The 115343-nt window shown below is 59.8% G+C and carries 100 protein-coding genes and 1 other RNA gene (2 of these 101 running past the window's edge); 61 read left to right on the top strand and 40 right to left on the bottom strand.

Features of this window, described 5'->3' with window-relative positions:
- Positions 1–816 carry the 3' portion of an OmpA family protein gene (locus KHO07_RS19295; protein WP_150733208.1) on the top strand. 219 nt of this gene lie to the left of the window's left edge, so 816 of the gene's 1035 nt are visible here — the last part of the coding sequence; its start codon lies beyond the left edge, outside the window; it ends in the stop codon at positions 814–816.
- A 116-nt stretch (positions 817–932) separates the two neighbouring features.
- Here the strand turns inward: KHO07_RS19295 and cobA are convergent, their stop codons facing one another.
- From cobA to KHO07_RS19270, 5 genes are all read right to left on the bottom strand, one after another.
- Positions 933–1700 carry a uroporphyrinogen-III C-methyltransferase gene (cobA, locus tag KHO07_RS19290; protein WP_212625235.1) on the bottom strand — a complete coding sequence of 256 codons (768 nt, stop codon included), beginning with the start codon at positions 1698–1700 and terminating at the stop codon, positions 933–935.
- Between the two features lie 25 nt (positions 1701–1725).
- Entirely contained in the window at positions 1726–3396 is a 1671-nt protein-coding gene (locus KHO07_RS19285) for a bifunctional protein-serine/threonine kinase/phosphatase (RefSeq protein WP_212625234.1), read from the bottom strand.
- Positions 3397–3404: 8 nt separating this feature from the next.
- The gene (locus tag KHO07_RS19280) at positions 3405–4616 is read right to left on the bottom strand and encodes a nitrate/nitrite transporter (RefSeq protein ID WP_150733211.1); all 1212 of its coding nucleotides are present in this window, start codon (positions 4614–4616) and stop codon (positions 3405–3407) included.
- A 306-nt stretch (positions 4617–4922) separates the two neighbouring features.
- A complete protein-coding gene (locus KHO07_RS19275) occupies positions 4923–5498 on the bottom strand; it encodes an ANTAR domain-containing response regulator (protein WP_056856968.1) in 576 nt (191 codons plus the stop codon).
- 15 nt (positions 5499–5513) lie between these two features.
- The gene (locus tag KHO07_RS19270) at positions 5514–6725 is read right to left on the bottom strand and encodes a CmpA/NrtA family ABC transporter substrate-binding protein (RefSeq protein ID WP_212625233.1); all 1212 of its coding nucleotides are present in this window, start codon (positions 6723–6725) and stop codon (positions 5514–5516) included.
- Between the two features lie 223 nt (positions 6726–6948).
- On the opposite strand from KHO07_RS19270, the gene KHO07_RS19265 reads away from it, so the two are divergent.
- The 27 genes from KHO07_RS19265 (at position 6949) to KHO07_RS19135 (ending at position 30483) form a co-directional block, all read left to right on the top strand.
- A complete protein-coding gene (locus KHO07_RS19265) occupies positions 6949–7683 on the top strand; it encodes a helix-turn-helix domain-containing protein (protein ID WP_150733213.1) in 735 nt (244 codons plus the stop codon).
- Between the two features lie 4 nt (positions 7684–7687).
- The gene (gene sctC / locus KHO07_RS19260; RefSeq protein WP_212625232.1) at positions 7688–9337 is read left to right on the top strand and encodes a type III secretion system outer membrane ring subunit SctC; all 1650 of its coding nucleotides are present in this window, start codon (positions 7688–7690) and stop codon (positions 9335–9337) included.
- Positions 9337–10443 carry a type III secretion system gatekeeper subunit SctW gene (gene sctW / locus KHO07_RS19255; protein ID WP_212627662.1) on the top strand — a complete coding sequence of 369 codons (1107 nt, stop codon included), beginning with the start codon at positions 9337–9339 and terminating at the stop codon, positions 10441–10443. Before sctC ends, sctW begins: the two co-directional genes overlap by 1 nt.
- Positions 10444–10466: 23 nt before the next feature.
- A complete protein-coding gene (locus tag KHO07_RS19250) occupies positions 10467–12518 on the top strand; it encodes an EscV/YscV/HrcV family type III secretion system export apparatus protein (RefSeq protein ID WP_212625231.1) in 2052 nt (683 codons plus the stop codon).
- Positions 12519–12531: 13 nt separating this feature from the next.
- A complete protein-coding gene (locus tag KHO07_RS19245) occupies positions 12532–12939 on the top strand; it encodes an Invasion protein B family (protein ID WP_212625230.1) in 408 nt (135 codons plus the stop codon).
- A complete protein-coding gene (sctN, locus tag KHO07_RS19240) occupies positions 12936–14222 on the top strand; it encodes a type III secretion system ATPase SctN (RefSeq protein ID WP_212625229.1) in 1287 nt (428 codons plus the stop codon). The genes KHO07_RS19245 and sctN overlap by 4 nt, the downstream gene beginning before the upstream one ends.
- On the top strand, positions 14206–14661 hold the full coding sequence (locus KHO07_RS19235; RefSeq protein WP_212625228.1) for a type III secretion protein: 456 nt from the start codon (positions 14206–14208) through the stop codon (positions 14659–14661). Before sctN ends, KHO07_RS19235 begins: the two co-directional genes overlap by 17 nt.
- On the top strand, positions 14658–15590 hold the full coding sequence (locus KHO07_RS19230) for an invasion protein (protein WP_212625227.1): 933 nt from the start codon (positions 14658–14660) through the stop codon (positions 15588–15590). Before KHO07_RS19235 ends, KHO07_RS19230 begins: the two co-directional genes overlap by 4 nt.
- A complete protein-coding gene (locus tag KHO07_RS19225; RefSeq protein ID WP_212625226.1) occupies positions 15587–16519 on the top strand; it encodes a FliM/FliN family flagellar motor switch protein in 933 nt (310 codons plus the stop codon). Before KHO07_RS19230 ends, KHO07_RS19225 begins: the two co-directional genes overlap by 4 nt.
- Positions 16516–17175, top strand: coding sequence for an EscR/YscR/HrcR family type III secretion system export apparatus protein (locus KHO07_RS19220; protein ID WP_212625225.1), 660 nt, complete (start codon positions 16516–16518; stop codon positions 17173–17175). The genes KHO07_RS19225 and KHO07_RS19220 overlap by 4 nt, the downstream gene beginning before the upstream one ends.
- A gap of 9 nt (positions 17176–17184) precedes the next feature.
- A complete protein-coding gene (locus KHO07_RS19215) occupies positions 17185–17439 on the top strand; it encodes an EscS/YscS/HrcS family type III secretion system export apparatus protein (protein ID WP_020795892.1) in 255 nt (84 codons plus the stop codon).
- A 4-nt stretch (positions 17440–17443) separates the two neighbouring features.
- Positions 17444–18250, top strand: a complete 807-nt coding sequence (gene sctT, locus KHO07_RS19210) for a type III secretion system export apparatus subunit SctT (RefSeq protein ID WP_212625224.1) — start codon at positions 17444–17446, stop codon at positions 18248–18250.
- Positions 18225–19259, top strand: coding sequence for an EscU/YscU/HrcU family type III secretion system export apparatus switch protein (locus KHO07_RS19205; protein WP_150733224.1), 1035 nt, complete (start codon positions 18225–18227; stop codon positions 19257–19259). Before sctT ends, KHO07_RS19205 begins: the two co-directional genes overlap by 26 nt.
- Before the next feature lie 119 nt (positions 19260–19378).
- Positions 19379–19870, top strand: coding sequence for a type III secretion system translocator chaperone SicA (gene sicA / locus KHO07_RS19200; protein WP_212625223.1), 492 nt, complete (start codon positions 19379–19381; stop codon positions 19868–19870).
- Positions 19863–21632: a type III secretion system translocon subunit SctE gene (sctE, locus tag KHO07_RS19195; RefSeq protein WP_212625222.1), complete on the top strand. Its 1770-nt coding sequence runs from the start codon at positions 19863–19865 to the stop codon at positions 21630–21632. The genes sicA and sctE overlap by 8 nt, the downstream gene beginning before the upstream one ends.
- A gap of 26 nt (positions 21633–21658) precedes the next feature.
- Positions 21659–22759 (top strand): cell invasion protein, encoded by a 1101-nt coding sequence (locus KHO07_RS19190; RefSeq protein ID WP_212625221.1) that lies wholly within the window; start codon positions 21659–21661, stop codon positions 22757–22759.
- 14 nt (positions 22760–22773) lie between these two features.
- Positions 22774–23847, top strand: coding sequence for an IpaD/SipD/SspD family type III secretion system needle tip protein (locus KHO07_RS19185; RefSeq protein ID WP_212625220.1), 1074 nt, complete (start codon positions 22774–22776; stop codon positions 23845–23847).
- 108 nt (positions 23848–23955) lie between these two features.
- Positions 23956–24231 carry an acyl carrier protein gene (locus KHO07_RS19180; RefSeq protein WP_212625219.1) on the top strand — a complete coding sequence of 92 codons (276 nt, stop codon included), beginning with the start codon at positions 23956–23958 and terminating at the stop codon, positions 24229–24231.
- 270 nt (positions 24232–24501) lie between these two features.
- Positions 24502–25743 (top strand): winged helix-turn-helix domain-containing protein, encoded by a 1242-nt coding sequence (locus tag KHO07_RS19175; RefSeq protein ID WP_244858234.1) that lies wholly within the window; start codon positions 24502–24504, stop codon positions 25741–25743.
- On the top strand, positions 25740–26189 hold the full coding sequence (locus tag KHO07_RS19170) for a transglycosylase SLT domain-containing protein (protein ID WP_150733231.1): 450 nt from the start codon (positions 25740–25742) through the stop codon (positions 26187–26189). The genes KHO07_RS19175 and KHO07_RS19170 overlap by 4 nt, the downstream gene beginning before the upstream one ends.
- 131 nt (positions 26190–26320) lie before the next feature.
- Positions 26321–27484 carry a PrgH/EprH family type III secretion apparatus protein gene (locus KHO07_RS19165; RefSeq protein ID WP_212625217.1) on the top strand — a complete coding sequence of 388 codons (1164 nt, stop codon included), beginning with the start codon at positions 26321–26323 and terminating at the stop codon, positions 27482–27484.
- A 10-nt stretch (positions 27485–27494) separates the two neighbouring features.
- Entirely contained in the window at positions 27495–27755 is a 261-nt protein-coding gene (gene sctF, locus KHO07_RS19160) for a type III secretion system needle filament subunit SctF (protein WP_150733233.1), read from the top strand.
- A gap of 56 nt (positions 27756–27811) precedes the next feature.
- Positions 27812–28120 (top strand): type III secretion system inner rod subunit SctI, encoded by a 309-nt coding sequence (gene sctI, locus KHO07_RS19155; protein ID WP_212625216.1) that lies wholly within the window; start codon positions 27812–27814, stop codon positions 28118–28120.
- Positions 28117–28839: an EscJ/YscJ/HrcJ family type III secretion inner membrane ring protein gene (locus KHO07_RS19150; protein ID WP_212625215.1), complete on the top strand. Its 723-nt coding sequence runs from the start codon at positions 28117–28119 to the stop codon at positions 28837–28839. The genes sctI and KHO07_RS19150 overlap by 4 nt, the downstream gene beginning before the upstream one ends.
- Entirely contained in the window at positions 28826–29392 is a 567-nt protein-coding gene (locus KHO07_RS19145; RefSeq protein WP_212625214.1) for a secretion system protein, read from the top strand. Before KHO07_RS19150 ends, KHO07_RS19145 begins: the two co-directional genes overlap by 14 nt.
- On the top strand, positions 29364–30062 hold the full coding sequence (locus KHO07_RS19140) for an oxygen-regulated invasion protein OrgB (RefSeq protein WP_212625213.1): 699 nt from the start codon (positions 29364–29366) through the stop codon (positions 30060–30062). The genes KHO07_RS19145 and KHO07_RS19140 overlap by 29 nt, the downstream gene beginning before the upstream one ends.
- On the top strand, positions 30052–30483 hold the full coding sequence (locus KHO07_RS19135; protein ID WP_212625212.1) for a hypothetical protein: 432 nt from the start codon (positions 30052–30054) through the stop codon (positions 30481–30483). Before KHO07_RS19140 ends, KHO07_RS19135 begins: the two co-directional genes overlap by 11 nt.
- 26 nt (positions 30484–30509) lie before the next feature.
- Here the strand turns inward: KHO07_RS19135 and KHO07_RS19130 are convergent, their stop codons facing one another.
- Positions 30510–31955, bottom strand: coding sequence for a hypothetical protein (locus KHO07_RS19130; protein WP_244858233.1), 1446 nt, complete (start codon positions 31953–31955; stop codon positions 30510–30512).
- A gap of 319 nt (positions 31956–32274) precedes the next feature.
- Between KHO07_RS19130 and KHO07_RS19125 the strand changes: the two genes are divergently transcribed.
- A complete protein-coding gene (locus KHO07_RS19125; protein WP_150733239.1) occupies positions 32275–33294 on the top strand; it encodes a quinone-dependent dihydroorotate dehydrogenase in 1020 nt (339 codons plus the stop codon).
- A gap of 181 nt (positions 33295–33475) precedes the next feature.
- On the opposite strand, the gene KHO07_RS19120 is transcribed toward KHO07_RS19125, so the two are convergent.
- Positions 33476–33691: a ribosome modulation factor gene (locus KHO07_RS19120; protein WP_003223300.1), complete on the bottom strand. Its 216-nt coding sequence runs from the start codon at positions 33689–33691 to the stop codon at positions 33476–33478.
- Positions 33692–34220: 529 nt separating this feature from the next.
- Between KHO07_RS19120 and rlmKL the strand changes: the two genes are divergently transcribed.
- Positions 34221–36491, top strand: coding sequence for a bifunctional 23S rRNA (guanine(2069)-N(7))-methyltransferase RlmK/23S rRNA (guanine(2445)-N(2))-methyltransferase RlmL (gene rlmKL / locus KHO07_RS19115; RefSeq protein WP_212625211.1), 2271 nt, complete (start codon positions 34221–34223; stop codon positions 36489–36491).
- Between the two features lie 143 nt (positions 36492–36634).
- Entirely contained in the window at positions 36635–39037 is a 2403-nt protein-coding gene (locus KHO07_RS19110) for a GGDEF domain-containing protein (RefSeq protein ID WP_212625210.1), read from the top strand.
- A 122-nt stretch (positions 39038–39159) separates the two neighbouring features.
- Here the strand turns inward: KHO07_RS19110 and dacB are convergent, their stop codons facing one another.
- Entirely contained in the window at positions 39160–40620 is a 1461-nt protein-coding gene (dacB, locus tag KHO07_RS19105) for a D-alanyl-D-alanine carboxypeptidase/D-alanyl-D-alanine-endopeptidase (RefSeq protein WP_212625209.1), read from the bottom strand.
- Positions 40621–40854: 234 nt separating this feature from the next.
- On the opposite strand from dacB, the gene KHO07_RS19100 reads away from it, so the two are divergent.
- A complete protein-coding gene (locus KHO07_RS19100; RefSeq protein WP_007896965.1) occupies positions 40855–41199 on the top strand; it encodes a YggL family protein in 345 nt (114 codons plus the stop codon).
- Positions 41200–41319: 120 nt separating this feature from the next.
- Here KHO07_RS19100 and KHO07_RS19095 read toward each other — a convergent pair whose 3' ends face one another.
- Entirely contained in the window at positions 41320–42513 is a 1194-nt protein-coding gene (locus tag KHO07_RS19095; protein ID WP_212625208.1) for a benzoate/H(+) symporter BenE family transporter, read from the bottom strand.
- 255 nt (positions 42514–42768) lie between these two features.
- Here KHO07_RS19095 and KHO07_RS19090 point away from each other — a divergent pair, with 255 nt between their 5' ends.
- On the top strand, positions 42769–43533 hold the full coding sequence (locus tag KHO07_RS19090; RefSeq protein ID WP_150715740.1) for a GntR family transcriptional regulator: 765 nt from the start codon (positions 42769–42771) through the stop codon (positions 43531–43533).
- Positions 43534–43713: 180 nt separating this feature from the next.
- Here the strand turns inward: KHO07_RS19090 and guaD are convergent, their stop codons facing one another.
- The 4 genes from guaD to xdhA form a co-directional block, all read right to left on the bottom strand.
- Positions 43714–45018 (bottom strand): guanine deaminase, encoded by a 1305-nt coding sequence (guaD, locus tag KHO07_RS19085; RefSeq protein ID WP_150733244.1) that lies wholly within the window; start codon positions 45016–45018, stop codon positions 43714–43716.
- A 25-nt stretch (positions 45019–45043) separates the two neighbouring features.
- Positions 45044–45889: a xanthine dehydrogenase accessory protein XdhC gene (gene xdhC, locus KHO07_RS19080; RefSeq protein ID WP_150733245.1), complete on the bottom strand. Its 846-nt coding sequence runs from the start codon at positions 45887–45889 to the stop codon at positions 45044–45046.
- Between the two features lie 141 nt (positions 45890–46030).
- Positions 46031–48430 carry a xanthine dehydrogenase molybdopterin binding subunit gene (gene xdhB / locus KHO07_RS19075; RefSeq protein ID WP_212625207.1) on the bottom strand — a complete coding sequence of 800 codons (2400 nt, stop codon included), beginning with the start codon at positions 48428–48430 and terminating at the stop codon, positions 46031–46033.
- The gene (gene xdhA / locus KHO07_RS19070; protein ID WP_212625206.1) at positions 48423–49877 is read right to left on the bottom strand and encodes a xanthine dehydrogenase small subunit; all 1455 of its coding nucleotides are present in this window, start codon (positions 49875–49877) and stop codon (positions 48423–48425) included. The genes xdhB and xdhA overlap by 8 nt, the downstream gene beginning before the upstream one ends.
- A gap of 264 nt (positions 49878–50141) precedes the next feature.
- Between xdhA and KHO07_RS19065 the strand changes: the two genes are divergently transcribed.
- The 12 genes from KHO07_RS19065 (at position 50142) to KHO07_RS19010 (ending at position 67722) form a co-directional block, all read left to right on the top strand.
- Positions 50142–50801 carry a GntR family transcriptional regulator gene (locus KHO07_RS19065; protein WP_150733248.1) on the top strand — a complete coding sequence of 220 codons (660 nt, stop codon included), beginning with the start codon at positions 50142–50144 and terminating at the stop codon, positions 50799–50801.
- A 2-nt stretch (positions 50802–50803) separates the two neighbouring features.
- Positions 50804–54292 carry a chromosome segregation protein SMC gene (smc, locus tag KHO07_RS19060; RefSeq protein ID WP_212625205.1) on the top strand — a complete coding sequence of 1163 codons (3489 nt, stop codon included), beginning with the start codon at positions 50804–50806 and terminating at the stop codon, positions 54290–54292.
- A 257-nt stretch (positions 54293–54549) separates the two neighbouring features.
- The gene (gene zipA, locus KHO07_RS19055) at positions 54550–55404 is read left to right on the top strand and encodes a cell division protein ZipA (protein ID WP_150733250.1); all 855 of its coding nucleotides are present in this window, start codon (positions 54550–54552) and stop codon (positions 55402–55404) included.
- A 220-nt stretch (positions 55405–55624) separates the two neighbouring features.
- Complete coding sequence (ligA, locus tag KHO07_RS19050) at positions 55625–57982, top strand: NAD-dependent DNA ligase LigA (RefSeq protein ID WP_212625204.1); 2358 nt, start codon at positions 55625–55627, stop codon at positions 57980–57982.
- Between the two features lie 231 nt (positions 57983–58213).
- Positions 58214–59377, top strand: a complete 1164-nt coding sequence (locus KHO07_RS19045; RefSeq protein ID WP_212625203.1) for a putative zinc-binding metallopeptidase — start codon at positions 58214–58216, stop codon at positions 59375–59377.
- Between the two features lie 203 nt (positions 59378–59580).
- An RNA gene (ffs, locus tag KHO07_RS19040) (signal recognition particle sRNA small type) lies at positions 59581–59677 on the top strand.
- A 437-nt stretch (positions 59678–60114) separates the two neighbouring features.
- On the top strand, positions 60115–61803 hold the full coding sequence (locus KHO07_RS19035) for a GGDEF and EAL domain-containing protein (RefSeq protein WP_212625202.1): 1689 nt from the start codon (positions 60115–60117) through the stop codon (positions 61801–61803).
- Between the two features lie 194 nt (positions 61804–61997).
- On the top strand, positions 61998–64082 hold the full coding sequence (dnaX, locus tag KHO07_RS19030) for a DNA polymerase III subunit gamma/tau (protein ID WP_150733255.1): 2085 nt from the start codon (positions 61998–62000) through the stop codon (positions 64080–64082).
- Positions 64083–64149: 67 nt separating this feature from the next.
- On the top strand, positions 64150–64488 hold the full coding sequence (locus KHO07_RS19025; protein ID WP_056856987.1) for a YbaB/EbfC family nucleoid-associated protein: 339 nt from the start codon (positions 64150–64152) through the stop codon (positions 64486–64488).
- Positions 64489–64676: 188 nt separating this feature from the next.
- Positions 64677–65714, top strand: a complete 1038-nt coding sequence (locus KHO07_RS19020) for an NADP-dependent oxidoreductase (RefSeq protein WP_150733256.1) — start codon at positions 64677–64679, stop codon at positions 65712–65714.
- Positions 65715–65789: 75 nt separating this feature from the next.
- A complete protein-coding gene (gene recR, locus KHO07_RS19015; RefSeq protein WP_150701074.1) occupies positions 65790–66392 on the top strand; it encodes a recombination mediator RecR in 603 nt (200 codons plus the stop codon).
- A 181-nt stretch (positions 66393–66573) separates the two neighbouring features.
- Complete coding sequence (locus KHO07_RS19010; protein WP_212625201.1) at positions 66574–67722, top strand: acyl-CoA dehydrogenase family protein; 1149 nt, start codon at positions 66574–66576, stop codon at positions 67720–67722.
- 136 nt (positions 67723–67858) lie between these two features.
- Here the strand turns inward: KHO07_RS19010 and KHO07_RS19005 are convergent, their stop codons facing one another.
- From KHO07_RS19005 to KHO07_RS18960, 10 genes are all read right to left on the bottom strand, one after another.
- Complete coding sequence (locus KHO07_RS19005) at positions 67859–68407, bottom strand: adenine phosphoribosyltransferase (RefSeq protein ID WP_150733258.1); 549 nt, start codon at positions 68405–68407, stop codon at positions 67859–67861.
- 78 nt (positions 68408–68485) lie between these two features.
- Entirely contained in the window at positions 68486–69220 is a 735-nt protein-coding gene (gene fnr, locus KHO07_RS19000; RefSeq protein ID WP_150733259.1) for a fumarate/nitrate reduction transcriptional regulator Fnr, read from the bottom strand.
- A gap of 92 nt (positions 69221–69312) precedes the next feature.
- On the bottom strand, positions 69313–70695 hold the full coding sequence (hemN, locus tag KHO07_RS18995; protein WP_212627660.1) for an oxygen-independent coproporphyrinogen III oxidase: 1383 nt from the start codon (positions 70693–70695) through the stop codon (positions 69313–69315).
- A 140-nt stretch (positions 70696–70835) separates the two neighbouring features.
- Positions 70836–71519 carry a sulfite exporter TauE/SafE family protein gene (locus KHO07_RS18990; RefSeq protein ID WP_150733260.1) on the bottom strand — a complete coding sequence of 228 codons (684 nt, stop codon included), beginning with the start codon at positions 71517–71519 and terminating at the stop codon, positions 70836–70838.
- Positions 71512–71730: a cbb3-type cytochrome oxidase assembly protein CcoS gene (ccoS, locus tag KHO07_RS18985; RefSeq protein ID WP_212625200.1), complete on the bottom strand. Its 219-nt coding sequence runs from the start codon at positions 71728–71730 to the stop codon at positions 71512–71514. The genes KHO07_RS18990 and ccoS overlap by 8 nt, the downstream gene beginning before the upstream one ends.
- A 22-nt stretch (positions 71731–71752) precedes the next feature.
- Positions 71753–74203 (bottom strand): heavy metal translocating P-type ATPase, encoded by a 2451-nt coding sequence (locus KHO07_RS18980; RefSeq protein WP_212625199.1) that lies wholly within the window; start codon positions 74201–74203, stop codon positions 71753–71755.
- Between the two features lie 174 nt (positions 74204–74377).
- Positions 74378–74917, bottom strand: coding sequence for a FixH family protein (locus KHO07_RS18975; RefSeq protein ID WP_150733263.1), 540 nt, complete (start codon positions 74915–74917; stop codon positions 74378–74380).
- 11 nt (positions 74918–74928) lie between these two features.
- Positions 74929–76344 carry a cytochrome c oxidase accessory protein CcoG gene (gene ccoG / locus KHO07_RS18970; protein ID WP_150733264.1) on the bottom strand — a complete coding sequence of 472 codons (1416 nt, stop codon included), beginning with the start codon at positions 76342–76344 and terminating at the stop codon, positions 74929–74931.
- Positions 76345–76547: 203 nt separating this feature from the next.
- The gene (locus tag KHO07_RS18965) at positions 76548–76958 is read right to left on the bottom strand and encodes a type II toxin-antitoxin system VapC family toxin (protein WP_212625198.1); all 411 of its coding nucleotides are present in this window, start codon (positions 76956–76958) and stop codon (positions 76548–76550) included.
- Positions 76958–77212, bottom strand: coding sequence for a type II toxin-antitoxin system Phd/YefM family antitoxin (locus tag KHO07_RS18960; protein ID WP_034148014.1), 255 nt, complete (start codon positions 77210–77212; stop codon positions 76958–76960). The genes KHO07_RS18965 and KHO07_RS18960 overlap by 1 nt, the downstream gene beginning before the upstream one ends.
- 238 nt (positions 77213–77450) lie before the next feature.
- Here KHO07_RS18960 and KHO07_RS18955 point away from each other — a divergent pair, with 238 nt between their 5' ends.
- The gene (locus KHO07_RS18955; RefSeq protein WP_212625197.1) at positions 77451–78473 is read left to right on the top strand and encodes a metallophosphoesterase; all 1023 of its coding nucleotides are present in this window, start codon (positions 77451–77453) and stop codon (positions 78471–78473) included.
- A gap of 70 nt (positions 78474–78543) precedes the next feature.
- Here KHO07_RS18955 and ccoP (KHO07_RS18950) read toward each other — a convergent pair whose 3' ends face one another.
- From ccoP (KHO07_RS18950) to ccoN (KHO07_RS18915), 8 genes are all read right to left on the bottom strand, one after another.
- Complete coding sequence (gene ccoP / locus KHO07_RS18950) at positions 78544–79527, bottom strand: cytochrome-c oxidase, cbb3-type subunit III (RefSeq protein ID WP_075946020.1); 984 nt, start codon at positions 79525–79527, stop codon at positions 78544–78546.
- Complete coding sequence (locus KHO07_RS18945) at positions 79524–79709, bottom strand: CcoQ/FixQ family Cbb3-type cytochrome c oxidase assembly chaperone (protein WP_003175465.1); 186 nt, start codon at positions 79707–79709, stop codon at positions 79524–79526. Before KHO07_RS18945 ends, ccoP (KHO07_RS18950) begins: the two co-directional genes overlap by 4 nt.
- Before the next feature lie 5 nt (positions 79710–79714).
- On the bottom strand, positions 79715–80323 hold the full coding sequence (gene ccoO / locus KHO07_RS18940) for a cytochrome-c oxidase, cbb3-type subunit II (protein ID WP_007905434.1): 609 nt from the start codon (positions 80321–80323) through the stop codon (positions 79715–79717).
- On the bottom strand, positions 80323–81765 hold the full coding sequence (gene ccoN, locus KHO07_RS18935; RefSeq protein WP_150733267.1) for a cytochrome-c oxidase, cbb3-type subunit I: 1443 nt from the start codon (positions 81763–81765) through the stop codon (positions 80323–80325). The genes ccoO (KHO07_RS18940) and ccoN (KHO07_RS18935) overlap by 1 nt, the downstream gene beginning before the upstream one ends.
- 483 nt (positions 81766–82248) lie before the next feature.
- Positions 82249–83202, bottom strand: coding sequence for a cytochrome-c oxidase, cbb3-type subunit III (gene ccoP / locus KHO07_RS18930; protein WP_150733268.1), 954 nt, complete (start codon positions 83200–83202; stop codon positions 82249–82251).
- Positions 83199–83396: a cbb3-type cytochrome c oxidase subunit 3 gene (locus tag KHO07_RS18925; RefSeq protein WP_150733269.1), complete on the bottom strand. Its 198-nt coding sequence runs from the start codon at positions 83394–83396 to the stop codon at positions 83199–83201. Before KHO07_RS18925 ends, ccoP (KHO07_RS18930) begins: the two co-directional genes overlap by 4 nt.
- Before the next feature lie 3 nt (positions 83397–83399).
- Positions 83400–84008 carry a cytochrome-c oxidase, cbb3-type subunit II gene (ccoO, locus tag KHO07_RS18920; protein ID WP_150733270.1) on the bottom strand — a complete coding sequence of 203 codons (609 nt, stop codon included), beginning with the start codon at positions 84006–84008 and terminating at the stop codon, positions 83400–83402.
- 10 nt (positions 84009–84018) lie between these two features.
- Positions 84019–85443, bottom strand: coding sequence for a cytochrome-c oxidase, cbb3-type subunit I (gene ccoN, locus KHO07_RS18915; RefSeq protein WP_150733271.1), 1425 nt, complete (start codon positions 85441–85443; stop codon positions 84019–84021).
- Positions 85444–85535: 92 nt separating this feature from the next.
- Here ccoN (KHO07_RS18915) and KHO07_RS18910 point away from each other — a divergent pair, with 92 nt between their 5' ends.
- On the top strand, positions 85536–86213 hold the full coding sequence (locus KHO07_RS18910; RefSeq protein WP_212625196.1) for an alpha/beta family hydrolase: 678 nt from the start codon (positions 85536–85538) through the stop codon (positions 86211–86213).
- 178 nt (positions 86214–86391) lie between these two features.
- On the opposite strand, the gene KHO07_RS18905 is transcribed toward KHO07_RS18910, so the two are convergent.
- The 3 genes from KHO07_RS18905 to acnA all read right to left on the bottom strand — a co-directional run bounded on the left by KHO07_RS18905 (position 86392) and on the right by acnA (position 91955).
- Positions 86392–87957: a PAS domain-containing methyl-accepting chemotaxis protein gene (locus tag KHO07_RS18905; RefSeq protein ID WP_212625195.1), complete on the bottom strand. Its 1566-nt coding sequence runs from the start codon at positions 87955–87957 to the stop codon at positions 86392–86394.
- Positions 87958–88061: 104 nt separating this feature from the next.
- Entirely contained in the window at positions 88062–88853 is a 792-nt protein-coding gene (locus KHO07_RS18900) for a CPBP family intramembrane glutamic endopeptidase (protein ID WP_150733274.1), read from the bottom strand.
- 360 nt (positions 88854–89213) lie between these two features.
- Positions 89214–91955 (bottom strand): aconitate hydratase AcnA, encoded by a 2742-nt coding sequence (gene acnA, locus KHO07_RS18895; protein WP_212625194.1) that lies wholly within the window; start codon positions 91953–91955, stop codon positions 89214–89216.
- 222 nt (positions 91956–92177) lie between these two features.
- Between acnA and rlmM the strand changes: the two genes are divergently transcribed.
- Together rlmM and tusA are read left to right on the top strand one after the other, a co-directional pair.
- The gene (gene rlmM, locus KHO07_RS18890; protein WP_212625193.1) at positions 92178–93251 is read left to right on the top strand and encodes a 23S rRNA (cytidine(2498)-2'-O)-methyltransferase RlmM; all 1074 of its coding nucleotides are present in this window, start codon (positions 92178–92180) and stop codon (positions 93249–93251) included.
- 195 nt (positions 93252–93446) lie between these two features.
- Positions 93447–93698, top strand: coding sequence for a sulfurtransferase TusA (gene tusA, locus KHO07_RS18885; RefSeq protein WP_212625192.1), 252 nt, complete (start codon positions 93447–93449; stop codon positions 93696–93698).
- A gap of 104 nt (positions 93699–93802) precedes the next feature.
- Here the strand turns inward: tusA and KHO07_RS18880 are convergent, their stop codons facing one another.
- On the bottom strand, positions 93803–95206 hold the full coding sequence (locus KHO07_RS18880) for an MATE family efflux transporter (RefSeq protein ID WP_212625191.1): 1404 nt from the start codon (positions 95204–95206) through the stop codon (positions 93803–93805).
- 164 nt (positions 95207–95370) lie between these two features.
- Here KHO07_RS18880 and pdxB point away from each other — a divergent pair, with 164 nt between their 5' ends.
- Positions 95371–96513 carry a 4-phosphoerythronate dehydrogenase PdxB gene (pdxB, locus tag KHO07_RS18875; RefSeq protein WP_212625190.1) on the top strand — a complete coding sequence of 381 codons (1143 nt, stop codon included), beginning with the start codon at positions 95371–95373 and terminating at the stop codon, positions 96511–96513.
- A gap of 94 nt (positions 96514–96607) precedes the next feature.
- Here pdxB and KHO07_RS18870 read toward each other — a convergent pair whose 3' ends face one another.
- A complete protein-coding gene (locus KHO07_RS18870; RefSeq protein WP_075946008.1) occupies positions 96608–96787 on the bottom strand; it encodes a PA1571 family protein in 180 nt (59 codons plus the stop codon).
- 251 nt (positions 96788–97038) lie between these two features.
- Between KHO07_RS18870 and KHO07_RS18865 the strand changes: the two genes are divergently transcribed.
- Positions 97039–98826: an ABC transporter transmembrane domain-containing protein gene (locus tag KHO07_RS18865; RefSeq protein WP_212625189.1), complete on the top strand. Its 1788-nt coding sequence runs from the start codon at positions 97039–97041 to the stop codon at positions 98824–98826.
- A 134-nt stretch (positions 98827–98960) separates the two neighbouring features.
- On the opposite strand, the gene KHO07_RS18860 is transcribed toward KHO07_RS18865, so the two are convergent.
- Positions 98961–100889, bottom strand: a complete 1929-nt coding sequence (locus tag KHO07_RS18860; protein WP_150733282.1) for a transglycosylase SLT domain-containing protein — start codon at positions 100887–100889, stop codon at positions 98961–98963.
- Between the two features lie 213 nt (positions 100890–101102).
- Here KHO07_RS18860 and KHO07_RS18855 point away from each other — a divergent pair, with 213 nt between their 5' ends.
- Entirely contained in the window at positions 101103–103019 is a 1917-nt protein-coding gene (locus KHO07_RS18855) for an ATP-binding cassette domain-containing protein (RefSeq protein ID WP_212625188.1), read from the top strand.
- A gap of 170 nt (positions 103020–103189) precedes the next feature.
- Here KHO07_RS18855 and KHO07_RS18850 read toward each other — a convergent pair whose 3' ends face one another.
- The gene (locus tag KHO07_RS18850) at positions 103190–103630 is read right to left on the bottom strand and encodes a universal stress protein (protein WP_150733284.1); all 441 of its coding nucleotides are present in this window, start codon (positions 103628–103630) and stop codon (positions 103190–103192) included.
- Between the two features lie 104 nt (positions 103631–103734).
- Here KHO07_RS18850 and KHO07_RS18845 point away from each other — a divergent pair, with 104 nt between their 5' ends.
- From KHO07_RS18845 to KHO07_RS18815, 7 genes are all read left to right on the top strand, one after another.
- The gene (locus tag KHO07_RS18845; protein ID WP_150733285.1) at positions 103735–104172 is read left to right on the top strand and encodes a hypothetical protein; all 438 of its coding nucleotides are present in this window, start codon (positions 103735–103737) and stop codon (positions 104170–104172) included.
- Positions 104173–104696: 524 nt separating this feature from the next.
- On the top strand, positions 104697–106844 hold the full coding sequence (gene fadB / locus KHO07_RS18840) for a fatty acid oxidation complex subunit alpha FadB (RefSeq protein ID WP_212625187.1): 2148 nt from the start codon (positions 104697–104699) through the stop codon (positions 106842–106844).
- Between the two features lie 29 nt (positions 106845–106873).
- Complete coding sequence (gene fadA, locus KHO07_RS18835; protein ID WP_056857016.1) at positions 106874–108049, top strand: acetyl-CoA C-acyltransferase FadA; 1176 nt, start codon at positions 106874–106876, stop codon at positions 108047–108049.
- Positions 108050–108148: 99 nt separating this feature from the next.
- Entirely contained in the window at positions 108149–108385 is a 237-nt protein-coding gene (locus KHO07_RS18830) for a DUF1653 domain-containing protein (protein ID WP_075946000.1), read from the top strand.
- A 114-nt stretch (positions 108386–108499) separates the two neighbouring features.
- A complete protein-coding gene (topA, locus tag KHO07_RS18825) occupies positions 108500–111127 on the top strand; it encodes a type I DNA topoisomerase (RefSeq protein ID WP_150733287.1) in 2628 nt (875 codons plus the stop codon).
- Positions 111128–111269: 142 nt separating this feature from the next.
- Positions 111270–111794, top strand: a complete 525-nt coding sequence (locus tag KHO07_RS18820) for a DUF6586 family protein (RefSeq protein ID WP_150733288.1) — start codon at positions 111270–111272, stop codon at positions 111792–111794.
- Positions 111795–111888: 94 nt separating this feature from the next.
- On the top strand, positions 111889–112122 hold the full coding sequence (locus KHO07_RS18815; protein ID WP_077047151.1) for a hypothetical protein: 234 nt from the start codon (positions 111889–111891) through the stop codon (positions 112120–112122).
- A 92-nt stretch (positions 112123–112214) separates the two neighbouring features.
- Here the strand turns inward: KHO07_RS18815 and sulA are convergent, their stop codons facing one another.
- The gene (gene sulA / locus KHO07_RS18810) at positions 112215–112691 is read right to left on the bottom strand and encodes an SOS-induced cell division inhibitor SulA (RefSeq protein WP_075945996.1); all 477 of its coding nucleotides are present in this window, start codon (positions 112689–112691) and stop codon (positions 112215–112217) included.
- A 10-nt stretch (positions 112692–112701) separates the two neighbouring features.
- Positions 112702–113310, bottom strand: coding sequence for a transcriptional repressor LexA (lexA, locus tag KHO07_RS18805; RefSeq protein WP_150733289.1), 609 nt, complete (start codon positions 113308–113310; stop codon positions 112702–112704).
- A gap of 229 nt (positions 113311–113539) precedes the next feature.
- Between lexA and KHO07_RS18800 the strand changes: the two genes are divergently transcribed.
- Both KHO07_RS18800 and nagZ read left to right on the top strand, forming a co-directional pair.
- Positions 113540–114247 (top strand): TetR/AcrR family transcriptional regulator, encoded by a 708-nt coding sequence (locus tag KHO07_RS18800; RefSeq protein ID WP_150733290.1) that lies wholly within the window; start codon positions 113540–113542, stop codon positions 114245–114247.
- A gap of 158 nt (positions 114248–114405) precedes the next feature.
- On the top strand, positions 114406–115343 hold the 5' portion of the coding sequence (nagZ, locus tag KHO07_RS18795; protein ID WP_212625186.1) for a beta-N-acetylhexosaminidase. Its footprint extends 73 nt past the window's final position; the window shows 938 of its 1011 coding nt (coding positions 1–938); its start codon is at positions 114406–114408; its stop codon lies off the right edge, out of view.

Genomic DNA, 115343 nt, shown 5'->3' with positions numbered 1-115343 from the left:
GAAGTGCACAACGTACGTTCCGATTCCGGCCAGAACATCAAGGGCGCCAACACCGCTCTGGACGCTCTGTACCACTTCAATAACCCAGGCGACATGCTGCGTCCTTACGTCTCGGCCGGTTTCTCCGACCAGAGCATCGACCAGAATGGTTCGAACGGTCGTGACCGTTCCACTTTCGCCAACGTTGGTGGCGGCGCCAAGCTGTACTTCACCGACAACTTCTACGCCCGTGCCGGCGTTGAAGCTCAGTACAACATCGACCAGGGCAACACCGAGTGGGCTCCTAGCGTCGGTATCGGTGTGAACTTCGGTGGCGGCTCCAAGCCTGCTGCTGCTCCAGTTCCAGCACCAGCTGAAGTCTGCTCCGACAGCGACAACGATGGCGTTTGCGACAACGTTGACAAGTGCCCAGACACCCCAGCCAACGTAACTGTTGACGCTGATGGCTGCCCGGCAGTTGCTGAAGTTGTACGTGTTGAGCTGGACGTGAAATTCGACTTCGACAAGTCGGTAGTCAAGCCTAACAGCTACGGCGACATCAAGAACCTGGCTGACTTCATGAAGCAGTACCCATCCACCACCACTACTGTTGAAGGTCACACTGACTCCGTCGGTCCTGACGCTTACAACCAGAAACTGTCCGAGCGTCGTGCAAACGCCGTTAAGCAAGTTCTGACCAACCAGTACGGTGTTGAATCGTCCCGCGTTCAGTCTGTTGGCTACGGCGAATCCCGCCCAGTTGCTGACAACAAAACTGACGCTGGCCGCGCTGTAAACCGTCGCGTAGAAGCGCAGGTTGAAGCTCAAGCTAAGTAATTAGCTCGCCGCTCTGAGAAAAGCCCGGCTTAGGCCGGGCTTTTCTTTGTCTGCGATTTGCTGATGAAGCGTGAGATGCAGGTCTGCAGCGAAAAGATCGCAGCCTGCGTCAGTGGCTATACAAGCTGCGCGTAGATACCTGCAGGCGCTGCCGAAGGCTGCGATCGTTTGATTTTCTCGCTAGCCGCGACTGCTCCGATGACCAATATCGCCGGGCTTTTCAGGCCGAAGGCGTCAGCATCCTCTTCCATCGCCGTCAGATCACTACGGCATTCCCGTTGCTGTGGCAGTGACGCGTTTTCAATCATCGCCACTGGCGTATCCATCGCCATCCCTCCGGCCAATAGCTGCTCGCGAATTTCGCTGAGCCTGGCAACGCCCATGTAAATCACCAAAGTCGTACCGCCCTGGGCCAGTGCCTGCCAGTTCAGGCTGCTGCCGTCCTGAGTATGCGCGGTCACCAGTGTCACCCCGCGCGCGACACCGCGCAGCGTCAACGGGATATCGCATTGCGTGGCTCCGGCGAGCCCGGCTGTAATGCCATTGACCAGCTCGACTTCAATCCCGCGCTCACGCAGCCACTGCGCCTCTTCACCGCCACGCCCGAAAATGCACGGGTCGCCGCCCTTGAGTCGCACCACGCATTTTCCCTGGCGCGCGTAACGCAGCATCAGACGATGGATGAACGCTTGCGGCGTGGAGCGGCAGCCACCGCGTTTACCGACAGGAATGACTCGCGCCTGCTGGCAATGTTCGAGGACCGCGGTATTCACCAGATCATCGATCAATACCACATCCGCCTCTCTCAATGCCCTTACGGCCTTGAGTGTCAGCAGTTCCGGATCACCAGGTCCCGCGCCCACCAACCAGACTTTTGCGCTCATCGTGTGTTCCTCAAATGAAATGGCATCAGCCATGAAATACCGCACATAACAGCGCCAGATTCGCCAGCAATGACACCAGTGCCAACGTTCGCCACACCTTCAACGGCTCACGTTCAAGCAGTGGGCGAGGGCGTACAGTCAAGCTGTGTCGTTCGCCTTGTTCGATCAGCAATAACCATTCTTCCGCCGTTTCAAAACGTTGTCCGGGATCGGCGGCAACCGCCCGTTCCAGACTTTGCGTCAACCAATCCGGCAGGTCGGGGCGATAACGGCTGGCGCTGACGGGTCTGCCGAACCTTGGTCGTTGAAACGCTTCGATTTCGCCGTAGGGAAAATGCCCGGTCAGCAGGAAAAACAGGGTCACGCCGACCGCATAGAGATCCTGCTGTGGTGTCGGCACTTCGCCGCGAAACGCTTCCGGTGCAATGAAGCTCGGCGTGCCGGGGAGGGCAGAGGGTTGGTCTTCAGACAAACCGGGGCAATAGGCGAGGCCGAAGTCCAGCAAACGCAGCTCGCCATCGTCTCCCAGCAGCAGGTTCTCCGGTTTGATGTCGCGGTGGAGGATCTGCCGACGGTGCAGCAGGCCGACCGCTTTTAGCAGGCGTTCGGCCAGGTCCTGCCACTGGGCCAGTGGCAGCGGGCCGGTTTGCGCGTGCAACTGCGCCAGGGTCGTGCCGGAATATTCGCGCATCACGTAGTACAAATGCTGACGCTGGCTGACGGCATGGACTTCAGGGAAATGCCGGCCTGCCACACGCTTGAGAAACCATTCTTCCGACAGCAAGGCTTGCCCGGCCCGATGATCGTCGTGCAGGTGGCCGGGCAGGGTTTTCAGCAGCCACGGTTGTTGCTGACTGTCGCGCACTCGATAGAGCAGCGACTGCTGGCTCTGGCCGCGTATCCCATCCACCTGCCAGCCCTCGAAATCCTGTCCGGGTTTCAGGGCCGGCGGCAATGGCCATTGCTGCAGGTGAATCAAGGCATCGCCAATACTGGTTTCACCGAGGCCATCGACCCGCACCAGCAGCGCACTGGCGTTGTCCTGGCTGCCGGCCAGGTGCGCGGCATGTACCAGCGTCTTCGCGGCGCTTTCGAGATCCGGTTGATCGCGCAGGATCGCGGAGATCGCGGTGTCACCGAGAACCGCCCAGATGCCGTCGCTGAGCAGCACGAAGCTCTCATCCAGGCGCAATTCACCGTCGAGGAAATCCAGCACCAGGTGTTGATCCAGTCCCAGCGCTCGCTTGAGCACATGCTGCATGCCCGGTTGATCCCAGACGTGATCCTCGCTGACGCGCTGCAATTGCTCGGCGTGCCAGCGATACACCCGGCAATCGCCGACGTGAGCCAAAGTAAAACGCCTGCCACGCAGCACCAGAGCGCTCACCGTGGTCAGCAGCGGTTGCCCGCCACCGTTGGCCTGCAACCAGCGGTTTTGCGCCAGCAGCAGGCGATCAAGGGCTTGTGCCACGCCCCAGGTTTCCGGGGTGGCGTAGTAATCCAGTGCGAGCGCCTGCAATGTCGAACGGGCTGCCAGGCCACCATCGGCGCACTGGCTGACGCCGTCGGCGATGGCGAACAGGTAACCCTTGCTGGCCGCCAGCGCCGGGGCTGGCGTCACCAGACGCAGGGCGTCCTGATTCTCTTCGCGAGGGCCGGTGGCGCTGGCTTCGGCGAAGCTCAGTTGCAGGCTCATTTAAGACCTCAAACCCGCGCAGCAGTCACGGCTGCCGAACCCCAGGTGGTTCTCCAGCGACGTTTCACGCCGTGCAGGCCGAACCATGCGAGCACCGCCAGGCTGGCGAACAACCACAACGCCAGCTGGTAACTGCCGGTGCTTTGCTTGATCGCGCCCATGCCTGCTGCCAGGGCAAAGCCACCGATTCCGCCGGCCATGCCGATCAAACCGGTCATGACGCCGATTTCGCGGCGAAAACGCTGTGGGACCAATTGGAAAACCGCGCCGTTGCCTGCACCCAAACCGAGCATGGTGCAGACGAAAAGCGCCAGGGCGGCGTAGGAACTTGGCAGGTTGAACCCCACGGCTGCAATGCAGATCGCCGCGACGGTGTACATGCCCAGCAAGGTGCGGATGCCACCGAAGCGATCTGCCAAAGCACCGCCCAGTGGTCGCATCAGGCTGCCACCAAACACGCAGGCAGCGGTGTAGTAACCGGCGGTTACCGGGTTCAGGCCATATTGGTCGTTGAAATAGCCGGGCAGGGCGCTGGCCAGGCCGATGAAGCCACCGAAGGTCACGCTGTAGAAGAACATGAACCACCAGCTGTCGCGGTCGCCCAGGGCCTTGAAGTAATCGGCCATCGACTTGGCTTTCGGCCGTTCAGGGGCATTCTTGGCCAGCCAGGCGAACACGATCAGGGTCAGGATCAACGGGATCAGGGCGAAGCCGAACACGTTGCTCCAGCCAAACGCGGCCGCCAGCACCGGCGCAATCAGCGCGGCAAGGACAGTGCCTGAGTTACCGGCCCCGGCGATGCCCATCGCCTTGCCCTGGTGCTGCGGCGGATACCACTGCGACGCTAGCGGCAGAGCCACGGCGAAGGACGCGCCGGCCATGCCGAGGAACAGTCCCAGCAGCAGTGCTTGTTCGTAGGTGTGGATGCCGAGTTTCCAGGCACCGAACAATGCGCAGATCACAATGACCTGGCCAATCAGGCCGGCGGTTTTTGGTGACAGGCGATCAGCCAGCATGCCCATGGCAAAGCGCAGTATCGCGCCGGCCAGAATCGGCGTGGCCACGACCATGCCGCGCTGTTGGGTGGTCAGGTGCAAGTCACCGGCAATCTGAACTGCCAGGGGGCCGAGCAGGTACCAGACCATGAAACTCAGGTCGAAATAGAGGAACGCCGCGAACAGGGTCGGGGTATGGCCGGATTTCCAGAAGCTTGAATTCATCGCGCACCTCAGCTGATAGGAGTCTCGAACGGGAGCCAAAACAAAAAAACGCCGCCACCTGATTCGCCTTGGGGCAAATGAGGTGAGCGACGTCTTTGTCGTAGATTGGGCAACCGCCGTTGGTTACCTGTGGGGATTTCTTTGCGAGATTTGTGCCAATAGTTCGCTTTTGTGGCGAGGGTGCTTGCTCCCGCTCGGCGTCGAAGCCGTCCTGTAACCGAGTTGTGCCAGATTCACAGAGACCGCAACTTTAGGGGGCCGCTACGCTGCCCAGCGGGAGCAAGCTCCCTCGCCACAGTGATCGTGTCAGCCGAGCAGTTCACTCATGGCAATAATCTGCTCCGCCACCTGAATCAGCTTCTGCTGGCGGCTCATGGCCTGGCGGCGCATCAGGGTGTAGGCCTCTTCTTCGTTGCAGTCCTTCATTTTCATCAGCAGACCCTTGGCCAGCTCTATGCGCTTGCGCTCCGCCAGTTGCTGGTCGCGGGCGTGCAGCTGCGCACGCAGGGCTTGATCGCTTTCGAAGCGCGCCATGGCGACATCCAGAATCGGCTGCAAGCGTTGGGCGTGGATGCCCTCGACGATGTAGGCACTGACCCCGGACTTGATCGCCTGGCGCATCACGCCGGGGTCGTGCTCGTCGGTAAACATCACGATCGGCCGTGGCTGGTCGCGGCTGACCAGCACTACTTGCTCCATGACGTCGCGGCTCGGTGACTCGGTATCGATCAGAATCACGTCCGGACGCACCGTTTCGACGCGCTCGGGCAGGTCGATGGTCAGGCCTGATTCGTCGATGACCTCGAAGCCGGCTTCGGTGAGGGCCGCTTTCAGGCGTCCGACTTTCTTGGCGGTGTCGTTGATCAGCAGGATACGCAACATGTTCGCAGTCTCCTGTCAGCGGCTGGCGAGTCGGGGCGAGCTGTCGCTCATGGCGTGCAATTTGAAGCTGCGGGCATAGCCGGCGGGGTCTGAACCGTCCCAGACCTTGCCGTCGATCAACTGGCTGCTGCGCATTTCTTTGGCCAGTGACGCGACACCGACGGCACTCGCCGCGTCTCGGTACACATCCAGTTGCTGAACCTGGCGGGCCACGGCGAGGTAATCCGGATCATCGCGCAACAAGCCCCAGCGACGGAACTGGGTCATGAACCACATGCCGTCGGACAGGTACGGCAGGTTCACTTCACCTTCGCCGTGGAAGCGCAGTGCGTGCGGGTCTTGCCAGCGATTGCCCAGGCCATCGTCGTAGTCGCCCAGCAGACGGGGTTCGATGCATTCGAGCGGGGCGTCGAGGTACTGCGGCGCGCTGAGCAATTGCGCGGTGCTGCGACGGTTCTCGACGCTGTCTTCAATGAAACGGCTCGCTTCGAGGATCGCCATCACCAGTGCCCGGGCGGTGTTGGGGTATTGCTCGACGAAGGCGCGGGTGCAGCCGAGGACTTTTTCCGGATGATCGGGCCAGATGGTCTGGGTGGTGGCGAGGGTAAAACCGAGGTCCTGTTGCACCGCGCTGGCGGACCACGGCTCGCCGACGCAGAAACCGTCAATGCGCCCTGCCTGCAGGTGCGCGACCATTTGTGGCGGCGGTACCACCACGCTGTCGACCTCCAGCAACGGATGAATGCCCTGACTGGCGAGCCAGTAATACAGCCACATGGCGTGGGTGCCGGTGGGAAAGGTTTGGGCGAACGTCAGTTTTGGGCGAGTTTGGTGCACGTGCCGGTGAAGTGCCTCAGGACCGGTCACGCCAAGGGTCTGCAAGCCCTGGGAGAGGTTGATGCTCTGGCCGTTCTGGTTCAGGCCCATGAGTACGGCCATGTCGGTCGCCGCCACGCCGCCGATGCCCAGATGCACGGCGTAGATCAAGCCGTACAGGCTGTGGGCGGCATCGAGTTCACCGCTCACCAGTTTGTCCCGCAGGTTGGCCCAGGACGACTGGCGCTTGAGGTTCAGCGTCAGGCCGTAGGGTTGGGCGAAGCCCTGGGTGGCGGCGACAACCACCGAGGCGCAGTCGCTCAGGGCCATGAAGCCGAGGTTGATTTCGGTCTTTTCCGGGGCATCGCTGCCGTTGACCCAGGCCAGAGGGCCGGCTGATGGTTCGTTCATCGATTTCGCACCTTCAAAAAAAACGTCGCCCCAGCCCTTGAACCCGCAAGGCCGCGTGACGACGCCATTGTCCTTGCACACATTCCGTCGTTGGTCTGTGTGCTGATGCCTGAACGGGTGCAAGGCATATGCCATCCCGGGTTCATCAGTTTTACATCAGGATTCAACGCGCCATGTCTTTCATCCTGCCGACCCCTAACGTCAGGCTGCAAAGGAGGTTGGCGTGCCCATCGAATCACTTCGCGTCACAGGTTCCCCCGATGCCCGTCTCAGCGAGCGGGTGCTGCATCTGAGTGTCGGGCAATCCCCCGCGTATCTGGTCTCGCCTCAGTGTGCGAAGGCCTGCCAACTGCCCGTCGGGTGGGAAGGGTTGATTGCGATCAGCGCTGCCATCGAAGTGAGTGGCAGTGTGCAAACCCGTCCGATTCAAGAAGCGTCGCTGGTGAAGTTGCAAGTGTTCATCGATCTGGGTGAAGCGCTGGTTGACCAACCCTCCGGCCATGCACCTTGGGCGGCACTGCCGATGGCTGATCCAGCCGCGCAGTCGCAGAAAGCACTTGAGCGCTGGTACATCGAGCAGGCCATGGCGGGTGGCCCGGCCTATCAGGCGTTTGCCGGCGTACTGCGCAACTGCGAGAGCTATGGGCTGGTGCGCTTCCTGCTGGAGCAGGGCACCCACAGTGAAAAACTGACCACGCTGGCGCAGCGTTATGGCGTCTCCGTTTCACATTTCCGTCGCTTGTGTCGACAGGCACTGGGGACAGCGGCCAAACCCGCCTTGCGTGGCTGGCGGACGGCCCAGGCATTGCTGAACATGAGCCAGCAGGACGGCTCCCTGACGGATGTCGCGCTGGAGTTCGGTTTCGCCTCCTCTTCGCATTTCTCCAAGGAAATCCGCGAGCTGGTGGGCTTCACGCCCAGCAGTCTGGCCGATATTACCTACCTTCCAGGCAAGTGAGCCGATGAACTGCCGATTGTTCTCTTTCCCCCTTTTGCCCGTCTGCCTGAGCGCAGCGTTGCTGTTCGCACCGGTTGTCGCGCAGTCCGCGATCTATCAGTTCGAGGCCCGTGAACAGAGCGCGCGTACGTTTTTCAGTGAGCTGTCGGGGCCGCTGGGCAAACCGGTGATCGTCAGCAAGGCAGCCGCGGTCAAGCGGGTTTCCGGAACGTTCGATTTGCTCACGCCACAGCGCACCTTTGAGCGGATCAGCTTGCAGATGGGCCTGATCTGGTACACCGATGGCCAGGCGATTTACCTGTACGACGCCTCGGAATTCAAAAGCTCGATGATGTCGCTGCAGACCCTCACCGTCGCCAGGCTCCAGGCGTTTCTTGAACGTTCCGGACTGCACGACAAGCGTTACCCGTTGCGCCACGACGGCCTGCGCACGTTCCATGTGTCGGGCCCGCCGATGTATGTCGACCTGGTGGTGCAAGCGGCCGGGATGATGGATAACCAGCGCTCGGAACTGTTGCTGGGCAAGCAGCAGATCGGCGTTATCCAGGTGCGCAACACCTTTGTCAGCGACCGCAAATACGAGCTGCGCGATGACAAGGTGACCATCCCCGGCCTGGCCACCGTGATCGAACAATTGCTGCGCGGCGAAAAACGCGAGGTCGAACCGTCGGTGGCCCAGGCCGTTGCGCCGCGATCGCAAGGCCTGATGCCGGCATTTCCGCTCGAAGGCCTGGCCAGTGCGCCTTCGGATCAAGACCCGGCCGCGCCGCGCGTTATTGCGCGGGATGTGGCCGCCGGAAATATTCGGGTGGTGGCTTATCCCGACACCAATAGCCTGTTGGTCAAGGGTTTGCCGGAGCAAGTGCGTTTCATCGAGAACCTGGTGAGTGCGCTCGACACGCCCAAACGCCACGTGGAGCTGTCGTTGTGGATCATTGATCTGCACAAGGACGAACTCAATCAACTGGGCATCAATTGGCAGGGCACCGTCAATTCGGGCGGGACCTTTTCCGCCTCGCTCAATGCGGGCTCGGCGACCACCCTCGATGGCGCTTCGTTCGTGACCCAGGTCATGGCGCTGGAGCGGACCAACCGGGCCAACGTGGTTTCGCGACCGGTGATCCTGACCCAGGAAAACGTGCCGGCGATCTTCGACAACAACCGCACGTTCTATGCGCCGCTGGTGGGGGAGCGCAGTGTCGATTTGCAGCACGTCACCTACGGCACGCTGGTCAGTGTCCTGCCGCGTTTCGCCAAGGCCGACGAGGTGGAAATGTCGCTCAATATCGAAGACGGCAATGAAGTGGAAAACCCCGGCCAGGGTGAGCGCCCGAACGCACTGCCCACGGTCGGACGCACGCGGATCAACACGGTGGCGCGGGTGCCCCAGGGCAAGAGTCTGTTGGTGGGCGGTTTCACCCGCGATGACCACAGCGAGCAAATCGGGCGGATACCGGTCCTGGGTTCGATTCCATGGATCGGACGCTTGTTCAGCTATCGCCAGAATCGCTCGGCCAACACGGTGCGCGTCTTCCTGATTCAACCCAAGGAAATTCTCGACGCCCTTGAACCCGTCACGGAGCCGGCCCCGCAGCCACTCACCCCGCAGCAGCATGAGCGTGTGCGTCGATCGTACTTGCGGGCTGCACAATGATGATCCTGCCACCGGTTTCCACGGGGGGGCGGGCGGCCCAGGCACGGCTGAATGCCGAGAAAGCCGCTGAACAACCGGCGCCGCAGGCAGAGGCGGACCTTGATCTGGACGACAGCGGAACGGCGGCGGCTGCGCAGCGGTTTGTCCAGATCAGCGACGAAATGTCGGCGGCGTTGGCGCAGTTTCGTAGCCGGCGGCATTTCGAACTCAAGTCGGACACCCTGACCGACAACTTCGATCGCGTGCTCGACGACGACACGCTGCCCAAGGTGCAGCGGGTGCTCAGCCTGGCACGGCTGGCGGACAAACCTGTTACCTGGCTGTTGCAGCAGTTGCGCGGGTTGTTCCCGGATGACAGCGATCTGGTGTTGGTCCTGCGGGAATTGTTGCGCCGCAAACGGCTGGATGGCGGGTCGCGTCGGCGGCTCGAACGGGCATTGCAGGCGGCGCTCGCCGAGGCTTCGCCCAAGCGAATGAATGCCGGTATCAACACGGCCCTCAAAGCTCGGATGTTCGGCGCGAGCATGGCTGTACGTGCGGGTTTGCTGCGCGAAACCTACCGGGATTTTCTCGAGTCCGACGACGGCCCGGTGAGTTGCTACCAGGACTGGATTGCCCTGTACGGCGCGGCAAAACGCATGAGCGTGCTGGTGTTTATCGAAGACGCCTTGCTCACTGACATCAGTGCCCTGGACCCGAGTTGCTCGCGCGCGGAGTTTGGTGACCTGCTGGCCAGGCTGGCCGACCTCAAGCGACTGCGATCAGCCGATGCCCTGTTCATCGGCAGCCTGCTCGGCGACGAACTCATCTGCCGGTACAACCCCGAGGAGTCCGACTGGCTGGTATTGCTCATGGGGCTGCTGACCTACCCCGACGAACTCGATCAGCTGCTGCTCGGCGCGCTGGGTGAACGCCTGTTGTTGAGCCCTCACCGTGAGCGCGGGACGGTGTTGCAAACGCTGCGTCGACTCAGTCTGCAATTGCCGTTGCCACTGTTTGCCGATGAAGCGGCGCCGCAGCGTCTGGCCGAACAGTTCACACGCCTGGCTGACATTAGCTATGCCCACGAATGTATTGAACGACGACGTCTCGGCGGTTGCCCATGACTTTTTCCCGGAACTGACCTGCCATGCTCAATGTGTTTTTACGCAATGTCAGCGCTCGCCCGGAGCTGCTGATTCTGTCGTTGATGGTGATGATCATCGCCATGCTGATCATTCCCTTGCCGACGGTGCTGGTGGATTTTCTGATCGGCTTGAACATCATCATTTCGTTGCTGGTGTTCATGGGCTCTTTCTACATCGAGCGCATCCTCAACTATTCGACATTCCCGGCCCTGCTGCTGTTGACCACGTTGTTTCGCCTGGCGCTGTCGATCAGCACCAGCCGCCTGATCCTCAGCCAGGCCGATGCGGGCGAGATCATCGCCTCGTTCGGTGAATTCGTGATCGGCGAAAGTCTGGTGGTGGGTTTCGTGATTTTTTCCATCGTTACCATTGTCCAGTTCATCGTGATCACCAAAGGTTCGGAGCGGGTTGCCGAAGTGGCAGCACGCTTCTCCCTGGACGGCATGCCGGGTAAACAGATGAGCATCGACGGCGACCTGAAAGCGGGCGCCATCACCGCCGAAGAAGCCCGGGAAAAACGTAGCGTACTGGAGCGCGAAAGCCAGTTGTACGGCTCCTTCGACGGGGCGATGAAGTTCATCAAGGGCGATGCGATTGCCGGCATCATCATTATTTTCGTCAACTTCATCGGCGGCATGGCCATTGGTGTCGGGCAAATGGGCATGGACATGTCCACCGCGCTGTCGACCTACACCTTGCTGACCATCGGCGACGGCCTGGTGGCGCAGATTCCGGCGTTGCTGATTGCCATCGGTGCCGGTTTCATCGTCACCCGCGTCAACGGCGATGACAGCAACCTGGGGCGCAACATGCTTGCGCAAATGCTCGGTAATCCATTCGTTCTAGGGGTGACAGCGCTGCTGGCGGTGGGCGTCGGTCTGCTGCCCGGCTTTCCACTGTTAACGTTTTTGTCGATTGCCGGCGTGCTGGGGCTGGTGGTGTTCATGCGCCATCGAAAATCTTCCAGAGCCGCCGGACAGGGTGAAAGTCGTGCTGCACCTGCTGGCCAGGACGCGCTGCAACCCGAGTCGGGATTGCTCGATGATGTCGACAACGTCGCCACTGAAACCGTGGCCCTGATGTTGTTGGTGCCGACATCGCGCCTGGAAGAATTGACCAGGGCGCGCTGGGCGGCGCGCTTTCGCAGCCAGTTTTTCGTCGACTACGGCTTGCGTATTCCTGAACCGCAGCTTCGTGCCAGCGACGCATTGCCGGCCTCTCAAGTCGCGGTGCTGATCAATGAAGTCCGTGCCGAGCAATTCGATATCCATTTCGATCACTGGCGATTGCTCGACTATTCGCCGGAGCTGGAAGCCTTGGGTTTTGCCTTGGTGCGCGGCAACGACAGCAATCGTCTGGGCGGTGTCTGGGTCAACGCCACCGACCGCGAGCGGGTGCAACAGTTGGGCTATCACCTGCGTCCCGCTGACGAAGAATGCTACCGCTGCCTGGTCACGCTGCTGGCGCGCAACATCCAGGAGTTTTTTGGTGTGCAGGAAACCAAGCAACTGCTCGACGAAATGGAAGCGCGCTACCCCGACCTGCTCAAGGAAGTCTATCGCCACGTCACCGTGCAGAAGATCGCCGAAGTGCTGCAGCGGCTGATTGGCGAGCGTATTTCCGTGCGCAACATGAAGCTCATTCTCGAATCACTGGCCCATTGGGCATCGCGGGAAAAGGACGTGCTGGCGCTGGTTGAACACGTTCGCGGCACGATGGCCCGCTACATCAGCAACAAATTTGCCCAAGGCAATGACTTGCGTGTGCTGCTGTTGTCACCGGAATTCGAAGAGGTGGTGCGGCGCGGGATTCGGCAAACCTCGGGCGGCAGCTTTATCAACCTGGACCCGGCCGAGTCGGAAGAGCTGATGGACCGGCTGAGTGTCGGCCTGGACAACCTGCACATTGCGCAAAAAGACATGGTGCTGCTGTGTTCGATCGATGTGCGGCGCTACATCAAGAAACTCATCGAGGGACGCTTCCGGGAGCTGGACGTGATGTCGTTCGGCGAAATCTCCGAGACCGTTTCCGTCAATGTCATCAAAACGCTGTAAGGAAAACCTGTAAATGATTCCGATGGACATCGCTGATCTATTGCGCGAGGCGCTGCGTCACAGTGGCTGCGAAGACAGTCAGATAGGGCACTTCGACAGTCACAGCACCATTGAGATGCAAATGAAAAACCTGCCCGATATCAGCGTGGCGGTGGTCGAAGGCGATGTCTGGGTCTGGGCGGTGGTCGCAGAGGCGAGCCCGAATGTCATGAACCATTGCGCCTTCGAGCTGATGCAGTTTTTGCTCGAAGGCAATGCGTTTTCCCGCACCGGGCAATTGCATCTTTGCGTGGTGCAGGAGCGCCTTGAACTGCGATTGATGGCCAATGCTCACGCCTTGAGCGATGCCCCGCATTTCGCCCAGGCCCTCGATGGTTTCGTGCAGGCCACCGAAACGCTGTGCGAGCTCTTGCGCCGATGACCCTCCGGCTGGAACGGCATGCGGCTCATCCCCTGCGTTTGAACGGACCCCTGATCGAAGCGGCGCTGGGCGATGTTGTGATTGGCGAGGTCTGCGAAGTCCGTCGTCATTGGCGCATGCCCGGGGTCGCGGCGAGGGCGCAGGTCATTGGCTTCAAGCCCGGCTCGGTGTTGCTCAGTTTGCTCGGTGATGCCAAGGGCTTGTCCAGGGAGTCGATGATCGTGCCCACCGGCGCGACGCTGCAACTGACCTGCAGTGACGCCTTGCTCGGCAGCGTGGTCGATCCCCAGGGCAACATCGTCGAGCGCCTGGCGCCGTCAACAGCGGTTGCCCGGCAAGACTATCCCGTGGACGCTGACCCGCCGTCCTACCAGCAGCGGCGCCCGGTGGCAGAACCATTGCGTACTGGCATTCGCGTCATAGACGGATTGCTGACCTGCGGTGTCGGTCAGCGCATCGGCATTTTTGCAGCCGCGGGCTCCGGTAAAACCACCTTGATCAACATGCTGATCAACCACACCGAGGCTGACGTTTTTGTCATCGGTCTGATCGGCGAACGCGGGCGTGAGGTGACCGAGTTCATCGAGCATTTGCGCCAGTCCGAAAAACGCTCCCGTTGTGTGGTGGTGTTTGCTACGTCGGATTTTTCCTCGGTCGATCGTTGCAACTCGGCCCTTCAGGCCACGGCTATCGCCGAGTACTTCCGCGACCAGGGCCAGCGCGTGGTGTTGTTGCTGGACTCGTTGACGCGTTATGCCCGGGCGCGGCGCGACCTGGCCCTGGCGGCCGGTGAAGCACCGGCGCGGCGCGGCTATCCGGCCTCGGTGTTCGATGCCTTGCCGCGCTTGCTGGAGCGACCGGGTGTGACCGGCTCCGGCAGCATCACGGCCTGGTACACCGTTTTGCTGGAAAGCGACGATGAGCCTGATCCGATTGCCGAAGAGATCCGCTCCATTCTGGATGGCCACATTTACCTCAGCCGTGCCCTGGCGGCCAAAGGTCACTACCCGGCAATCGATGTGCTGCACAGCGTCAGTCGCGTGGCGACCCAGGTCACCACGCCCCAGTTGCAGCAACTGGCGGCGTCGACCCGCGAAACGCTGGCGCGCCTTGAGCAGTTGCAGATTTTCCTCGACATGGGCGAGTACACCCAGGGCGCGGACGCCGCCAACGACCACGCCCTGCAGCGCCGCGAAGCCCTCACCCGATGGCTGCGTCAGCCGACGGACGAATGCTGCGAACCGGACGAAACCCTGCGGAGTTTGCATGAACTCATTGGCTGATCGGCGGCGCCTGTTGGCGTTCAGTCAGTTCCGTCGGCAACGCGGCGAACAAGCGTTGCTGCGTACCCAACAGCAACTGCAACCGCTGATGCGGGAGCGGGCCGGTTTCGACGGGCAAGAGGCGTCGCTGCAACGTCTGTTGGCCAGCCATCGGGCGAACGACTGCGTGCTGGATTACGGCCAACTCTTGGCGCTGCTGCGCAGGCAGGCCGTGATCCGTCGCCAGCTCGATCTGTTGCGTGTCGAGCGTGACCGCGTGGATCAGCAGTGCCGGCAGGTCGAGCAACAGTTGCAAGCGCAGCGCGAGCAATTGCGTTTCTTGCAGGGCAAACACGACAAATACCAACGGTCTGTCCAGCAGCTGTTGCGCGTGCAAAGGCTGGATCAGGTGCGCCGGGAAGAACGAGAGATAGAAGAGATGAGCGGAGTGCGGCGATGAGCGATGTATCAGTCATTTCACCTATACCGGTTCAAGTCCTGGATCCGGTTACCGACGGTTCGATGGATGAACTGCGGGACACGCTGGTACCGGTGCAGGAGGAAGACCTGCCGCAAGGCGTGCTGGATCTTCTGGCGGCGCTGATTCAGCGTCAACGATCGACAATGAAACTGGACGGCGCACAGGCATCGCAATTGATGAGCGATGTCCATGGGAGGGCAGAGACCGTGCACCACAAAGCGCCACCGCCTGTTCCGCTGGCGACGACTTATGCCCAAGCCGACCGACCGATCCAGCCACTGCCGCCTCAGATGAAGGCGTCTATTGAGCCTTCCGTCGACAGGGTGGAAATGCCTGTGCCGGGAAAAGTCGGGGACACCGATGCGAACCCGCGTCGACCAACTCAGCCACCAGGCCCGTCCATCGAACGCGTGTCGATCGCGGCGGCACTGCCGTTGATCGAACGTACGTCGAGTACCAAGGAATCGCCGCCTGTCGAACGAATCACCCATCCCGTTACCGCTGAGCCGCCTTTGCCGCAGGCACTGCAACTGCCGCCCGCCACCACCCGTCACGCGGTAACGGATTTACCACCGACTGCACCGGCCGCCCCGACACTGCGACCCGTTCCGCCTGCCGATGTGAGGCTCGAAACCTTGCCGGGCACGGACCGTGGCCTGCTGCAGGTGCCGTTCAACAAAGGCACCGCCAGCGGGCAAGTAACGATCAGTCGAGTGCCGGACGAACCCACCCGCAGCCTGCAACTGAGCCCCAGCAATGGCCTGGTCTTTGATCAGCTCAAGGTGCCATTCGAGCAGATTCGTGAACCGGTCTGGCGACTGACTGACAGTGGCGGCGAGCAACAGCGGCAGGACTCACAGCAGTCGCCGGAAGACGAGCAGGGCGAGCAGTCAGAGCTTCCCGCATGAGCGTACTGAAGTTGCGCCAGGTCGATCCGGCGGCTCATGCCCGCGCGCGGTCGGTCGAGCGCTGGCGGGGTGCCGGCCATGACGCTGGTTGCGATGGTCTACCACGCATGCCCGGTTATTTGCGATTTAGCGCGGGGTACGAAGCAGGGGAGTGGCACGGTCTGATCCTGGCCCGCGAATGGTTACATCACTCGCTCCCACAGTTGCAGGCACTGCTGACGGTCGAGACCCCGTTGACGAGCATTGCCGGCCTGTTCCGGGCCGTGCCACAGCCATTACTGCTGGCGCTGGACGAGCTGCACTACCAAACGCTGAGCGATGTCGCGCTGGTCGATCCACTGGTGTTGCCGACCCACAGCGTGCCGTGGCTCGAAACACCTCAGGGGCGCGTTTGGGTCACGCGGTTGCCATTGGCCCGTGCCGCCAGCGAACCCTTGAACCCCAGCGCCTGGCTGAATGATTTACCGCTGTGCCTGACGTTGAAACTGGGTGTCAGTCACCTTGACCCTGCGAGCCGGATCCGACTGAACGAAGGCGATGTCCTGCGCATCACCCAGCGCGCTCAACACGGCTTCGTGGCGCAGCGATGCATCGGCGCTTTTACCTTTACTGAACAAGGACTACTCATGCAATCGACTGATACCGATGCCCATTCGCAGGCCGTGATCGAAGCCCCTGCGCAGGTCGAGCTCGACGCTTTATCCGTGCGTTTGGAGTTCATTCTCGCGACCCATGACATCGACCTCGCCACGCTGTCGCAGATTGTCGATGGGCAACTGATTCCACTGGCCGACGATGCCGCGCGACACATCGAGGTTCGCGCCAATGGCAAGCGTGTGGCCCGGGGCGAGCTGGTGCAGCTGGACGGGCAATTGGGTGTCGAATTGATCGAGGTCTATCGGGACACTGTTTCGGAACAGTCGCGATGAATGATGTTTCGCTGATTGCCCTGTTGGCATTCGCTTCGCTGTTGCCGTTTCTGGTGGCGGCCGGCACCTGCTACATCAAATTTTCCATAGTCTTTGTCATCGTGCGTAACGCCCTGGGCTTGCAGCAGGTGCCGTCGAACATGGCCCTCAATGCGATTGCCTTGATGCTGGCGATTTTCGTGATGACGCCGGTGATGAAACAAGGCTATGGCTATTACAAGGAAGAACAGGTGGCCTTTACCGATATCGGGTCGGTGGTGAATTTCGCCGAGAACGGGTTGGGGGGCTACAAGGCATACCTGCGCAAATACACCGACCCGGAGCTGGCGCTGTTTTTCGAGCGTGCCCAAGCGGTTCAGAGTGAAACCGACGCCGGGCTGCCCGCCGATGAAGCACTCACGCCGTCGCTGTTTTCCCTGTTGCCGGCCTACGCGCTGAGTGAAATCAAAAGCGCCTTCAAGATCGGCTTCTATCTGTACTTGCCGTTCGTCATCGTCGATCTGGTGATTTCCAGCATTCTGCTGGCGCTGGGCATGATGATGATGAGCCCGGTGATCATTTCGGTACCGATCAAACTGGTGTTGTTTGTGGCACTGGACGGCTGGGCGTTGCTGTCGACCGGACTGGTCAAGCAATACCTGACCTTGCTGGCGTAGGAGCGGCCGATGAACGATCTGGTCTATGCCGGCAACAAAACCCTGTACCTGATTCTGTTGATGGTGGCCTGGCCGATCATTGTCGCCACGGTGGTTGGCCTGGTGGTCGGCTTGATCCAGACCGTGACGCAGTTGCAGGAGCAGACCCTGCCGTTCGGTTTCAAGCTGCTGGCCGTCGCCGCGTGCCTGTTCCTGCTGTCGGGTTGGTATGGGGAAACCCTGCTCGATTTCAGCCGCGAAGTCATCCGCCTGGCGCTGGGCTAGCGCGATGTCGGTCACGTTGTTTTTCGACCTGTATGCCTGGTTCGCCGCCGCCATCCTGGGAGTGGCGCGCCTGGCGCCGATTTTTTTCATGTTGCCGTTTCTCAACAGCGGTGTGCTCACGGGGGCGCCACGCCAGGCGGTCATCGTGCTGGTGGCGACAGGGTTCTGGGCCTATGTGGGCGTGCCGTTGCCGGCGCTCGACGGTTTGGCGTTTTTCGGTCTGGTGTTGCGCGAGGCCGGCATCGGCGTGGTGCTGGGATGCTTGCTGTGCTGGCCATTCTGGGTGTTGCACGCCATGGGCAACCTGATCGACAACCAGCGAGGGGCCATGCTCAGCAGCACCGTGGACCCGGCCAACGGCGTCGATACCTCGGAGCTGGCGAATTTTCTCCAGTTGTTTGCCGCCGTGGTTTATCTCGAAGGTGGTGGCATGTTGCTGATGCTCGAAACCGTCGGCCACAGCTATCGCATTTGCACGCCGGTCAACGGTTGCGAAATGCACCTGACAGCGATTTTTAGCCTGCTGGATGCACTGGTCAGCAAGACCCTGGTGATCAGCGCCCCGGTGGTGGCCACGTTGTTGGTCAGCGAAGCGCTGCTCGGTTTGCTCTCGCGGTATGCGCCGCAAATGAACGCGTTCTCGGTGTCGCTGACGGTCAAGAGCCTGGTGGCACTGGTGGTGTTGATGCTGTATTTCGGCGTGCACCTGCCGGACGAAGTCCTGCGCCTGGGCGCCAAATCCCAAGGGCTGGAACATTATCTGGGCCGTGAAGGGGAGGCCGTCGATGTCGTCCAGCGCCTCGAAAACTGAGAAACCCACCGCCAAGCGGCTGCGCGATGCCTCCCGCAAAGGCCAGACGTTCAAGGCCAAGGACCTGGTGATCACCTGCCTGACCCTCTGCGCCATCACCTACATGGTGTTCAACAGTTCACTGTTTGAGGTCATGGAAGTCTATCGGCGGATCATCGCCAATGACTTTGACATGGACCTGCAAGCGTATTCGGCGATGCTGGTGCTGGTCGGGCTCAAGGCCTTGTTGCCGTTGCTGCTGGTGTGCGTGTTGACCAGCGCATTGCCTGCGCTGTTGCAAAGCGGTTTCGCCCTGGCCAGCGAAGCCTTGAAGCTCAATCTCGGCGCGTTGAATCCGATCAATGGCTTTAAAAAACTGTTCAGCATGCGCACCGTCAAGGACACCGTGAAAGCGCTGCTGTACCTGGGCAGTTTTGCCCTGGCGCTGTGGATTGTCTGGATCACCCAGCGTCAACTGGTGTTTGCCCAGTTGTTCGCCCAGGCCCCGGATCTGTTCGCTATCTGGGGGCATTTGCTGCTGGTGTTGGTGCTGGCATTCCTCGGCTGCGTGCTGCTGATCGTCGTGCTGGATGCGCTCTGCGAATACTGGCTGTTCATGAAAGATCAGATGATGGACAAGGACGCGGTCAAGCGTGAACACAAGGAGCAGGACGGCAACCCGGAAATCAAGGGACGCCGTCGTGACTTGCATCGGGAGCTGCTGTCGGAGCAGATCAAGTCCGATGTACGCAGCTCACGGATGATCATCGCCAACCCGACCCATATCGCCATCGGGGTGTATTTCCGTCCGGAAATCACCGTGCTGCCGTTTATCTCCCTGATGGAAACCAATCAGCGTGCCCTGGCCGTTCGAGCCTATGCCAAGGAGGTCGGTGTGCCGGTGATCAACGACATCGCCCTGGCCCGGCGGATCTTCAAGACCCACCAGCGCTACAGCTTCCTCCAGGTCCAGGAAGTCGAAGAAGTCCTGCGTCTGTTGATCTGGCTCGAGCAAGTCGAGAACGCCTGATTTCCCATCTTTCCCTTTTCTTCCGAACGCCGGCATGAGCGCAATTTGGCAGCGTGCTCACCGGCGCTTTGGCTCAATGCAGTCGTCAGCAACGCTGACGTTTTTCAGGAGTGTGGCTGATGAGTCGCGATAAACAACCCGATGAACAAGTGGCCCTCGACGTCGTGGAAGCAGTGCTCGGTGGCGCGGCATTGAAAGACGTGCAAGGCATCAGTGACGAGCACATGAACAGTCTCTATGCCTTCGCGTTCCAGTTCTACGAACAGGGGCGGCTGGACGATGCACAAAAGTTCTTCCACTTCCTGTGCATCTACGACTTGAGCAACAGCCATTACTGGATGGGGTTGGCCGCTGTGCACCAACTCAAGGACGACCACCAGAAAGCGATCGACCTGTACGCGATCGCCTTCGCCCAGGGCAAGAACGACTACCGGCCGATGCTGTACACCGGCCAGTGCCACCTGGCGCTGGGCAAGATCGGCAAGGCCCGGTTGTGTTTCGAGTATGTGCTTGAACAAGCCATGGAAGACGATTTGCGTGAACAGGCTCAGGTGTATCTCGACACTTTGAGTCAAATTGAAAAGGAATGTTCGGAGACTGAGCATGAGTGAAATCAGAAGTACTTTTACCTCGGCCGTTTCGAGCCCGATAGCTCGAACCGAGGCCTTTGAAAAATATGGCAAGGCGGCCAGTCAGGCCACCGCGAGGCCGGATTATCAGGAGGCCGGCCGAAAGGCGTTGGCCGACCTGAGGTCGGTGAGCTACGAAGGTCAGCCTGGCCCAAACGTCGCCAGTGCGGGCAGACCCGTGCTGTATGCACCACCACCGCGCGCCGATGGCAACAAACAGGAAACCAACGGTGATCTGTTCACGCTGTTGATGGCGATGATCAGTGAGCTGCTCGGTGAGGTCGATGCCAACAAACTGAAAAATCGCCTGGCGATGCTGCAAAGCATGGCCGGTGCCAGGCAGCAGGGGCATGAAAAACTGGCCGCTGAATACGCCGCCGCCGTCGAGGCGCTAGAGGCTGCCGAGGGCCAGGTCGGAAGCAGTCAGGAGCACCTCGATCAATTACAGGAACGGGTTCTGCGTGCCCAAGGTTTGCTGGATGCAAGCGAAGCACGGTTGGCGGGGCTGGATCCTGAATCACCGGAGTACGCCGAGGAACTGGCGCTGCGCGACAAGCTTAAAGGTGAGCTGGCAGGTCATACCCAGACGCTGCAAAAAGCGGCCGATGCCCACTTGAAGTTGATCGAGGTCGCCAATGCCTGCGCCAGAACGCTGGCTGCGGTAACCGTGAAGGTTCAGGACGCCGGACTCGCTGGGCCGTCGGTGAAGGAGTCCAGCGAAAAGGCGCTGAGCAGCAGCGCCTTGGCGCTGCTCAATCGCTTGAAGATTATCGAGTTGCTCGGCGAGTCGGCACAGGCCAAGGAGGAGCTCAATCAGGAGTTGTTTCTGGAGCTGCAAGCCAGGCTTCAGGAACACATGAAGCTTGAGTCGGAAAAGTATCTGGAAGAGGTGCGCAAGGCCGAAGCGCTGCAGAAGACCATGGGCTGCATTGGCAAGATTGTCGGTGCGATATTGACTGTTGCGACCATCGCTGCGGGCGTGTTGACCGCCAACCCGGTGCTGATCGCAGTGGGCGTTATTGGCGCGGCGGTGATGATTTCCGACTCGGCGATTGAGCAAGCGACCGGCGTGTCATTCATGGCCGAAGCCATGAAGCCGCTGACAACTGTGATGCAGGAAGCGATCAAGCTGTTCACCGAGCTTTATACAAAATTGCTGGTGACGTTCGGTGTCGACCCGGAAACCGCTAAAGACATCGCGCAAATTCTCGGCATGATCCAGGGCATCGCCGCAACGCTGGCCGCTGTTGCATTGGTGGCGGTGGTCGGGGCGCAGGTGATCGGGCCGATGGTCGGCGCCATCGCTTCGAAACTGTTCTCCATGATCGCCAACGCCACGCCTGCGGCCATGCAGGCATTCAAGCAGCTGGGTTCATCGGTCAGTCAATCGTTGACGCAGATGCTGACCCAACTGCGCAGCTTTATCACCAACGGTGCCGATGCCGTGTCCCTGGCCCGATACGCCGCCAATCTGCAGACGGCTCAGGCCGTTACCGAGTTCAGCAATGTGGCCGTACAAGGCGGGTTGCAGATCAAAAGCGGCCATCACCAGGCCCAGGCCGCTGTGCATCTGGCTGATGTGCGGGTACGGATGGCGGTCAGCGAAGAGATCACTTCCTACCTCTCTCGATTGGTCGAGGACTACGGCCAGACAATGCAGGGCCGCACCCGACAGATCGAGCAGCTGCTTGCCGACCTGCAACGCAGTCATTCCGTCAGCCAGTACATGGCCAGGCACGTTTGAACTCACGGATAAGAAGGTAATTTTTCATGGCTACCATTCACACCATGTCCCGGCCCGTTCCAGCGACATTGACTCCCGATCCAGTGAACGGCGCAGGGTTGAGCGAGTTGATTACCCAGGAGCAATTCTCGAAAGAACTCAAAGGTAAACGGCTCTCGGATACGGCGTTAATCAACCAGGTCACCGCACAGCAAGTGCTTCAGAAGGCGAGCTTCATAGCGCCTACGGCGGCGGAGCTCGAAGCTGCAATCAACACCCGCCAGCCCACAGAGTCGGACTGGCAAGACTTTACCGTTGCCCTGACGAAACTCAGAGAAGACGAACGTAATGAGTTGATGTTTGATCCGGGTGCCTGGGAAAAACACGCAAACGTATTGATCGTGGCGATTATTGCGTTGAATGTTGCGCGGGTCGTCAACGCGCAGTTGCGCGGGCATTTTGGTGTCATGGCCGCGGATGCAGCCAAGGCTCAGGGTGCGGCCATTATCGAATCCGGCAATGCGGCCTTTCACAGCGCCGTTACTGCTGCGGTGGTGTCCGGTGTAATCGCCGGTTTTGCCATGTTTAAGACCCTTCAAGGTCATGGCCTTAAACATGCGGATATCAACCTGCACAAACGCAACGCGCTGGACGCCAACAACCTTGAGCGTGACCTCAAGCAACATCGCTCCCGCGATGACTGGGACCCGCAAACCACTTACAAGATAAAGACCTTCGATGATTTCGGCCGAACGATTTCCGTCGACTTCAAACCCAAGGGTTCAACGCTGACACCTCAGGAGCAGGCATGGTTCGACCGGGAAATCCTCAAGGCGCAGAAGATCGCTCAGTCCTCCGACTGGCTGAGCCACATGGGCATCAAGGGCATTGAGAAAAAACTCGAAATCGGTCGTACGCTCAGTGCAATGGCAATGAGCCTGAGTCAGGTCGTGTCCAGCATGGTTCGCATGAGCGAGCACGCTGCGCGGGAAGAGGAAGTCTTGCAGCAAAGTGCACAAAACACTCAGAAAAGCTTGAGTGACGAGATCGGCCAGAAAGACTCGGCCGACGGCGCGCTGTTGCAGAAACTCATGGATATGGTGATGCAGATTTTGCAATCGCGTATTGATGTCATCAAAAGCGTTTGAGTGAGAAAACCCATATGAGAATTCCAGATTTCACCCCTCCAACGAATAGGCCAGCAGCAGACTTAAACCTCAATGCTGAAGCACCGCCGCCGCCTGAAATGCCCATCGAGCTTCATGCTGCATTTTCCCTTGCGCAGTTGCTCGAACGCTCGCTAAAAACACTGAATCGCAATCACGACAATATGCTCAAGTGCTCTGCGGGAATTGCCAAGGAGGGGGAGGGCGGGTCAGCCGAATTCACGTCATCCGAATTTGTTGAGCAGACCGAGGCAAAACGCATTCGATGGCAAATGTGGGCGCAGCAGCTTAAACAGTGTGGGCGTGTGTTTGCCCATTGCCTCGAAACACTGCCGATGGAACAGCGCGAGCAACTTTACGCTGAGCAAGTCCGTATTCTGGTTGACCTGAATAGAAATCAGAAGCCGGTCGAAATCGCCGGTTCATTCAATTCTGAAATAAATTCATCCAACGATTTTTTCGACAAACTGCTCGAACTCATCGACTTGATTAAAAACGGTTACCTGGCCGGGTATGAGCACATCTTTACGGCCTATTCAGACTTCTTTTCCGACTTCAATAAGGAAATTACCGCGAAGTTGAAAGACTGGATCGTGGGGGCCAACGACGGCAAGGAAGTGGATCTCAATGCACCCGCATTGCGAGCGGCTCTGGATGCCCTGATCCAGAAATACTCACACCCCAATCCTGGCTCAGTGCTATTCCCCGAGCCCGGCAGGGAAGGCGCGAGCAGGGAGGAGGCGGAGAAGTGGCGGGAAGCCTTGGGCCTTCCTGCTAGTTGCCTGAAACAGAACGCTGACGGCACTTATTGTGTAGTCATCGACCTCACACCGCTCTTGACGATGAAGGACAGTGTGCCAGGGACGGGAACGATCGTGAGATGGGATACCGCCAGATTCCAGGCCTGGCAAACCGGCTTCAATGCCCAGGAAGAACGCATCAAGAACACATTGCAGTCGTTGACGCAGAAGTATTCGAATGCCAACTCCTATCACGATAACTTTAACAAGACGTTGTCTTCGCATCTGAATCAGTTTTCAGACATGTTGAAGGCGATGTTGAGTTTTTGATGCAGATTCGATGATTGTGAGTGGGTAATTCAATCTTGATTTTTGGCAGGCGTGACACGGGTTCGTTTTAACCTAAGTCGCGCCTGTTTTTTTGTGTCGGAGGAATGAATGTCTGATTTTTTGACGGATGAGTCAGGGCTTGAGCGCCAAGTGAAAAAGGTTTTATCAGATTATTTTTCGGTCAGTTGGACGACCATCGAGATTCATTCACGATTGGTCGAAGACTTGTATGTGGATTCAGTGGGCGTGGTTGAAATCGTCATGGCTTTGAATGAGGCGTTCGGTATTGATCTGCCAGAGGAGGGCGTAGAACAGTGGAAGACGGTGGGTGATATTTGTGAGTTGGTCAACGCTACAGCCAGGTCTTTGGATCGCATTCATTAAATTCCTTAACGCCTAGTTATTGAGTGGTGTTTTTCCTACAAATTAAGTCGTGTATTCACCGGGCGATACGTACGCCTGTCTTACGGAATCCCCCCACTCAACTTCCTATAGTCACGCAGCTTGTTATCTCGAGCCTGTCCCTTCTCAGGCTCGATTGCGTTTCAGTACCTTTCTATAGAGAAGTCTCAAAGTATGGACAGTGCCACTGATCAATCGCCGGTCCCGTCGTACGTTTTTGACCACTGGCAACTGCAAAGCGATGGAACGCTGATGCGAGATGGACAAGGCGTCCACGTCCCCCCAAAAGAGTTGAGTGTTTTACGTCTGCTGCTCGGTTCGGCGGGCACGGTGATCAGCAAGGACCACTTGCTGGACCGTGTATGGCCCGAAACCGATGCCGCTGAAGAGTCGTTGACCCGTTGTATTTACGCGTTACGCAAGTTGCTCAAGGAGAACAAGGATTTCATTGCGACCGTGTACGGCCAGGGTTATCGCTTTACCTGCGCGGTTGTCGCACTGGACACGCCTGGCCACGCAAAGGTTGCGGCACCGACGCTGGCCGTTCTGCCATTTCGCCATCTCGACGAGGGGCCCGCTCTGGATTTGCAGGATGCGATGATTCGTCAGTTGACCACGGCGTTCGGCGAGGCATTGCACGTCATTCCCTCGGGATTGATGGCGGCTTACGGCCAACCGGTCGAGGTGCGGGCGCTGGCTGGGCAATTGCCTGTCGACTACTGTTTGAGCGGGCGCGGTTCCGGCACGAGCGAACGAGCGCTGTGGTCGGTCGAGCTGATCCGTGGCCGTGATCATGTGTTGCTGCATGGGCAGACATTGGACGCCGGTGATCCGGCGGAGGCGCTGGGTGCGTTGACGTGTCTGTTGGCGCAGCGCATTCCCGGCTTGCGTCCTGTCGGTGATGCCTGTGCTTCCTACCCGGCCGCCGTGGCCTATCTGCGTGGTTTGTGCAGCGTGCAGCAACACACTCCACAAAGTCTGCGCGATGCCCTTGTGCAGTTTCGGTACTGTTTGCAGTTGGCCGCCAATTACGCAGCGGCCTGGTGCGGGTTGGCGGATGCCTGGCTGGGGAAGGCCATGCTTGGTTTGTGCGAGCAGGGGCATGCCATTGATGAGGCGAGGTCCGCGATTTCCAGAGCCATGGCGCTGGAACCCGCCAGCGCGCAAGCGCTTGTGCGTCTTGCCCTGCTGACCAGCCTTCGTGGGTGCGAGGACGCTGCGAACGTGCTTTTTCGACGTTGTCTACTGGGCGCCGAACAGGCCGATGTTCATTTTTTCTACGCCTGGCATCACTGGTTTTGGCGACGGACCGAGCAGGCGGCGCAAAGTCTGGAAAAGTGCCTGCGGCATGACCCCGAGTGTGTGCGGGCGAAGATATTCAAGGACCGTATTGCACTGGCAGGCAACGGCGCAGAGGTCGTGCTGATGGGGCGACCAACCTTGCAGGGCGTTGAGCCGTCGCCTGTGCTTGATCGCTGGCGATCTCTGGCATGAGTCGGCGCACATTCAAACCGATCCTTATGTTGGTGTGTCTTGGTTCCGGGTCCGCCCATGCGTTTTGCTGGCATTCGGCTGGCGAGAAGCATGCCATTGAGCCGGAACTGCTCCAGGCGATCGCCGAGGTGGAGTCGGGCCAGTCGGCGCGAGCGATGAATTACAACAAGGACGGCAGCCACGACATCGGCTTGATGCAAATCAACAGCCATCATCTACCTCGACTTGGCGAACAGGGTATTACCGAACAGCGCTTGCTGGATGAGCCTTGCCTGTCGGTCGAAGTCGGTGCATCGGTGCTCGCCGATTTTGTCGCCCGTTACGGCTACAACTGGACCGCGGTGGGCGCGTACAACGCCGGCAATTCTCCCCATCGGCAAGCCGCGCGTCTTCGCTACGCGCGCAAGGTCTGGCAGCGCTATCAGGTGTTTATCCAGACGCGATAGTGGCGGGCCAAGGGAAGGCTGCCCGCGGATTCTGATCCTCCGTAGAGCGCAATCGGCAGAATTCGATCAGGAATCCCGCGATCAGCCTTTCTAACATGCCTGCTCAATTTCACAGCTCTGGAGCTTGACCGGTGACAGACTCCGCCCGACAGCCCTGCGTATTACGGATACTCAACGGTCCGCTGCAGGGATGCGAATTTCCCCTCGGCGACACCACCACATTGTTCGTGGTCGGGGCTGTGGATCTGTTGGGGCAGGGGGCGCTGACTGCCAGTGTTCCTGCCGACGCAGTCTTCGTTCCCCTGGAGGAGGGAGGCTGCAATTTCGAGGTGCTGGCCGATCAGGCGACGCCCGATGGCTTGCCGGTTCGGTTGCTCGACGACTGCGCAGAGATCCGCCATTGCGCCTTCCAGTGCAGGGTGCAGATCGGCGGCCTGCACATCGCCTTGCGCCCTGACGACCAGACCTGGGCACCAGAAGTGCTCGGACAGCCAGTCTGCGTTTCATCCGAAACGTTCCAGCCTGCGTGGTGGCGTAACCCATTGACTCGATGGATCGCCGGTGGGCTGGCGCTCGTCGCGTTGGTCGCCACAACCAGTCTCTTATCGGTGCCAAAACCGGCACCTGAAACCGATATCCGTGCGTTGATTGCCGGAGCCAGTGCCGAAGCCCGGGTGTTGAGCGGCCGTGACAATTCAATCTATGTCTTCGTGGCCTCCGAGCGTGATGCCGGTTGGAGTCGGCAGGTGCTGGTGCGCCACAACGTACTGAGCGGCAAAGTGTTGGTGACGGACCAGGAGCGCCGTCGACTGGAGCAGTTGCTGATCGAGCATGACCCGCAACTGGCCTGGCACGCTCTTGATCTCAAGGAACCCTCGATACCGCGCCTGCTGCTCAGCGCCCAACGCAATCTGCTGACACCTCAGAGGCAAGCGAAGCTGATCGATGCACTGCTCGCGGCCGCACCCTATGCCCGAGACATCACCCTGCAAGTGCAGGATGACAACCTGCTGGCCGACCTGGCGCAGGAAGGGCTGCAACGTCTTTCACTGGGGTTCAACCGCTCGGAGCAAGAGGGCAGTGTCTCGTTCGCCGTGACGGGCAACCTGCAGGACTCCGAACTGGCCGCCGCTCGCCGTTATGTCGACAGTTTTTACCGGCAGTGGGGTGATCGTTACGTGAATTTCACAGTCGAGCTCAAGGACGATGCGCTGAGTGACAAGTCGTTTCAAACCGGCCCGCAGGGCTACATCAAGATGACGTCGTCATCCTGGCATTTTCCAACACAACACTAATAGGTGATTCATGTCTGGTATTGGTATTCCGATCGACTTTTCCGACGACTTTCTCGGGCGTCAAGCCGCAGCGTTCGAACTCGGTGCAGAAAATCTCAAGATAGCCCTGGACAAGGCCCTGGACGAACTCAAGGACGATGCTTCCGACCCCACGAAGCTGGCGGCCTACCAGGCAGCCTTTTCGTCCTACACGGTTTTCCGTAATGCCCAGACCAACACGATCAAGGGCTTCAAGGACATCGACATGGCGATCATCCAGGCGGCGCGTTGATTCCTTCTTTTCGGTCGGCCATCGATGTAGATCGATGGCCTTTTTGAGTGCTTTGCATGTCCATTCAGAACATTTCCCAGCCCTTTATTGCGCGTACGTCGTTCAGTGAGTTGCGTGGTCCGCAGGAAGGACCGATCGTGTCCCTCGAGTCGCGCTTGATCGAAGCGTTTGCCGGGTCTGCGGTCAACAGCGAACAGGAAGTCTCGGCGATCAATCAGCTGATGCAGCACCCGGATATCACCAGTCCTGAAGTGCTGACTCAGTTGCAGGAGCAGGTGGGGCAGTACAATGTCGACATCAACTTGCTCAACGTGCTGGTTCGCAAAGCGGTAGGCACGGCCGAAACCCTGTTGCGTGCGTCATGAAGGTTAGGGCTTTACTGGTTGTCATGTGCGTGGCGTTGATTGGCTGTCGGCAGCCGAGTCTGCTTGAAGGGCTGGATCAGCAGCAGGCCAATGAAGTGCTTTCCGTTCTGCAACGCAACAACATCGCCGCGGTGAAAGTCGACGCCGGTAAAACCGGCTACGCGGTGAAAATCGATCAGGTGGATTTTTCCGCCGCCGTCGATTTGCTCAACCTCTATTCGTTGCCTTCCCGGCCACGTTTGCAAGTGGCGGAGATGTTTCCTGCCGAATCGCTGGTGGCCTCGCCCCGTGCCGAAAAAGCCCGGTTGTATTCGGCACTGGAGCAGCGGATCGAACAGTCGCTGGGTGTGCTCGAAGGCGTGGTTTCAGCGCGGGTCCATGTCAGTTACGACCTCGATGCCGGCGAAGGCGGGCGCAAGTCACCGCCGATTCATCTCTCGGCGGTAGCCGTCCATGAACGCGATATCGAACCGCAATTGCTGATCACCGACATCAAGCGTTTTCTCAAGAACAGTTTTGCCGCGGTGGAGTACGAGAACATCTCCGTGGTGCTGTCGAAACGTTCGCCGACACAGCACGTCGCACCGTCCGTGATCGCGACGCAAGGGCACACGCAGTGGGTGTGGTTGTTAGCCGCGGTGAGCGGATTGCTATTGGCCATTGGTGCAGCCTGGGCCTATCGCCAATCGAGCACAGGACAGCGTGATGGCGCACGCTGAATGTTTGCAGCGAATTCTCGCCGAACCTCTGAGTTATCTACACCCGCAGCGCCTGTCTTTGCCGTCGCAATTCGATGGGGCCGAGGCCCGCAGCCTGCTCGACCGGATGCTGCTCGAAGGGCTTGATTTGCAAGGTCCGTGGCCTGCGACACCGCTGTCAGCCATGGGGACTCTTTGGATTGATCATTGGCGAGAGCTGCCCTACATCGCAAGGCTGATTGGCGCTTATTGCTTGATGCCGGATCTGGCGCAAGGCGCCGCGCTGCTGCGCTTGCCGTTATCGCTGCGCCGGTTTGCCGGTTACAGGCTGGGCACTCGAAGAGGCGCGTCGATCAAGGGGGCCTCCGATCCCCTGGAGCAAGTCGAAGCCGCCGGCCTCAATACGTTATGGAGCTGGCGCGAGCAGGTGCCGCCGATGTTGCTGGAACGCCTGATCCTGCAATTTTCCGAACCGGTTGTCAGCTTGTCCAGGCAATGGCCGATCACTGAACCCGATCCAGTTCTTTTCTTCTTGGCGGTGCAGCATGCTCGACGCTATCCGAACCCTGACTGAACTCCCCGATTCCCATGCTGTGCATCTGCCTCGCGAGGATATTATCGCCGCACGGCAACGTCGCACGTTGCAACGCCAGGCTCAGCGGTGGGCCCGTGACTGTGTCGACCAGGCCCGGTGTGATGCCGAAGCGGTGCATGCCCAGGCGTTTCAGCAAGGCTATGCCGAAGGCGTCTTGCGCGCGGTCGAGCATCTGGCGAACGGTTTGCTGGAGTCGCAGGCGCTGGGGCAAACATTACGCAAAGACCTTGCGCAGGCCGCTCGCGCAATACTTGAAGACGCGTTGAGTCGTCCCGAGTGGCTGGACGAAATGCTCGAGCGCTGGCTGGCGACGCAAACGGGCGATTCGGGCGCTGTGCTGCAAGTGCTGCTGCCGATGCATTGCCGTTCCCGGGGTGATGAGTTGCGTAAGCGACTGTGCAGGCTGTGGTCCGGCGAAGTGGTCTTCGACTATCACCCACAGGAGCGGTATGTGGTGCGCCTCGCGGATCAACTGCTCGAATTTGATGTGGAAACCAACCAAAGGCGTCTGGAGCCAAGGTTGTTGGCGAGCGTCGAGAAACTCCCGGACTGGGCTGGTGCTTTGGACCAGGCCGCAGTCCAGGCGCTGACAACGCTGTGTTCGACCTTTGGCGCGCGCGTGGCCGATGGAGTCAGCCATGAAGATTGATCACCTGATGAATCATGGCGCGCCCGTGCAGGAGAGCGGGGTGCAGACGCTTGAATCACGTGTTCTTGCTGCCGGGCAGAACGTATCTGAAAGCAGGCGCCCGGACCCGGAGTTCGAGCACCTGTATCAATTGCTGTTAACCATGGAGGGACAAGGAGACAAGACGATCTACGATTTTCTCCGTTCGTTGCGCAGCGCCGACGGCACATCTGCTGCCTATCCAACGGCTCAGAAACTGATGGCCGTCACCCTCCAGGTACTGGTTCGCCTGAAAGAAGAGAAGCTGGAAGGCTCGCTGCTCTTCAAGGAAATGCGTGGTGCCAACAGCCTGGCGTTCAGCATGGATGTTTTCGTCAAGGCGTTCATGAAAGAAGTGTTTGAGCCGATGGGGGATGAGGCGCGGGAAAAGAGTGATTGGTGAGCCAATACGCTGCGCTGTCAAACCAGTCAGACATTGGCGGCAGGCTTCGTTCCCTGGTGGGCGTATACGAACCCGGGACGACTCGCGAACACCACTGCGGCAACCAGCGCGTTGACGATGTGATCGACTTCGGCTTTGGAGATTGGCAGTGTGGAGAAGTAGCGACTGGCTGAAACCACAACGGTGATGATGGTTTCGCTCATTGAGGTGCGGATCGCATTGGTGGTCAGGAATTGGTTGGCCACGTGTTCCGCGGAGGGAATGCGTGGCGGCATGAGCTTGATCCGGAAGCCCTCAGGGTTTTTCTCCGGTTGAAGGGCATGCATGATTTCGCCACCGAGGACCTGGCTGGCGATGTCGGCCCCAGCATTGTAGGTGCCGCGTAAAACATCATGGCCGATGACCGGGGCCAGGGATTCGAGAATCTCGGTGGTCCGGTTTTCCACAGGCAGCTCGACACTGACCGCGGCCTCGGTGTTGCGTGCAAGCCAATCCGAAAGTTGTGTCGCGAACACCTCATCGGCTGTGGGCGGCGCACTGCCCGCCGACATCGCATAGCCGGGGCCGGAGTTCGGCGCCGTATGGTTCATGGCTGTAAAGGCCAGAAACTGCAAGGCGCCATTCAGACCTGCAGTGGCTACCGTTCCTGTCGCATTGGGGTTCGAATTGTCGCTGATCGGCAGGAACAGATTCACCAGATCGGAGGCGAAGCTGTAAAAGGCCGTTTGCGAACCGTACGAAGCCAATGCCGGCAGCGCATGGGGCGCTGCTGCTGCCGTTGCCAGTGCGGCCATCGATAACGTGAGGGTGGCGAGGCGGGCCAGGCGCGTTTGGGTATTTGCGGTGCCGTTGCACTCATCCCTGACCGCGCCAATGATGTTCAGCGCAGGACCAATCATCAGTGAAATCGCACCGATCACATTGCGTGTCAGCGGCGAGGCGGCACTCGATTGCAGGGTTTTTTCCAGGGCGAATCCGATCAACTGGCGAATCGTTGTCAGGGTGCCCACGACAAGGCCGGTACGCAGGCCGGAAATCGTCAGGTTGCTGGCCCAGCGACCGAGATCGCCTTCGAACTCGTTACGGCCAAGTTTGCCCAGCAGTTCGCCGAGGGAGTCGGTGATGGTTTGGGCGCGTCGGATTGTTGCTGCAGGTGATTGATCTGTTCGTTCCAAAAAGTCCAATTCGTCGAACTTGTGAGCAATGTATCGCTCGATTGAGCCGTCGAGAGCATTGCTCTTTGCTCCCTCTACTTCACCAGCGAGGAGCTGATCAATGGTTTGCGCAAGGTTGGCCGAATGAACAGCGTGACCGGTGGACTCAGTTGCGATGATCTTATTCAGGTTCCGCTCCATGCTCTCTAGCACAGGCTCTATTTCAACCACTACGGAGCTATTGTCCGGTCCGTCCGGATAGGGAGCCTGCATCACCAAGGCAGTTCCGATCTGTTCGGACGACACGTAGCTGTCCATCTCGATTATCGTGTGGTCTTTGCGTGGAGTCCGCGCCGAGAGGTTGGTGTCGGGCTGAGTCGGGAGTCTTGATGTCGGAAAACCTGCGGGCGATAGAGGCATTTTTTTCATCCAGTGAAAGGGAAAGAGACTGCGTCATTGCAGTCGCATCGATCATTGGACGCTCTGCGCTGGTGGAACTATCAAAAAACGCTCACGGGCGATGCCTGCACTGATCGCCGCAACTACAGGTCTCTAATTAAGCGGGTTTCTCGCCCGTTTCCTCCCGGGCCGGCTATAATCTCCGCCACTTTTTATTAGCCCAGAGTCAAACCCGCCCATGTACACCCTGGCCCGTCAGCTGTTGTTCAAACTTTCCCCGGAAACTTCCCACGATCTGTCCCTGGACCTGATCGGTGCGGGAGGGCGTCTGGGACTCAACGGCTTGCTGTGCAAGGCGCCGGCGAAAAAACCGGTGAATGTCATGGGCCTGGATTTTCCGAATCCGGTGGGGTTGGCGGCCGGTCTGGACAAGAACGGCGCGGCCATTGATGGGTTCGCCCAATTGGGTTTCGGTTTTGTCGAAATCGGCACCATCACCCCGCGTCCCCAACCGGGTAACCCGAAGCCACGGCTGTTCCGTTTGCCGGAAGCCGAGGCGATCATCAATCGCATGGGCTTCAACAACCTCGGCGTCGATCACCTGCTGACCCGTGTGGCGGCGGCCAAGTACAAGGGCGTGCTCGGTATCAATATTGGCAAGAACTTCGATACGCCGGTCGAGCGCGCGGTTGACGATTACCTGATCTGCCTGGACAAGGTCTATGCCCACGCCAGCTATGTGACGGTCAACGTCAGCTCGCCGAACACGCCGGGCCTGCGCAGCCTGCAGTTCGGTGACTCGCTCAAACAACTGCTGGCCGACCTGGCCACACGCCGCGCGGAACTGGCGTTGCGTCACGGTAAACACGTACCGCTGGCGATCAAGATCGCCCCGGACATGACCGACGAAGAAACCGCGCAGGTCGCACAGGCATTGATCGAAACCGGTATGGATGCGGTCATCGCCACCAACACCACCCTGAGCCGCGTGGGCGTTGAAGGCATGGAGCATGGTGACGAGGCGGGCGGTCTGTCCGGCGCACCGGTTCGCGACAAGAGCACCCACACGGTGAAGGTGCTGGCGGCGGAGCTGGGTGGTCGCCTGCCGATCATTGCTGCCGGTGGCATTACGGAAGGCAAACATGCGGCCGAGAAAATCACCGCCGGTGCGAGCCTGGTGCAGATTTACTCAGGCTTCATCTACAAAGGCCCGGCGCTGATCCGCGAATCCGTCGACGCCATTGCTGCCCTGCGCTAATCCCTGTGGGGATCGGGCTTTTGTGGCGATCCGACAAGCTCCCTCGCCACAATGGAATTCACAGGCATAAAAAAGGGCCCCTTTAAAGGAGCCCCTGGGCCGCAGCCCGCCGTCCGGATGGGACGTGCGTGGTTAATGCGTTACGTAATCAGATTGTCGTGTCGGAGTGATGTGCCCTGTGTTAGCCGACGGCGTGAAGTTCGTTGAGTCTGTGGATTCCCGCAGTGCCGGTCATACCGTCCCAGTTGTCGCCGCGTCCTTCTCGCCAGCCGTTAATCCAGGCTTGACGTACCGACGGTAGAGTAAATGGGCAAAGCTCACGGGATTTGCCACCAACGCCATATTGATATCCGCGCAAAAATGCTCTTTCCAACGGATCACGCTTAAGTCTTCTCATAGGGTGTTGCCCTCACTTGTTGACTGTATTTATCGCGTCGACCTCAATTGAGGTCTGGCAGAAAAACTCTGCCGTTGGGGGCTCGTTGCCGGCGTGACGAGCCAAGGTGTTGGCGCCATTGCGACGCCAACCTGTATGGAGTTCTAACCAATGCGTCACATCGAGGGAATGATCGTTTTGTCATAAGGACGTAACTGTTCATGTGCTAAGGCCATAAGTAACCGGATGTTCGCTGCGTTTTTTTTAGGCAAACCCCGGTATGATCGGCCCTGCACAGGATGATCAGGTTAATCCTTTGGTGAGAATGCCTCCCGTTGCCGGGAAGGACTATTCGACGAAGGGTCGACTTATGACATTTTATTGCATCAACTTTTTTATCTGTCCTTGCATCTAAGCTCCTTTAACCCGGGCAGCAGGGGTGGAACGGCACACCTTCGTGCCACGCGGGCGCTCTTCGAGAAAAGCGCCTGATTGAAAACCGGTCCGGCAATGCGTTGTCGGGCCACTCAGCCAAAGGCTCCGAATTCTCATGTCCGATCGTTTCGAACTCTTCCTCACTTGTCCAAAAGGCCTTGAAGGCCTGCTCATCGAGGAAGCCGTCGGGCTTGGCCTTGAGGAAGCACGTGAGCACACCTCTGCCGTGCGCGGCATGGCCACCATGGAAACCGCTTATCGCCTGTGCCTGTGGTCGCGTCTGGCCAACCGGGTACTGCTGGTGCTCAAGCGTTTCCCGATGAAAGACGCCGAGGACCTCTATCACGGCGTGCTCGACATCGAGTGGCAAGACCACATGCTCAATGACGGCACCCTGGCCGTTGAATTCAGCGGTCATGGCTCCGGCATCGACAACACCCACTTCGGCGCCTTGAAGGTCAAGGATGCCATCGTCGACAAACTGCGCACCCCGCAAGGCGATCGCCCGTCCATCGACAAACTCAACCCGGACCTGCGCATTCACCTGCGTCTGGACCGTGGCGAAGCGATTCTCTCCCTCGACCTGTCCGGCCACAGCCTGCACCAGCGCGGCTATCGCCTGCAGCAGGGCGCGGCGCCGCTGAAAGAAAACCTCGCGGCCGCCATCCTGATCCGTTCCGGCTGGCCGCGTATCGCGGCTGAAGGCGGCGCGCTGGCTGACCCGATGTGCGGTGTCGGTACGTTCCTGGTGGAAGCGGCGATGATCGCTGCCGACATCGCGCCGAACCTGCGTCGCGAACAGTGGGGTTTCACTGCCTGGCTCGGTCATGTACCGGCGTTGTGGAAAAAGCTCCACGAAGAAGCGTCCGAGCGCGCCGCCGCCGGTCTGGCCAAGCCACCGCTGTGGATTCGCGGATACGAAGCCGACCCGCGCCTGATTCAACCGGGCCGCAACAACGTCGAGCGTGCCGGCCTCAGCGAGTGGATCAAGATCTATCAAGGCGAAGTCGCGACCTTCGAGCCGCGTCCCGACCAGAACCAGAAAGGCCTGGTGATCTGCAACCCTCCCTACGGCGAGCGTCTGGGTGATGAGGCGAGCCTGCTCTACCTTTATCAGAACCTCGGCGAGCGCCTGCGCCAGGCCTGCCTGAACTGGGAAGCGGCGGTATTCACCGGCGCGCCGGACCTGGGCAAGCGCATGGGCATTCGCAGCCACAAACAGTATTCATTCTGGAACGGCGCGTTGCCGTGCAAGCTGCTGCTGATCAAGGTGCTGCCGGATCAGTTCGTCACCGGCGAGCGTCGCACCCCGGAACAACGTCAGGCCGAGCGAGAGCAAGCGGCCTACGATGAAGCGCCGAGCGAACCGCAAGAGCGCAAGTACAACAAAAACGGCAACCCGATCAAACCAACGCCAGCCCCGGCACCCGTGATCGAGCAGCCGCGCCTGAGCGAAGGCGGGCAGATGTTTGCCAACCGCCTGCAAAAGAAACTCAAGGCAATGGGCAAGTGGGTCAAGCGCGAAGGCATCGATTGCTACCGCGTCTACGATGCCGACATGCCGGAATATTCCATGGCCATCGACCTGTATCACGATTGGGTCCACGTCCAGGAATACGCCGCGCCGAAATCCATCGATCCGGAAAAAGCCTCGGCGCGGATGTTCGATGCCCTGGCCGCCATTCCGCAAGCGTTGAACATCGACAAGAGTCGTGTGGTGGTCAAGCGCCGCGAGCGTCAGAGCGGCACCAGGCAGTACGAGCGTCAGGCGGCACAGGGCAAGTTCGTCGAGGTCAACGAAGGTGGCGTGAAGCTGCTGGTCAACCTCACGGATTACCTGGATACCGGTCTGTTCCTCGACCACCGTCCAATGCGCATGCGCATTCAGAAAGAGGCGGCCGGCAAGCGCTTCCTCAATCTGTTCTGCTACACCGCCACGGCCAGCGTGCACGCGGCCAAGGGCGGCGCGCGCAGCACCACCAGCGTCGACCTGTCGAAAACCTACCTCGACTGGGCGCGTCGCAACCTGTCGCTGAACGGTTTTTCCGACAAGAACCGTCTGGAGCAGGGCGATGTGATGGCCTGGCTGGACGCCAGCCGTGACGAGTACGACCTGATCTTCATCGACCCGCCGACGTTCTCCAACTCCAAGCGCATGGAAGGCATTTTCGACGTGCAGCGAGATCAGGTGCAGTTGATCGACCTGGCGATGGCTCGATTGGCCCCGGGCGGGGTGTTGTACTTCTCCAACAACTTCCGCAAGTTCGACCTGGAACCCAACCTCAGCGAGCGCTACGCGGTCGAAGAGATCACGGCCCAGACCATCGATCCGGATTTTGCCCGCAACCCCAAGATCCACCGCGCCTGGAAAATCACCGCCCGCTGACACTTGAACGGGTTGGATCCACAGAGCCTTGATTTTAAAAGGCTCTGTGGGTTCTTTCAGCACTGGTCAAATTAGTGGCTAATAGCTATAACTCAACTCAGGGCCAAAGGGCTTTCCCGCACCTGGCGTTTTGAGTTGCGTTTATGTCGTTGCACGCCATGCGCCCAAAGATTCTGGGTTTTATCAGCGAAGATGTCTCGGCCTGGCTGGTCGCGCTCCTGGTTTTGCTCGTCGGCGGTATTCTTACAGGATTGCTGGCGTGGTCGACCCTCAACCTGTTTCAACATCAATTGCGGCAACGTTTCCAACTGCTGGCCAGTGAGCGTTACAGCCGTATCGAAGAACGTTTTGAAGATCAGGAGCAGCGCCTCGATGGCCTGCGCCGGTTTTTTGCCAACTCCGATTCGGTCTCCCGAGACGAGTTCGATGGCTACACCCAACCTTTATTGCACCGGACCCAGGCGTACTCGTTTGCCGAACGGGTGAGCCGTGACCAACGCGCGGCATTCGAAAGCCGTGTTCGTGGCGAGGGCCTGAGCAGTTTCAGCTTTCGCGAGCTCAACGCCGACGGCCAATTGCAACTGGCTGCCGAGCGGGACGAGTACGTGGTTGTGGTGTACAGCCAGACACAAAGCAAACTCGGCGCGCCGCTCGGTTTCGATTTACTGGCCCAGCCGATGCGGCGTGCCACCCTGGAGCGAGCTGATCAGCATGAGCAGATGGCCGTCTCGCAACCCATGCACCTGGTCAGTATCGAGCCGGCGTATGCGCGGGGCGTGCTGCTGGTCGCGCCGGTCGTGTTGCGTAACCGTCCAGAGCCAGCCAAACCCATCGGTTATGTCATGGCCGTGATCAGCATGCGCCAGTTGCTGGCAGACGGTTTGCCGGAGGCGGGGCGTGACTATCTGACGGTGCGTATCCTTGATTTGTCCATCGATGATCAGCATGAAGTGCTGTATGAGTCGCCAAACACTCCGGCCGTCAGCGAGTTGTCGGCGACCCGGTTGTTGCGTCTGGCCGACCATGATTACCAGGTCGACATCCAGCCCAGCGAGGCGTTTCTCAAGGCTAACCACTCATCGGTGACCAGCCTGGTGGTGCTCGGTGGTTTGCTCAGCATGCTGCTCAGTGCGTTGCTCTACGTGTTGGTCAGCCAGCGGCAGCGGGCACTGAAAATGGTTGAGCAACGGACTGAAGAGCTGCGCGCCCGCGAGCAGGAACTGCGTGGCACCCATGGCCAGTTGCGCGGCGTGCTGAACGCCGCGACCCAGGTGGCGATCATTGCCACGGATTTGCGCGGGGTGATCAGCACCTTCAATGCCGGTGCCGAGCAGATGCTCGGCTACACCGCCGCCGAGGTGGTGGGGCACATGACCCTGGAAAACCTGCACCTGCCCCGGGAGCTGGCGGCACGCTCGGCAGAACTGAGCGCACGCTTCGGCAAACCGGTGCCCACCTGTCATGCGATGTTGGTTGAGGGCAGCGAGGGCAGCGAGGGCGGCAAGCACGAGGCGCGGGAATGGACGCTGGTGCGCAGCGACGGCAGCCATTTGATCGTCAACATGCTGGCAACCCCGATGCTGGATGAACAAGGTCTGTGGGTCGGGCATCTGGCGGTGTGCATCGATATCACCGAACGCAAACGGGTACACGAGGCACTGGCCGCACGAGACTTGTTGTTGAAGAAGCTCAGCGCCCATGTCCCCGGCGGTATCTATCAGTTCAAGATGGAATTCGACGGTCGCTTCAGCGTGATCTACGCCAGTGACGGTATTCGCGAAATCTACGAACTCGAGCCGGACGTATTGCTGCTCAATGCCGAAGCGATCTTCACGCGGATTCATCCCCAGGACACCACCCGTGTGCGCGCCTCCATTCGCGACTCGGCTGACACCATCAGCCCCTGGCGCGAAGAGTATCGCGTGCAACTGCCGCAGCGCGGTCTGCGTTGGGTGCGCGGCGAGGCGACGCCGGAAGAACTGCCCGGTGGCGGCGTACTCTGGCATGGTTACATCTCTGACATTTCCGACATGAAGCGGGTGGAAGAAGAACTACGCGCGCTGTCGGTCACCGATTCCCTGACCGGCATTCACAACCGGCGCTATTTCCAGGAGCGCCTGACCACGGAAATGGCCCGGGTCGAGCGCGGTGGCGGCGAGCTGTCGGTGATCATGCTCGACATCGACCATTTCAAACGCATCAATGACCAGCATGGCCATGCCGTCGGTGATCGGGTGTTGCAGATCGTCTGCGAGCGCATTGGCCACCGGTTGCGCCGTACGGATGTGTTTTGCCGATTGGGTGGCGAAGAGTTCATGGTGCTGTGCCCCGACATCAGCGGTGAACACGCGTACGTGTTGGCGCTGGAACTGTGGCAAGGCTTGCGCAGTTCGCCGATCGACGAGGTCGGGATCGTCACTGCGAGTTTCGGGATTGCCAGCTGGCGAATCGGTGAGGGCGCGGATGCGCTGCTGCTGCGGGCGGATTCCGGAGTGTATGCGGCGAAACAGGCGGGCAGGGACCGGGTCCAGGGCGAGACGAACTGACCCGGCCCACACACAAACCCTGTCGGAGCCGGCTTGCTGGCGATCGCGGCACACCATTGAATTGATGGTCCTGACATCCCGCTATCGCCAGCAAGCCGGCTCCTGCATTGGTTTTGTGGGGCTTACAAAACCGAAGCGGTCTGTGGCAGTTTTGGCTGGCGGTACAGGTCCAGCAGCACTTGGTCGAGCACCGACGATGCACCGAACGGCGCCTTGTCGTTGAGGATCGCCACGACCGCCCAGGTGTTGCCATTGACGTCGCGGCTGAAACCGGCGATGGCGCGCACGGTGTTCAGGGTGCCGGTCTTGACGTGGGCTTCGCCGCGCATCGCGGTGGTCTTCAGGCGTTTGCGCATGGTGCCGTCGGTGCCGGCAATCGGCATCGAGCTGATGTACTCGGCGGCGTAAGGGCTGCGCCACGCGGCCTGCAGCATCGACGCCATTTCCCGGGCGCTGACGCGTTCGGAGCGGGACAGGCCGGAGCCGTTCTCCATCACCAGGTGCGGCGCGGTAATGCCTTTCTTCGCCAGCCACTGGCGGACGACGCGTTGTGCCGCCTTGGCGTCGTCACCGTCGGCATCGGTACGGAATTTCTGCCCCAGGCTCAGGAACAGCTGCTGGGCCATGGTGTTGTTGCTGTACTTGTTGATGTCGCGGATGATTTCCGCCAGATCCGGCGAGAATGACCGCGCCAGCACCTTGGCGCCTTTCGGCGTTGGCGCCAGGACATCCTTGCCCTGGATACTGCCGCCCAGTTCTTTCCAGATCGCACGCACGGCACCGGCCGTGTACGTCGCGTGATCGAGCAGCGACAGGTAGGTCTGCGAACTGCAGCCTTCGCCCAACTGGCCGCCAACGGTCACGGTCACGCTGCCATCGGCTTGGGGCACCGGGTTATAGCGTACGCCGCCGGTGCATTGTTTGGAGTTAATGGCCTTGACCTGATTGTCGATGCGGATGCTGGCAATCGGCGGTTCCACTGAGACCAGCACCTTGCCCGAATCGTTGCGCGCGACAAAGCGCAGGGCCTTGAGGTTGACCAGCAGCGCATCGGGTTTGACCAGGAACGGTTTGTTTTCGTCGTTGCCGTCGTCATTGAACTCGGGCAGTTGCGGCTGCACGAAGAAGTTCTTGTCCAGTACCAGATCGCCGGTGACCTGGGTCACGCCATTGGCGCGCAGGTCGCGCATCAGCAGCCAGAGTTTTTCCATGTTCAGCTTCGGATCACCGCCACCCTTGAGGTACAGGTTGCCGTTGAGAATGCCGCCGCTGAGCGTGCCGTCGGTGTAGAACTCGGTTTTCCACTGGTGGTTCGGGCCAAGCATTTCCAGGGCCGCGTAGGTGGTCACCAGCTTCATGGTCGACGCCGGGTTGACCGATACGTCGGCGTTGAAAATGGTCGGGGTGCCAGGGCCGTTGAGCGGGAGCATCACCAGCGACAGGGCGTTGTCCTGCAGCTTGCTGGCCTTGAGGGCTTTTTCAACGTTGGGTGACAAAGAGGTGTTGATCGGGGCAGCGGAAACGGAAAGGGCCAGGGGAAGCAGCAGGCCGGCCAGCAATAGTGGACGCAACGATTTGATCATGTGAAATAGAACCCTACAGCCGAGGGGAAAAATAACGAGGGCATGAAGATAAATTCCCTCAGTGGTCATGAAAGTGTCGGCATTATGCCCCAAGGTGTCACGGCTTGTGCCGTGCCTTGGCCCTCTAATCGGCTATTTTTTTACCGGCGGTAGCCTTAGCGCCCCAGAGAGTCGGGCAATCGGCGGCTTAAACTGCTAAAGTGCCGCCCGTTATTACTTAAGAGGATTGTTCCAATGGCGACTAACCGTTCCCAGCGTCTGCGCAAAAAACTGTGCGTCGATGAATTTCAAGAGCTGGGTTTCGAACTGAACCTGGATTTCAAAGAAGATTTGGCTGATGAAGCCATTGATGCTTTCCTCGACGCGTTCCTTAAAGAAGCCATGGAAGCCAACGGTCTGGGTTATGTTGGCGGCGACGACTTCGGTCTGGTTTGCCTGCAGAAGCGTGGCTCGGTTTCCGAAGAGCAGCGTGCAGCTGTTGAAGCCTGGCTCAAAGGCCGCAGCGAACTGACCGAAGCGACTGTCAGCCCGCTGATCGACGTCTGGTACCCGGAAAAGCCGATCAATCCGGTAGCTTGATGTCATGAAAAACGGCGACCTGCGGGTCGCCGTTTTTTTTGGAAGCGATGAACCCGAAAGCGTCGCGGGGTGTCATGTTTCCAGCGTCATCGTTGACGACCATCGCGAGCAAACTCGCTCCTACAGGGCCTTGCGCCAATTCAGAATCATCAGCGTCACAACCCCCGCCACAATCCCCCAAAAAGCCGAACCAATGGAAAACAGCGTCAACCCCGACGCCGTGACCATGAAGGTGATCAGCGCCGCCTCACGTTCCTTCACTTCGCTCATGGCAATGCTCAGGCCGTTGATGATCGAGCCAAACAACGCCAGCGCGGCGATCGAAAGCACCAGTTCCTTGGGCAATGCCGCAAACAATGCCGCCAGCGTCGCACCGAATACCCCGGCAATCCCGTAGAAAATCCCGCACCAGACGGCGGCCGTGTAGCGTTTGTTGCGATCTTCGTGGGCATGCGGCCCGGTGCAGATGGCGGCACTGATCGCTGCGAGGTTGATGCCATGGGAGCCGAATGGCGCCAGCAGCAACGAAGCGATGCCTGTCGTGGTGATCAGCGGTGAGGCTGGCACGTTATAGCCATCGGCGCGCAATACGGCGATGCCGGGCATGTTTTGCGAGGTCATCGCCACCACGAACAGCGGAATGCCGATGCTGATCGTCGCGGCGAAGGAGAAGTGCGGCGTGGTCCAGACCGGCGTGGCCAGTTCCAGATGGAAACCACTGAAATCCAGCAACCCCATGAAGCCGGACAACGCCGTACCGATCAACAGCGCCCCCAGCACCGCATAGCGAGGCGACAGGCGTTTGACCAGCAAATAAGTGACGAACATGCCCAGGACCAGCGCCGTGCGATGCTGGGCGGCGACGAAGATTTCGCTGCCGATCTTGAACAGAATGCCCGCCAGCAATGCGGCCGCCAACGAAGCCGGGATCTTTTTCACCAGGCGCTCGAAACTGCCGGTCAGGCCGCAAATCGTCACTAGCACGGCACAGGTAATGTAGGCACCGATGGCTTCGCCGTAGGACACACCGCCGAGGCTGGTGATCAACAACGCGGCGCCCGGGGTCGACCAGGCAATGGTGATCGGCGTGCGATAACGCAAGGACAGACCAATGGAGCACACCGCCATGCCGATGGAAATCGCCCAGATCCACGACGAAATCTGCCCGCTGCTCAGGCCGGCCGCTTGTCCTGCCTGGAACATCAGCACCAGCGAACTGGTGTAACCGGTCATCATCGCGATGAACCCGGCGACGATCGCCGACGGTGACGTGTCGGCCAGGGGGCGTAATTGCGTGTGCGTGGCGTCGTTCATGACGGCGGTGTTCCTTATACAGATGAAGACATCCCCTACAGGAGATCGTGCTTGGGAGCAGATTCTGCGATCAAGCCTAAACTCAAACGTAATGGAACGTTGCAATACAGCGGAAGTGACAAACAGCCGTACAGTCGTGTTGCCACTAAGCATTGTGTACAATCGCCATGTTTTTTACGCGATACTTGCCAGCGACCCACTGTGCCGTATTACAGTCACGGTCAATTCGCCGCAGTTCTCCCGACTCGAGTGCCCATGAACGAACAGTTGCAGCCCCTAAAGAAACAACCGCGAGCAGGCAAAGCCGGCCGTAGCGGTACCCAGGACGATATTGTCTACGCGCATATCTTCGAGGCCATCCTCGAACAGCGTCTGGCGCCCGGCACCAAGTTGAGCGAAGAAGCGCTGGGGGAAATTTTCGGGGTCAGCCGCACCATCATTCGCCGCGCCTTGTCGCGCCTGGCCCATGAAGGCGTGGTGCTGCTGCGTCCGAATCGTGGCGCCGTGGTCGCCAGCCCGAGCGTCGAAGAAGCCCGTCAGGTGTTCATGGCCCGCCGTCTGGTGGAGCGCGCGATCACCGAACTGGCCGTCCAGCACGCCACCGCCGAGCAGATCGCCGAGTTGCGCCAGATGGTCAACGACGAACGCGACAGTTTTTCCCGTGGTGATCGCGGTGCCGGTATCCGTCTGTCGGGCGAATTCCACCTGAAACTGGCCGAGGCGGCGAAAAATGCGCCGTTGATCAGCTTCCAGCGCAGCCTGGTGTCCCAGACATCGCTGATCATTGCCCAGTATGAAAGCGGCAACCGTTCCCACTGCTCCTACGACGAGCACACCCAGTTGATCGACGCCATCGAAAAGCGCGACGGCGAACTGGCGGTGAACCTGATGATGCATCACATGGATCACATCGACAGCAAACTCAACCTCGATGAGGAAAGTGCTTCGGATGATCTGCATGCGGTGTTCTCGCATTTGTTGCAGACCAAGAAACCAGGGCGGTCGCCGGCGAAAATCTGACGGACCGCGTCGCCTCTATCGCTGGCAAGCCAGCTCCCACAATGATCTTCGGTGGTTAAAAAAACCTGCAACTCACCTCGGTACCTGTGGGAGCTGGCTTGCCAGCGATGACGGACTGACAGGCAATAAAAATCCCCCGGGCTGAAAAGCGGCGGGGGATTTTTTATGCCCGAAGAAAACTCAGCGCTGATGCACCAGATTCCCCGCCGCATAGGTCTGCTGAACCGTCCGGTCATCCCCCAGCGTCATCAGCACAAACAATGTCTCGGCAATGTTATTGGCCTGCTTCAGGCGATAGCCCAGCAACGGTGTGGCGTTGTAGTCCAGCACCAGGAAGTCGGCGTCGGTGCCCGGTTGCAGGTTGCCGATCTTGTCCTCCAGACGCAACGCACGGGCGCCGCCCAGGGTCGCCAGGTACAGCGACTTGAACGGGCTCAGGCGCGCACCTTGCAGCTGCATGACCTTGTAGGCTTCGTTGAGCGTTTGCAGCAGCGAGAAGCTGGTGCCGCCGCCGACGTCGGTGCCGAGGCCGACATTGAGTTTGTGCTTCTCGGCCATTGGCAGGTTGAACAGGCCGCTGCCAAGGAAGAAGTTCGAGGTCGGGCAGAAGGCGATGGCCGATCCGGTTTCCGCCAGGCGCGCGCACTCGTCGTCGCACAGGTGCACGCCGTGGGCGAACACCGAGCGTTCACCGAGCAACTGATAGTGATCGTAGACGTCCAGGTAACCCTTGCGCTCGGGGAACAGCTCCTTGACCCACTCGACTTCTTTCAGGTTTTCGCTGATGTGGGTCTGCATGTACAGACCCGGGTATTCGCTGAGCAACTGGCCGGCGAGGGTCAATTGTTCCGGGGTGCTGGTCGGGGCGAAACGTGGCGTCACCGCGTAGTGCAGGCGACCCTTGCCATGCCAGCGCTCAATCAGCGCCTTGCTTTCGACGTAGCTGGATTCAGCGGTGTCGGTCAGGTAGTCCGGGGCGTTGCGGTCCATCATCACCTTGCCGGCGATCATCCGCAGGTCGAGCTGCTCGGCGGCTTCGAAGAACGAATTCACCGATTGCGGATGCACGCTGCCGAACACCAGTGCGGTGGTGGTGCCGTTGCGCAGCAGTTCCTTGATGAAAATGTCCGCGACTTCATCGGCATGGGCCTTGTCGGCGAACTGGCTTTCGCACGGGAAGGTGTAAGTGTTGAGCCAGTCCAGCAGTTGCTCGCCGTAGGCGCCGACCATGCCGGTTTGCGGCAGGTGAATGTGGGTGTCGATAAAGCCGGGGGTGATCAGTGCGTCTTGATAGTGGGTGATTTCAATGTCTGCCGGCAGCGTTGGCAGCAAATCGCTGGCGTGGCCCAGTGCGCTGATTTTGCCGTTATCCACCACCAGCAGGCCGTCCTCGAAATACTCGTAAGAGGCTTCGATGCCGACTTCGGCAGGGTCGGCGATGCTGTGCAGAATGGCGGCGCGGTAGGCTTTGCGAGTCAGAGGCATGTGGGTTCCCGATTTCTGAGGCTTATCAATTGGAGGCTTGGCTGCGGCGTGAAGCAGGCAGCAGTTTGGCAATCGATGATCCGGCGCTGGCAGTCTGCTGGCCGAAATTCGCGTTGTAAGTGGCGATGATCTCGCCAGCGATGGAGATGGCGATTTCCACAGGCAACTTGCCTTTGACTTCGCCGATGCCCATCGGGCAGCGCATGCGTTGCACGACGCTGCTGTCGAAACCGCGATCACGCAGGCGATGTTCGAACTTCACCCGTTTGGTCTTCGAACCGATCAGGCCGAAGTAGGCGAAGTCGTTACGCTTGAGGATTGCGGCAGTGAGTTCGAGGTCGAGCTGGTGGTTGTGGGTCATGACGATGCAGTAGCTGCCGGCGGGCAGGTCGTCGATTTCATCCACCGGTTCTTCGGAAACAATCTTGCGCACGCCGTGGGGGATCTGTTCAGGGAATTCGTCATCGCGCGAGTCGATCCAGCGAATACGGCAGGGCAGGCTGGCGAGCAACGGCACCAGTGCGCGGCCAACGTGACCGGCGCCGAACACGGCGATTTGCGCTTGCACCTGGCCCATCGGTTCGAACAGTAAGACGGTCGCGCCGCCGCAGCACTGGCCGAGGCTGGCGCCGAGGCTGAAGCGTTCCAGATGGGTGTCCTGTTTGCCGCTGGCGAGCATGTCGCGGGCGATCTGCATGGCCTTGTATTCCAGGTGTCCGCCACCGATGGTGTCGAAGGCCTGGCGAGCGCTGATGACCATTTTCGAACCGGCATTACGCGGCGTCGAGCCGAGCTCTTCGATGATGGTCACCAACACGCAGGGCTCACCCTGGTTTTGCAGGTCGGCGAGGGCGTCGATCCAGTTGTACATGTTTCACCTCAACATCTCTGTTGTCAGTTCGGGCCTCATCGCTGGCAAGCCAGCTCCCACAGGATTTGAGTTGAATCCAGATTCTGTGGACACCACAAAACACTGTGGGAGCTGGCTTGCCAGCGATGGCCGCGCCTCGGTCTAGAGCGGAGCCAACTCGGTTTCAGCCTCGACAGCCTTCGCCACCTTCAACTGGCGCATCTGCTCGCACCCCCACAACACCCGCTCCGGCGTCGCCGGGGCGTCGATTTTCGGTTGATGCTTGTAGTCGCCCAGACTCGCCACGGCATCCTTGATCGCGCACCACGCGGCGATGCCGAGCATGAATGGCGGCTCGCCCACGGCCTTGGAATGGAACACCGTGTCTTCCGGGTTCTTGCGGTTTTCCACCAGTTTCACCCGCAGGTCCAGCGGCATGTCCGCCACGGCCGGGATCTTGTAGCTGGCCGGGCCGTTGGTCATCAGTTTGCCTTTGTTGTTCCACACCAGTTCTTCCATGGTCAGCCAACCCATGCCCTGGATGAAACCGCCCTCGACCTGACCGATATCGATGGCCGGGTTCAGTGAGGCGCCGACATCGTGGAGGATGTCGGTGCGCAGCATTTTGTATTCGCCGGTCAGGGTGTCGACCAGCACTTCGCAGCACGCCGCACCGAAGGCGAAGTAGTAGAAAGGGCGGCCCCGGGCCTGGCTGCGGTCGTAGTAGATCTTCGGGGTCTTGTAGAAACCGGTGCTCGACAGCGACACCTGATTGAAATACGCCTGCTGGATCAGTGCTTCGAAGGTCAGGATGTGATCGCGAACCCGTACGTGGCCGTTGTGGAACTCCACATCTTCTTCGCTGACTTTGTACTGGCGAGCGGCGAATTCCACCAGGCGTTGCTTGATGGTTTCAGCGGCGTTCTGCGCGGCTTTTCCGTTCAGATCGGCACCGCTGGAGGCCGCGGTCGGCGAGGTGTTCGGTACTTTGTCGGTGTTGGTGGCGGTGATCTGCACGCGGTCCATTTCCACCTGGAACACTTCAGCCACGACCTGCGCGACTTTGGTGTTCAGGCCCTGACCCATTTCGGTGCCGCCGTGGTTCAGGTGGATGCTGCCATCGGTGTAGACGTGCACCAGGGCACCGGCCTGGTTGAGGAAACTGGCGGTGAAGGAAATACCGAATTTCACCGGGGTCAGGGCCAGGCCTTTTTTCAGGATCGGGCTGTTGGCGTTGTAGCGACGGATCGCTTCGCGACGCTCGTAGTACTGGCTGCTTTCTTCCAGTTCGGCGGTCATTTCCTCGAGCATGTTGTGCTCGACGGTCTGGTAGTAATGGGTGACGTTGCGCTCGGTCTTGCCGTAGTAGTTGGCCTTGCGCACCGCCAGCGGATCGAGGGCCAGATGGCGGGCGATGGCATCCATCACTTCTTCGATGGCGACCATGCCTTGCGGGCCGCCGAAGCCACGGTAAGCGGTGTTCGACGCGGTGTTGGTCTTGCAGCGGTGACCGTTGATGGTCGCATCGCCCAGGTAGTACGAGTTGTCCGAGTGGAACATCGCCCGGTCGACAATCGACGCTGACAGGTCCGGCGAGCAACCGCAGTTGCCGGCCAGTTCCAGGGCGACACCGTGCAGACGACCGGTGCTGTCGAAGCCGACGTCGTACTCGACGTAGAACGGGTGACGCTTGCCGGTCATCAGCATGTCTTCGACGCGGGGCAGGCGCATTTTGGTCGGCTGGCCGGTCAGGTGCGCGATCACCGCGCACAGGCACGCCGGGCTCGCGGCTTGCGTTTCCTTGCCGCCGAAACCACCGCCCATGCGGCGCATGTCGACGACGATCTTGTTCATCGACACGTCCAGCACTTCCGCCACCAGCTTCTGCACTTCGGTAGGGTTTTGCGTGGAGCAGTAGACGATCATGCCGCCGTCTTCGGTCGGCATCACTGACGAAATCTGGGTTTCCAGATAGAAATGCTCCTGGCCGCCGATGTGCAGCGTGCCCTGGATGCGGTGCTCAGCGGTGGCCAGCGCGGTGGCTGAGTCGCCGCGCTGATGGGTATGACTGTCGAGCACGAAGTGGCGTTTGCGCAGGGCTTCGACCACGTCGAGTACGGGCTCGAGGTCTTCGTATTCGATGATCGCAGCCATCGCTGCTTTGCGTGCGGTGTCCAGGTCTTTGGCGGCGACGGCGATCACCGGTTGACCGACGAATTCCACGGTGTCGATGGCCAGCAAAGGATCGCCCGGCAGCAATGGGCCGATGTCTTTCAGGCCCGGCACGTCTTCGTGGGTGATGGCGATGCGCACGCCTTCAAAGGCGTAGCACGGCGATGTGTCGATGCTGATGATTTTCGCGTGGGCGCGGTCCGACAGGCGTGCATAAACGTGCAGCTGATTTGGAAACTCCAGGCGATCGTCGATGTACTGTGCTTCACCGGACACATGTTTGGCGCCGCTGTCGTGCTTGACGCTGCGGCCGACACCGGTGGTCAGGTCTTGGGCGAACAGTTCAGCCAGTTCGGCCTGGGTCTTCTCTACGGCGTGATGATTAGACATAAGCGGTCACCCGAGTCTCGATGTGCGGTGTTTGCAGTTCGATGAAGTATTTGCGCAGCAGGTTCTGCGCGCTGAGCAGGCGATATTCCTTGCTGGCGCGGAAGTCCGAGAGCGGCGTGAAATCTTCGGCCAGGGCGGCGCAGGCACGTTCAATCGTGGCGTTGTTGAACGGCGCACCGATCAGCGCGGTTTCGCAGCTGTTGGCACGTTTTGGAATGGCGGCCATGCCACCGAAGGCCACGCGGGCATCGGCGATCACACCGTTTTCCAGGCGAATGTTGAAGGCGGCGCACACCGCAGAGATGTCGTCGTCCAGGCGCTTGGAGACTTTGTAGGCGCGGAACAGTTTTTCGACGCTGGCGCGGGGCACGATGATTTTCTCGATGAACTCGCTTTCCTGGCGCGCAGTCACGCGGTAATCGATGAAGTAATCCTCCAGCGCCAGGGTGCGGCGGGTTTCACCCTTGCACAGGACGATTTGCGCGCCGAGGGCAATCAGCAGGGGCGGCGAGTCACCGATCGGCGAGGCGTTGCCGATGTTGCCGCCGAGGGTGCCCTGGTTGCGAATCTGCAAGGAGGCGAAGCGCTGCAGCAGTTCGCCGAAATCCGGGTACTCGGCCTTCAACGCTTCGTAGCAGTCGGAGAGGGCGGTGGCAGCGCCGATTTCCAGGCGGTCGTCGAAGCGGTCGATGCGCTTCATCTCGGCGACGTTGCCGACATAGATCATCACCGGGAGGGTGCGGTGGAACTGCGTGACTTCCAGCGCCAGGTCCGTACCGCCGGCCAGCAGGCGGGCCTGCGGATAAGCATCATAGAGGTCGGCCAGGTCGGCCACGGTCAGCGGCACCAGGCAGCGTTTGTCGCCGCTGTTGAGTTCGCCGATGTCGGTGGGTGCGATGGCTTTCAGACGGGCGATGGTCTCGGCCTCACGAGCGTCGAACTGGTCTGGTTGCTTGCCGCAGCAGGATTGCTGGGCTGCTTCCAGAATCGGCCGATAGCCAGTGCAACGGCAGAGGTTGCCGGCGAGGGCTTCGTGGGCTTTATGGGAATCGGGCTGGTCGCTGTTCTTTTGCAGGGCGAACAGCGACATCACGAAACCGGGGGTGCAAAAGCCGCACTGCGAACCATGGCAATCGACCATGGCTTTCTGCACGCTGTGCAGTTCGCCTTTGTGCTTGAGGTCTTCGACGCTGATCAGTTGTTTGCCGTGCAGGGACGACACGAACGTCAGGCACGAATTGAGGCTGCGATAGCGAATGTGTTCGCGGCCGTCATCATCGGTCTGCAATTCGCCGACCACCACGGTGCACGCGCCGCAGTCACCGCTGGCGCAGCCTTCTTTGGTGCCGGGTTTGCCCACATGGTCGCGCAAATAGTTGAGCACGGTCAGGTTCGGGTCCAGGGCGTGCTCGCTACGGAGTTCCTGGTTTAGTAAAAACTGGATCACGGAAGGCCTCGCAGACTCATTATTGTTGTTAACCGATGGGACCGAATTTAGCAGGTCTGACTTTTCGGTCAATGGTTTTCTGACTTAAAGGTCAGGAAAATGCATTTTGTCGACTAACAACTCGTTTGTTCATTATTGACCCTCGCGGGCTAGCCTGCTTTTTGCTTGAATCGTGCCAAAACCCCCGCCAGGGCTGTGCGCCATGACGTATCAATTGCGCTACACTGCGCCGCTTGTGCAGATCGAACAGTTTGAAGGACAACCATGACGTTCAAGGCGCCGGACAGCCTCGCCGAGCAAATCGCTCACCACCTCGCCGAACGCATCATTCGCGGCGAAATGAAGCCCGGGGAGCGCATCCAGGAACAGAAGGTCACGCTGGCACTCAATGTCAGCCGCGGCTCGGTCCGTGAGGCCTTGCTGATCCTTGAGCGCCGCCATCTGATTGCGATCCTGCCGCGACGCGGTGCCCACGTGACCGAGCTCACCGAGCACAAGGTGCGGAGCCTGTGCACGCTGATGGGCGAGATGTACATTTTGCTCGCCAACGCCGTGGCCAGTGGCTGGAAAGTCCAGGCCGACCTGGCGCCGTTCGTGCAGATCCAGCAGCGCCTGACGGCCAGCTTCGAGCGCCAGGACATCCATAGCTTCGTTGATGACAGCTTTAATGTGATGCGCGCCACCTATTCGTTCGCCAACAACCCGTACCTGCAGGAAACCGTCGAAAATCTGCAGCCGGCCATGAGCCGTGCGTACTTCCTTGCCCTGGATCAGCGCAAGGCCTCGATGAGTGAGTACCTTGAACTGTTCGAACGCCTGCTCGCCGCCGTGATTGCCCGTGACTTCCCACAGATCCGCGAAGTGCTGACCGCCTACGGCCAGCGCAGCTGCGATCTGGTGATCTCCGCCCTGACGGACGCCTGATCTTGCGGCTCAAGTGCATCAAGCTGGCGGGGTTCAAGTCCTTCGTCGATCCGACCACGGTGAACTTCCCCAGTAACATGGCGGCGGTGGTCGGGCCCAATGGTTGCGGCAAGTCGAACATCATCGACGCCGTGCGTTGGGTAATGGGCGAGAGCTCGGCCAAAAACCTGCGTGGCGAGTCGATGACCGACGTCATCTTCAACGGCTCCACCAGTCGCAAGCCCGTGAGCCAGGCGAGCATCGAACTGGTGTTCGATAACTCAGACGGCACGTTGCTCGGCGAATATGCCGCCTATGCGGAAATCTCCATTCGCCGCAAAGTCACCCGCGACAGCCAGACCACTTATTACCTCAACGGCACCAAATGCCGTCGTCGCGACATCACCGATATCTTCCTCGGCACCGGCCTTGGTCCGCGCAGCTACTCGATCATCGAGCAGGGGATGATCTCCAAGCTGATCGAGTCCAAGCCCGAAGACCTGCGTAACTTTATCGAAGAAGCGGCGGGCATTTCCAAGTATAAGGAGCGTCGGCGCGAGACTGAAAACCGCATCCGCCGCACCCACGAAAACCTCGAGCGCCTGACTGACCTGCGCGAAGAATTGACGCGTCAACTCGAGCGCTTGCACCGCCAGGCCGAGGCCGCCAAGAAGTATCAGGAATACAAGGGCGAAGAGCGTCAGCTCAAGGCGCAACTGTCGGCCCTGCGCTGGCAGGACCTGAACGATCAGGTCGGCCAGCGCGAAGCGATCATCGGCACGCAGGAAATCAGTTTTGAAGCGTTGGTCGCCGAGCAGCGTAATGCCGATGCGAGCATCGAACGCTTGCGCGATGGCCATCACGATCTCTCTGAACGCTTCAATCTGGTGCAAGGGCGCTTCTATTCGGTCGGTGGTGACATCGCCCGGGTCGAGCAGAGTATTCAGCACGGCCAGCAGCGCTTGCGTCAGTTGCAGGACGATTTGAAAGAAGCCGAGCGCGCGCGGCTGGAAACCGAATCTCACCTGGGCCATGACCGCACGCTGTTGCTGACCCTCGGCGAAGAGCTGGATATGCTCACGCCGGAACAGGAAATCACCAGCGCCGCTGCCGAAGAAGCCGCCGCCGCGCTGGAAGAGTCCGAAACCACCATGCACGGCTGGCAGGAACAGTGGGACGCTTTCAACCTCACCGCTGCCGAGCCGCGTCGTCAGGCTGAAGTGCAGCAATCGCGAATCCAGCAGCTGGAAACCAGCATGGAGCGTTTGGCTGATCGTCAAAAACGTCTCGGCGAAGAACGCGCCTTGCTCTCGGCGGACCCCGAAGACGCGGCAATCATGGAACTCAGCGAGCAGCTCGCTGAATCCGAAGCGACCCTTGAGGATTTGCAGACCAGTGAAGAAGCTCAGGTCGAAAAACTCGAGCAACTGCGCCAGCAATTGCAGCAGACCCTGACGGCGCAGCAACAAGCCCAGGGTGATCTGCAGCGACTCAACGGACGACTGGCGTCACTGGAAGCCTTGCAGCAAGCCGCGCTCGACCCCGGCACCGGCACCGCTGAATGGCTGCGCGAGCAGCATCTGGCGGATCGTCCGCGTCTGGCCGAAGGCCTGAAGGTCGACGCCGGTTGGGAGCTGGCGGTGGAAACCGTGCTGGGCGCCGACCTGCAAGCGGTGCTGGTGGATGACTTCAATGATTATGATCTGGCCGGGTTTGCCCAAGGCGATTTGCGTTTGCTCAGCCCGGCCGGCGATGGCCTGCGCGTGCCTGGCAGCCTGCTCGACAAGGTCGAGGCGCAGATTGATCTGTCGCCTTGGTTGGGGCAGGTCAAGCCGGTTGAAAACCTTGAGCAGGCGCTGGCCTTGCGCGGGCAATTGAGCGCTGGCCAAAGCCTGATCAGCCGTGACGGTTTCTGGGTTGGCCGGCATTTCCTGCGGGTGCGCCGGGCCAGTGAGGCAGAAAGCGGTGTGCTGGCGCGGGGGCAGGAAATCCAGGCGCTTGGCCTTGAGCGAGAAGAGCGCGAAGCCGCCGTCGAAAACCTCGAGAGCCAATTGCAAAACCTGCGCGCCCAACAGCGTCAGCAGGAAAACGGCCGCGAACATTTGCGCCGTTTGCTGCAAGACGAAGCCCGTCAGCAAGGTGAATTGAAAGCCCAATTGTCGGCCGGCAAAGCCAAGGCCGAACAGTTGACCCTGCGCCGCACTCGCCTCGACGAAGAGCTCATTGAGCTCGACGAACAGCGCGCGCTGGAGCACGAAAACATCGGCGAAGCGCGCCTGCAGTTGCAGGAAGCGCTCGACAGCATGGCGCTGGATACCGAACAGCGCGAGTTGCTGCTGGCCCAGCGCGACAGCCTGCGCGAGCGCCTTGATCGGGTGCGTCAGGAGGCACGGCAGCATAAGGATCATGCCCACCAATTGGCGGTGCGCCTGGGTTCGCTCAAGGCTCAGCACGACTCGACGCGGCAGGCGCTGGAGCGTCTGGAAATGCAATCCGAACGCCTGACCGAAAAGCGCGAGCAGTTGAGCCTCAATCTGGAGGAGGGCGAAGCACCGCTGGAAGAGCTGCGCCTGAAGCTCGAAGAGTTGCTCGACAAACGCATGACCGTCGACGAAGAACTCAAGACTGCGCAGATCGCTCTGGAAGACGCCGACCGTGAACTGCGTGATGCGGAAAAACGGCGCAACCAGGCTGAGCAGCAATCGCAGTTGATCCGCGGTCAACTCGAACAGCAACGCATGGAATGGCAAGCGTTGACCGTGCGCCGCAAGGCCTTGCAGGATCAACTGCTGGAAGACGGCTACGATCTACACGGCGTACTCGCCACGCTGACGGCCGAAGCCAGCGAGAAAGCTGCCGAGGAAGAACTTGAACGCATTGCTGCGCGAATTGCACGCCTCGGTGCGATCAACCTGGCGGCCATCGACGAATACCAGCAACAATCCGAGCGTAAACGTTATCTGGATGCCCAGGACGCCGATCTGGTGGAAGCACTGGAAACGCTGGAAAACGTGATTCGCAAGATCGACAAGGAAACCCGCAACCGTTTCAAGGATACCTTTGATCAGATCAATGGCGGTTTACAGGCGCTTTTCCCAAAAGTTTTCGGTGGTGGCCGCGCGTATTTGGAACTGACGGGCGAAGATCTACTCGATACAGGGGTAACGATCATGGCGCAGCCGCCAGGAAAGAAGAACAGCACCATCCATTTGCTCTCCGGTGGCGAAAAAGCCCTGACTGCATTGGCGCTGGTTTTTGCGATTTTCAAGTTGAACCCGGCGCCGTTTTGCATGCTCGATGAAGTTGACGCGCCACTGGATGACGCTAACGTTGGACGCTACGCACGACTGGTCAAAGAGATGTCGCAGACGGTGCAATTCATCTATATCACCCACAACAAGATCGCCATGGAAATGGCCGATCAACTGATGGGGGTGACGATGCACGAACCCGGCTGTTCGCGTCTGGTGGCAGTGGATGTCGAGGAGGCGATGGCGATGGTGGATGCCTGACCCGGGATTTGTAGGGGGAGTATTTGCAGTCTGTAGGACTTTTTACTTGCTTGGACTTGCTGGCCAATCGATATATTCGCGTAAGCCGGGGTGGTAGACGGTGTAAAGTTGCCTTTGGTCGTGCTAGTTTAATGTCAATTTTTCGTATACGTGGGCAAAACGCCTGTCAGAACATAGAGTTGGCGCCACGTTTTAAAGCGGTTTGCAGGTTGTAAACCCCTTATTTTTCAGCATTTTTTATAGAGGCACGGGATTACATGGAAATCGGTCTGCGCGAGTGGCTGATCGTCATCGGCATTATTGTCATTGCCGGTATTCTTTTTGATGGCTGGCGCCGGATGCGCGGCGGCAAGGGAAAACTGAAATTCCGTCTTGATCGAAGTCTGTCCAACCTGCCGGATGAGGACACCAGCGCCGAGCTGTTGGGGCCGCCCCGTGTGCTGGATTCCCACAAGGAACCGCAACTGGACGAGCAGGATTTGCCTTCGGTGAGCATGCCGGCACGTGAGCCGCGTGAGTCGGGCTCCAAGCGTGGCAAGCGTGGTCATGGCGAGCCATCCCAGGGCGACATGAACCTCAGCCTGGATCTGGACGGCGGCCCGAGCTTCAGCAGTCGTGACGATGATTTCCCGGATGACACCAAGTCCTCGCCATCGGTCAGCGAAAAGGATCAACCCCAGGCTGAAGAAGTGCTGGTGATCAGTGTGATTTGCCGCGACACCGCCGGCTTCAAAGGGCCGGCGTTGTTGCAGAACATCCTTGAAAGCGGTCTGCGTTTTGGCGAGATGGATATCTTCCATCGTCACGAAAGCATGGCGGGCAACGGCGAGGTCCTGTTCTCCATGGCCAACGCGGTGAAGCCGGGTGTTTTCGATCTGGACGACATCGACCACTTCAGCACCCCGGCGGTGAGCTTCTTCCTCGGCTTGCCAGGCCCGCGTCATCCGAAGCAAGCCTTCGACGTGATGGTGGCTGCAGCGCGCAAGCTGTCGCAAGAGCTGAATGGCGAATTGAAAGACGATCAGCGCAGCGTACTGACTGCCCAAACGATCGAGCACTATCGTCAGCGCATCGTCGAGTTCGAGCGTCGCGCGTTGACCCAGAAGCGATAAGGTCGCTTTTGTGGCGAGGGAGCTTGCTCCCGCTGGGTCGCTAAGCGGCCCCAAGGCCATCCGCCTCGTTGTGTCTGGTACGACGAGGTTGCAGGATTTACGACGGCTACGCCGCCGAGTGGGAGCAAGCTCCCTCGCCACAATGTCCATAGCCTTGAGCTATTGTGATTTGGAAAATTGAGCAGCCTCGGCTGCTCTTTTGCTTTATGAGAGAACACCCATGACTGCCGCCAAAAACCGCATTCTAGAGCTGCGTGCCGAGCTGGATCAGCACAACTATCGCTATCACGTGCTGGACGAGCCGAGCATTCCGGACGTCGAGTACGACCGGTTGTTCCACGAACTCAAAGCCCTTGAAGCCGCCCACCCGGAACTGGTGACCAGTGATTCGCCGACCCAGCGGGTGGGCAGCGCGGCACTCTCGGCGTTCACCCAGGTGCGCCATGAAGTGCCGATGCTCAGCCTCGGCAACGCCTTCGAAGAAACCGACATGCGCGAGTTCGACCGGCGGGTGACCGAAGGTCTGGATCTGCCGGTTGGCGATCTGTTCGGTGGTGGCGCGGCGGTGGAGTACAGCTGCGAGCCGAAGCTCGATGGCTTGGCGGTCAGCTTGTTGTATCAGGACGGCGTGCTGGTGCGCGGTGCCACGCGCGGCGATGGCACCACCGGCGAAGACATCAGCGTCAACGTGCGCACCGTGCGCAACATCCCGCTCAAGTTGCATGGCACGGGTTGGCCGGCGACGCTGGAAGTGCGCGGTGAAGTGTTCATGTCCAAGGCCGGTTTCGAGCGGCTCAACGCCTCGCAACTGGAGGTTGGCGGCAAGACCTTCGCCAACCCGCGCAACGCTGCCGCGGGCAGTTTGCGACAGCTGGATTCGAAGATTACTGCCAACCGGCCATTGGAGTTTTGCTGCTACGGCATCGGCCAGGTTTCGGCGGACATTGCTGATACACACATCGGCAATCTGCAACAGCTCAAGGTCTGGGGCTTGCCGATCAGCCACGAGCTGAAACTGGCGAACGGTGTCGATGAATGCCTGGCGTATTACCGCGATATCGGCGAGCGCCGCAACGCGCTGCCGTACGAAATCGACGGTGTGGTGTTCAAGGTCAACAGCATCGCTGCACAGCGAGAGCTGGGTTTCCGCGCCCGTGAACCGCGCTGGGCCATCGCTCATAAATTCCCGGCCATGGAAGAGCTCACCGAACTGCTCGACGTGGAATTCCAGGTCGGTCGTACCGGCGCCGTGACGCCGGTGGCGCGACTGAAGCCGGTCAAGGTCGCCGGTGTCACCGTGGCCAACGCAACGCTGCACAACATGGATGAAGTGGCGCGCCTGGGTTTGATGATCGGTGACACGGTGATCATCCGCCGCGCAGGCGATGTGATTCCGCAAGTGGTGCAGGTGGTGCTCGAGCGTCGTCCGGATAACGCGCGGCCGGTGCAGATTCCTGAGCAATGCCCGGTGTGTGGCTCCCACGTCGAGCGTACGCAACTGGTCAAGCGCAGCAAAGGCCGTGAGACAGTCAGTGAAGGGGCGGTGTACCGCTGCGTCGGCCGACTGGCCTGTGGCGCGCAACTCAAGCAGGCAATCATTCACTTCGTTTCGCGTCGGGCGATGGACATCGAGGGGTTGGGCGACAAGAGCGTCGAGCAGTTGGTCGACGAAGGGCTGGTCAGTTCGCCAGCGGATCTGTACGCGCTGAAGTTCGACGACATCGTTGATCTGGAAGGTTTTGCCGAGGTGTCGAGCAACAAGCTGCTCAGCGCCATCGAAGACAGCAAGAAGCCGGGGCTGGCGCGCTTCATCTACGCGCTGGGGATTCCCGATGTCGGCGAAGAGACGGCCAAGGTGCTGGCGCGCTCCCTCGGTTCGCTGGAGCGGGTTCAGCAGGCATTGCCACACGTGCTGACGTACTTGCCGGATGTCGGCCTCGAAGTGGCTCACGAGATTCACAGCTTCTTTGAGGATGCGCACAACCGGCAGGTGATCGCCGATCTGCTCAAGCATGGTTTGCAGATTCAGGACCAAGGCGACTTGGGCGCCGAATTTGCCGCCAGCACGACATTGGGAGGATTGCTCGACAAGCTGCACATTCCTTCGGTCGGGCCGGGCGGGGCGCAGAAACTGGCCGAAAAGTTCGGTTCGCTGCAAGGGGTCATCAATGCCGACTGGCTGGACATGCGTCAGGCGTTGCCGGAAAAGCAGGCCAATTCGGTTCGCGAGTTTTTTGCCATCGAGGAAAATCGCCAACTCGCCGAGGCAGCTGAAAAACAACTGGCCGATTTCGGCATGCACTGGCTGAGTGAGAAGAAAGTCGTCGAAGGTCTGCCGTTGGCTGGGCAAACCTGGGTGCTCACCGGTTCGCTGGAGCTGATGAGCCGCGACGTGGCCAAGGACAAGCTCGAAAGCCTTGGCGCCAAGGTGGCGGGCTCTGTATCGGCCAAGACCCATTGCGTGGTCGCCGGACCGGGCGCGGGGTCGAAGTTGACCAAGGCCAATGAGCTGGGTTTGAAGGTGCTGGATGAGGAGGCGTTTGTGGTGTTCCTGAAAGAGCACGGCATCGAAGCCTGATGCAATTCCCTGTGGCAACGGAGCTTGCTCCCGCTGAGCTGCGAAGCAGCACCATCCAATCACCGCATTTACCAGGCATACCGCATGTCCTGGTTTTGCAATGGCTGCGCCGCCGAGCGGGAGCAAGCTCCCTCGCCACAGTGGGTTCTTTGCTTCGAGTGGGTAGTACACAACGGAACGATCCCGGCGCCGCAATGATCTAGTCTTGGCAAGCCCCAGGGAGAGATCGCCATGTACCGCTTCTTCGAACAGCTCAGCTCGCGCATCGCTGCACCCTTCATGGGCGAAAGCTCGCGCAACAGCAAGATCTGGCCCTGTCGGTGCGGGCAGTCGCTGTTCTTCCGCAACAGTCAGTGCCTGGCGTGTTCGGCAGCGCTGGGCTATCAGCCGGAGCAGAGTCGCTTGTCGTCGCTGCAGCCGGGCGATTTCCCGGATACCTGGTTGCTTGATGTCGATCCCGCGGCAGGTCTGTTTCGTCGTTGCGCCAACCTTGACTCGCCGGCCGCGTGCAATTGGCTGCTGCCTGCCAATGACCACGATGCGTTGTGCGTCGCCTGTAGCCTGAATCGCACCATTCCCGATTTATCGATAGCCGAAAACCATGAACGCTGGCGCAAGGTGGAGACCGCCAAGCGGCGGCTGGTCGCGCAGTTGGTCAGCCTGGGTTTGCAGGTGACTCCCAAGACAGTCGACGAAGAAACCGGCCTGGCCTTCGATTTCATCGGCGTGGACCTCGAGGGCAAGTCGCCCACCACCGGTCACGCCAATGGCTTGATCACCCTCGACATCAAAGAAGCCGACGATGCCCATCGCGAACAGGTGCGGGTGCAGATGCACGAACCCTATCGCACATTGCTCGGGCATTTTCGCCACGAAGTGGGGCACTACTATTGGGATCGACTGATCGCCAACAGTGATTGGTTGCCAGCGTTCCGCGGGTTGTTCGGTGATGAGCGCGACAGCTACGCCGAAGCCCTGGAACGGCATTATCAGCAGGGCGCACCGCTTGATTGGCAGCAACGCTACGTCAGTGCCTACGCCACCATGCATCCCTGGGAGGACTGGGCGGAAACCTGGGCTCATTACCTGCACATGATGGACGCAGTCGATACCGCGCTGGGGTTCGGCATGAGCGCCCGGGAAATGGACTTCGACTATCAGCCGTTTCCGCTCGATACCCTCTATGATCCGCAGCACCCCGGCGGTGCGGCGTTCCTGTCGTTTGTCAACGCGTGGATCGAGCTGGCCGGGATGCTCAATGAACTGTCGCGCAGCATGGGACAGCCGGATTTCTATCCTTTCGTATTGCCGCCGTCGGTGATTGCCAAGTTGCACTTTATTCACCTGGTGATCCAGCGCGAGGGCGGCAGGGCGGATGAGGTGCTTGCGCAATAAAGTCAAAAGATCGCGGCCCGCGACAGCTCCTGCATTGGAGGGCGTACACCCTGTAGGAGCTGACGCAGGCTGCGATCTTCTACGGCATGCCGCATGTCCTTGAAGCAGTTCATATTTTTTAATCCGCTGGAACGGTTGTAACTTCGTCTCAGATAGGTACAATGGCGCGGCTCGCCGTCAGGTGAGTGTCGTTATGGTGACCCCATCGGTCCCCCCGCAACGATTACCCGTGAACCTGGTCAGAGCCGGAAGGCAGCAGCCACAGCGGGAACATTGTGTGCCGGGGTGTGGCTGGTGGGGTTGCCTCCATAACGCACCGCGAGTCTTCTCTCGCGTTATCTGAATCAAATACTTTTTTATTGCGCTGCCATGGCTTTAGTCCATAGCGGTTTTCTGTCGTCTGCGAAAGGGTAAAGCGACATGAATTGGAGCAGGCGCGCCCAATGGATTAGCCTGCGGCTCGCTATAGAAGTCGGAAGGTCATCGACGGGTGTTTGCGGCAGGTGGCGGCATGATCGCTTACCTTTCCTTGCAAAATGTGCCGCATCTCGTAGAATCGCCGCCGGAAACGGGCATTTGATGGCTCCTTTTCCGGCGCTCGATCAATAATTTCAAAGCCAGCATGGCGTCCGCTCACAGGGTTAAGTGAGTCTTTGGGCCGCCGTGATATCCCGCGAACTGTCAGCGGCATATCGCCGCTTCTGCGCCGCCAATGTTAGCAACAGCGAGTCTGACTCATGGATGAGAAGTACCGCAGGGCCGTGGATGCCGCCGCGATTTTTTCCGAAACCGATCTGTCCGGCCGGATCACCCACGTCAACGACCAATTTTGCGCCATCTCCGGCTATAGCCGCGAAGAGCTGCTGGGGCAAAATCATCGTCTGCTCAATTCCGGTACCCATTCGACCGAATTTTTCGCCGGCATGTGGCGCACCATCGCCCTGGGCAATGTGTGGAAGGGTGAAATCTGCAATCGCGCCAAGGACGGCAGCCTGTACTGGGTCGAAAGCACGATGGTGCCCGTCCTCGACAAAGCCACCGGGCGGGTCGAGCGGTATTTGTCGATTCGCTTCGATATCAGCGAAAAGCGTCAACTGCTGCATACCCTGCAATGGCGGGTCGGGCACGACGTGTTGACCGGTTTGCCCAATCGCGCGTTTCTTTCCGATTTGCTCGATCAGGCGCTGGAGTTTTCACGACAGGAAAACATCCCGCTGGCGGTGTGCATGCTCGACCTTGACGGTTTCAAGGCGGTTAACGATGGTTACGGGCATGCCACCGGCGATCTTTTGTTGGTCGAAGTGGCCAAACGATTGCGCAGTATCATTCGCGCCGAGGATGTCGTGGCGCGGCTGGCCGGTGACGAGTTTGTGCTGGTGCTGCGTTACGTGCGCGACCTGCCGGAGTTGCGTGCGGCGTTGAACCGGGTGCTGGGCACGATCTCGGCGCCATACGCGCTGCACGGCAAGGACATCAATGTGTTTGCCAGTATTGGCGTCACGCTGTTTCCCCATGACAACGAAAATGCTGAAACCCTGCTGCGTCACGCTGATCAAGCGATGTATGTGGCCAAGCAAAGCGGACGCAAGCGTTTTCACCTGTTCGATGTGTCGCGGGACCGGGAGGTCAAAGCCACGCACCAGACCGTCGAGCGGGTGCGCCAGGCGCTGAACAACCATGAATTGCGTCTGTACTTCCAGCCCAAGGTCAATATGCGGCGTGGCGAGGTGGTCGGGTTCGAAGCGTTGCTGCGCTGGAAGCACCCGCAAAACGGCATGCTGGCTGCCCGGGACTTTTTGCCCCACGTAGAGGAAACAGACCTGATCATCGATATCGGTGAGTGGGTGATGGACCAGGTTTTGTTGCAGTTAGACCTCTGGCGTCAGGCCGGACTTGACTGGCCGGTGAGCGTGAACATCGCGGCACGGCATTTTCAGCGGGCGGATTTTGTCGACCGGCTTAAAAGTGCATTGGCCCGGCATGCGCGGGTTGCCCCGCAGAGGCTTGATCTGGAAATCGTCGAGTCGGTGGCCATCGAGAACATTCAGCACGTCGGTGAGTGCTTGCGGGCCTGTCAGGCACTGGGTGTGCAGTTTTCGTTGGGTGATTTCGGCACGGGTTACTCGTCCCTCAGCTATCTCAAGCGCTTGCACACACAAACGATCAAGATCCATAAGTCGTTTGTGCAGGACATTTTGCATGATGGCGACGACCTCGCCCTGACCACGGCAGTGATCGGCCTGGCCCGGGCGTTTGGCCGACAGGTAATTGCCGAGGGCCTGGAAAGTATCGAGCATGGTGAATTATTGCTGCGCCTGGGGTGCGAGGTGGCGCAGGGGTATTTCATTGCCCACCCGATGCCATCTACCGAGGTGACGGGGTGGGTAGAGGGGTTTGTCGCACCGCTGCAATGGCGCAATTGTTGACCCGCCTGCGCAAACGGCGGGTCAGGTTTACCGCCGATGATCAGCAGCAATACCCCCAAGGCCAACCGCATAAACGCTTCTATAAACCAGCACAAAATGCAGCTTGGCCAGATTAGACGAGGACACCGGATGCAATTTTGGCCTTGCTCCGCTAGCATTAGCCGCTTCTGCTTCCTTCGCTGCGACGGTTTTCGATGAGTTATCAGGTTCTTGCACGTAAATGGCGTCCGCGCTCGTTCCGCGAAATGGTCGGCCAGACCCATGTGCTCAAGGCTCTGATCAATGCCTTGGACAGCCAGCGGCTGCACCACGCGTACCTGTTCACCGGTACGCGCGGGGTCGGCAAGACCACCATCGCGCGGATCATCGCCAAATGCCTGAACTGTGAAACAGGTATCACTTCGTCGCCGTGCGGTGAGTGCTCGGTGTGTCGCGAAATCGATGAGGGCCGTTTTGTCGACCTGATCGAGATTGACGCCGCGAGCCGGACCAAAGTCGAGGACACCCGCGAGCTGCTCGACAACGTGCAATACGCTCCGAGCCGCGGGCGCTTCAAGGTCTACCTGATCGACGAAGTGCACATGCTCTCCAGCCATTCCTTCAATGCGCTGCTGAAAACCCTCGAAGAGCCGCCGCCGTACGTCAAATTCATCCTGGCCACCACCGACCCGCAGAAACTTCCTGCAACGATTCTGTCGCGGTGCCTGCAGTTCTCCCTGAAGAACATGACCCCGGAACGGGTGGTCGAGCATTTGACCCACGTGCTGGGCGTCGAGAACGTGCCGTTCGAAGACGACGCGCTGTGGCTGCTGGGCCGTGCCGCCGATGGTTCGATGCGTGACGCCATGAGCCTCACCGACCAGGCGATTGCTTTCGGCGAAGGCAAGGTGATGGCCGCCGACGTGCGGGCGATGCTCGGGACCCTCGATCACGGTCAGGTCTACGACGTCCTGCATGCGTTGATCGAAGGTGATGCCAAGGCCTTGCTCGAGGCGGTCCGCCATCTGGCCGAACAAGGTCCGGACTGGAGTGGTGTGCTGTCCGAGATTCTCAACGTGCTGCACCGTGTCGCCATCGCCCAGGCTTTGCCTGAAGGCGTCGACAACGGTCACGGCGACCGTGACCGGGTGTTGGCGCTGGCCCAGGCGCTGCCGGCCGAAGATGTGCAGTTCTATTATCAGATGGGCCTGATCGGCCGCCGCGATTTGCCGCTGGCGCCGGATCCCCGTGGCGGGTTTGAAATGGTGCTGCTGCGGATGCTCGCCTTCCGACCGGCAGACACCGCGGATGCCCCGAGGCAACCGCTAAAGCCAGTGGGGATCAGCCAGGCCACAGTTGATTCCGCAAATTCAGTGGCTGCCGCGCCGGTTGTTGCGCCGGTAGTCGCTGCGGCCGTTACACCGACACCCGTTGCCGCCATCGCGCCAGCCGCGCCGGTGGCTCCCGCCCCTGAGCCTGAGCCGGTTGCAACGGTCGTCGAGCCCGAGCCTGTGGTCGAAGCGGTGGTGGTCGAAGAAGTGGTCGACCTGCCGTGGAATGACCCGGTCGAGCCTGCACCGGCTCAGCAGCCAGCGGTCGAGCCTGTACTGGAAACCACCAGCGAACAACCCGAATTGCCACCGATGCCGTTACCGACGCCTGACAGCGTGGTGCCGGACGCGCCTGAATGGGCCGCTTCGCCGATTCCGGAGCCGACCGTGGCAGAGGTCGATGCTGCGACGCCAGGCATCGACCTGGATGACGAGCCACCGCTCGACGAGGACTACATCGAGCCGGATATGGATTCGGCCTACAGTTACCTCGACGAACTGGCCAGCGAGCATGCCGCCGAGCCTCCGCCGGAACCTGAACCTGAGCCCGCAGCGGCGCCGGCCACCGGCCTGGCCCTGCAATGGCTGGAGCTGTTCCCTAAGCTGCCGATCTCCGGCATGACCGGCAGCATCGCCGCCAACTGCACACTGATCGCCGTGGATGGCGACAACTGGCTGTTGCACCTGGACCCGGCTCACAGTGCCTTGTTCAACGCGACGCAACAGCGCCGGCTCAACGATGCCTTGAACCAGCATCACGGCCGCACCCTGACCCTGACCATGGAGCTGATCAAGCCCGAGCAGGAAACTCCGGCCCAGGCGGCGTCTCGCCGTCGTGCCGACCGTCAGCGCGAGGCCGAGGAGTCGATCCACGGTGATCCGTTCATCCAGCAAATGATGCAGCAGTTCGGTGCGGTGATCCGTAACGATACTATTGAACCTGTCGAAGCTCTGGTCAGTCAGGGCTAATAACTGAGGGCGTTCGGCCGTCAGGGCCGGACGCTGTTTTAATCCAAGTACTTTTGAGGTGATTCCCATGATGAAAGGTGGCATGGCCGGCCTGATGAAGCAGGCGCAGCAGATGCAGGAAAAAATGGCCAAGATGCAGGAAGAACTGGCCAACGCCGAAGTCACCGGTAAAGCCGGTGGCGATATGGTCACCGTAGTGATGACCGGTCGTCATGACGTCAAGCGCGTGACCATCGACCCAAGCATGGTCGAAGGCCTGAGTGAAGACGATCGCGAGATGCTGGAGGCCGTGTTCGCCGCCGCCGTCAACGACGCCGTGCGCAAGATCGAAGCCAACAGCCAGGACAAAATGTCCGGCATGACCGCAGGCATGCAACTGCCGCCGGGCATGAAACTGCCGTTCTGATTCGCCTTTGGGCAGCAGATGAGCTACAAAAAATGCCAGGCATCGCGCCTGGCATTTTTATTTGTGGCTGTTGGTACAGGCTGTCTGATGGCGTCGACTCGGTACAACTGCTGAATCATCGAACCCACCACCGCCACAAAGGTCTGCTCCCTATATCACCCACCTCATCGATGAAAGGAGACGCTGACATGTCCGACCCCATGACCCTCAACCAACGCATCGTCCTGGTTTCACGTCCGGTAGGCGCGCCGACGCCGGAAAATTTCCGTCTGGAGCGGGTCGCACTGCCCGATCTTGCCGACGGTCAGGTGCTGCTCAAGACCCTCTATCTGTCGCTGGACCCGTACATGCGCGGGCGCATGAGCGATGCTCCGTCCTACGCCGCTCCGGTAGAAATCGGCGACGTGATGACCGGTGGCGCTGTCAGCCGTGTCGAGCGTTCGCTCAACCCCAAGTTTCAGGAAGGCGACCTGGTGGTCGGTGTTACGGGTTGGCAAAGCCACAGCATCAACGACGGTCGCGGCATAATTCCGGTCCCTAAAGGTTTGCCGAGTCCATCCATGGCCTTGGGCGTACTGGGCATGCCGGGTATGACGGCCTATATGGGCTTGATGGATATCGGCCAGCCGGCATCCGGTGAAACCCTGGTGGTCGCGGCGGCCTCTGGCGCGGTGGGTTCGGTGGTCGGCCAAGTGGCGAAGATCAAGGGCCTGCGTGTGGTCGGCGTGGCGGGCGGTGCGGACAAATGTCGCTACGTGGTGGAAGAGTTGGGCTTCGATGCCTGCGTCGACCACAAGAGTGCGAGTTTCGCCGACGAGTTGGCCCAGGCCTGCCCCAAAGGCATCGATATCTACTACGAAAACGTCGGCGGCAAGGTATTCGACGCCGTGGTGCCGTTGCTCAATCCCAAGGCGCGAATTCCGTTGTGCGGCCTGATTGCCTCATACAACGCCAGCGAAGCGCCCAGCGGGCCGGATCGCTTGCCGCTGTTGCAACGCACGCTGCTGACCAAGCGTGTGCGGATTCAGGGTTTTATCGTGTTCGATGACTACGGTGATCGCCAGCCGGAATTCATCAGTGCGATGGCGCCGTGGGTGCGTGATGGCAAGGTGAAATTCCGTGAAGACGTGGTCGATGGCCTGGAGAACGCACCGCAAGCGTTCATCGGTCTGCTGGAAGGGCGTAACTTCGGCAAACTGGTGGTGCGCGTCGCGCAGAGCGAGTAAATGGCGACGTAATTTGACGCTAAACGGAGGCGCGGGTATAAACCGCGTCTCGTTGTTTTGTCGGACTTTTTCCTCATGAGCTTCAGCCCTTTGATTCGCCAACTGATCGACGCCCTGCGAATTTTGCCAGGTGTGGGTCAGAAAACCGCCCAGCGCATGGCGTTGCAGTTGCTCGAGCGTGATCGCAGCGGCGGCTCGCGACTGGCGCTGGCCTTGAGCCAGGCCATGGAAGGGGTCGGTCACTGCCGTTTGTGCCGCACGCTGACCGAAGACGATCTCTGCCCGCAATGCGCCGATACCCGCCGCGATGACACGCTGCTGTGCGTCGTGGAAGGGCCGATGGATGTCTACGCTGTGGAGCAGACCGGTTTCCGTGGCCGCTACTTCGTACTCAAGGGGCATCTGTCGCCCCTTGATGGCCTGGGGCCGGAAGCCATCGGCATCCCGCAATTGATGGCGCGGATCGAAGAGGCGGGCAGCTTTACCGAAGTCATTCTTGCGACCAACCCAACGGTGGAAGGCGAGGCCACGGCTCACTACATCGCACAGTTGCTCAGCAGCAAAGGCCTGATCGCCTCGCGTATCGCCCACGGCGTACCGTTGGGAGGCGAGCTGGAGTTGGTGGATGGCGGAACGCTGGCGCATTCGTTTGCGGGGCGTAAGCCGATCAGCTTGTAATTTTGTGTCGTCTGAGTTGACGCCATCGCGAGCAAGCCCGCTCCCACAGGAGTTACGCTGAACCTGTAGGAGCCGGCTTGCTGGCAATGCTGGCACCTCGGTCCTCCAGATTCACACAATCCTGTTGAAAACCAAGCAAGCGCTCGGTTAACTTCGCTGAACCCCTCAGTGGAGTTCGCCGATGTCTGCCTTTCAGGAATACTTCGACCCCAGCCACCAAATGGTCCGCGACAGCGTCAGACGTTTCGTTGAACGCGAGATTCTTCCGGATATCGACCAGTGGGAAGAAGCCGAAAGCTTTCCCCGTGAGCTCTACGTGAAGGCCGGCACGGCCGGGATTCTCGGCATCGGCTACCCGGAGCGCTACGGTGGCAGCCACGAGGGCGATCTGTTCGCCAAGGTCGCCGCCAGCGAAGAACTGATGCGCTGTGGCTCGGGCGGACTTGTGGCGGGGCTCGGCTCGCTGGACATCGGCTTGCCACCGATACTGAAGTGGGCCAGGCCGGAAATTCGTGACCGAGTGGTGCCGCAGGTGCTGGCCGGGGAAAAGATCTGTGCCCTGGCCATCACAGAGCCCGGCGGCGGTTCCGACGTCGCCAACCTGCAAACCCGTGCCGTGCGTGAGGGGGATGTTTACCGGGTCAGCGGCAGCAAAACCTTCATCACCAGCGGCGTCCGTGCCGATTACTACACCGTTGCCGTGCGCACCGGTGCGTCGGGTTTTGCCGGCATCAGCCTGTTGTTGATCGAGAAGGGCACACCCGGTTTCACCGTGGGGCGGCAGCTGAAGAAAATGGGTTGGTGGGCGTCGGACACGGCTGAGTTGTTCTTCGATGATTGCCGCATTCCTGTAGGCAACTTGATCGGCGCAGAGAATATGGGCTTCGCCTGCATCATGGGCAACTTCCAGAGCGAACGCCTGGCGTTAGCCCTGATGGCCAACATGACCGCACAAATGGCGCTCGAGGAAAGCCTGAAATGGGCACGGGCGCGAGAGGCTTTTGGCAAACCGATCGGCAAATTCCAGGTGATCAAGCACCGACTCGCCGAGATGGCTACGCAACTTGAGGTGTCACGGGAGTTCACTTATCGCCAGGCGGCAAAAATGGCGGCGGGGCAGAGCGTGATCAAGGAGATTTCCATGGCCAAGAACTTTGCCACCGACACGGCGGACCGAATCACTACCGATGCGGTGCAGATTCTGGGCGGGCTGGGGTATATGCGCGAAAGTCTGGTGGAACGGTTGTATCGGGATAACCGGATTCTGTCGATCGGCGGGGGGACGCGGGAAGTGATGAACGAGATTATCAGCAAGCAGATGGGGCTATGAGGCTTGCGGTGTAACGACTGACGCCATCGCTGGCAAGCCAGCTCCTACAGAGATCTGCGTCGTACACCCATCCAGTGCATGACAAAGAACCCTGTGGGAGCTGGCTTGCCAGCGATGGCGTCAGTGAAGGTGCCGCTTACTTGTCAGTCAGCGCAAATTGCGTCAGGCAGAACGTCGGGATCCCCATATCTTGCAGGCGCTGCGAACCAGCCAGCTCCGGCAAATCAATGATCGCCGCCGCTTCGTGCACCCGCGCACCCATGCGCCGAATCAGATTCGCTGCAGCGATCAACGTACCGCCAGTGGCGATCAGGTCATCGAACATCACCACCGAGTCGCCTTCGCACAAGCTGTCGGCGTGCACTTCGAGGAACGCTTCGCCGTATTCGGTCGCGTAACCCTCGGCCAACACGTCGGCCGGCAGCTTGCCTTGCTTGCGGAACAGCACCAGTGGCTTGTTCAACTGATAGGCCAGCACCGAACCGATCAGGAATCCACGGGCATCCATCGCGCCAATGTGAGTGAAGTCGGCCTCGACGTAACGGTGGGCGAAACTGTCCATTACCAGGCGAAGCGCCGTGGGCGACTGGAACAGCGGGGTGATGTCACGAAAGATCACGCCCGGCTTGGGAAAGTCGATCACGGGGCGGATGAGGGATTTGATGTCGAAGGAGTCGAAGACCATCGTCGGTTGTCCTGGCAGGCTGCAAACGACGCAGTATAACGGCGGCTGAACCGTTTCGCTCAGCCGCAACGGCTTGTTTCAGCTTTCCAGTGAGCCGCCGGCCAGAGCACAGAGCTGGATCGGGTCGAGGATGCGGATTTCCTTACCCTCGGCGGCGATCAGTTCGTTCTGCTGGAAGCGCGTGAACACCCGTGACACGGTTTCCACCGCCAGGCCCAGGTAGTTGCCGATTTCGTTGCGCGACATGCTCAGACGGAACTGGTTGGCCGAGAAGCCCCGGGCGCGGAAACGTGCCGACAGGTTGACGAGGAACGTGGCGATGCGCTCGTCGGCGGTTTTTTTCGACAGCAACAGCATCATTTGTTGATCGTCGCGGATCTCGCGACTCATCACGCGCATCAATTGACGGCGCAGTTGCGGCAGTTGCAGGGCCAGTTCGTCGAGACGCTCGAAGGGAATCTCGCACACAGAAGTGGTTTCCAGCGCCTGTGCCGACACCGGGTGTTTTTCGGTGTCCATGCCCGACAGGCCAACCAGTTCGCTCGGCAAGTGGAAACCGGTGAGTTGTTCTTCGCCGGCATCGCTGAGGTTGAAGGTCTTGAGCGCGCCGGAGCGTACCGCGTAGACCGAGTCGAACGTATCGCCCTGGCGGAACAGGTACTCACCCTTTTTCAGTGGGCGCCCACGTTTGACGATTTCGTCCAATGCATCCATATCTTCCAGATTCAGCGAAAGCGGCAGGCACAGCGGGGCCAGGCTGCAATCCTTGCAATGGGCCTGGTTATGAGCACGCATTTTTACTGGCTCGGACATTTCTTCAATCCTTGTGGGAAAACACACATAAGACGTAAGGGTAACTCACCCAAGGACATTGAGGCCAGTGCGTGGCGGTTTTGTCACAGCGGTCAGATCACTCTGGAAAACCGCTGACGACCGTGTTGTTCCAGGTACGCATCGAACACCATGCACACCGAGCGCACCAGCAAGCGCCCGGCGGGCAATACGTTGATCCTGTCGCTGTCGAGTTCGATTAACCCGTCCTCGGCCATGGCTTGCAGCTGTGGCCAGAGCTCACCGAAATAACCCTGAAAATCAATGTTGAACGCTCGTTCGATCGCAGCGAATTCCAGGCTGAAATTGCAGATCAGCTGCTGAATCACGGCTCGACGCAGACGATCGTCGGCGTTGCACAGCAGGCCACGACTGGTGGCCAGTTGCGTGGAGGCCAAGGCGTTCTGGTATTGATTCAGGTCGCTGCTGTTTTGGCAGTACAGGTCGCCGATCTGGCTGATGGCCGACACGCCCAAGCCGATCAAATCGCAATGGCCGTGGGTGGTGTAGCCCTGGAAATTACGCTGCAGAGTCGACTCTTCCTGGGCAATCGCCAGTTCATCGTCGGGCAGGGCGAAGTGGTCCATGCCGATATAGCGGTAACCGGCGGCGGTCAGTTGTTCGATGGTGCGTTGCAGCATTTCCAGTTTTTGCGCTGGCGTCGGAAGTTCGTCGCTGTTGATCCGCCGCTGCGGCATGAAGCGTTCCGGCAGGTGCGCGTAGTTGAACACCGAGAGCCGGTCCGGTTGCAGGCGGATGACTTCTTCGACGGTACGGGCGAAGTTTTCCGGGGTTTGTTTCGGCAAGCCGTAGATCAGGTCGATGTTGATCGAGCGAAACTGCAGGGTCCGCGCAGCGTCGATTACCGCACGGGTTTCCTCCAGGCTTTGCAGGCGATTGACCGCGCGCTGCACGGCGGGGTCGAGGTCTTGCAGGCCGATGCTGACCCGATTGAAGCCCAGTTCGCGCAGCAGGCCCATGGTCGACCAATCGGCCTCGCGCGGATCGATTTCGATGCCGTAGTCGCCCGAATCGTCGTCCAGCAAATTGAAGTGTTTGCGCAAGTGCGCCATCAACTGGCGCAGTTCGTCGTGGCTGAGAAAGGTTGGGGTGCCGCCACCGAAGTGCAGTTGCTCGACTTTTTGCGCGGGGTCGAGGTGACAGGCGATCAACGCGATTTCCTGTTCCAGGCGCTGCAAGTAAGGCAGGGCCCGCCCGCGATCCTTGGTGATGACCTTGTTGCAGGCGCAGTAGTAGCAAATGTTCGCGCAGAACGGTACGTGCACATACAGCGACAACGGGCGTAGCGCCTTGCGGCTGTCGCGCAGGGCATGGAACAGGTCTAACGTGCCGATCTGGCTGTTGAATTGCACGGCGGTCGGATAGGAGGTGTAGCGGGGTCCCGCCAGGTCATAACGGCGGATCAGATCGGTGTCCCAACGAATGGCGTCGAGCATCATGCGGGCGTTCCCCCGGATTGGCTGGCTGTGTCGGCCAGTCTAGGGGGCGGGGCGGCGGGGCATCTTGATTTGCGTCAAGGGTAAAAGGTGATCGTGATCGGTTGTTGTGGCGAGGGAGCTTGCTCCCTCGCCACAGTTCAGTGGCCCATCAACCAATGCTGATGTGGCCCTGGCAGCGTCCAGATACCGAACAGCATCACCAGCATCCCGCCCGCCATGCGCACGCTGCGTTTACGCAGTACTGCGGTCACCCGCTCGGCGGCTAATCCCGTGGCGAGTAAAACCGGCCAGGTTCCCAACCCGAACGCCAGCATCAGCAGCGCACTGTCCAGCGCATTGCCCTGGCTGGCCGACCACAGCAAGGTGCTGTAAACCAGGCCGCAGGGCAACCAGCCCCAGAGCGCGCCCAGCAACAGCGCTCGGGGCAGGCTCGACACCGGCAGCAGTTTGTTGGCAACCGGCTGGATATGCCGCCAGAGGCCGCGCCCGAGGCTTTCGATACGCGTCAGGCCACTCCACCAGCCAGCCAGGTACAAGCCCATCGCAATCAGCAGCAGCCCGGCGAGCACGCGCATGAACATCGCCGCCGGACTGTTGGCCACCGCCCAGCCAGCCAGGCCGATCAACAGTCCTGCGGTGGCGTAGCTGAGAATTCGCCCAAGGTTGTAAGCCAGCAGCAGGCGAAAGCGCCGACTGCGTTGTTCCTTGGGGATCGCCAGGGTCAATGCGCCCATCAAACCGCCGCACATGCCCAGGCAATGACCGCCACCGAGCAGACCGAGAATCAGCGCAGACACCAGCAGTGGCGCCAATTCAAGCATGGGGCGGGGCCTTGTCGTCGGGTTTGGCCGTTTGGCCGCTGGCTTCGTCGACGGCCGCGGTGTGGTTCGGGTCCTGGTCATCGAACAGGATGCTGTGGGCCGGGCCGTCGAGGTCGTCGTACTGACCGCTGTCGACCGCCCAGAAGAAAATGTAGACAGCGATGGCCACGATCAGCAGGGCGGCCGGGATCATCACGTAGAGAGCTGGCATCTGGACTCCATGCCCGCGCGGCTCAGGCCGGCAGCGGGCGGGTTTCTGGCGTGGCGCTGGCACTTTGCACACCCGGCAGGCGGGTGAGGCGGAGCGCATTGAGCACCACGGTCAACGAACTGATCGACATGCCGACGGCGGCCCACACCGGAGTGATCCAGCCGAGGGCGGCGAACGGCAACATGAGGCCATTGTACAACCCGGCCCACAACAGGTTCTCGATGATTACCCGACGGGTGCGCCGCGCCAGGCTGAAAGCTTGCACCAACGCATCGAGACGGTTGGACAGCAGCACCGCGTCGGCGCTGGTTTTCGCCAGGTCGGTGGCCGAGCCCATGGCGACGCTGATGTCTGCCGCTGCCAGCACCGGTACGTCGTTGACGCCGTCGCCGAGCATCAGCACTTTACGTCCTTCTTTGTGCAACTGTTGCAGCACTTGCAGTTTGTCGTCCGGACGCAAGCCGCCCCGGGCTTCATCGATGCCGAGTTCGGCAGCCACGCTGGCAACCATCGGCGAGCTGTCGCCGGACAGCAGCAAGGTATGCCAGCCGCGGGCCTTGCAGGCCCGGAGCAACGCGGCGGCATCAGCGCGCAGGCGGTCATCGAGGACAAACCAGGCCAACGGCCCGTGGCTGTTGCCGAGCAATAACCATTGGCCGGCTTCGTCTGGCATCACGGGCACCTCAGCGCCGCTGAGCTCGCAGACAAAACCGGGGTGACCGATACGCAAGCGTTGATCGCCAACCACACCTTCCAGGCCAAGCCCCGGCGTGCTGTGTACTTCTTCAGCCGCCAACGGTGCGCGGCCAAAGGCACGGGCGATCGGGTGTTCGGAGCGGTTTTCCAGCGCGGCGGCCAGCGCGAGGCACTGGTCGCCAGTGAGGTCGCCGAGCGGGCGAATCAAGCGCAGCGCCAGACGCCCTTCGGTGAGCGTGCCAGTCTTGTCGAAAATCACCGTGTCGATCTGGTTCAAGCCTTCCAGCACATGGCCGCGCGTCAGCAGTAAGCCGAGTTTGTGCAGGGTTCCGGTCGCGGCGGTGAGGGCGGTTGGCGTGGCCAGAGAGAGCGCGCAAGGGCAGGTCGCCACCAGCATTGCCAGCACAATCCAGAACGCCCGCGACGAATCCAGCTCCCACCACAGCAAGCCGATGGCGGCCGCAGCGATCAGCGACAGCAACAGGAACCATTGAGCGGCGCGGTCGGCAATCTCCGCCAGACGCGGTTTTTCCGCTTGGGCACGATCGAGCAGGCGGACGATAGCCGAGAGTCGGGTGTCCTGGCCGAGCGCCTGGACTTCGACGGTCAGCGCGCCTTCAACGTTGAGGGTGCCCGCAGTCACCGTATCGCCCGGGATACGCGCCTGTGGGAGGTATTCGCCGGTCAATAGCGACTCGTCGATACTCGATTGGCCATCGAGGATCTTGCCATCCGCCGGGAGGACCGCGCCCGGGTGCACCAGCACGTGATCGCCCACCCGCAGTTCACTCAGCAGGATCCGCTCGCTCTGGCCGTCGGCGCTTAGCCGCAGACAAGAGGCAGGCAGCAAGTTGACCAGTTGCGCGGTGGCAGCGGCCGTGCGTTCGCGGGCGCGACGCTCAAGATAGCGTCCAGCCAGCAGGAACAGCGCAAACATGCCGACCGCGTCGAAATACAGTTCCCCGACGCCGGTGATCGAGGTCCAGATCCCGGCAATGTAGGCGCTGCCAATCGCCAGCGACACGGATACGTCCATGGTCAGATGGCGGGTGCGCAGGTCGCGCATGGCACCTTTGAAGAATGGCGCGCAGCTGTAGAAGACGATGGGAGTGGTGAGAAACAGCGCGACCCAGCGCAGGATCGTGTGCAGTTCGGGGCTGAGGTCGATGTTGAATTCAGGCCAGGTGGCCATGGTTGCCATCATCGCCTGAAACCACAGTAGCCCTGCAACGCCGAGTTGGCGCAGGGCCAGGCGATTCTCACTGGCCAGTTGCTCGCTGGCACGGTCGGCCTGATAAGGATGGGCGACGTAGCCGATGTGGCGCAGCTCGCTGAGTAGTTTGCTCAGCGGCAATTGTGCGTCGGCCCAGCGCACGTGCAGGCGATGGTTGGACAGGTTCAGACGGGCTTCTTCCACGCCCGGCAATGTGCGCAGGTGTTTCTCGATCAGCCAGCCGCAGGCAGCGCAGCTGATGCCTTCCATCAGCAATGTGGTTTCGGCGAGTTCGCCTTCATGGCGCACGAAGGGTCGCTGCACATCGGCACGGTCATACAACGCCAGTTCGTCCACCAATTGCACTGGCAAGGCTTCGGGGTTGGCCGAGGCTTCGCTGCGATGCTGGTAGTAGCTTTCCAGCCCGCCGGCGACGATCGCCTCGGCCACGGCCTGGCAACCCGGGCAGCAGAATTCGCGGGATTGCCCGAGCACGACGGCGGTGAAGCGGCTGCCGGCCGGGACGGGGAGCGCGCAGTGGTAGCAGGGGAGTGGAGTGGTCATTTCTGTAGCCATGAAAGCCTTTGTGGCGAGGGAGCTTGCTCCCGCTCGGCTGCGAAGCAGTCGTCGTGCTGCGGACTCGCTGTACCTGAAGGAACCGAGTTGCAGATTTCAGGGGGGCTTCGCACCCCAGCGGGAGCAAGCTCCCTCGCCACATTTGATCGCATTCGCAGGTAATTACTTCTTCAAGTCTTCCGCGCCCTGCAGGGGTTCATCACCGAGCAGCAGGTCCTTGTCATGGCTGACCAGTTCTTCTTCGAACATGCGCCAGATATGGTCGTCCTGAGTACCCAGTAATTCGACAAACCGGCGACCGTCGATCTTGTCGCTCAACTGGCCGATGTAGCGGCCTTGTTCGCTTTCGCTGCGGGTGAGGACGATCTTGCGGTCTTTTTCCGGCTGGGTTGGCGAGATCAGGTTCAGCTCCAGGGTCTTGGGCTGGCTGTTGCCGCTCAAGCGCAGGTCGACTTCGCCGGTCACGTCATCCAGGTGCACGCTGGCGCGCAACAGCAGGGTTTGCGCCAACAATTCGCGGTCGAGGGAGCGGTTGATGCCTTTGCCGGCTTCGTAATAGTTGTCGTTGACCAGGTTGTCCGGGTTGTTCACCGCGATGGTCACCATGGACAGGGTCAGGGTCACCGAGCAGGCCAGAATCCCGATGATGATCCACGGCCAAAGGTGCTTGTACCAGGGACTTGCGGCAGTTGCTGCGGGCATGATCACTTCTCTCAACGAATTTGTGGGCCGATGAATCGGCTCTTGGCTTCAACTTGAATACTGGCGTCATCGGCATCCTTGAGGATGAATTTCACCTCGTTGGTGCTCGATGGCAGGTGTTCCGGTGCCACGGACAACTCGGCCGGCTGGCTGATGATGTCGCCGGCCGCGACCTTGATCTCGCGTCGGCCTTGCAGCTTGAGATCCGGCAGGCCGGTGGCTTCAAGCACATAAGTGTGGTCGCGCTGATCTTTGTTCATGATCTTCAGGCTGTAGACGTTTTCGATCCGGCCTTCGGCGTTCTCGCGGTACAGCACGCGGTCCTTGCTGACGTCGAAACCCACCAGCGAGCGCATGAAGAACGCGGTCACCAGCAAACTGATCATCGCCAGCAGCACCACGGCATAGCCGATCAGGCGAGGACGCAGTTTATGGGTTTTCTGCCCGGACAGGTTGTGTTCGGTGGTGTAGCTGATCAGGCCGCGCGGGTATTCCATTTTGTCCATGATGGCGTCGCAGGCATCGATGCACGCGGCGCAACCGATGCATTCGATTTGCAGGCCGTCGCGGATGTCGATGCCGGTCGGGCAAACCTGGACGCACATGGTGCAGTCGATGCAGTCACCCAGGCCCTGGGCCTTGTAGTCGATACCTTTCTTGCGCGGACCGCGACCTTCGCCACGGCGCGGGTCGTAGGAAACGATCAGGGTGTCCTTGTCGAACATGACGCTCTGGAACCGCGCGTACGGGCACATGTAGATGCAGACTTGCTCACGCAGCCAGCCGGCGTTGCCGTAGGTGGCGAGGGTGAAGAAGCCGACCCAGAAGTACGACCAGCCATCGGCTTCGCCAGTGAAAAACTCGATCACCAGTTCGCGGATCGGCGAGAAGTAGCCGACGAAGGTCATGCCGGTCACAAAGCCAATCAGCAGCCACATCGTGTGTTTGCTGAATTTGCGCAGGAACTTGTTGGCGCTCATGGGCGCCTTGTCCAGTTTGATGCGTTGGTTGCGGTCGCCCTCGGTGACCTTCTCACACCACATGAAGATCCAGGTCCACACGCTTTGCGGGCAGGTGTAGCCGCACCAGACCCGACCGGCATACACCGTGATAAAGAACAGGCCGAACGCGGCGATGATCAACATGCCGGACAGCAGGATGAAGTCCTGAGGCCAGAAGGTGGCGCCGAATATGAAGAATTTGCGTTCGGGCAGGTTCCACCAGACGGCCTGATGACCACCCCAGTTCAGCCAGACCGTGCCGAAATACAACAGAAATAGCGCGGCACCGCCTGCCATCCGCAGGTTGCGGAACAGGCCGGTGAAAGCGCGGGTGTAGATCTTTTCTCGAGAGGCGTAGAGGTCGACGCTGTTGTTCGCGTTCTTGGCGGGTGGAGTGACGTCATGTACCGGAATCTGGTTGCTCATCATTGCATCCCACGGCAGTGGAAAAATGCCTCGGTCAGTACGTGCCAAACGAGGTCAAAAGGGGCATTGCAGTGGCGCAATGATACGCCTGTCGCTCTAGCCCAAGGGTGCGACCTTTGGTCACGTTGGGAGAAATTAAACGATGGTGTAATGACTTGAATCAATTGACATGTGAATTATGGACGCTTTTGTGAGGTGGACGCTCAATCGGCCCATGGGTTAATCAGCGGCACGCCACTGGCTTGAAAATCGCCGACGTTGCGGGTGACGACCGTCAAGCCATGAACCAGTGCGGTCGCTGCAATCAATGCATCGGCTTCATTGGCGCGATCCGGAACATGCAAGCCGGCACAGCGAAGGGCCACGGCAGCGTCGATCGGCAGGATACGGGCATCGAACGCCGGAAGGACGTGACGCTTGAGCCAGGTGCGCAACACTTTGCCCTGGACGGGGTCGCGGCGCTCCATGCGCAGCACTCCCGTCTCCAGTTCCTTCAAGGTAATGGCTGAAATGAACATGCGTGGAGCGATGATGCTTTTGGCCCAGGCGACGACGTTCGCGTCTGCCTGGGGTTTGCGGAGCTCGGAAATCACGTTGGTGTCGAGTAGGTACATCAAGACAAATCCACAGGGCGATGAGTGATCACGGCGCGCTCGGTTTCGAACTCGATGTCTGCCGCTTCCGGCATGACCAGGAGCTCGACGATGTCGGCGTTGGTGCCCGTGAGTTTTTGGTACTCCTCAATGCTTAGCAGCACATGGGCCGGTTTGCCTCGGTCGGTGATGAAAACCGGCCCCTGACGCGTGGCTTTTTTGGCACCACTTGTGTCCTGGTTGAATTCACGGCTGGAAATGGTGGTGATGGCCATCATGTTGGGCCCTCCTGAAAACCTATATGTAGCAACGTTACTACCTGTATCGGTATCTCGCAATATCGTGGTGAGCGCACTCGACCACCGGTCATTACGGGCTGACCGGGCTTTTTAGGAAACATCCATTATCGAAGCTATTAATCCAAACCTTTGTTTTGGATTAATTCATATCGTAAGTTGTTGGCGTGAACTTGTTTGTTCTCAAGGAATTTAAAACTAATGAATATGGATTTCTATGTTTCTTGATAAAAGATTTAAGGTGATAGTGTGTGCCTTGTTATGGGTTGTTACTTGTAGTGCCTGTTCGGCGCAAGATGATTATTTTCCGCGGTATCTGATTTTTACTTCGGATCCACAGTACCCGTGGACGGAAAGCTCAGATCATGGCTGGGAGGAGTCCACCTCGGAGAAAGAACGGCGTTCGCAATGGCTGATTGAAACCCAGTACTCGGACGTGGCCAATTTCAGAAGGAACTTCAGTCCTGTAGCCGCAGCGATTCCCGTCATGATAAATGGCGACATGACCGCTTTCGGGCATGGTCACCAGCGCTCCACGGTTAAAACCTTGTTGGAGAAGAAACTGGGGGAGGATTACGATTATGGCTTGGGTAATCATGACTACGAAAATAACGTGAATGACTGCCAGTTTCCCGAAAACAACTGTGCGGCTGGAAGCATTCTTGATTTAAGAGAGCGCTACTGGGGGAAAGTATCAAGTTTTGATCTTGCCGCGCGGGAAGAGGGTGGGAGCAAAGTGTTTTACGGCAGTCTTGCTTACTCCAGGGTAGTGGGTGACATTCATCTGACTCAGTTAAACAATGAACCCACTTACTCCGTCGGTTTCTCTTCCGGTTTTCCATTGAACAGGGTCAGGTATGAGGTTACTGACGCGCTGGATTGGCTGGAACGCGATCTGCAGCGTGCACGCAGTGCGGGCAGAATAATCATTCTAAATATGCACAAGCCCGATCGGTGGAAGGGGAGTGACCAACAGATAGCGCGTTTCAAAGCGATGATTGAGCGCTACAAAGTCACCGCGGTGTTCGCCGGGCATTTGCACAATGATCCTGGGAGGTATTTCGGCTGGAACCGAGAAGACTACTTTGGCGACGTCCCCGTGTTTCTCAGTGGCGGTGCGTCCAACCAGACTTATCTGATTGTCGATGTTGCGCCGGATCGTCAATCGCTGAAGGTGCATCAGGTCAACGGCAACAATTGGCCGAGCCGTAAAGAAATCGCCATCATCCCTGTTCGGTAACGCGCGTTTGCCACACAAAAAAAGACCCCGTCGAATGACGGGGTCTTTTCTATCACATCAAGCGTTTGCCTTACTGGGCGTCCGCCGCCGGAGCTTTCTCACCGTGAGAGAGGCTGTAGACGTAAGCGGCCAGCAGGTGAACCTTGTCGTTGCCCTGCATTTGCTCTTGCGCAGGCATCTGGCCCTGACGGCCGTAGCGGATGGTCTGCTGCAGTTGAGCAAAGCTCGAACCGTAGATGAATGCGCCCGGGTGAGTCAGGTTCGGTGCGCCCATGGCCGGGGTGCCTTTGCCTTCCGGACCGTGGCAAACCGCGCAGTTGGCGGCGAACAGCTTCTGCCCGGCAACCGGGTCTGCCTTGGCGCCTTCCGGCAGCTTGCGGCCGTCGAGGCTGGTCAGGACAAACGCTGCCACGTCGGCCACGCCTTGCTCGCCAATCACTTCAGCCCACGCTGGCATGACCGCGTGACGGCCGCCCATGATGGTGGTCTTGATGGTTTCCGGCTCGCCGCCCCAGCGCCAGTCGGCGTCGGTCAGGTTAGGGAAGCCATAAGCGCCCTTGGCGTCGGAACCGTGGCAAACCGAGCAGTTGGAGGCAAACAGACGGCCACCCATCTTCAGGGCTTGCGGGTCCTTGGCCACTTCTTCGATTGGCATGGAAGCGAACTTGGCGAAGATCGGGCCGAACTTGGCATCCGACTTGGCCATTTCCTTTTCCCACTCGTGAACGCCGGTCCAGCCGGTCTGGCCGTTGGCGAACGCAGTCTGCTTCTCGTTATCCAGGTAGTTGTAACCTGGCAGCAGGCCTTTCCAGTTGCCCAGGCCCGGGTACAGCACCAGATAGCCCAAGGCGAAAATGATGGTGCCCACGAACAGCATGAACCACCATTTCGGCAGCGGGTTGTCGTACTCCTCGATACCGTCGAAGGAGTGCCCGACCGTCTCTTCGGTGGACTCGGTGCGCTGGCCCTTGCGGGTCGACAGCAGCAGCCAGGTCAGGGAAAAGATCGTACCGAGACTGAGGACTGTGACGTACAGACTCCAGAATGTAGTCATTCTTTGTTACTCCTAGAAGCTTGCTCGACGTGCTTGATGGCTTCGGGATCATCCGCAAAAGGCAGCAAGGTCGCGTCTTCAAACTCCGACTTGCGCTTGGGGCTGAATACCCACAACGCCAGACCGATGAAGGCCACCATCACAACGACGGTGCCCAGGCCACGAATCATCCCGATATCCATTTAGATCACCGTTTGCTTTTGATGATGGTGCCCAGGCCTTGCAGATAGGCCACCAGCGCGTCCATTTCGGTTTTGCCCTTCACAGCATCCTTGGCACCGGCGATGTCTTCGTCGGTGTAAGGGACGCCGAGCGTGCGCAAGACTTCCATTTTCTTGGCGGTGTCTTTGCCGTCGAGCTTGTTTTCCACGAGGAACGGGTAGGCCGGCATTTTCGACTCAGGCACTACGTTGCGCGGGTTGTACAAGTGCGCACGCTGCCAGTCATCGGAGTAACGACCGCCGACGCGGGCCAGGTCTGGACCGGTACGCTTGGAACCCCACAGGAACGGGTGGTCCCAGACGCTTTCACCGGCAACCGAGTAGTGGCCGTAACGTTCGGTTTCAGCACGGAACGGGCGGATCATCTGCGAGTGGCAGCCGACACAACCGTTGGCGATGTAAACGTCCCGGCCTTCCAGTTCAAGGGCGGTGCGGGGCTTCATGCCCTCGACCGGCTTGTTGGTGACATCCTGGAAAAACAGCGGAACGATCTGGGTCAGGCCGCCGACACTGACGGCGATAACCATGAAGAAGGCCAGCAGGCCAATATTCTTCTCGACTGCTTCATGCTTCATCAGTGAGCTCCAACTACAGCAATCTGTTCGGCGGCTTCAGCTTCGGCCGGGTTCGAGGCGCGTACGGTACGGAATACGTTGTAGGCCATGAACAGCATGCCGGTGGCGAAGAACGCACCGCCCAATGCACGAACGATGAAGCCAGGGTGGCTGGCTTGCAGCGCTTCTACGAACGAGTAGGTGAGGGTGCCGTCATCGTTGATTGCACGCCACATCAGACCCTGGGTGATGCCGTTGACCCACATCGAAGCGATGTACAGAACGGTACCGATGGTTGCGAGCCAGAAATGCGTGTTGATCAGGGCGGTGCTGTGCATCTGCGCACGACCGAACAGTTTCGGGATCATGTGGTAGATCGCGCCGATCGAGATCATCGCTACCCAACCCAAGGCACCGGCGTGTACGTGGCCGATGGTCCAGTCGGTGTAGTGCGACAGCGAGTTCACAGTCTTGATCGCCATCATCGGACCTTCGAAGGTCGACATGCCGTAGAACGCCAGGGAAACGACCAGGAAGCGCAGGATCGGGTCGGTGCGCAGCTTATGCCAGGCGCCCGACAGGGTCATCATGCCGTTGATCATGCCGCCCCAGCTCGGAGCCAGCAGGATGATCGACATCGCCATGCCCAGGGACTGAGCCCAGTCCGGCAGGGCGGTGTAATGCAGGTGGTGCGGACCGGCCCAGATGTACAGGGTGATCAACGCCCAGAAGTGCACGATCGACAGGCGATAGGAGTAGATCGGACGCTCGGCCTGTTTCGGCACGAAGTAGTACATCATCCCCAGGAAGCCGGTGGTCAGGAAGAAGCCCACGGCGTTGTGGCCGTACCACCACTGGATCATCGCATCCGTCGCGCCCGAGTAGGCCGAGTAGGACTTGAAGAAGCTGACCGGCAGGGACGCATGGTTGACGATGTGCAGCATCGCGGTCACGACGATGAACGCGCCGTAGAACCAGTTACCCACATAAATGTGCTTGGTCTTGCGCTTGACGATGGTGCCGAAGAACACCAGACCGTAGGTGACCCAGACGATGGCCAGCAGAATAGCCAGGGGCCATTCCAGCTCAGCGTATTCCTTGGTGGTGGTGTAACCCAGCGGCAAGGTAACGATGGCGCCGACAATCACCGCTTGCCATCCCCAGAAGGTGAAGGCCGCGAGGCTGTCGGAAATCAGTCGCGTTTGGCAGGTTCGCTGCACGACGTAATAAGAAGTGGCAAACAGTGCACATCCACCGAAGGCGAAAATCACCAGGTTTGTGTGCAACGGGCGCAAGCGTCCAAAGCTCGTCCACGGCAGACCGAAGTTCAACTCCGGCCAAACCAGTTGCGAGGCGATGAAGACACCGAGCCCCATGCCAAGGATCCCCCAGACCACCGTCATGATGGCGAACTGGCGGACTACCTTATAGTTATAAGCAGTCGGACTGATTGCTGTGCTCATTCTAAGGTTCCACGGTTTGGGTGTTTTATTAGGATTGAAAATCGGCCGCAAGTATGGAGAAAGCAGGGGGTCATTGCAACGCGCCATGACCTGGGTCAATGCTTTCAAAAGCTGATTCTGCGGCCTTTCCATGCGCCGCGTAAGGGCAAAATTAACCATGGACAAATCGTCCCGGCGAAGAGATCAGGCGAGGGGGTCAGGTCGGGTGTAACGGGGTGTGTTCAAACGCAACGTTTGGGTGACCGCAGGCAATTGGCGCGACAGCCGGTATCTACCAGCCTTTGCGGCCTGTCAGTCAGCCGATTCGTCGAACACGTCGTTTCAGGGTCGACCTGGAACCGGCACTGGCCAGTCCGCATCGGGGGAAGCTTAGACCCGAATCCGGGGATCCGAAAGGAAGACTGAAGGAGGGTGCGACAATGGGTCGCAAAGAAGAAGGGAACTGCCGCATTGCGAAGAATGCGGCAGCAGAGCGGTCGAGATTTATTCGCGGTTGTCTTCAGCCTGTAAGCGCTCGGTATTCAAACCGTGGGACAGGCTGTACACATAAGCGGCCAGCAGCTGCACTTTGTCGTTGCCCAGCAATTCGTTTTGCGCAGGCATATGGCCCTGGCGACCATGACGAATCGTCTGTTCAAGTTGGGTCAGGCTGGTGCCGTAGATGAAGCCGGCCGGGTGCGTCAGGTTCGGCGCGCCCATGGCTTCGGTGCCCTGGCCGTTTGCCCCGTGACAGGCTACGCAAGTGCTGCTGAACGCCTGTTGTCCGGCTTGCAAATCGGCCTTGCTGTCGGCGGGCAATGGCAGGCCGGCCAGTTCATGGCGTACATAAGCTGCGACGTTTTTCACGCCGGCCTCACCCAATATTTCACCCCAGGCCGGCATGGCCGCCATGCGACCGCCCATGATGGTGGTCTTGATGGTGTCGGCGTTGCCGCCCCAGCGCCAGTTGCTGTCTGCCAGGTTGGGGAAACCGAACGCACCCTTGGCATCCGAGCCGTGGCACACCGAGCAGTTTGAAGCGAACAAGCGACCGCCCATTTTCAGCGCTTGCGGGTCCTTGGCCACTTCTTCCACCGGCATTGCCGCGAATTTGGCGAAGATCGGCCCGAACTTCGCGTCGGCCTTGTCCATCTCCTTTTCCCACTCGTGCACGCCGGTCCAGCCATTTTCGTAACCGGGCAGGATGCCTTTCCAGTTGCCCAGGCCCGGATAAAGAATCAGGTAACCGACGGCAAACACCAGCGTGCCGGCGAACAGCATGAACCACCATTGCGGCAACGGATTGTCGTACTCCTCGATGCCGTCGAAGCTGTGGCCCATGGTCTGGTCGACACTGCCCTTGGTTTCGCCCTTGCGGGTGCCGATCAATAGCCAGGTCAGGCCGATCAGGCTGCCGATGGTCAGTACGCAGATCCACGTACTCCAGAAAGTGGTCATGACCGGGTACTCCTTGTGACAGGTGCTTCAGTGATGTCGGATTGCGGCTCATCGGCGAATGGCAGCAAGCGCGCTTCGGCGAACTCCGGGCTGCGCTTGGCGCTGAACACCCACAGGGTCAGGCCGACGAAGGCCACGAACACCACGACCGTGCCGAGGCCGCGGATCATTCCAGTACTCATTTCAATGACCATGCCTCACCTCTTGCTCTTGATCGCAGTGCCGAGCACTTGCAGGTAGGCGACCAGTGCGTCCATTTCGCTCTTGCCCTTGAGCGACGCGACGGCCCCACTGATGTCTTCGTCGGTGTACGGCACGCCGAGGGTGCGCAGGGTCTTGAGCTTGGTTTCGGTGTGGCTGCTGTCCAGCGCGTTGGCCACCAGCCACGGGTAGGCGGGCATCTTCGATTCCGGTACGACGTTACGCGGGTTGTACAAGTGCGCGCGGTGCCAGTCATCCGAGTAACGCGCGCCGACCCTTGCCAGGTCCGGCCCGGTGCGTTTCGAACCCCAGAGGAACGGGTGATCCCAGACGCTCTCACCGGCCACCGAGTAGTGGCCGTAGCGCTCGGTCTCGGCGCGAAACGGGCGGATCATCTGCGAATGGCAGCCGACGCAGCCTTCGCGGATGTAGACGTCGCGACCTTCCAGTTGCAGCGCGGTGTAGGGCTTCATGCCTTCCACCGGTTTATTGGTCACGTCCTGGAAGAACAGCGGGACGATCTGGGTCAGGCCGCCGATGCTCACGGCGAGCACCATCAACAGCATCAGCAGGCCGACGTTTTTCTCGATTGTTTCGTGTTTCATGGCGGACTCCTCAGGCCATCTGCGCGGCAGCGGCGACGTCGGCGGGCTGCGAGGCCCGCACGGTGCGCCAGGTGTTGTAGGCCATCAGGAACATGCCGCTGAGGAAGATCGCGCCGCCCACCAGCCGCACGACGAAGCCCGGGTGGCTGGCCACCAGGGTTTCGACGAAGGAGTAAGTCAGCGTGCCGTCCTCGTTCACCGCACGCCACATCAGGCCCTGGGCGATGCCGTTGACCCACATCGAAGCGATGTACAAAACGGTGCCGATGGTGGCGAGCCAGAAATGCGCGTTGATCAAGCCGATGCTGTACATCTGCTCGCGTCCGAAGACTTTCGGGATCATGTGGTACAGCGCGCCGATGGAAATCATCGCCACCCAGCCGAGCGCGCCGGCGTGTACGTGGCCGATGGTCCAGTCGGTGTAGTGGGAGAGGGCGTTGACGGTCTTGATCGCCATCATCGGGCCTTCGAAGGTCGACATGCCGTAGAACGCCAGCGACACCACGAGGAAGCGCAGGATCGGGTCGCTGCGCAACTTATGCCAGGCGCCCGACAACGTCATCATGCCGTTGATCATCCCGCCCCAACTCGGCGCCAGCAGCACCAGCGACATCACCATGCCCAGCGACTGTGCCCAATCCGGCAGTGCGGTGTAGTGCAGGTGGTGCGGACCAGCCCAGATGTACAACGTGATCAGCGCCCAGAAGTGCACGATCGACAGGCGATAGGAATACACCGGGCGTTCCGCCTGCTTCGGCACGAAGTAATACATCATGCCGAGGAAGCCTGCGGTGAGGAAAAAGCCCACGGCATTGTGCCCGTACCACCATTGCACCATGGCGTCGGTGGCACCGGCGTACAGCGAGTAGGACTTGGTGAAACTCACCGGTAACTCAAGGTTGTTGACGATGTGCAGGATGGCCACGGTGATAATGAACGCACCGAAGAACCAATTGCCGACGTAGATATGCCTGGTCTTGCGCTGCATGATCGTGCCGAAGAACACGATGGCGTAGGCGACCCAGACGATGGTGATCAGAATGTCGATCGGCCATTCCAGCTCGGCGTATTCCTTGGAACTGGTGTAGCCCAGCGGCAAGCTGATAGCTGCCAGGAGAATGACAAGTTGCCAGCCCCAGAAGCAGAACGCGGCGATTTTCGGCGCGAACAGCTGTGTCTGGCAGGTGCGTTGTACCGAGTAGAAAGAACTGGCGAACAGGGCGCAGCCGCCGAACGCGAAGATCACCGCGTTGGTGTGCAGCGGGCGCAAGCGGCCGAAACTGGTCCACGGCAAATTGAAGTTGAGTTCGGGCCAGACCAACTGGGCGGCGAGAAAAACCCCGAGCCCCATGCCGACGATGCCCCACACCACCGTCATAATGGCGAATTGGCGGACCACCTTGTAGTTGTAGGCGGTACTGATAGAAGTGTTCATGGTTCCCCATCCACGGTTCAGCCGAAATGGGCGCAGCGCAAGGCAGCGTCCCCTTCGCCTGGAGTTATAGGCAGACTAAAAGCGAGGCAAGCATGAACAATGGGCACAAGGCCGGTATTGACGGGGATCAATGGGCGCAGTGTGTGCGGGAACACGGGTGGCTATGGGATGACGCCTCAGGCACGGCTTCGGCAACGTTGATGTTGGCCCACGGTGCCGGTGCACCCATGGACAGCAGCTGGATGAACGACATGGCCGCACGCCTCGCGGCGCAAGGTGTCAACGTGCTGCGCTTCGAGTTTCCGTACATGGCGCAACGACGAATCGACGGCGGCAAGCGTCCACCCAACCCGGCGCCAAAACTGCTGGAATGCTGGCGCGAGGTGTATGCCGAGGTGCGACGCCATGTCACCGGGCCCTTGGCCATTGGCGGCAAGTCCATGGGCGGGCGGATGGCGAGTTTGCTGGCGGATGAGCTGGGGGCGGATGCGCTTGTGTGTCTGGGCTATCCGTTTTATGCCGTGGGTAAACCAGAGAAACCGCGGGTCGAGCATTTGGCTTCGTTGAATACCCGTACCTTGATTGTGCAAGGCGAGCGGGATGCGCTGGGCAATCGCGAGGCGGTCGAGGCTTACGCGTTGTCACCGAGTATTGAAGTGTTCTGGCTGGTGGCGGGGGATCATGATTTGAAACCGTTGAAGGCTTCGGGGTTCACGCATGAACAGCATTTGGCGGCTGCGGCGAGCAAGGTGGCTGCGTTTCTTCAGTGATATTTGCGGTGAACATCATGGCCCCCATCGCTGTTCAAGCCAGCTCCCACGGGGACGGTGATCCCTTGTGGGAGCTGGCTTGCCAGCGATGGGGGCCTATCAGGCGACATCATTTTCAGATCGGCAATAAAAAACCCGGAAGCTTGCACTGTCCGGGTTTTTGTCATTCCAGCATCAATCAGCGGTTAAACCGCTCCACCAACGAATACTGGGTATTTGCCGTCTTGGTCAGCTCTTCACTCAACAACGCCGAGTTCTGCGCCTGTTCCGAGGTCTGGTCAGCCAGGTGCGAGATGTTGCTGATGTTGCGGCTGATTTCTTCGGCGACAGCGCTTTGCTCTTCGGTGGCGGCGGCGATCTGGGTGGTCATGTCGGTGATGTTGGCCACCGCTTCGCTGATCCCCACCAGTGCCTGATCCGCTTCCAGTACTCGCGCCACACCTTCCTCCGCCTGACGGTGCCCGGCTTCCATGGTTTGTACGGCAGTGCCTGCAGTTTGCTGCAGCTTGGCGATCAGGGCGTGAATCTGCCCGGTGGATTCGCTGGTGCGTTGCGCCAACTGGCGAACTTCATCGGCCACCACCGCAAATCCACGACCCATCTCACCGGCACGGGCTGCTTCGATGGCGGCGTTGAGCGCCAGCAGGTTGGTCTGGTCGGCGATGCCCTTGATCACGTCGACCACACCACCGATTTCGTCGCTGTCCTTGGCCAGTTGAGTCACGGTCAGGCCGGTTTCCCCAACCACTACCGACAGTCGCTGAATCGCTTCGCGAGTTTCCCCGGCGATGTCGCGACCGCGACCGGTCAGGCGATTGGCTTCCTGGGTGGCATCGGCAGTGCGCTGCACATGGCTGGCGACTTCCTGCGTGGTGGCGGCCATCTGATTGACGGCGGTCGCCACTTGCTCGGTTTCGACGCGCTGACGTTCCAGGCCGGTAGAGCTGTTGTGCGCCAGTGCATCGGACTGCCTGGCTTGTTCGGTCAGGTGTTCGGCGGTGTCCTGCAAGCGGGTCAGACAAGTTTTCAGGCGGGCTTCCTGACTGAGGATCGACATTTCCAGACGCGCCTGGGCGCCGCGGCTGTCGGTGTACATCTGCGCGATCAACGGGTCGGATGTGGTCTGCTCGGCCAGGCGCAGCAAGCGCTTGATGCCACGCTGTTGCCAGCTCAGGCCCATCAGGCCCAGCGGTACCGAGAGGGCGGCGGCGAGGGCGAAACCCCACTGCGAAGTCAGGGTGGCGCCGATCATGAAGCTCAACTGGCTGACCAGAATGAACGGCAGCCAGTCTTGAAGAACCGGCAACCATTTATCCGAGGAAGGGATGGCCGACTTGCCCTGGTTGATGCGTTGGTAGAGCGCTTCGGCGCGGTGGATTTGTTCGGCGGTGGGCTTGACCCGCACCGACTCGTAACCGATCACCTGATTGCCTTCGAAGATCGGTGTCACGTAGGCGTTAACCCAATAGTGATCACCGTTCTTGCAGCGATTCTTGACAATACCCATCCATGGCAAGCCTTGTTTCAGTGTGCCCCACATATGCGCGAACACGGCGGCCGGGACGTCGGGGTGACGCACCAGGTTATGCGGTGCACGGATCAGTTCTTCACGAGAAAACCCGCTGATCTCGACGAAGTCGTCGTTGCAGTAGGTGATCATGCCCTTGGCGTCGGTGGTGGAAATCAACCGTTGCTGGGCCGGGAAGGTCCGTTCGCGTTGTGTAATTGGCTGGTTGTTACGCATGGCTTTTTAATCCGCAAGGCTTTCAAGTGCTGTATCGGCACCCATAGCCATTTGTTGAAATTATTTTTCGATAGTCAGCGGCACGTCGCAAAATGCCCCTTGCGTCAGCCGGCAAGCATCGGATAGGTGAACAGGCCGAAGTGCAGCACGTTCAAGGCAAAGTGCGTGGCGATGGCGGCGGCCAGCCCGCCATAACGGTAGGCCAGGCCGTAGCCGAAACCTGCCAGGCTGGCCAGCAGAACCCATTGCCAGCCCGCTCCTGCGTGCACCAGGCCGAACAACAACGAGGTCAGCAACAGCGCGAGGTTTTCGCCGTACGCCAAGTGTTTGAAGTGTCGGCTCAGGCCGCCCTGGATGTAACCGCGAAACAGCGCTTCCTCGACCAGCGTCACCAGCAGCAGATTGTTGAGCAGCCATAGCCAGCCAGCGTCCGGCCATTTCGGTGCCCACCCGATGACGCCCAATAGAAGCGCGCCGCCCAGTGCAAGCACGGCGCTCAGGGCCAGCGCGACGGGCGTGGCATACAGGAACAACCGCAGTGAGCGCCGACCGACAATCCACGGGCAGACCAGCAATAGCCAGAAACCGATCAGGGGTTTATCCAGATTCAGGTACATGGAAAACCGCACGGCATCGTCCGTGAAGCGCTGTGGTTCGATCACCCGTCCGTTATGGAAGCCGGGCAGCCAGTGCAGCGCCAGTGCCAGCGCGAGGAAGATGAACAGGCCATGGCCGAGATAGCGGCCGAACTGCAGTTTTGTTTGACGCACCGCGAAGCCGGCGATCAGTAATAAGCCGACGGAAATCCCCGCAAGCCAGCCGAGTCGGCCGTAGGCCAGGGCCATGCCGTAGCCGAGGGAGAGCAGCGCCAGAAATGTCCATGGCAGAGCGAGCATTGAGAATCCTTGTGTCTGGGCCTGCACCAGCTCCCTGTGGGAACGAGCCTGCTCGCGATAGCGGAGTGTCATTCAGCATTATTTGTGAATGTTACACCGCCATCGCGAGCAGGCTCGCTTCCACAGGCTTTTTCGTAAGCACAAAAAAACACCGCCCGAAGGCGTAATGCTGTTCATTTAAGGTCGAACACTGTACCTGTGGCGAGGGAGCTTGCTCCCGCTGGGGAGCGAAGCGCCCCCAAAATGGGACTGCTACGCAGTCCAGCGGGAGCAAGCTCCCTCGCCACAGGTTACTGATTGCTTGTTCTATCTCTTAACTGAACAGCATTGCGCCCGAAGGCGGTGTCTTTGTCAGCAGAACTACGACGCGATCAGCTGCCGCAACACGTAATGCAGGATCCCTCCCGACTTGAAGTACTCCACCTCATTAAGGGTATCGATCCGGCACAAGACTTCGATTCTTTCGCGGGTGCCGTTTTCACGGTTGATGACCAGGGTCAGGTTCATTCGCGGCGTCACCTCGGTGCCGGTCAGACCGAGAATATCCAGGGTTTCAGTGCCTCGCAGATTCAGGCTCTTGCGATTCTGGTCGAGTTTGAACTGCAGCGGCAGCACGCCCATGCCCACCAGGTTGGAGCGGTGAATCCGTTCGAAGCTTTCGGCGATGACCGCTTTGACCCCCAGCAGATTGGTGCCCTTGGCCGCCCAGTCTCGGCTTGATCCCGTGCCGTATTCTTGTCCGGCGATCACCACCAGCGGCGTGCCCGCCGCCTGGTAACGCATGGCCGCGTCGTAGATCGCCAGCTTTTCACCGGTAGGGATATAGAGCGTATTACCACCTTCTTCGCCACCAAGCATTTCGTTGCGAATGCGGATGTTGGCAAAGGTGCCGCGCATCATCACTTCATGGTTGCCGCGGCGCGAGCCGTAGGAGTTGAAGTCCCGCGGTTCCACGCCTTTCTCGCGCAGGTAGCGGCCCGCCGGGCTGTCGGCCTTGATGTTGCCGGCCGGGGAGATGTGGTCGGTGGTTACCGAATCGCCGAGGAGGGCGAGGATGCGCGCACCTGCGACATCCTTCACCACCGGCGGCGGTCCGCCAATGTCGTCGAAGAACGGCGGATGCTGGATATAGGTCGAATCGTCCTGCCAGACATAGGTCGCCGCCTGCGGCACTTCGATGGCTTGCCACTGTTCATCGCCGGCGAACACTTCGGCGTATTCCTTGTGGAACATGGCGGTGTTGACCTGCTCCACGGCAGCAGCGATTTCCTGGGTGCTCGGCCAGATGTCCTTCAGGTAAACCAGATTGCCGTTCTGATCCTCGCCCAACGGCTCGCGGCTGAGGTCGATGCGCACGGTGCCGGCCAGCGCATAGGCGACCACCAGTGGCGGCGAGGCCAGCCAGTTGGTTTTCACCAGCGGATGGACCCGGCCTTCGAAGTTGCGGTTGCCGGACAACACCGAGGCCACGGTCAGGTCGGCTTTCTGGATGGCTTTTTCGATCGGTTCCGGCAACGGCCCGGAGTTACCGATACACGTGGTGCAGCCATAACCGACCAGGGCGAAACCCAACTCATCGAGGTACTGCGTCAGGCCGGCAGCCTTGTAGTAGTCGGTGACCACTTTTGAGCCTGGGGCCAGTGAGCTTTTCACCCACGGCTTGCGGCGCAGGCCTTTTTCCACGGCTTTCTTCGCTACCAGACCGGCGGCCATCATCACACTCGGGTTTGAGGTGTTGGTGCAGGAGGTAATCGCCGCAATCACCACCGCGCCGTTTTTCAAGCGCACGGTTTGTCCTTCAAAGTCGTAATCCACTTCACCGGCCAGATCGGCGTTGCCCACCGCCACACCACCACCGCCTTCGCTTTCCAGGCGGCCTTCTTCCTTGCTGGTGGGCTTGAGTTGCAAACCGAGGAAGTCGCTGAAGGCTTGCGCGACATTGGGCAGCGATACCCGGTCTTGCGGACGCTTGGGGCCGGCGAGGCTGGCTTCGACGCTGGCCATGTCCAGAGCCAGACTGTCGGTGAACACCGGTTCCTTGCCCGGCAGGCGCCACAGGCCCTGCGCCTTGCTGTAGGCCTCGACCAGTTTCACGGTTTCAATCGGGCGGCCGGACAGGCGCAGATAATCCAGCGTCACGTCGTCCACCGGGAAGAAACCGCAGGTGGCGCCATATTCCGGGGCCATGTTGGCGATGGTTGCGCGATCCGCCAGCGGCAGGTCGGCGAGGCCGTCGCCGTAGAACTCGACGAATTTCCCCACCACGCCTTTCTTGCGCAGCATCTGGGTGACGGTCAGCACCAGGTCGGTGGCGGTAATGCCTTCCTTGAGCTTGCCGGTGAGTTTGAAGCCGATCACTTCCGGGATCAGCATCGACACGGGTTGCCCCAGCATCGCCGCTTCCGCTTCGATGCCGCCAACGCCCCAGCCGAGCACGCCGAGGCCATTGATCATCGTGGTGTGGGAATCGGTGCCGACCAGCGTATCCGGGAAGGCGTAAGTGCGGTCGTCCTCGTCTTTGGTCCACACTGTGCGGCCCAAGTACTCCAGATTCACCTGGTGGCAGATCCCGGTACCCGGCGGCACCACGCTGAAGTTGTCGAAGGCACTCTGGCCCCAGCGCAGGAACGCATAGCGTTCGCCGTTGCGTTGCATTTCAATATCGACGTTCTGTTCGAACGCGCTGCTGGTGGCGTATTTGTCGACCATCACCGAATGGTCGATGACCAGGTCGACGGGGGAGAGCGGGTTGATCCGCTGCGGATCACCACCGGCCTTGGCCATCGCCGCGCGCATGGCGGCCAGGTCGACCACTGCGGGCACGCCGGTGAAGTCTTGCATCAGCACCCGCGCCGGGCGGTACTGGATCTCGCGATCGGAGCGGCGCTCCTTGAGCCAGGCGGCAATGGCCTTGAGGTCGGCACCGGTGACGGTTTTTTCGTCTTCCCAGCGCAGCAGGTTTTCCAGCAGCACTTTCAACGACATCGGCAGCTGGTCCAGGTTACCCAGGCTCCTGGCGGCATCCGGCAGGCTGAAATAGTGGTAGGTCTTGTCGTCGACTTGCAGGGTTTTCAGTGTCTTCAGACTATCGAGGGACGGCATTACGATCACTCCTTTGAGTCCGCACGGCTACGGACTGAGGGGACGGGCAGAGCATTAAACCTAGCCCTGTTTTAAGTAGCTGGCTAATAACTGGACTCTATGGACAGACCCCAGGTTCCGATCTCGGCTATCATGCGCCGGTTTTCGTGACAGGCTTTGCTCCAGAGCAAGCCTGGGCATCGCGCAGTGGTTGAATGTCTCGCCATCTGCCCAGGAGTAAGAATGAACACCCTATTCATGCATTGCCGGCCGGGCTTCGAAGGCGAAGTCTGTTCCGAGATTTCCGACCTTGCCGCACAACTGAACGTGGCCGGTTATGCCAAGGCCAAGGCCGCCAGTGCCTGCGCCGAATTTGTCTGCACCGAAGAAGATGGCGCCGAACGCCTGATGCGCGGTCAGCGTTTTGAACGCCTGATCTTCCCGCGCCAATGGGCACGGGGCATTTTCATTGATCTGCCGGAAACCGACCGCATCAGTGTGATCCTCGCGCACATGGCGGATTTCCCCGTGTGCGGCAGCCTGTGGCTGGAAATGGTCGACACCAACGATGGCAAGGAGCTGTCGAACTTCTGCAAAAAGTTCGAAGTGCACCTGCGCAAGGCATTGATATCCGCCGGCAAACTGGTGGACGACGCCAGCAAACCACGCTTGCTGCTGACCTTCAAGAGCGGTCGTGAAGTGTTCGTCGGTCTGGCGGAGTCGAACAACTCGGCGATTTGGCCGATGGGCATTCCGCGGTTGAAATTCCCCCGCGAAGCGCCGAGCCGTTCGACCTTGAAGCTGGAAGAGGCCTGGCACCATTTCATCCCGCGTGATCAGTGGGACGAGCGCTTGCACAGTGACATGACCGGCGTCGACCTCGGCGCCGCGCCTGGGGGCTGGACCTGGCAATTGGTCAACCGCGGCATGCTGGTGACCGCCATCGACAACGGTCCGATGGCCGAAAGCCTGATGGACACCGGCCTGGTGCAGCACTTGATGGCCGACGGTTTCACCTTCAAGCCCAAGCAACCGGTGGACTGGATGGTCTGCGACATCGTCGAGAAACCGGCGCGCAACGCCGCGATGCTCGAAGAGTGGATTGGCGAAGGGCATTGCCGTGAAGCGGTGGTCAACCTCAAGTTGCCGATGAAACAGCGCTATGCGGAAGTGAAGCGCCTGCTGGAACGCATTGCCGATGGTTTCAAGGCCCGGGGCATCAAGGTCGAGATCGGCTGCAAGCAGCTGTACCACGACCGGGAAGAAGTGACTTGCCATTTGCGCCGGATCGACGTGAAGAAGCCCAAGTCCCGCTGATATCCCTCTATGGCTTTTGTGGCGAGGGAGCTTGCTCCCGCTGGGCTGCGAAGCGGCCCTGAACTCAGCAACCTCGCAAGATCAGGTACACCTCACCCACAGGTTTGACGACGGCTTCGCCGCCGAGCGGGAGCAAGCTCCCTCGCCACAAACCCGGCAATACGCGACAATGCCGGCAAGTTTCAGGAGTTGATCATGAGTGAAATGCTTGATACGCCGGTAGACGGCACCCTCGACGCCACCGGCCTCAACTGCCCGGAACCGGTCATGATGCTGCACCAGCACATCCGTGACCTGGCACCCGGCGGCCTGCTCAAGGTGATCGCCACCGATCCGTCGACCCGTCGCGATATCCCCAAGTTCTGCGTGTTTCTCGACCACGAACTGGTGGGACAGCATGAAGACGCGGGCATTTATCTGTACTGGATCCGCAAGAAATCCACGTAAACCCCGTAGGAGCCGGCTTACTGGCGATCGCAGTAGTTCAGCCGGTATTAACCTGACTGACACACCGCCATCGCCAGCAAGCCGGCTCCTACAGGGTGCGGTGATTAGCGAAGGCTGAGCCGGATTCGTTTGCGAGCACTGCGGGTCAGGCGGATCGACAGCATCAGCGCCGCACAGCTCAAGCCGGCGATCAAGCCTTCCCAGAGCCCGCTCGGGCCGCTGGCCGGGCCGAGCCAATCGGTCAGCCCCAGCACGTAACCGACCGGCAAGCCGATACCCCAGTAAGCGAACAGCGTCAGGATCATCGTCACACGCGTGTCCTGGTAGCCACGCAGCGCTCCGGCGCAGATCACCTGGATGGCATCCGAGAACTGATACAGCGCGGCGTAGACGATCAGCATCGACGCAATCTGGATCACCGCCTTGTCCGGCGTGTAGATCGAGGCGATCGGTTCGCGAAGGCACAGGATGAGCGTCGCCGAAAACGCGGCAAACACCAGCGCGGCACCGAGGCCGACCTTCGCGGCGAACCGCGCTTGCCAGGGATTGCCGGCGCCCAGTGCCTGGCCGACCCGTACCGTGACTGCCATGCCCAACGAGTAAGGAATCATGAACAGCAGCGAGCTGATGTTCAGGGCGATTTGGTGGCCGGCGACCACGGTGGAGCCGAGGCTGCCGATCAGCAGGGCAATGACCGCAAAGATGCTGGATTCGGCGAAGACCGCGATACCGATCGGCAGGCCAATGCTGACCAAGCGCTTGATCATGGCCCATTGCGGGCGGTCGAAGCGCACCAGCACACGAGTACGCGCATAAAACGGTGCCCAGAAGGTCCACGCGGCCATGCTCAACGCCATGAACCACATCACGATGCCGCTGGCCCAGCCGCAGCCGACGCCACCCAGGGCCGGAGCGCCGAAGTGACCATAGATCAGCGCATAGTTCAGCGGGATGTTCAGCAACAGGCCGCACAGGCCAATGACCATGCTCGGACGCGTCCGACCCATGCCATCGCTGTAGCAGCGCAGCACATAATAGAAGGCCATGCCCGGCAAGCCGAAAGCGATGCCGTGCAGGTAACCCATGCTCGGCTCGATCAATTGCGCATCGACTTTCATCCAGTGCAGGATCGGCTCGGCGGCAAGCAGCAGGCCACTGCCGATCAACCCGACACACAGTGCCAGCCATAACGCCTGGCGTACCAGCGGACCGATCTCGTCGAACTGCCCGGCGCCAAAGCGTTGTGCGACCTTGGGCGTGGTGGCCAGCAGAACGCCGGACATCAGCAGGTAGACCGGAATCCAGATCGAGTTGCCCAGTGCCACCGAGGCGAGGTCCCGCGGGCTGACGCGGCCGGCCATCACTGCATCGACAAAGCCCATGGCCGTGGTCGCCAACTGCGCGACCATGATAGGCAAAGCCAGGCTGAGCAGGCCTTTGAGCTCGATGCGGATGGGCGTCGTCCGCGCAGGCGCTGCGGCGACGGTATTTTCAGTTACAGGATTCAATAGCAAAGCGTCCAAAAGGTTTTGTTGCACAGGCGCGCATTCTACGCGTTGACGCAGCGGTCAGGAAAAGACCCGTGTTAGCGATTTGTAATCGACCCTCTGGCGCGTGCTAGGCGTTATGGGCCATCTCCGCCTACACTGCCGATCCGCCTAAGGAGCCTGCCATGCTGATTGTTGCCGACGAAAATATCCCCCTGCTCGATGCCTTCTTCGAAGGTTTCGGAGAAATCCGCCGGGTGCCGGGCCGATCCATCGATCGCGCCACCGTCGAACAGGCCGACGTATTGCTGGTGCGCTCGGTGACCAACGTCAACCGCGCGCTGCTCGAAGGCAGCAAGGTGCGCTTCGTTGGTACCTGCACCATCGGCACCGATCACCTTGATCTGGATTACTTTCAACAAGCCGGCATCACCTGGTCGAGTGCGCCGGGTTGCAATGCCCGGGGCGTAGTCGACTATGTGCTCGGCAGCCTGTTGACCCTGGCCGAAATCGAAGGCGTCGACCTGACGCAGCGCACATACGGCGTGGTCGGTGCCGGTGAAGTGGGCGGGCGACTGGTCAAGGTCCTGCAGGGGCTTGGCTGGAAAGTGCTGGTCTGCGACCCGCCCCGGCAAGCCGCTGAAACTGGCGATTTCGTCAGCCTTGAGGACATCATCGAACAGTGCGACGTGATCAGCCTGCACACGCCGCTGACCAAACAAGGCCCGCAATCGACCTGGCATCTGTTTGATAAAAAACGCTTGAACCAGCTCAAACCCGGCGCCTGGCTGATCAATGCCAGCCGCGGCCCGGTGGTCAACAATGCTGCATTGCGCGATGTGTTGCTGGAGCGTGAGGACCTGCAAGCCGTGCTTGATGTCTGGGAAGGCGAGCCGGAAGTCGATGTAGCGCTGGCCGAACTCTGCGTACTGGCAACGCCGCACATCGCCGGCTACAGCCTCGATGGCAAACAACGCGGTACGGCGCAGATCTACCAGGCGTATTGCGATTTCCTCGGGCAACCGGCCACGGTCAGCTTGAGTGATTTGCTGCCGGCACCCTGGTTATCGCAAGTGACCTTGAGCGCGCAAAGCGATCCGGCCTGGGCGCTGGCGATGTTGTGCCGAGGCGTGTACGACCCGCGCCGTGACGACGCGGACTTCCGCCGCAGTCTCGTAGGCAGTGTGAGCGAGCAGCGTGCGGCGTTTGATGTGCTGCGCAAGAATTACCCATCGCGGCGTGAGATCGATGGCTTGCAGGTGCGGATCGACGGTGATGCACCGGCATTGCAACGGATTGTGGCAGCGTTGGGCGCAACACCTGTCTAAAGACCAACCCTTCGGCATCTCCCACACAAAGCATGTTCATGCAGGCATAAAAAACCCGGCCTACAAGGGCCGGGTCAAGAAGACGGTGGCTATATCACTCTTGTTCGACAGGCTTGACCAATCGCTTCTCCAGTTCGCTGCAAGCTTTCTGGATCATGTCTTCAGTGATCGGTACTTCGCGGCCCTGTTCATCAATAATCGAGCAACCCAGAGACTGGTCTGGCTGTGTGCGGATCACTTGAATCTTGTCATCGCTGCTGTTTTGCAAGGACATGGCCTGTCTCCTCATCAGGTTGTGTACCCACTATAAAACCGCCAGGTGACCAGGCTATGACAACTCCCTGCGATCACTTCAAAACGGCAATACCAGTCCACCAGAAATACTTCGGCGTTACCACCCGGACGTTAGACCGATAGCGTCTAGCGCCTAGTCTTGGTGGACATAATTAACCTGACTCATTGTGATTTACCAAGTTCCACCCCATTGATCGGTGTAGGTTGCCCTTATCAACTGTTCCGTCCTGGATGATGCCAATGCTCACTGTTCGACACCGCCGTGCCATTCGTCTGGCCAGTCGTTTTATTGCACCTTATCGCTGGCATGCGTTGGGTGCTTTGCTGGCGTTAATTGTCACGGCGGGCATCACCTTGTCCATGGGGCAAGGCATTCGCATGCTGGTGGATCAGGGCTTCATGACCCAGTCGCCGCATCTGCTCAACCAGTCCATCGGCGTTTTCATGTTGCTGGTGTTGGGGCTGGCGCTCGGCACCTTCGCCCGGTTTTATCTGGTGTCGTGGATTGGCGAGCGCTGTGTCGCCGACATTCGCCGGCAGGTGTTCAACCATCTGATCTATCTGCATCCCGGGTTTTACGAAAATAACCGCAGCTCGGAAATCCAGTCGCGGTTGACCGCCGATACCACGCTGCTGCAATCGGTGATCGGTTCTTCGCTGTCGCTGTTTTTACGCAATCTGTTGATGGTAATCGGCGGGATCGTCCTGCTGTTCATCACCAATCCCAAGCTCACCAGCATCGTCGTGGTCGCCTTGCCGTTGGTCATTGCGCCGATCCTGATTTTTGGCCGACGGGTGCGCAGCCTGTCGCGCTTGAGTCAGGACCGGATCGCCGATATCGGCAGTTATGTCTCCGAGACCCTCGGCCAGATCAAAACCGTGCAGGCCTACAACCACCAGTCCCAGGACGAACAGCGGTTTGCCGTCACGGTGGAAGAAGCATTCGACACCGCGCGTAAACGCATCTTTCAGCGGGCCTGGCTGATTACGTTGGTGATCGTGTTGGTGCTGGGTGCGGTAGGGGTCATGCTCTGGGTCGGTGGCATGGACGTGATTGCCGGGCGCATTTCTGCGGGTGAGCTGGCGGCATTCGTTTTTTACAGCCTGATCGTTGGCAGCGCTTTCGGCACCTTGAGCGAAGTGATCGGCGAATTGCAGCGCGCGGCCGGTGCAGCGGAACGGATCGCCGAGTTGCTGCGCTCGGAAAACATCATCCGGCCACCGACCACTCATCAGGTGGCGTTGCCCGAGCGGGTCAAGGGCGAACTGGTGCTTGAGAATGTGCGCTTTTCCTACCCGTCACGTCCCGAAAGCTATGCCGTCGATGGCTTGAGCCTGAGCATACGGGCTGGCGAAACCCTGGCCTTGGTCGGCCCTTCCGGGGCGGGCAAGTCGACGGTGTATGACCTGCTACTGCGCTTCTACGATCCCGCCGAGGGGCGAATCCTGCTCGACGGCACGGCGTTGACCCAGCTCGATCCATTGGACCTGCGTCGTTGCTTCGCACTGGTCTCGCAGACCCCGGCGCTGTTTTTCGGCAGCATCGAAGAGAACATCCGCTACGGCAACCCGACGGCGACGCTTGCTGAAGTGCAGGAGGCGGCAAAAATCGCCTACGCCCACGACTTTATCGAAGCCATGCCCAATGGTTACCAGACGCATCTGGGCGATGGCGGCCTCGGTTTGTCCGGCGGCCAGCGTCAGCGCTTGGCCATCGCCAGGGCGTTGCTGGTGGATGCGCCGATCCTGTTGCTCGACGAAGCCACCAGCGCCCTCGATGCGCAAAGCGAACACTTGATTCAGCAAGCGCTGCCCAGCCTGATGAAAAACCGCACCACCCTGGTCATCGCCCATCGCTTGGCCACCGTAAAAAACGCCGACCGCATCGCGGTGATGGACCAAGGCAAACTGGTGGCGGTGGGCACGCATCAAGAACTCATCGCCAGCAATGCGCTGTATGCGCGGTTGGCGGCTTTGCAGTTCAGCGATGGCAAAGCCGCGCTCGATCTTCATTTGTAGGTGCTGCAGCAGGCTGCGATCTTTTGCTCTCGCTTCAACAAAAATGCCCGCATCAATCGATGCGGGCATTTTTGGTGGCTTGCAGAGAAGGGCAGATCAAGTGATAGCAGCCTTCGGCAGCTTCTGCCGGGGGATCACTGATCGTCGAAATACCGTTCGTGCCAGTCCACGATTGGCTGCGGTGAGTTGAGTTTCTGGCCGTAGATCACCGAGTACGACAACACGTTTTGCACGTACTGGCGGGTTTCGTCGAACGGGATGCTTTCCACCCACACGTCGAAGCTCAGGTGGTCGGCACCGCGCAGCCACTGACGCACGCGGCCCGGGCCGGCGTTGTAGGCGGCGGAGGCGAGGACGCGGTTGCCGTTGAACTGGCTGTGCACCTGGCTCAGGTAGGCGGCGCCGAGCTGGATGTTCTTGTCCGGGTCGAACAACTGCTGCGGCGACGCGTACGGAATGCTGAATTTGCGCGCGGTTTCCTTGGCCGTGGCGGGCATCAACTGCATCAGGCCCGAGGCGCCGACGCCGGAGCGAGCGTCATCCATGAAGGCGCTTTCCTGCCGGGTAATGGCGAACACCCAGCTGGAATGCAGGCCACGGTTCTTGGCTTCACGCACCAGTGCGTTGCGGTGAGCCATCGGGAATCGAATGTCCAGGTCATCCCAGTACTGCGCCTGGCTGATCGTACGGATCGCCGGGAAATACCATTTCAGGTCGTAGGCCAGTTTCGCCTGGGCAACCATTTCATCGCGGCTGAAGTGGCGACTGACGTGGTACCACTCGCGACGCCCGTCGACGATTTGCCCGCGGGCGTGGAACTCCAGGGCGCGCCGTATGCCGGGGGTATTTCGCACTTTGTTGACCAGTGCCTGGCTGAGCACCAGTGGCTTGTTGTTCAGCGAATAGGCAGATTGCGAACGATCCGCTGCGAGGAAGCCATAGAAGTCGCGTTCACGGGCCAGGTTTTTATAAAGGGTTTGCGGTTCCTGACTCTGCGGTTGTGCCAGCTCCAGGCTGCGGGCCTGCCAGTAGCGCCAGCGGTTGGTGGTCGCCAGGTCTTGCGGCAGGCGTCGGGTCAGCTGATAGGCGTCGTCCCAACGAGCCAGGCGCAGCAACAGGCGCATACGCCATTCGGACACGGTGTTGTCGCGCAGCTCCGGATCGTATTTGGTCATCATCTCCAAGGCGCGACTGTCGAAACGCTTGGCGAGCGTCAATCCGATTTCTCGGGCGATTGCGACTTTTTCATCCCGTGAGAAGTGCATGCTGCTGGCATAGCCGTCCAACAGGTTCATGGCCCTGTCCGGATCCTGGCGGGCGAGGCGGCGCAGGCCGAGACTGACCACGTCGGACATCGGCTCGTCGGCCGGGGTGAAGCGCGATGGTTGGTTCAACAGCTCCGGGTTCTGCGCCACATCCACCAGCAAACGGCCACGAGGGGCGAGGGTGGTCAGGCCATTGATCAGGCTGTTGGCCAGTGGATAGTTGCGCGCCTGGGCGGCGAGCTTGGTGCGCTCCCAACGTTTTTGTTCGGTCAACTGGCCGTCAGCGGCCCACATGCCGAACAGCGCGTCACATGCCGCCGGTTGCGATTTGCCGGTCAGCCAGAGCTTGTTGGCGTTGGCATAGCCTTCGGACTTGAGGTTGTGGCTGATCTGGTACTGCGCGTTCAGGCAGTCCAGCTCAGTGAAGTTGAGCTTGGGGTCGTAGTACTTGACGAAGGTCGCCCAGTCGCCGCGATCGGCCAGCCAGCGCAACCAGCGCAGTTTCATCCAGTTGGCTTGCGGCAGGTCGCCGTGCTCGGCGAGAAATTTTTCGATCTCAGCGTTGCTCGCGGTTTTCAGGCGCGCGGTCAGCTCGTCGTAGGCAAGGTAGGGTTCCAGCGGATAATCGGCCAGGGCCTGGCTGTATCGGAAATAAGGGCCGGTGTCGCCCTTGGCCAGGGCGCGCTTGGCTTCATCGTAATACTGGCGTTGGGTGGACAGGTCTACCGCCTGGGCGGATTGAACGGCAGCGGCAGACAGTAAAAAGCACGACAAAAAATTGAAAAGGCGACTGCGCATGAGACGTCCGGACAGAAAAACCATGACAAGTGCTGGCGATGCCGACACTGAATTATCCGTAGCTTAGCCTTTTGCCAGCAACGGGTGAAAGCTTTGCGGACCTGTCTGCATCAGTTCGCAACATTTGTTGTGCAGAGTGCTTCGACAGTGAAATTGCCGGCCTTCTGAAGCCTCGATTCAGGTAGAATGCGCGCCCGGTTTTTGGAGAAGCTCATGACCCTGCTCAAATTCAGCGATGTGTCCCTTGCTTTCGGCGCTATGCCGTTGTTGGACAAGGTGTCCTGGCAGATCGCCCGTGGAGAGCGGGTGTGCATCATCGGCCGCAACGGCACTGGCAAATCCAGCATGATGAAGCTCGTCAAGGGCGACCAGAAGCCCGATGACGGCTCGGTTTGGCGCGCACCCGGCCTCAAGATTGGTGAATTGCCGCAAGAATTGCCGGTAGCCGACGAGCGGACCGTGTTCGACGTGGTGGCTGAAGGCCTTGACGGTGTCGGTGCCTTGCTTGCCGAGTATCACCACCTGAGCCAGAACATCGTCACCGACGCTGACCTGGACAAGCTGATGCACGTCCAGCACGACCTCGAAGCCCGCGATGGCTGGCGTTTGCAGACGCTGGTCGACAGCACCCTGAGTCGCCTGCAATTGCCAGCAGACAAGACGCTGGCCGAGTTGTCCGGTGGCTGGCGTCGCCGCGTTCTGCTGGCCCAGGCCCTGGTTTCCGAACCGGACCTGTTGCTGCTCGACGAGCCGACCAACCACCTGGACATCGGTGCGATCGCCTGGCTCGAAGAAGCGCTGAAGGATTTCCAGGGCGCCGTGCTGTTCATCACCCACGACCGTTCCTTCCTGCAAAACCTTGCCACCCGCATCCTCGAACTGGATCGCGGCGGCCTGATCGACTGGAACGGCGACTACGCCAGTTTCCTCGTGCATAAAGAAGCCGAACTGGCTGCCGAAGCCACTGCCAACGCGCTGTTCGACAAGCGCCTGGCCCAGGAAGAAGTGTGGATTCGCCAGGGCATCAAGGCTCGTCGTACCCGTAACGAAGGCCGCGTGCGTGCCTTGAAAGCCTTGCGCGTCGAGCGTAGCGAGCGTCGCGAGCGCACCGGCAAGGCCAACATCCAGCTGGAAACGGCCGATAAATCCGGCAAGCAGGTGATGGTGCTCGAGAACGTGAGCTTTGCTCACCCGGGCGGGCCGTTCCTGATCAAGGATTTCTCCATGGTGTTGCAGCGCGGCGACCGCATTGGTCTGCTCGGCGCCAACGGCACTGGCAAGACCACGCTGCTCAAGCTGATGCTCAGCGGTCTGCAACCGACCAGCGGCAAGGTGGAAGAGGGCACGAAGATCGACGTCGCCTACTTCGACCAGTTGCGTCATCAGCTGGATCTGGAAAAGACCGTGATCGATAACGTCGCGGAAGGTCGCGACTTCATCGATATCGACGGCCAGAGTCGTCACGTGCTGAGCTACCTCGGCGACTTCCTGTTCAGCCCGCAGCGTGCCCGCACGCCGGTCAAGGCGCTGTCCGGTGGTGAACGTGCCCGTCTGTTGCTGGCCAAGCTGTTCAGCAAGCCGGCGAACCTGCTGGTCCTCGACGAACCGACCAACGACCTCGACGTCGAAACCCTCGAGCTGTTGGAAGAGGTCTTGCTGACCTTCAACGGCACCGTACTGATGGTCAGCCACGACCGGGCATTCCTCGACAACGTGGTAACCAGTACCCTGGTCTTCGAAGGCGAAGGCACGGTTCGCGAATACGTCGGTGGTTATCAGGACTGGCTCCGTCAGGGTGGCTCGCCGCGTCTGCTGGGCGTGACCGAAAGCAAATCCGGCAAGGCCGACCTGAACTCCGCGGTGGTCAAGGCTGAGCCTGCGCCCGTGGCGGCAGCGGTCGAAGCACCAGCGAAGAAAAAGCTCAGCTACAAATTGCAGCGCGAGCTGGAAGCGTTGCCGGGCCAGATCGAAGCCATGGAGCAGCAGATCGCCGCTGTGGAAGCACAGATGGCTGATGCGGGTTTCTACCTGCGCCCTGCGACTGAAACCGCAGCCGTGATTGCTCAGCTGTCGCAGTTGCAGGCTGAGCTCGACGTCATGGTCGAGCGCTGGGCTGAACTGGATGCTTGATTGATCCTGAAATAATAAAGCCCGGCTTCACGCACGTGAACGCCGGGCTTTTCGTATGAAATGCAATTTCCCTGTAGGAGGGGGCTTGCCAGCGATGGCATCACAACGGTGCATCAGGCAGTCCGTGTTGCCCGCATCGCCAGCAAGCCGGCTCCTACAAGGGGGTGTTGTCAGCTTTTGCTTTGCAGACGCACCGCCAGCACATCGCAGGGTGCGCCGTGCAATACATCATTGGCAGTGGAACCCAGCAGTAGCGCCAGACCATGTCGGCCATGGCTGCCCACCACGATCATGTCGCACCCTTGCTCCTTGGCCAGGTGGTGGATTTCCTGGCGTGGCTGGCCGTAGGTCAGGTGGCTGTACTCCTTGGAAAGCTCCGGATACTTCACGATCAGCCGGTCCAGACGCTCCTTGGCCTGATCGAACTGCTGTTGTTGCAGTTGTGACAGGTCCATTGGCACGTCGCCGCCGAAGGCCATGGCCATGGGTTCGACAATGTGAACCAGGGACAACTTCGCACCGTTGCTCACCGACAGCTCCCGAGCACGATGGATTACAGGGTCGCACTCTTCGGTTAGATCTACAGCGACCAGAATATGGTTGTAGGGCATGAGGTGCTCCTCCTGAGGGATGCAATATTGGTAAGTATGGCTGGTTTCAAGCGCATTGGTTTCAAAGTGACTCAATGCGCTCATTCAGAATCGGGAGTACAGATATGACGGTCTGGATAGTGGTGTCAATCCTGCTGGTGGTGCTCAGCCCTCTGGCATGGTTGCGTCCATCGCGTCATCAGAGCGGCCGGATGGCTCTGCGCATGGAGGCGCGGCGCATGGGCCTGGCCATGCAACTGGCGCCTCAGGAGTGGCCGCACTGGCTCGGTAAGGAGCCGCCAAACCCCTGCGCCCAGTACCATCGACCGCGGCGCGGCAGTCAGCCGGCATGCTGGAGTTATTGGCAGAAAACCCCGGGTGTGTGGGTGAATCAGTGGCAAGAGGTCTGCGAGGATCCCGCATTACTGATTCATTTCGAAAAGTTGCCGGACAACGTCTACAAGGTTGAAGCCGACAAGCAGATGATTACCTTGTACTGGGGCGAGAAAGGCGAAACCGAGGTTTTGCAGCACATCGACGCCACCCTCAAAGCCCTCGCCTGAAATACGGACCTCCAGCAGGTCCTTATTTCCAGGCAATAAAAAGCCCGACATCAATCATCGGGCGGGGTTGGCCAGGCAGGCCGGTAATTCGGTTTGGGCAGATCTTACGCTGGGTATTCACCGCAGCGTTCAAAAATTTTCTTCTCAAGTCCCGCCAGCGTAGCTTGTTAAACAAAAGCTGCAGGGAATTAGGGCGACTTTTCTAATGATTGATTCTATGAATGGCAGCACATGCACCCGCGTGTTAGAGATCTTCGCGTTACGGAAGTGACTGCAAAGTCGCGTTTCAACCTGCATTTTGGGCGATTGACAATTGCCGGAAATTCCGTGAAGGTGGCGTACCCAAATCAAACGGGCGTATGAATTGAGCGTTTGTATTTCAGACCGCTCCTACAGAATCCCGACTATCGCGTTGGCGGGTGTGCCGGGTTGAGAGGCGTAGCATCGACGTTTAACGTCCCTGCCGAACCATTCACCTGGGTCCGACGTGTACTGTTCAGCTTCCATATCGTGGAGATCAGTTGATGATTTACGAAGGTAAAGCCATCACGGTTAAGGCTCTTGAAAGTGGCATCGTCGAACTGAAGTTCGACCTCAAGGGTGAGTCCGTCAACAAGTTCAATCGTCTAACCCTGAACGAACTGCGTCAGGCCGTAGACACCATCAAGGCAGATGCTTCGATCAAGGGTGTGATCGTCAGCAGTGGCAAAGACGTCTTCATCGTCGGCGCCGACATCACCGAATTTGTCGACAACTTCAAGCTGCCGGATGCAGAGCTTGTTGCAGGCAACCTCGAAGCCAACAAGATTTTCAGCGATTTCGAAGACCTCAACGTCCCTACAGTCGTTGCCATCAACGGCATCGCGTTGGGTGGTGGTCTGGAAATGTGCCTGGCGGCGGACTACCGCGTCATGTCCACCAAGGCCAAGATCGGTCTGCCGGAAGTCAAGCTGGGTATCTACCCGGGCTTCGGCGGTACCGTACGCCTGCCGCGCCTGATCGGTGCCGACAACGCCATCGAATGGATCGCCTCCGGCAAGGAAAACCGTCCTGAAGACGCGCTGAAAGTCGGCGCCGTCGATGCTGTGGTTGCTCCTGAGAAGCTGCAAGAAGCTGCCCTTGAAGTGATCAAGCGCGCCATCTCCGGCGAGTTCGACTACAAGGCCAAGCGCCAGCCGAAGCTTGAAAAACTCAAGCTGAATGCTATTGAACAAATGATGGCTTTCGAAACCGCCAAAGGTTTCGTGGCTGGCCAGGCTGGCCCGAACTACCCGTCGCCAGTTGAGGCGATCAAGACCATCCAGAAAGCCGCGAACTTCGGTCGCGACAAGGCGCTGGAAGTCGAAGCCGCAGGTTTCGTCAAACTGGCCAAGACCTCCGCCGCGCAGAGCTTGATCGGTCTGTTCCTGAACGATCAGGAACTGAAGAAAAAGGCCAAGGCCTACGACGAAATCGCCAAGGACGTGAAACAGGCCGCCGTACTGGGCGCCGGCATCATGGGTGGCGGTATCGCCTATCAATCGGCGTCCAAAGGCACGCCGATCCTGATGAAGGACATCAACGAAGCCGGTATCGAACAGGGTCTGGCCGAAGCTGCCAAGCTGCTGGTTGGCCGTGTTGACAAAGGCCGTATGACCGCCGCGAAAATGGCTGAAGTGCTCAACGGCATCCGCCCAACCCTGTCTTACGGCGACTTCGGTCACGTGGACCTGGTGGTGGAAGCGGTTGTCGAGAACCCGAAGGTCAAGCAAGCCGTACTGGCAGAAGTTGAAGACAAGGTCAAAGAGGACACCATCCTCGCCTCGAACACTTCGACCATTTCCATCACCTTGCTGGCCAAAGCCCTCAAGCGTCCGGAGAATTTCGTCGGCATGCACTTCTTCAACCCGGTGCACATGATGCCGCTGGTGGAAGTGATCCGTGGCGAGAAGTCCAGTGAGCTGGCGGTTGCCACCACCGTTGCCTACGCCAAGAAAATGGGCAAGAACCCGATCGTCGTCAACGACTGCCCGGGCTTCCTGGTCAACCGTGTCCTGTTCCCGTACTTCGGCGGTTTCGCCAAGCTGGTCAGCGCCGGTGTGGACTTCGTCCGTATCGACAAGATCATGGAAAAATTCGGCTGGCCGATGGGCCCGGCGTACCTGATGGACGTGGTCGGCATCGACACCGGTCACCACGGTCGTGACGTGATGGCTGAGGGCTTCCCGGACCGCATGAAAGACGACCGTCGTTCGGCCGTTGACGTGCTCTACGAAGCCAAGCGCCTGGGCCAGAAGAATGGCAAGGGCTTCTACGCCTACGAGACCGACAAGAAAGGCAAGCAGAAGAAGGTTGCCGATCCATCGGTACTGGAAGTGCTCAAGCCAATCGTGTTCGAACAGCGTGAAGTCACTGACGAAGACATCATCAACTGGATGATGATCCCGCTGTGCCTGGAAACCGTGCGTTGCCTGGAAGACGGTATCGTCGAAACCGCCGCCGAAGCCGACATGGGTCTGGTCTACGGTATTGGTTTCCCTCCATTCCGTGGCGGTGCGCTGCGCTACATCGACTCGATCGGTGTTGCAGAGTTCGTTGCCCTGGCTGACCAGTACGCTGATTTGGGCGCGCTGTACCACCCGACCGCGAAGCTGCGCGAAATGGCCAAAAACGGTCAGAGCTTCTTCGGTTAAGCGCCCCCAACTAGAGTGAGAGTGAACTTATGAGCTTGAATCCTAGAGACGTCGTGATTGTCGACTTCGGTCGTACTCCGATGGGCCGCTCCAAGGGCGGCATGCACCGCAACACCCGTGCCGAAGATATGTCGGCGCACCTGATCAGCAAACTGCTGGAACGTAACGTCAAGGTTGACCCGAGCGAAGTCGAAGACGTGATCTGGGGCTGTGTGAACCAGACCCTGGAGCAGGGCTGGAACATCGCGCGCATGGCGTCGCTGATGACCCAGATCCCGCACACTTCGGCCGGCCAGACCGTCAGCCGCCTGTGTGGCTCGTCCATGAGTGCGCTGCACACTGCTGCGCAAGCGATCATGACCGGCAACGGTGACGTGTTCGTCGTCGGCGGCGTCGAGCACATGGGCCACGTGAGCATGATGCACGGTGTCGATCCGAACCCGCACATGTCGCTGTACGCGGCGAAAGCCTCGGGCATGATGGGCCTGACCGCTGAAATGCTGGGCAAAATGCACGGCATCACTCGCGAGCAGCAGGACGCTTTCGGCGTGCGCTCCCACCAACTCGCCCACAAGGCGACCGTGGAAGGCAAGTTCAAAGACGAAATCATCCCGATGCAGGGCTATGACGAGAACGGTTTCCTGAAAACCTTCGACTACGACGAGACCATTCGTCCGGAAACCACCCTGGAAAGCCTGGCGGCTCTGAAGCCAGCGTTCAATCCGAAGGGCGGCACCGTGACAGCCGGTACTTCTTCGCAGATCACCGATGGTGCTTCGTGCATGATCGTGATGTCCGCGCAGCGTGCACAGGACTTGGGTATTCAGCCTCTGGCGGTGATCCGCTCGATGGCAGTGGCAGGTGTGGACCCGGCGATCATGGGCTATGGTCCAGTACCGGCCACACAAAAAGCACTGAAGCGCGCGGGCCTGGGCATCAACGATATCGACTTCTTCGAGCTCAACGAAGCTTTTGCCGCACAGGCCTTGCCAGTGCTGAAAGATCTGAAAGTGCTCGACAAGATGAATGAGAAGGTTAACCTGCACGGCGGCGCGATCGCCCTGGGTCACCCGTTCGGTTGCTCTGGTGCGCGTATCTCCGGCACTTTGCTGAACGTGATGAAGCAAAATGGCGGCAACCTTGGGGTAGCCACCATGTGCATTGGTCTCGGCCAAGGCATCTCCACCGTCTTCGAACGCGTTTAAGCGTTTCGTTGATGGAAGCCGGGGCCAAGTGCCCCGGTTTTTGTTTTTCCGGATTTATTTTTGTTTTTATTTTGAAAAAATTTGAGTGAGGGCCAAAGCATGCCGATACAACCTGGGCTCTACCAACATTACAAAGGTCCGCAGTACCGCGTTTTCAGTGTTGCGCGGCATTCGGAAACCGAAGAAGAAGTGGTCTTCTACCAAGCCCTGTATGGCGATTACGGCTTTTGGGTACGTCCCTTGAGCATGTTCCTGGAGTCCGTCGAGGTTGACGGCGAACAGGTGCCACGCTTTGCTTTGGTGCAGGTCGAAGAAAGCCTTTTTACCAAGCCATAAGCTGAGTTCGCGCAAAACCCTGCGCTTGACCTCACCTTGTTGCCACTATATATAGCGGTGCCGCGTCAGGCGCCAACCGCCTTTCACTTCTCGAATTCAGGAATTTTCCGATCCATGGGCAAATCGCTGGTCATTGTGGAATCCCCGGCTAAGGCCAAGACCATCAACAAGTATTTGGGCAACGAATACGTGGTGAAGTCGAGTATCGGCCATATCCGAGACCTGCCCACCAGCGGTTCGGCTAGCGCCAGCAAAGAGCCAGCCGCCAAGCGCGGCAAGGCTGCTGCGGGCGAAGCGCCGGCCTTGTCGCCGAAAGAAAAGGCGCGCAAGCAGCTGGTTGCCCGCATGGGGGTCGATCCCGATCATGGCTGGAAAGCCAAGTACGAGATCCTTCCGGGCAAGGAGAAGGTCATCGAAGAGCTGCGCCGGCTCGCCAAAGATGCTGACACCATCTATCTCGCAACCGACTTGGACCGCGAGGGGGAAGCCATTGCCTGGCACCTGCGCGAAGCCATCGGTGGTGACGACACCCGCTACAAGCGCGTGGTGTTCAACGAAATTACCAAGAAGGCGATTCAGGAAGCCTTCTCCAAGCCGGGCGAACTGGATATCGACCGCGTCAACGCCCAGCAGGCTCGTCGCTTCCTCGACCGCGTCGTGGGCTATATGGTTTCGCCGCTGCTGTGGGCCAAGATCGCCCGTGGCCTGTCCGCCGGTCGTGTGCAATCGGTTGCGGTGAAGCTGGTGGTTGAGCGTGAGCGCGAGATCCGTGCGTTCATCCCGGAAGAGTACTGGGAAGTTCACGCCGACCTCGGCACAGCCAAAGGCGCCACCGTACGTTTCGACGTCGCTCGCGAGAAAGGCGAAGCCTTCAAGCCGCTCAACGAAGCCCAGGCCATGGCCGCGCTGGAGAAGCTCAAGGCTTCCAGCTACAGCATCGTCAAGCGCGAAGACAAGCCGACCAGCAGCAAGCCGTCGGCGCCGTTCATCACGTCCACCTTGCAGCAGGCCGCGAGCAATCGCCTGGGCTTCGGTGTGAAGAAAACCATGATGATGGCCCAGCGTCTGTACGAAGCCGGCTACATCACTTACATGCGTACCGACTCCACCAACTTGTCGACCGATGCCGTGGCGATGGCGCGGACCTACATTGAAAGCGAGTTCGGCAAGAAGTACCTGCCGGAAACCCCGAACGTCTACAGCAGCAAGGAAGGCGCACAAGAGGCTCACGAAGCGATTCGTCCGTCTGATGCCAACACCGAGCCAAGCAAGCTGTCGGGCATGGAGCGTGACGCTGAGCGCCTCTACGAGCTGATCTGGCGCCAGTTCCTTGCTTGCCAGATGCTGCCAGCGCAGTACCTGTCGACCACCGTGACTGTCGGTGCCGGCGACTTCGAGCTGCGCGCCAAGGGCCGCATCCTCAAGTTCGACGGCTACACCCGTGTCATGCCGCAAATCGCCAAGCCAGGCGATGACGACGTACTGCCGGACATGGCCCAGGGCGACGTGATGAAGCTGATCAAGCTTGATCCGACCCAGCACTTCACCAAGCCGCCGGCGCGTTACTCGGAAGCCAGCCTGGTAAAAGAAATGGAAAAACGCGGCATCGGTCGTCCTTCGACCTACGCTGCGATCATTTCGACCATCCAGGACCGCGGCTACGTGGCGTTGCACAACCGTCGTTTCTATTCGGAAAAGATGGGTGACATCGTTACCGAGCGTCTGGCCGAAAGCTTCTCCAACCTGATGGACTACGGCTTCACCGCGGGCATGGAAGAGCATCTCGATGACGTGGCCCAGGGCGAACGCGACTGGAAAAACGTGCTCGATGAGTTCTACGGCGACTTCAAGAAAAAACTCGAAGTAGCCGAAAGTCCGGAGCACGGCATGCGCGCCAACCAGCCGGTCATGACTGACATTCCGTGCACGACCTGCGGCCGCCCCATGCAGATCCGTACCGCGTCGACTGGCGTGTTCCTCGGTTGTTCGGGTTACAGCCTGCCGCCGAAAGAGCGCTGCAAGGCCACCGTCAACCTGGTCCCGGGCGATGAAATCGCTGCGGACGATGAGGGTGAGTCGGAATCGTTGGTACTGCGTGGCAAGCATCGCTGCCCAATCTGCAGCACCGCAATGGATGCCTACTTGCTCGATGAGAAGCGCAAGCTGCACATCTGCGGTAACAACCCGGATTGCGATGGCTACGAAATCGAAGAGGGCACCTATCGCATCAAGGGCTACGAAGGTCCGAGCCTGGAATGCGACAAGTGCGGCAGCGAGATGCAACTCAAGACCGGCCGTTTTGGCAAGTTCTTCGGTTGCACCAATCCGACCTGCAAGAACACCCGCAAACTGCTGAAGAGCGGTGATGCGGCGCCGCCGAAAATGGACCCGGTGAAGATGCCTGAGCTGAAATGCGAAAAGGTCAACGACACCTACATCCTGCGCGACGGTGCTTCCGGGTTGTTCCTGGCGGCCAGCCAGTTCCCGAAAAACCGCGAGACCCGTGCTCCATTGGTTCTGGAAATTATCCCGCACAAGGATGAGATCGATCCGAAGTACCATTTCCTTTGTGATGCGCCGAAGAAAGATCCGGATGGCCTGCCAGCCGTGATTCGCTACAGCCGCAAGACCAAGGAACAGTACGTCCAGACTGAAGTCGACGGTAAGCCGACAGGCTGGAAGGCGTTCTACGACGGCGGTAAGTGGAAGGTTGAAGACAAGCGACCAGCCGCGAAGGCGTAAAGCGTTGCGGTACTGAAAAGGCCGCATGACAACCCTCGGGTTTTCATGCGGCCTTTTTGTTTTGTGCTTGCGGTCAGCTCGGGTGATCCACGACACTGTCCGACCTGCATCAAGCAATTATTTCGTTGTGGAGGCTGCCGTCATGGCCCACGAACTCTATACCCGTACCAACCAGAAAATTTACTTCGCCGGCCTGTCGCTGGAAGCTCTCGCCAAGGCAGAAGAGGGGCGGGCGATGAATTCCCTGGCGCTGATTCAGGCGGGACGCGAATCAGCGTTGTTTCACCTGTACGGGGCGCTGTTGGGGCTGTGCCATGAGATAGCCGGTTTCTACCGTTTGCCTCAGGCCAATGCATCCCGGGCCGAGTCTTTGCTGACCCGCGAAGTGCTGGACAGTATCGCCATTCCTGAAATGGCCGAGATGGTTGAGCTGGCCAACAACCCGGAAACCTGGTTGGCCAAGCTATTGGCAGCCCACGCGGCGCTGTTTCAGCCACCACGTGCGCCGCACAAGCCTAAAGGCGACGTGACGCAGCCTTTGATCCTGGCTGTGAACCTCGACGAAGAGGAGGCACCTCAAGAGCTGAGTCGTGATGAGCTGGAGAGCTGGCGTCAGAATCTCAAGGGGTTGGCGATCCGTTTTCGCGAAGGCCTGAACGAATGCTGAAAGAAACAGTTTTGGGGTGGCATCTGGTCAAGATCCCGAGCGAACCCTGGCCGATGCCTATATAATCCCCGCCTTTCGTGGAGAACAGACCTTTATGCCAACGTCCTTTCTAGAAATTGTCGAGTTACCAGACGGCCGTATCGAGCTGCGAAGGGCTGAGGACGAGGGTTCTCTGGTTACTTTGGATTTCTCCGAGGACGCCAAAGCATTTCTGCAGGGGCAGCACGTAGAAGTCGCCAAGGCGATGCTGAGTGTCGGCGTGCAGATGGCTGGACGCCTGGTTGAAGGTGAACTCGACAAGGAAGAGGGGTCGCGGGTCCTTCATTGATCCCGTCTGTCGGTTTTTTCTGATATCGATTCATTTCGGCTTCTCTGTCCTTGGAGAAGCCCGGCGCGACTTACATATGCGCCACTTGCCAGTTAACCCAACCGAATATTCAGGCTTTGCGCGTCCCCGGTTCGGGCGGCGCTGATCAGTTGTTGGCGCGAGGTTGTGCTCAGCGGGTTCAACCAGCTGACAACCGTGTGGCTGCGACCCAGGCGAAGGGCCTCGCACGTCAGTTGCTGGGCACTCTGTGTGCCGCGTGGTTGCAGCAGCAGGATGCGCTCACGATTGAGTCCGGCGTCCCGTAGCCAGGCCTGAGTCAGGCTGGCGGGTGGGGCGATCAGCGTCAGCCAGCGGGCATCCTGATCCTGACTCAGTTCCCTGAGAATTGGCGCCAGAAGGTTCAGGCAGTTCCCGGCTGCCCCACGCAGCGACAATTCACTGAAGACTTCAGGTTCGGCGCTCCACGGCGACTCGACCACTTCCTTCAGAATTGGCGCAAGCGGTTGCGCCATGAACGCTTCGAACAGCAGAGGCAATTGGGCTTGCTGGGATGTGTGTGGGAACTGCATAGAGCCTCCTTTAGCGGCGAATGACGCCGACACTCAAGCCTTCGATCACCAGTTCCTGATCTTTAAGGTTCACTTCGATAGGGGCAAACTCAGGGTTTTCCGCGATCAGCCAGACCTTGCTGCCCTCGCGCTTGAAGCGTTTGACGGTCACTTCGTCACCGATCCGTGCTACTACGATCTGGCCGTTGCGGGCTTCGCGAGTGGTATGGACTGCCAGCAGGTCGCCGTCGAAAATACCAACGTCCTTCATGCTCATGCCATGAACCCGCAGCAGATAATCGGCGCGAGGGTGGAAGAACGCCGGGTTGATGTTGCAGGATTCTTCGACATGTTGCTGGGCAAGGATTGGCGCGCCAGCGGCGACCCGGCCGATGATTGGCAGGGTGGAGTCGTCGGCCTTGGCTTCAAAACCGGGAATGCGAATTCCGCGGGAAGCACCGGGGGTCATCTCGATGGCGCCTTTGCGAGCCAGCGCCTTGAGGTGTTCTTCCGCCGCGTTGGGCGATTTGAAACCCAGTTCCTGAGCGATTTCCGCACGGGTCGGCGGGTAGCCGTTGTCTTCCAGGCAGCGTTTGATGAAGGCCAGAATCTCGGCTTGGCGTGGCGTCAGCTTTAGCATATTGATCGCTCTGTCTTTTTATACAGTGACTGGGATTATATACAGTGAAACGTTCTTGGCAATGCCCCTTTTTTTGCAGCCCGCCAGACGGTCGATCAGCCAGTTGATTGAAGCTTTGCTGTTGTATGGTTAAATGTCTGACCGACCATTCCCAAAACGAACTGCCAGGCTTGACAAGGCACAGGCTGAAACGTATGTTTCAAACAAGTGTTTGTCAGGCGGAGTAGCCATGGCCCAGTCGGAAACCGTTGAACGCATTCTTGATGCTGCCGAGCAGTTGTTCGCGGAAAAAGGTTTCGCTGAAACCTCGTTGCGTCTGATCACCAGCAAGGCCGGTGTCAATCTGGCGGCGGTGAACTATCACTTCGGGTCAAAAAAAGCGCTGATCCAGGCGGTGTTCTCGCGATTCCTCGGGCCGTTCTGCATCAGTCTCGATAAAGAGCTCGAGCGTCGTCAGGCCAAGCCTGAAAACAAACCGACGCTTGAAGAGCTGCTGGAAATTCTCGTAGAGCAAGCCCTGGTGGTCCAGCCACGCAGTGGTAACGATCTGTCGATCTTCATGCGGTTGCTCGGTCTGGCTTTCAGTCAGAGCCAGGGGCATTTGCGTCGTTATCTGGAAGACATGTACGGCAAGGTGTTCCGCCGTTACATGATGCTGGTCAATGAAGCTGCGCCGCGCATTCCGCCGATCGAGTTGTTCTGGCGTGTGCACTTCATGCTCGGGGCCGCAGCGTTCAGCATGTCCGGGATCAAGGCCTTGCGCGCCATTGCCGAGACCGATTTCGGCGTGAATACCTCCATCGAGCAGGTCATGCGTCTGATGGTGCCGTTCCTGGCCGCTGGCATGCGGGCCGAATCCGGTGTCACTGATGCCGCCATGGCCACCGCACAATTGCGTCCACGCAGTAAATCGACACAGGTAGCCGCCAAGGTTTAACCGCTCACGGGTGGGCGCGGCAGCTTACATCCGCTAAGCTAGCCGCCCATGTCGACTCTCGTTCTGAACCTGCTCCCCAGTAATGTCGCCGAACTGCCGGGCACTGCTCATGGCGGCGATTTGGCACGAGCCGGATTTATCGTTATCAAGGAATCTCTATGACTGCTGGCCTGCAAGGCTCGTTGATGGTGGACGTCGCCGGTACCTGGCTGACGGCTGAAGATCGCCAACTGTTGCGGCAGCCCGAAGTGGGTGGCCTGATCATTTTTGCCCGCAACATTGAGCACCCGCGTCAGGTGCGGGAACTGAGCGCATCGATTCGTGCCATTCGCCCCGATCTGCTGCTGGCGGTGGATCAGGAGGGCGGGCGGGTTCAACGGCTGCGCCAGGGATTTATCCGGTTGCCCGCCATGCGTGCGATTGCCGATAACCCGAATGCCGAATACCTGGCTGAGCAATGCGGCTGGATCATGGCCGCCGAGGTGCTGGCGGTTGGCCTGGACCTGAGCTTTGCGCCGGTGCTGGACCTCGATTACCAGCGCAGCGCGGTGGTCGGTACTCGCTCCTTCGAAGGCGACCCGCAGCGTGCAGCGTTGCTGGCTGGCGCATTCATTCGCGGTATGAACAACGCTGGCATGGCGGCCACGGGCAAGCATTTCCCCGGCCACGGTTGGGCTGAGGCGGATTCCCATGTGGCGATCCCGAACGACGAGCGTAGCCTCGACGAAATCCGTGCCAACGACCTGGTGCCGTTCGCCAAATTGAGCAAGCAACTGGCCGCTGTCATGCCGGCCCACGTGATTTACCCGCAAGTCGATTCCCAGCCTGCCGGCTTCTCTCGCCGCTGGTTGCAGGACATTCTGCGTGGTGAGTTGCAGTTCGACGGTGTGATTTTCAGCGATGACCTTTCCATGGCTGGCGCTCATGTCGTTGGCGATGCCGCCAGTCGTATCGAAGCGGCGCTGACGGCGGGTTGCGACATGGGCCTGGTGTGCAATGATCGTGCTGCCGCCGAGCTGGCCCTGAGTGCCGCGCAGCGACTGAAGGTCAAGCCTTCAGCGCGTATCGCGCGGATGCGTGGTCAGTCGTTTGCCAG

It is taken from the genome of Pseudomonas sp. PP3 (genome assembly GCF_905336995.1).
Lineage (GTDB): Bacteria > Pseudomonadota > Gammaproteobacteria > Pseudomonadales > Pseudomonadaceae > Aquipseudomonas > Aquipseudomonas reinekei.
The sequence above is the reverse complement of the archived record's forward strand: the minus strand, read 5'-3'. Positions and strand labels throughout refer to the sequence as shown.

Coding starts and splice junctions, on each gene's coding strand:
- KHO07_RS19090 (WP_150715740.1), top strand. CDS start 42,769: ATGAACGAACAGTTGCAGCCCCTAAAGAAACAACCGCGAGCAGGCAAA.
- ccoN (WP_150733271.1), bottom strand. CDS start 85,443: ATGAACACTTCTATCAGTACCGCCTACAACTACAAGGTGGTCCGCCAA.
- tusA (WP_212625192.1), top strand. CDS start 93,447: ATGAGTGAAATGCTTGATACGCCGGTAGACGGCACCCTCGACGCCACC.
- KHO07_RS19135 (WP_212625212.1), top strand. CDS start 30,052: ATGAAGATTGATCACCTGATGAATCATGGCGCGCCCGTGCAGGAGAGC.
- recR (WP_150701074.1), top strand. CDS start 65,790: ATGAGCTTCAGCCCTTTGATTCGCCAACTGATCGACGCCCTGCGAATT.
- acnA (WP_212625194.1), bottom strand. CDS start 91,955: ATGCCGTCCCTCGATAGTCTGAAGACACTGAAAACCCTGCAAGTCGAC.
- KHO07_RS19130 (WP_244858233.1), bottom strand. CDS start 31,955: ATGGACAGCTACGTGTCGTCCGAACAGATCGGAACTGCCTTGGTGATG.
- KHO07_RS19225 (WP_212625226.1), top strand. CDS start 15,587: ATGAGCGTACTGAAGTTGCGCCAGGTCGATCCGGCGGCTCATGCCCGC.
- sctC (WP_212625232.1), top strand. CDS start 7,688: ATGAACTGCCGATTGTTCTCTTTCCCCCTTTTGCCCGTCTGCCTGAGC.
- sulA (WP_075945996.1), bottom strand. CDS start 112,691: ATGCAGTTCCCACACACATCCCAGCAAGCCCAATTGCCTCTGCTGTTC.
- ccoP (WP_075946020.1), bottom strand. CDS start 79,527: ATGACTACATTCTGGAGTCTGTACGTCACAGTCCTCAGTCTCGGTACG.
- sctE (WP_212625222.1), top strand. CDS start 19,863: ATGAGTGAAATCAGAAGTACTTTTACCTCGGCCGTTTCGAGCCCGATA.
- KHO07_RS19100 (WP_007896965.1), top strand. CDS start 40,855: ATGGCGACTAACCGTTCCCAGCGTCTGCGCAAAAAACTGTGCGTCGAT.
- KHO07_RS18865 (WP_212625189.1), top strand. CDS start 97,039: ATGATGCCAATGCTCACTGTTCGACACCGCCGTGCCATTCGTCTGGCC.
- guaD (WP_150733244.1), bottom strand. CDS start 45,018: ATGCCTCTGACTCGCAAAGCCTACCGCGCCGCCATTCTGCACAGCATC.
- KHO07_RS18830 (WP_075946000.1), top strand. CDS start 108,149: ATGCCGATACAACCTGGGCTCTACCAACATTACAAAGGTCCGCAGTAC.
- KHO07_RS18860 (WP_150733282.1), bottom strand. CDS start 100,889: ATGCGCAGTCGCCTTTTCAATTTTTTGTCGTGCTTTTTACTGTCTGCC.
- KHO07_RS18845 (WP_150733285.1), top strand. CDS start 103,735: ATGACGGTCTGGATAGTGGTGTCAATCCTGCTGGTGGTGCTCAGCCCT.
- KHO07_RS19245 (WP_212625230.1), top strand. CDS start 12,532: ATGATTCCGATGGACATCGCTGATCTATTGCGCGAGGCGCTGCGTCAC.
- fadB (WP_212625187.1), top strand. CDS start 104,697: ATGATTTACGAAGGTAAAGCCATCACGGTTAAGGCTCTTGAAAGTGGC.
- dacB (WP_212625209.1), bottom strand. CDS start 40,620: ATGATCAAATCGTTGCGTCCACTATTGCTGGCCGGCCTGCTGCTTCCC.
- ligA (WP_212625204.1), top strand. CDS start 55,625: ATGACTGCCGCCAAAAACCGCATTCTAGAGCTGCGTGCCGAGCTGGAT.
- KHO07_RS18965 (WP_212625198.1), bottom strand. CDS start 76,958: ATGTACCTACTCGACACCAACGTGATTTCCGAGCTCCGCAAACCCCAG.
- sctN (WP_212625229.1), top strand. CDS start 12,936: ATGACCCTCCGGCTGGAACGGCATGCGGCTCATCCCCTGCGTTTGAAC.
- xdhB (WP_212625207.1), bottom strand. CDS start 48,430: ATGTCTAATCATCACGCCGTAGAGAAGACCCAGGCCGAACTGGCTGAA.
- KHO07_RS19005 (WP_150733258.1), bottom strand. CDS start 68,407: ATGGTCTTCGACTCCTTCGACATCAAATCCCTCATCCGCCCCGTGATC.
- ccoO (WP_007905434.1), bottom strand. CDS start 80,323: ATGAAGCATGAAGCAGTCGAGAAGAATATTGGCCTGCTGGCCTTCTTC.
- KHO07_RS19150 (WP_212625215.1), top strand. CDS start 28,117: ATGAAGGTTAGGGCTTTACTGGTTGTCATGTGCGTGGCGTTGATTGGC.
- fadA (WP_056857016.1), top strand. CDS start 106,874: ATGAGCTTGAATCCTAGAGACGTCGTGATTGTCGACTTCGGTCGTACT.
- xdhC (WP_150733245.1), bottom strand. CDS start 45,889: ATGTACAACTGGATCGACGCCCTCGCCGACCTGCAAAACCAGGGTGAG.
- lexA (WP_150733289.1), bottom strand. CDS start 113,310: ATGCTAAAGCTGACGCCACGCCAAGCCGAGATTCTGGCCTTCATCAAA.
- KHO07_RS19185 (WP_212625220.1), top strand. CDS start 22,774: ATGAGAATTCCAGATTTCACCCCTCCAACGAATAGGCCAGCAGCAGAC.
- KHO07_RS19065 (WP_150733248.1), top strand. CDS start 50,142: ATGACGTTCAAGGCGCCGGACAGCCTCGCCGAGCAAATCGCTCACCAC.
- KHO07_RS19120 (WP_003223300.1), bottom strand. CDS start 33,691: ATGAGAAGACTTAAGCGTGATCCGTTGGAAAGAGCATTTTTGCGCGGA.
- KHO07_RS19010 (WP_212625201.1), top strand. CDS start 66,574: ATGTCTGCCTTTCAGGAATACTTCGACCCCAGCCACCAAATGGTCCGC.
- KHO07_RS18900 (WP_150733274.1), bottom strand. CDS start 88,853: ATGCTCGCTCTGCCATGGACATTTCTGGCGCTGCTCTCCCTCGGCTAC.
- KHO07_RS19230 (WP_212625227.1), top strand. CDS start 14,658: ATGAGCGATGTATCAGTCATTTCACCTATACCGGTTCAAGTCCTGGAT.
- KHO07_RS19145 (WP_212625214.1), top strand. CDS start 28,826: ATGGCGCACGCTGAATGTTTGCAGCGAATTCTCGCCGAACCTCTGAGT.
- dnaX (WP_150733255.1), top strand. CDS start 61,998: ATGAGTTATCAGGTTCTTGCACGTAAATGGCGTCCGCGCTCGTTCCGC.
- ccoG (WP_150733264.1), bottom strand. CDS start 76,344: ATGAGCAACCAGATTCCGGTACATGACGTCACTCCACCCGCCAAGAAC.
- pdxB (WP_212625190.1), top strand. CDS start 95,371: ATGCTGATTGTTGCCGACGAAAATATCCCCCTGCTCGATGCCTTCTTC.
- KHO07_RS19045 (WP_212625203.1), top strand. CDS start 58,214: ATGTACCGCTTCTTCGAACAGCTCAGCTCGCGCATCGCTGCACCCTTC.
- KHO07_RS18990 (WP_150733260.1), bottom strand. CDS start 71,519: ATGCTTGAATTGGCGCCACTGCTGGTGTCTGCGCTGATTCTCGGTCTG.
- sctT (WP_212625224.1), top strand. CDS start 17,444: ATGTCGGTCACGTTGTTTTTCGACCTGTATGCCTGGTTCGCCGCCGCC.
- KHO07_RS19215 (WP_020795892.1), top strand. CDS start 17,185: ATGAACGATCTGGTCTATGCCGGCAACAAAACCCTGTACCTGATTCTG.
- KHO07_RS18905 (WP_212625195.1), bottom strand. CDS start 87,957: ATGCGTAACAACCAGCCAATTACACAACGCGAACGGACCTTCCCGGCC.
- topA (WP_150733287.1), top strand. CDS start 108,500: ATGGGCAAATCGCTGGTCATTGTGGAATCCCCGGCTAAGGCCAAGACC.
- sctI (WP_212625216.1), top strand. CDS start 27,812: ATGTCCATTCAGAACATTTCCCAGCCCTTTATTGCGCGTACGTCGTTC.
- KHO07_RS19205 (WP_150733224.1), top strand. CDS start 18,225: ATGTCGTCCAGCGCCTCGAAAACTGAGAAACCCACCGCCAAGCGGCTG.
- KHO07_RS19020 (WP_150733256.1), top strand. CDS start 64,677: ATGTCCGACCCCATGACCCTCAACCAACGCATCGTCCTGGTTTCACGT.
- hemN (WP_212627660.1), bottom strand. CDS start 70,695: ATGCTCGACGCCATTCGTTGGGACACCGATCTGATCCGCCGTTATGAC.
- rlmM (WP_212625193.1), top strand. CDS start 92,178: ATGAACACCCTATTCATGCATTGCCGGCCGGGCTTCGAAGGCGAAGTC.
- KHO07_RS19125 (WP_150733239.1), top strand. CDS start 32,275: ATGTACACCCTGGCCCGTCAGCTGTTGTTCAAACTTTCCCCGGAAACT.
- KHO07_RS19250 (WP_212625231.1), top strand. CDS start 10,467: ATGCTCAATGTGTTTTTACGCAATGTCAGCGCTCGCCCGGAGCTGCTG.
- KHO07_RS18820 (WP_150733288.1), top strand. CDS start 111,270: ATGGCCCACGAACTCTATACCCGTACCAACCAGAAAATTTACTTCGCC.
- KHO07_RS18980 (WP_212625199.1), bottom strand. CDS start 74,203: ATGACCACTCCACTCCCCTGCTACCACTGCGCGCTCCCCGTCCCGGCC.
- KHO07_RS19170 (WP_150733231.1), top strand. CDS start 25,740: ATGAGTCGGCGCACATTCAAACCGATCCTTATGTTGGTGTGTCTTGGT.
- KHO07_RS19275 (WP_056856968.1), bottom strand. CDS start 5,498: ATGTTGCGTATCCTGCTGATCAACGACACCGCCAAGAAAGTCGGACGC.
- KHO07_RS18955 (WP_212625197.1), top strand. CDS start 77,451: ATGTTTCTTGATAAAAGATTTAAGGTGATAGTGTGTGCCTTGTTATGG.
- KHO07_RS18910 (WP_212625196.1), top strand. CDS start 85,536: ATGAACAATGGGCACAAGGCCGGTATTGACGGGGATCAATGGGCGCAG.
- KHO07_RS19235 (WP_212625228.1), top strand. CDS start 14,206: ATGAACTCATTGGCTGATCGGCGGCGCCTGTTGGCGTTCAGTCAGTTC.
- KHO07_RS19220 (WP_212625225.1), top strand. CDS start 16,516: ATGAATGATGTTTCGCTGATTGCCCTGTTGGCATTCGCTTCGCTGTTG.
- KHO07_RS18975 (WP_150733263.1), bottom strand. CDS start 74,917: ATGCCCGCAGCAACTGCCGCAAGTCCCTGGTACAAGCACCTTTGGCCG.
- KHO07_RS19095 (WP_212625208.1), bottom strand. CDS start 42,513: ATGAACGACGCCACGCACACGCAATTACGCCCCCTGGCCGACACGTCA.
- KHO07_RS18870 (WP_075946008.1), bottom strand. CDS start 96,787: ATGTCCTTGCAAAACAGCAGCGATGACAAGATTCAAGTGATCCGCACA.
- KHO07_RS19140 (WP_212625213.1), top strand. CDS start 29,364: ATGCTCGACGCTATCCGAACCCTGACTGAACTCCCCGATTCCCATGCT.
- KHO07_RS19285 (WP_212625234.1), bottom strand. CDS start 3,396: ATGAGCCTGCAACTGAGCTTCGCCGAAGCCAGCGCCACCGGCCCTCGC.
- KHO07_RS18945 (WP_003175465.1), bottom strand. CDS start 79,709: ATGGATATCGGGATGATTCGTGGCCTGGGCACCGTCGTTGTGATGGTG.
- sctF (WP_150733233.1), top strand. CDS start 27,495: ATGTCTGGTATTGGTATTCCGATCGACTTTTCCGACGACTTTCTCGGG.
- zipA (WP_150733250.1), top strand. CDS start 54,550: ATGGAAATCGGTCTGCGCGAGTGGCTGATCGTCATCGGCATTATTGTC.
- KHO07_RS19035 (WP_212625202.1), top strand. CDS start 60,115: ATGGATGAGAAGTACCGCAGGGCCGTGGATGCCGCCGCGATTTTTTCC.
- KHO07_RS19270 (WP_212625233.1), bottom strand. CDS start 6,725: ATGAACGAACCATCAGCCGGCCCTCTGGCCTGGGTCAACGGCAGCGAT.
- KHO07_RS19025 (WP_056856987.1), top strand. CDS start 64,150: ATGATGAAAGGTGGCATGGCCGGCCTGATGAAGCAGGCGCAGCAGATG.
- KHO07_RS18960 (WP_034148014.1), bottom strand. CDS start 77,212: ATGGCCATCACCACCATTTCCAGCCGTGAATTCAACCAGGACACAAGT.
- KHO07_RS18800 (WP_150733290.1), top strand. CDS start 113,540: ATGGCCCAGTCGGAAACCGTTGAACGCATTCTTGATGCTGCCGAGCAG.
- KHO07_RS18855 (WP_212625188.1), top strand. CDS start 101,103: ATGACCCTGCTCAAATTCAGCGATGTGTCCCTTGCTTTCGGCGCTATG.
- ccoS (WP_212625200.1), bottom strand. CDS start 71,730: ATGCCAGCTCTCTACGTGATGATCCCGGCCGCCCTGCTGATCGTGGCC.
- KHO07_RS18850 (WP_150733284.1), bottom strand. CDS start 103,630: ATGCCCTACAACCATATTCTGGTCGCTGTAGATCTAACCGAAGAGTGC.
- cobA (WP_212625235.1), bottom strand. CDS start 1,700: ATGAGCGCAAAAGTCTGGTTGGTGGGCGCGGGACCTGGTGATCCGGAA.
- ccoO (WP_150733270.1), bottom strand. CDS start 84,008: ATGAAACACGAAACAATCGAGAAAAACGTCGGCCTGCTGATGCTGTTG.
- KHO07_RS19180 (WP_212625219.1), top strand. CDS start 23,956: ATGTCTGATTTTTTGACGGATGAGTCAGGGCTTGAGCGCCAAGTGAAA.
- sicA (WP_212625223.1), top strand. CDS start 19,379: ATGAGTCGCGATAAACAACCCGATGAACAAGTGGCCCTCGACGTCGTG.
- ccoP (WP_150733268.1), bottom strand. CDS start 83,202: ATGACCACTTTCTGGAGTACGTGGATCTGCGTACTGACCATCGGCAGC.
- sctW (WP_212627662.1), top strand. CDS start 9,337: ATGATCCTGCCACCGGTTTCCACGGGGGGGCGGGCGGCCCAGGCACGG.
- rlmKL (WP_212625211.1), top strand. CDS start 34,221: ATGTCCGATCGTTTCGAACTCTTCCTCACTTGTCCAAAAGGCCTTGAA.
- KHO07_RS18815 (WP_077047151.1), top strand. CDS start 111,889: ATGCCAACGTCCTTTCTAGAAATTGTCGAGTTACCAGACGGCCGTATC.
- KHO07_RS19110 (WP_212625210.1), top strand. CDS start 36,635: ATGTCGTTGCACGCCATGCGCCCAAAGATTCTGGGTTTTATCAGCGAA.
- fnr (WP_150733259.1), bottom strand. CDS start 69,220: ATGTCCGAGCCAGTAAAAATGCGTGCTCATAACCAGGCCCATTGCAAG.
- KHO07_RS19190 (WP_212625221.1), top strand. CDS start 21,659: ATGGCTACCATTCACACCATGTCCCGGCCCGTTCCAGCGACATTGACT.
- KHO07_RS19175 (WP_244858234.1), top strand. CDS start 24,502: ATGCGAGATGGACAAGGCGTCCACGTCCCCCCAAAAGAGTTGAGTGTT.
- KHO07_RS18925 (WP_150733269.1), bottom strand. CDS start 83,396: ATGGTCATTGAAATGAGTACTGGAATGATCCGCGGCCTCGGCACGGTC.
- KHO07_RS19280 (WP_150733211.1), bottom strand. CDS start 4,616: ATGAATTCAAGCTTCTGGAAATCCGGCCATACCCCGACCCTGTTCGCG.
- ccoN (WP_150733267.1), bottom strand. CDS start 81,765: ATGAGCACAGCAATCAGTCCGACTGCTTATAACTATAAGGTAGTCCGC.